Raw genomic sequence first — 109,589 nt, 5'->3', positions numbered from 1 at the left:
CTAACCCGCAGGCCAGGTCCAGGCATCTGGGTTCGTACATGGACGGCGCGGGAGCGGTTTGATGGTTCTGGGCGTAAGGCACACAAGACCGTGTACCGGTTTGGAGGCCAAGTCAGCCTGAACCACCATCGTTTTTTGCTGCGCCCTCGCGAAAGTCGCGATCTCAGGCTTCTTTCCAGTGTCATTCACCTCACGCCGCTTGGCGAATTAACATGGGCACAGGATGTTTTCGGCAATTCTGTCGCCACGGCCACTTCACGGGCAGTACAGACAGCCCGGTCGTCGAAAGTTTGTCCGAGGTCGAATTGACCTCGACCGCCTGGCCCGTTTTCCCTGTTTCGGCGTCAGCCATCTCCTACCCGTTCCGGTACACGGACGAGGAGTGGATGGACTTGGGTGCGCTCGTCAGGCCTCGGTAGGTCGGCCGACGATCGCCGTGGTCTTTCAGACGGCGTTGTCGCATCCGGCAATTCTGCATCCTCAGCCCTCGGCTCGCCCGCTTCTCGAACGACCCGCGATTCGCCATGGTGCCGCGGCAAGAGCATCACCCCGGAGCAACATCAATGTCGGACAAGGTCTCGCGTCGCCAGTTCGCGAAAATCGCGGGATTGTCCGCAGCCGGGCTGGCAAATCCCCTGGAGGCCGCCGAGATCAAGCGGGCACCGGCGCCGCGAGGCATGGACGGCTTTCCCGCGGGCTTCCTCTGGGGCACGGCGACCTCGTCCTACCAGGTCGAGGGTGCGGTCAACGAGGACGGGCGGGGTCCCTCGATCTGGGACAAGTTCGTCCGCATTCCCGGCAAGATCGAGGACGGCTCTACCGGCGACCGCGCCAACGAGCATTATCACCGGTACAAGGAGGACATCGCGCTCATCAAGGAGCTTGGCTGCAAGGCCTATCGCTTCTCGGTGGCCTGGCCGCGGGTGTTTCCGGACGGCGACGGCCAGCCGAATCCGAAGGGGCTCGACTTCTACAATCGCCTGGTCGATGAGCTTCTCAAAAACGGCATCGAGCCGTGGCTGACGCTCTATCATTGGGACCTGCCGCAATCGCTTCAGGATCGTTTCGGCGGCTGGCGCTCGACGGAGACCTGCAAGATCTTCGGTGATTACGCGGCCTATGTCGCCGAGCATCTCACCGATCGCGTCAAGAACGTGTTCACGCTGAACGAGAGCGGCCGCTTCGTCTATTTCGGATACGGCATCGGCATCGATGCGCCGGGCCTGACGCTGCCGCAAGCCGAGGTCAACCAGATCAGGCACAACAGTGCGCTCGCGCATGGGCTCGCGGTGCAGGCGGTACGCGCCCATGGCCGCCGCGGCACCCGGGTCGGGCCGGCCGAGAACATCGATGCCTGCGCGCCTGCGATCGACACGCCCGAGAACGTCCGCGCCGCCGAGATCGCGCTGCGCGAGATGAACGCCGGCTATCTCAACGTCATCATGACGGGCCAGTACACCGACGCCTTCCTGAAGTTCGCCGGGCGCGACGCGCCGAAATACACCGATGCCGAGCTGAAGATCATCTCTTCGCCGGTCGATTTCCTCGGCCTCAACATCTACGCGCCGCAGAACTATGTGGTGGCCTCCGACCAGGGCGCGGGCTTCATGCCGCTGCCGATCCCGAAATCGTTCCCGCACATGAATTCGGACTGGCTGCGCGTCGGCCCGGAGACGCTCTACTGGGTGCCGAAGCTCGCTGCAAAAATCTGGAAGACCGATGCGATCTATATCAGCGAGAACGGCACCTCCGGCGAAGACGTCGTGACGCCCGACGGCAAGATCTACGACACCGACCGCATCATGTTTTTGCGCAACTATCTCGCCCAGCTTCAGCGCGCCACCGCAGAAGGCGTACCGGTGCGCGGCTACTTCCTCTGGAGTCTGATGGACAACTTTGAATGGGTGTTCGGGCTCAACAAGCGCTTTGGGCTCTACCACGTCAATTTCGACACGCAGGTCCGTACGCCGAAACTCAGCGCCAGTTTCTATCGCAACGTTATCGCGAAGAACGCGGCGGGGGCGTGATTGCTCTCCCTCGCCCCGTCTTGCGGGGGCGCGACGAGCTTGGCTGGCGCTGACGGGGGTGGGGCGAGGGGTTCCGGTAGCGCGCATTGACTCCATTCGCCCCCTGATTCAAAACGCCTCTAACCATTCAAAAAGAGGATAACGCCAATGACCGACGCACTCATCATCGATGCCTGCCGGACCCCGCGCGGCGTCGGCAAGGCCGGCAAGGGGGCGCTCTCGGGCGTCCATCCGCAGCAGCTGGGTGCAACCGTGCTGCGCGCGCTCGCCGAGCGCACCGGGATCGACACCGCCGACGTCGACGACATCATCTGGGGCTGCAGCGCGCAGGTCGCAACGCAAGGCGGCGACCTCGGCCGCATGTCGGCGCTGGATGCCGGCTACGACGTGCGCGCGAGCGCCGTGACGCTCGACCGCTTCTGCGGCTCCGGTATCACCAGCGTCAACATGGCCGCAAGCTCGATCATGGCGGGTGCGGAAGACCTCGTCATTGCCGGCGGCTGCGAGATGATGTCGATGGAAGGACGTCGCGGCGGCGGTCCGATGATGATGGATAGCGGCAATCTGCGCCTGCGTGCGCGGCATCCGCAGTCGCATCAGGGCGTCTGCGCCGACGCGATCGCGACCATGGAAGGCATCACGCGGAGGGACGTCGACGCACTCGGGCTCGAAAGCCAGAAGCGCGCAGCACATGCGATGGCGAACGGCCACTTCAGGAAGAGCCTCGTTCCGGTGCATCGCGAGGACGGCAGCCTCGCGCTCGACCATGAAGAATATCCGCGGCCGCAGACCACGATGGAAGGGTTGAGCGCGCTCAAGCCGGCATTCCCCGCCGTCGCTGACTATGCGATCGACGACAAGGGCACGACGTATCGCGGTCTCATCCTGCAGAAGTACCCCGACCTCGACATCGACTTCATGCACCATGCCGGCAACTCGTCCGGTGTCGTCGATGGCGCGGCCGCGATCCTTCTCGCGTCGCCTGCTTACGCGAAGGCGCATGGGCTCAAGCCGCGCGCCCGTGTGGTTGCGATGGCCAACATGGGGGACTCGCCGACCCTGATGCTGAACGCGCCGGTGCCGGCGACGCGCAAGGTGCTGGCGAAGGCGGGACTGACCATCGACGACATCGACCTGTTCGAGATCAACGAGGCCTTTGCCGTGGTTGCGGAAAAATACATCCGCGACCTCAAGCTCGACCGTGCCAAAGTGAACGTCAATGGCGGCTCGATCGCACTCGGCCATCCCATCGGCGCCACGGGCTCGATCCTGATCGGCACCGTGCTGGACGAGCTCGAACGGCGCGACCTCAAGCGCGGTCTCGTCACCATGTGCGCGGCCGGCGGCATGGCCCCGGCCGTCATCATCGAGCGCGTCTAGCCTTATTTTCTAGGGTGAATCGCGACCGGCCTTCCACAAAGAGGCCGGTCGTCGCTTGTCGAAAGTATCGAATCAGCTTTAGCAAGGCTACGTGCGGGCCTTTGAAACAAGGTAGAATCCGCTGCCCGAGGCTCCTTCCGCACTGGAAGTGGCTAAAATGCAGGGTTTTTTGCCACAGAGGGCCAAAAAAGCCCGTAAAACCGCGACAAAACTGTGCAGAAGGCTATAGGCCTTCGCCGGTTGGTCTAATATGCAGCCGCCAACGAATCAGAGGAGACACGATGCCAACCCAAATGTCCAAATCGCAGCTGATCGAAAAGATTGCGACCACCACCGAGCTTTCCAAGCGCGACGTCAAGAGCGTCATGGAGACGCTGACGGAAGTCGGCCACAAGGAGCTCAAGAAGAACGGCCTGTTCCTGGTGCCGGGCTTCGCCAAATTCGTGGTCGTCAAGAAGCCCGCCACCAAGGCGCGCAAGGGCACCAACCCGTTCACGGGTGAAGAGATGATGTTCAAGGCCAAGCCGGCCCGGAAGATCGTCCGCGCCCGCCCGGTCAAGGCGGCCAAGGACGCCGTGGGCTAATAGCTCAAAGGCCCCCTCGAGCGAGGGGGCCTTTTGTTTGGGGCTGCCGCGAGGACTTGAGACGGAGGGCTCAACCCTTGCGGCGCTTCACCCGGACCGGGACTGGCTGAAGCCGCGGTCCTGGCGCCGCCAGCGCATCGCGAACCCCGTCGATGGCGCGATCGAGCAACTGGCGCAGCCGCTGCGCCTTCCGCGATCGCTTTGCTCGTTCCAGCAGTTTCTTCATCGCATTCACTCCGCCGCTTCGACCTTGGCGTCCGCCGGCTCGAGCGCCGCGGCGATGGCCTCGTCGACGCGCTCCAGCCAGATGAATTCGAGGTTGTCCCGCGCGCTCTGCGGGATGTCGTCGTAATCCCGCTTATTGCGCGCCGGCAGCATCACCCGCTTCAGACCCGCAGCCGCGGCCGCCACCACTTTCTCCTTGATGCCGCCGACCGGCAGCACCAGGCCGCGCAGCGAGATCTCGCCGGTCATGGCGGTGTCGCTGCGCACCGTGCGGTTGGTGAGCAGGGACGTCAGCGCCGTGAACATCGCAACGCCCGCGCTCGGCCCGTCCTTCGGGGTCGCGCCTGCGGGCACGTGAACGTGGATGTCGCTCTTCTCGAACAGCTGCGGATCGATGCCGAGCTGCGAGGCTTTGCTCTTCACCAGCGTCATCGCAGCCTGCACGCTCTCGCGCATGACCTCGCCGAGCTGGCCGGTCAGGATCATCCCGCCACGGCCCGATACACGCGAAGCCTCGATGAACAGGATGTCGCCGCCGACTGGCGTCCACGCAAGGCCGGTGGCCACACCTGGAATGCTGGTGCGCTGCGCGATCTCGCCCTCGAAGCGCGGCTGGCCGAGCACTGTGCCGATGTCCTTCGGCGTCACGACGACCTTTACAGCCGTGCCCTCGGCGACCTGCACCGCGGCGTGCCGGAACAGTTTGCCGATCTCGCGCTCGAGATTACGCACGCCGGCTTCGCGGGTGTAGCCCTTGACCACCAGCTTCAGCGCCTCCGGCTCGATCTCGGCCTGCTCGGCGGTCAGGCCGTTCGCCTCGAGCTGCCGCCTCACCAGATAGCGCCGCGCGATCTCCAGCTTCTCTTCCTGGGTGTAGCCGGCGAGGCTGATCAGCTCCATGCGGTCCAGCAGCGGACCTGGGATCTGGTCCAGCATGTTGGCGGTTGCGATGAAGACCACGCGCGACAGGTCGAAGGGCACGCCCAGGTAATTGTCCCGGAACGTCCCGTTCTGCTCGGGGTCGAGCACCTCCAGCATCGCAGCCGAAGGATCGCCCTGCACGCCGCGGCCCATCTTGTCGATCTCGTCCAGCATCATGACGCAGTTCCGCGTGCCGGCCTTCTTGATGCCCTGGATGATGTTGCCGGGCAGCGCGCCGATATAGGTGCGCCGGTGGCCGCGGATCTCGGCCTCGTCATGCACGCCGCCGAGGCTGACGCGCACGAAGGGGCGATCCATCGCGCGTGCGATGGATTGGCCGAGCGAGGTCTTGCCGACGCCGGGCGGCCCGACGAAGCACAGGATCGGCGCCTTGCCTTGCGGCGCGAGCTTGCGCACCGCCAGATATTCGATGATCCGGTTCTTGATCTTCTCCAGGCCAAAGTGATCAGCGTCGAGGATGCGGCGCGCTTCCTTGATGTCGATCGGCTTCTCCGCGGGCAGCGCCCAGGGCAGCTCGATCAGCCAGTCCAAATAGGTACGGACCATGCCGGCTTCGCCGGCGGCCTCCGGCATGCGCTCGTAGCGCCGCAGCTCCTTCTTCGCATGAGCATCCGCCTCGGGCGGCATGTTGGCCTTGGCGATGGCAGCGGTCAGCTCGGCGACCTCGGCCGCCTTGCCGTCGCCTTCGCCGAGCTGGCGCTGGATGGTCGCCATCTGCTCGCGCAGGATCGCCTCGCGCTGCCGTTCGTCGAAGCTGGCGCGGGTCTGCTGGCCGATTTCATTGCTGATGCGTAGCACCTCCAGCCGTTCGGCCAGATGCTTCGACACCTTCTCGACACGCAAAGCGAGGTCGATGGTCTCCAAAACCTCCTGCTTGTCCTGCGCCTTGATGTCCATGAACGAGGTCGCCAGGTCGGCCAGCGCGCCGGGCGCGGTGGTGCTCTGGAACATCGCGACCAGCTCCGGCGGCGCCTGCGGCAGCAGTTCGATGGCCTCGATGGCCAGGCGCTGCAGGTTCAGCGCGCGCGCCTCGATCTCGGGCGAGTTCGCAGTCGGCTCCGGAATCTGCTGGATCCGCGCGGCCGGGAACGGCGTCCCCGGCAGGAAGTCGAGGATGCGCGCGCGCTGCACGCCCTGGCAGACGATGTGATGGGTGCCGTCGGGCGCGGTGATGTAGCGCACGATGTTGGCGATGGTCGCGACCCGGTAGAGGTCGTCCGGCCCGGGCTCGTCGGTCTCGGGGCTGCGCTGCAGGACGATGCCGATCGGCCGCTGCTCGCGCAGCGCCTGCTGTGCGGCGGCGATCGACTTCGGCCGCGCGATCGCGATCGGCCCGATGGCGCCGGGAAACAGTACCATGTCGCGCACGGCGATGATGATCAGCGCGTCTTCGGGAATCTTCACGTCGGAAGTGTTTTGCGGATCGGTCTGTGCGGTATTCATTTGCTCGGTGGCCATGATCGACCTCAGGATTTGGCAAGGCGCAATGCGACGCAGCCGTCCATCACGAAGCGGCTGATGGCGTAGCGGCCGACGGGAAGCACGATGCGCCGCTCGAAGCGGCCCTGCGGCAACTCGAGCCGGTGGATGCGGGCGTTGCGAAGCTCCGGCGGAAGGGTGCGCTGGCCGGAGATGACGAGCACGCCGTCATGGATGACAGTTTCGACATTGTCGGGATTGACGCCGGGAAGCGCGACCAGGATCAGCAGCTCATGCTCGGTTTCGAGCACGTCTATCGGCGGCTCCCAGCAGGCCTCCTGGCGACCGAACTGCTGACGCAGCCGTTCGGCGCGGGTCAGCTGGTCCAGGGCTTCGGACAGCATCCAGTCGAGGGGATTTTTGGGTTGCATGATGCAGGCTCGGCGGTGGGGAATGCTGCATATGGGGCTGGTTCCCGGGAATTCCAGCCCGGCGGCGCGGACGTGCCATGCGGATCGTGCGATCCGAAAAGACAAGCGCCGCGGCCTGCCGGGCCGCGGCGTTGCGTTGTCAGGCGTGAGCGGCTCAGGCCGCTTTGCGGTATTCCTCTTCCGCTTCGAGGTTGATCACGGAAGTGGCGAGCTCGGTCAGGGCGTGGTCGGTCGCCTCTTCCTCGTCCAGCGTCGCCTGCAGCAATCTTGCTGCGTCCTGCATGCCGAGCTCCTCGGCCCAGGTGCGCAAGGTGCCGTAGCGGGAGATCTCATAGTGCTCGACCGCCTGCGCAGCTGCGAGCAGGCCGGCGTCGAGCGCAGGTGCGTTCTTGAACTCCTTCATGATCTCGGCGCCTTCGTCGGTAATGCCGTTGATCGCTTCGCAAGGCTTGCCGCGGGCCGGCTTGCCCAGCATCTTGAAGATCTGGTCCAGACGTTTGACCTGGCCCTGCGTCTCGCGCAGATGCTTGTTGAAGGCCGCCGCGAGCTGCTTCGAGTTTGCGGCCTTGGCCATCTTGGGCAAGGTCTTGATGATCTTGTTCTCGGCGAAATAGATGTCCTTCAGCGTCTCCAGAAACAGATCGCTCAACATCTTCGGTGCCTGACGCGGGCGCCGCGCCGCGGTCTTCTTGGTTGTACGTTTCTTTGCTCGTTTGGCCATAGATCCTCCTCTTGAGGTGACACGGGAAGGCATCGCCTTCCTCGATCCTCAGGCGATCAAAACCTTTGCGAGAACGAAAGTTCCAAACTGCAACCTGCGCTCACGGCGATCGTTCAGGTCGGGCGCTTATGAGGATCTTCCTGCCGCTGCCGCGTCTCGGTGTTGCGGTCGAGCTGTGCGCGCTCGCTGCGCCGCAGGCGTCCCGATTTCGACACGCCATAGACGAGAACCGCACCGAGCAGGAAGGCTCCGATGAACCAGAGCCAGAGCAAATTGGCCGAGAGGTGGCCCAGCAACATTCCAATTCCACTGTCACTCATTGTGCATCTCCGGTGATTTTCAAAGCGGTTCTGCCGGGCTAAGTCAGTCCGCCAGCCATCGTTCCTGCGTCCAGGGAGCCCACCGAGACATGATCGACTTCACCCTGTCGGCCTTCGTGACGCTGTTGCTCGTGGTCGATCCCGTGGGCCTTGCGCCGGCTTTCCTCGCCGCGACCGGAGGCATGCCCGACAAGACCAAACGCACCATCGCGCTGCGCGCGCCGCTGATTGCGGCGTCGATCCTGGTGGTGATCGCGCTGATCGGAAACTGGCTCCTGCGCCAGCTCGGGATCGGCATCCCCGCCTTCCAGATCGCCGGCGGGCTGCTGCTGTTCGGCGTGTCCTACCAGATGATCTTCGGCGACCGTCCGCATCGCGAGGCCCGCGAGGCCGACAAGGCGACGTCAGAGCATGCCTCCGATGTCGCGATATTCCCGCTGGCGATCCCGATGATGGCCGGTCCCGGCGCGATCGCGACCACGCTGCTGCTTTCGGGCGATGCCGGCTACGGGGCGAGGCTCGCGATCATCATCGCGGTCGTGCTCTGCGTCTGCCTCATCTGCATGCTCTGCTTTGCCTCCGCGAACATGATCGCGCGCACCCTTGGGCGCACCGGCAACGCCGTGCTTTCGCGGGTGCTCGGCATGCTGCTCGCGGCCTATTCGGTGCAGTTCGTGATCAACGGGATCGCGGCCGTCCGGGCGAGCTTGCCGTAGGGCTGTGACAATCTGTTAATGCATTGATTTTCATGAGTATTTCACGATGCGGCGAGAGCGCCGGCGTGATCGCGGGCGATCCGGTCTGCTTTCTCTTGCGCTGCCACATTGCTTTGACGTACTCCCCGTCTAACAAGCGCCCATCGTCAGGAATTCGATATCTCGATGACAGCGGACGAGCTCGACAAGAGACAGGCCATCATCGGCGCCTGCCGCCGCATGAATGCGCTCGGCATCAACCAGGGCACCTCGGGCAATATCAGCGTCCGCCATGTGGACGGGCTTCTGATCACACCGACCAGCGTGCCCTATGACGCCATGACGCCGGACCAGATCGTCTTCATGGCGATGGACGGCTCACATGCGCCCAGTCAGAAGCCGTCCAGCGAGTGGCGCTTCCACCTCGACATCCTGAAGGCCCGGCAGGACGTCAACGCCGTCGTCCACGCTCATCCGACCTATTGCACCATCCTCGCGATCATGGGCATGGAGATCCCGCCCGTGCACTACATGATCGCAGCCGCCGGCGGAGACAGCATCCGCTGCGCGCCCTATGCCACCTTCGGAACGGTCGAGCTGTCGGAACATGCGGTGCGGGCGCTGGAGGACCGGCTCGCCTGCTTGCTCGACCATCACGGCATGATCGCGGTCGGCAAGTCGCTGGACAAGGCGATGTGGCTCGCGGTCGAGGTCGAGACACTGGCGCGGCAATATCACGGCTGCCTCCAGATCGGAGAGCCGCCGCTGCTTTCGAGCGCCGAGATCGAGCGGGTCCGCCAGCGCATGTCCGGTTACGGCATGTCGGAAGAGTAGGGCGGGAGAGAGTGTTCCTTCGGATCAGACATCTCACCGATCGCAAGGGGACGAACCGCGTCATGGTTCGGCTGCGGGCGCTGCTGCGCAGCAACGAATTCTATCTGATCCCGCTCGCCCTCGTGATCGGCACGCTTGCCGGCGCCGTCGTGACGCTGATGGCCGAGATTGCGCAGATTGCTCATATGGTGATCTACGGCATTCCCATCGACGTCCGCCTTTCCGCCAACGCGCGCGTCAGCCCCTGGGCCGCGCTGATCGCGCCTGCGCTGGGCGGGCTGGCGCTCGGTATCATGGAGTGGTGGCGGCGGCGGTGGAAGATCTCCAACGCGGTCGACCCGATCGAGGCGAACGCGCTGCGCGGCGGCAATCTGTCGATGCGCGACAGCCTGGTGGTGTCGAGCCAGACGCTGATCTCGAACGGCTGCGGCGCATCCGTCGGTCTCGAGGCCGGCTATACCCAGATCGGCTCGGGTATCGCGTCGCTGTTCGGCAAGTTCTTTAATCTGCGCCGCAACGATCTGCGCCTGATCGTCGGCTGCGGCGCTGCCGCTGCGATCGCGGCGGCGTTCGGTGCACCGATCACCGGGGCCTTCTACGCCTGCGAGCTGATTGTCGGCGTCTATTCGGTCGGCAGCGCCGCCCCGATCCTGGCGGCCTCGCTCGCCGGCGCCTTGACCGCGCAATGGCTCGGCGGCGCACCGTACTCGCTCGAAATACCGAAGGTCAGCGCTGTCGGCGTCGAGCAATATATCGCGTTGATCGGGCTTGCACTTGTCACCAGCGGCGTCGGCATCGCCGTGATGCGCTCGTCCTCGATGTTCGAGCGCCTGTTCAAATGGATGCCGATCTGGCTGCGCCCGGTGATCGGCGGCCTCATCGTCGGCGGCTTTGCGATCGTCACACCGCAGGTGCTGGCGGCCGGCCACGGCGCCATGGTGCTCGATCTCTTTCACGACATGACGATCGGCCTGATCGCGCTGATCATCGCCTTGAAGGTGACGGCCTGCCTGATCTCGCTCGCCTCGGGCTTCCGCGGTGGGCTGTTCTTTGCCTCGCTGTTTGTCGGCAGCCTGATCGGAAAGTTCTTTTCCGCGGTGCTGTTGCTGATCAGCCCGAACTTCGTGATCGACCCGCTGGTCGCGATGCTGACGGGCATGGCGACGCTCGGCGTCGCCATCGTCGGCGGTCCCTTGACCATGTCGTTCCTCGTGCTCGAGATGACCCGCAACGTCGACGTCACCGCCGTGGTGCTCGCCGGCTGCATCGTCACCTCGATCTGCGTCCGCTTCATGTTCGGACACTCCTTCTCGACCTGGCGCCTGCATCTGCGTGGCGAGACCATCCGCAGCGCCAACGATGTCGGCTGGCTGCGCAACCTCACCGTCGAGCGGCTGATGCGCTCCGACGTCGGCAAGGTGCCGTCGACTACGACCATCGCGGCGGTCCGCGGCGAATTCCCGCTGGGATCGCGTCCGGGTATCGTCATCGTCAACAATGCGGACGAATATGTCGGGCTCGTCCTGCTGCCCGATCTGTTCTCCGGCGACCTCGACACCATCGCCGACGAGATCCAGGTGATCGAGCTCGCCCGCCTGACCGAGATCGTGCTGATCCCGGAAATGAACGTGAAATCGGCAATGGCGGTGTTCGACGAAGCGGAAGCCGAGATGCTCGCGGTGGTCGATTCCACCGACAGCCGCAAGGTGGTCGGCTTCCTCACCGAGACGTTCGTCCGACGCCGCTATGTCGAGGAGATCGACAAGGCGACGCGCGGCGTGCTCGGCGCGCTATCGTAAGGACACGCGAAAGCGGGACGGCGTGCGTCATGCGCCGCCGTCCGCGCCTTCTATCGGCCCGGTTGGGAGGGAGCCGCGACGACGCTAGCCACGATCCGGCGGACCAGTGGCAGCACCATCAGCAGCGTCGGAAAGGCGACGAGCCAGGACAGCGCCCAGGCGCCCGGCCACGTGGCGAGGAACGCCGGCGTCGCGCCGAGGCTCCGAAGCGTGGAAATGACCGACACCACGGCTGTCATGAGGATGGACAGCACGAATGGCATCACGATCGGCGCATAGCGCGCCGGCAGTTTGCGAACCGCAATCATCTGATTTCTCTTTGGAATAGGACGGGTCAGTCACGGTGAACCTGAAAATGGCATCGATCCCGACGACGTCGGTTGATGCGTTGGTTCACGTAAAACGCTTACGGCGACCGAAAAAAACGGCGCGGCTGTTCATTATCCGCTCATGTTGGATGGTTCAAGCTAGATTTGGTCGTCTGTTTACAATCGTTCAAAGCGTGACAGATTGCCGCGATCAGGAAACCATTTCAGTGGTTTGCGCATTATGTCTCGTTTGATTATGTCGCTTTGAGCGAGAACAGAGGAAGGTCAAGATGAATAAGGGACCGATGATTTCTGCAGCCGGCCGCAACCTTGTGTTGGCAGCTTTCGCAAGTCTTGTTCTGATTACAGCCTCTATCACGCCTTCGGCTGCCAACTCGCCCGCGCCCAAGGCCGCTGCAGCGAGCCCGGCCGCTCCGGCTGCCACCGATTTCAGCGCTGCTCGCCGCCACCGCTATTATCGTCGAGGCCCGAACGCAGCAGGCCTCGCCTTCATGGGCGTGGCGGCAGGTCTGATCGGCGGCGCGATCGCAGAGAGCAGGCGCCAGGAGTACTACGAGGACCGCTATAATTACGGCCCCGGTCCTTACTACGGAGGCCAGGGCTATTACGGCGGCGGTCCCTACTATGGTCCGCGCGGCTATTATCAGCCGTATTAGGCGCCTGTCCTCGCCGCAGTCTCTATCGCGCCAAGGGGCGGTGTTTTGCACCGCCCCTTGTTGCTTCTGCGCGAGGCGTCTCATTGCGCGACCTGTGTCGCGGGTGCGTCAATCCTCTCCGGGAAAAAGATTCCGCTTTACCGAAATTCGGTTTTGGCGTATGTGTCGCCCATCCCGGCTCACCCTTGAGGGGCGACCATGTGTCGTGATGGTCGTAGAGCCGGGCTTGCGGTGGACGCGGCAGCGTCGGGCGCGAAAGTGCGGGCAGGGCGGATTGCTCTCCGTGAGCCCGAGGCTTCGTGCCGACGAGCGGCGCTGTCAGGTTCGTCTCGTCATCAGGTCGGCGGCAACGTGCACAACGTCGTCGAAACCGGTGGCGACAAGCGAGCCGTGCGTACGGCAAAACCGTGTGGTCCTGGCCGTCGTTGCTACGGTCAAGCCTTTGCGGATGCGGCATTCGCGTCAACCGGCGCGGTGTCCGCGACTTTCGTGAAGGCGAGGGAGGCCAACAGGAACTCGGCTCCCGGGAGAGCACGGCATAAGCCGTAAAGCCACTGCGCAGGGAAGGCCGAGTGATTGGCTACACCTGTATGCTGCTGTGCGGTTTCCTTGCGCTACCTTTCGCGCAGCGGACCGCGGGTGCCAGCCGGCACCCGGCCTTCCCTGTGCCCTCCTGGACAAGAGGGTGGAGCGACCAAGCAAAGCTCGGGCGAAATGCGCCGCGAGGATGCGAAGGTGTGTCTGCAATTGAAGTGGATGCGAGCTGGAAGAGTGGCGCTGCCGCCTCATACTTCGTCATTGCGAGCGCAGCGAAGCAATCCAGAGTCTTACCGCGGAGGGACTCTGGATTGCTTCGCTGCGCTCGCAAAGACGACTTGAGAGAGTGTGCACCACACTTCGCTCTCGTGCCCCGGACGCAGCGCAGCGCCTTGCGGTGCGCTGCAGAGCCGGGGCCCATGCTGCAGAGAATTCGCGGCTTCTGGGTCCCGGCTCTGCGCCGCAACGCTAAGAGGCGCTGCAGCTTGTCCGGGACACGAGAGTGAGCACCGGGTCCCGGCTAAATATTCGGCAATCGTGCTCGTGGCGCCGATGGACTTGCCCGCAGCAATCCGGTTCAATGCGGCCAATTGGTTTTTAGGCGACAATGATGTCGAGATATCTGCTGGTCCTTCTCCTGTTCGCCTCGCCGGCCGTGGCGCAGGTCAAGCTGACCCCAAAAACCTCGGCGGCGCATCCGGACCCCTGCGCGCCGATCGGGCGTACAGCGGACGGCAAGCTGGTTTACTCCATGAAATGCGAGAATCTGCCGGTGCCGCCCCCGCCACCGCAGGCGGAACTGAGGGAGGCGCCGCAGCCTGCCGCCGAGCCGGAGCCGGAGACGCGGCGGAGCGGCGTTTTCGGCTTGTCCTACGACCGCAGGTGATACGGCCCTCGCCCTTGCGCGAAGCTCGATGGAATGCTTTTTGCCCAAGAGTTCCCCGTGAGAGTATCCCGGGGGCCACCGCCCCGATCCAGAGAGATGAGATGAGCAAACTCGTTATCCGCGCCGGCGACTTCACCTTCGATGCCCGTTTCGAGGAGCAGCTGGCGCCCAAAACTGTCGCCGCGTTCCGCAAGGCGCTGCCGTTCGAAAGCCACATCATCCATGTGCGCTGGAGCGGCGAGGGCGTGTGGATGCCGCTCGGCGACCTCGATTTCGGGGTCGGCTACGAGAACCACACCAGCTATCCCGCGCCCGGCCAGATCATCCTCTATCCCGGCGGCATCAGCGAGACCGAGATCCTGATGGCCTATGGCGGCGTGAGCTTCGCAAGCAAGATGGGCCAGCTCGCCGGCAATCATTTCATTACGCTGACCTCTGGCCTGGAGAATCTGGCAACGCTCGGCAAGAGCGTGCTGTGGAAGGGCGCTCTGCCGATCCGCTTCGAGGAAGTCTGAGTGACTGACGCCCGCTACCCGCGCGATCTCCGCGGTTACGGCCGCAACCCGCCGCACCCGCAATGGCCCGGTGATGCGCGGGTCGCGGTGCAGTTCGTCGTCAATTTCGAAGAGGGCGGCGAGAACAGCATCCTGCACGGCGATCGCGCTTCGGAAGCCTTTTTGTCCGACGTGCTCGGCGCGCAGCCTTGGCCCGGCCAGCGCCACGCCAATATCGAATCGATGTTCGAGTATGGCTCGCGCGCCGGCTTCTGGCGGCTGTGGCGAATGTTCAATGAGCGAAAGTGGCCGGCCACCGTGTTCGGTGTCGCCACGGCGTTGAAGCGCAATCCGGAAATCGTGGCTGCCATGAAGGAGGCGGGCTGGGACATCGCCAGCCACAGCCTGAAATGGATCGAGCACAAGGACATGACCGAGGCGCAGGAGCGCGCGGAGATTGCGGAAGCGATCCGCGTCCACACCGAGGCGACTGGATCGCGGCCGCTCGGCTGGTACACCGGGCGTTCCTCGAACAACACCAACCGTCTGTTGATGGAGGAGGGCGGCTTCCTCTATCTCTGCGACTCCTACGCCGACGATCTCCCCTATTGGGTCAAGGGCGCGAGCGGCAAGCAACTCGTCATTCCCTATACGCTTGACGCCAACGATATGCGGTTCATCAACCCGCAAGGCTTTGCCGAAGGCGAGCAGTTCTTCACCTATCTGAAGGATGCCTTCGACGTACTCTATGTCGAAGGCGAGAGCGCGCCGAAGATGATGTCGGTCGGCCTGCACTGTCGACTCGCCGGCCGACCCGGCCGCGCGGCGGGGCTGATCCGCTTCCTCGACTACATCGGCAAGCACGAGCGCGTCTGGGTGCCGACGCGGTTGCAGATCGCACAGCATTGGCACGACAAGCTTGCGCATCTTGCAGCCGACGCATTCGAGATCGGATGAGGGCGATGTCGCAGATCTCGCTGTCTGATCTCAATGCCGCCGACGAAGCCGGTTTCGTTGCCGCGCTTGCCAACGTCGTCGAATATTCACCGTGGATCGCCGGGCAACTCGCCACGAAGCGGCCGTTCGCCGGCATCAACCAGTTGCACGCCGCGGTGATGGCGGCGATCCAGAGTGCCGAGCCCGACGTGCAATTGGCGCTGATCCGGGCGCATCCGGACCTCGCCAACAAGACCCAGCGCGCGGCGGGGCTCACGGAGGAATCGACCGACGAGCAGAACAGCGCCGGGCTCGACCGGCTGTCAGAGGCCGAATACGCAGCGTTCGAGCGTGTCAACAACGCCTATCGTGACAAGTTCGGCATTCCCTATATCGTCTGCGTGCGTCGTCACACCAAGGATTCCGTGCTGGCCGACTTCGAGACGCGGTTGCGCAATATCGCCAAGACCGAGACGCGACGTGCGATCGAGGAGATTGGCCGTATCTCGGCGTTGCGGCTCGATCAGCTCGTCGCAGCCGATGACAAGCTCAGGGTCCATGGCCTGCTGTCGACCCATGTGTTGGACAATCACGTCGGCAAGCCCGCGCCGGGCATCCCCGTGGAGCTCGTTGAACTCTCCGCGCTCGGCGAGAGCCGCGTGATCGCGCGCACCGTCACCAATGCGGACGGCCGCACCGATCAGCCGCTGATCGGCGGTCGTCCGTTGCCGATCGGCCGCTATGAACTCCGATTCAGCGTGGCCAAATATTACGCCGAGCGCAACGTGCAGCTCGCCGATCCGCCGTTCCTCGACGAGATCCCGCTGCGCTTCGCGATCAGCGAGCCGGAGGGGCACTACCACGTGCCGCTATTGGTCACGCCGTGGAGCTATTCGACCTATCGCGGCAGCTAATTACCGAACTTGTCGCGCAGCGCCGGAAACAGCCGATCCGGCTTGAAGGGCGGCGCGGTGAAGCGGATGCCGGTGGCATCGGCAATCGCGTTGCCGAGCGCGGCGGTGACCGGATTGTACGGGCTCTCGCTCATCGACTTCGCCCCCAACGGTCCGACCGTGTCGGATGTCTCGGCGAAGAAAACCTCGGTGCGCGGCACGTCGGCAAAGGAGGGCAGGTGGTAGTCGCGGAATTTCGGGTTGGTGACGCGGCCGTCCGCGTCGATCACCATCTCCTCGTAGAGCGCGGCACCGAGCGCCTGCGCGACCCCGCCTTCGACCTGACCGCGGCACTGCATGGGATTGGCGACGACACCGGCATCAGCCGCATGCACGCTCCTGAGAATTTTGAGCTCGCCGGTACCCTTGTTCACGGCGACGCGAAAGCCCTGCACGTTGAAGCCGACCGAACGCGGCGTGCCGCTGGAATTGCCGGTGCCGGCGAAAGGCTGGCCGCGTTCGCGCGCGAGCTTTGCCAATTCCACAAAGGCCATGCGCCGCACGCCACTGACAACGGCCTCGCTTTCGAGCGTACAGCTCCCGACGTCGCAGAGCCATGCGCCGGCGGCGGCCGTCTTCAGCTCGGTCGCAAGCTGCATGGCTGCCGCATGCGTCGCCTTGCCGGCGACGAACGTGCCCGCGCTGCCGTAGGCGCCGGTATCGTGGCCACCATGGGCGGTGTCGGACTGGCGCAGGCGAATCCGGTCGACCGTGGTCGCAAGCGTTGTCGCCGCGATCTGTCGGTGCACGGTGCTGGTGCCGTTGCCGAACTCGGCGGTGCCGACCGTGAGGTCGAAGCCGGCCTCATCGTTGAGCGCGACCATGGCATCCGCGAGATGGCCGGCCGGGGGCGCCGTGTCGATCATGGTCAGCGCGAGGCCGTCGCCGATCAGCCACTCCGGCGAGAGGTCCGGTTGGGGACCATCGGCCCGCATTGAGCGCCCGACGAGATCGAGGCACTGGTCGAGCCCATAGGAGCCATAGAGCACGTCGTGAAATTCCGACGGTGGCGGCGACAGCATGGGATCGCCGGGCTTGACGACGTTGCGCCGGCGCATCTCGTAGGGGCTGATGCCGAGCTGCCTTGCCAGCTCGTCGATCGCGGCTTCGGTCGCGATCAGTGTTTGCGGCAAGCCATAACCGCGGAACGCGCCTGCCGGCACCGTATTGGTGTAGACCGCGTAGCCGTCGACCTTCTTGTTCGGGCAATTGTAGACGGCGATGGACTCGGACAGCGAGTGGAACATCACGGGGCCGGCGTGATTGCCGTAGGCGCCGGTGTTGGAGAGCACGTTGAGCTGGAGCGCGGTGAGCCTGCCGTCCGCGTCCGCACCGGCCTTGATGTGGACCCGCATCGGATGTCGCGTCGAGGTCGCGATGAACTGCTCCTCGCGGGTGAGCTCCAGCTTCACCGGCCGCCCGGTCTTGAGCACGGCGAGCGCCAGAATGTCCTCGACGAACATCTCCTGCTTGCCGCCAAAGCCGCCGCCGACGCGCTCGCAGAACACGCGGACCTTGTCGATGGGAAGCTCGAAGATATCGGACAGCGCGCGCCGGGTCAGGAACGGCACCTGCGTCGAGGTGCGTACATTGAGCACGCCCGAAGCATCGAGCCACGCCAGGCCGCCATGGGTCTCCAATGCGGCGTGCTGCACACGGTGACTGTGGAAGGTAGCCTCGTAAGTGACGGCGGACGTCGCGAGCGCAGCTGCGACATCGCCGAATTCGCCATGCGTCTCCGCGGCGAGGTTGCGCTGGGCGTCGGCGATCCGGTTCGCAGTGGTGCGGTCAGGATGAATGACAGGTGCACCCGGCGCCATCGCTTTTTCAGGGTCGATCAGCGCAGGCAGAAGCTCGTAATCGACCTTCAGCCGGCGGCAGGCGTCCTCGGCGGCGGCTTCGCTGTCTGCGACGACGGCGGCGACCTTCTGTCCGATGAAGCGGACAACGTCGTCAAGGATCCGGGTGTCCTCGGGATCCATCCAGTCCTTCTCGTGCCGCGCGGTCGAGATCAGCACCGTAGGCGCATCCTCATGCGTCAGCACCGCGTGCACGCCGGGAATGCTCAGCGCCGCAGACTTGTCGATCGCGACGATCTTCGCGTGGGCGTGCGGTGAACGGAGCAGCTTGATATGCAGCAGGCCGTCAATCTGCGTGTCGAACGTGTAGCGCGCCTTGCCGCGCACGACGTCAGGGCCTGCTGGCGCCGGCAGGCTGCGGCCGAATGCGGCGCCGGCCTCGACGTTCTCATCGAGATTGGACTTGCCGAGCAGCGCATCCTCGATCGAACGATAGCCGGTGCAGCGGCAGATATTGCCCTTCAGCGCCACGCCGAGATCGGTGCGCTGCGCCTGGTTGAGCGAGGCACAGGTCAGGATCATGCCGGCGGTGCAGAAGCCGCATTGAAAGCCTTGCGCATCGAGGAAGGCCTGCTGCATCGGATGTGCGCCGCTGTCCCCGCCGAGACCTTCGATCGTGGTGACGGCGCGCCCCTCGGCGCGGAAGGCCGGGATCAGGCAGCTATGCACCGGCTCGCCGTCGAGCAGCACGGTGCAAGCGCCGCAATCGCCGGCGTCGCAGCCCTTCTTCACGCCGAAATGGCCGAGCTCGCGCAGGAACGTGCGCAGGCACTGGCCGGCGCGCGGTGCTTGCGAAAACGGTTTGCCGTTGACCTCGAAGCTCATGATGGTGCCGCGCCCAGGAGTTCGTCACGGATCTCTTCGGCAAGCCGTAGTGTCATGTGCTTGCGCCAGAGCGGCTTGCCGTGGATGTCGGTGTGGTAAAGCTCGTCGGTGACGTGTTGCTCGATCGCATCGCGGAGCGCGCTCGCGTTGGGCAGCTTGGGAAAGGACAGCTGGATCGGTCGGACCGTCGATGCGGTGACCGTGAGCTTCAGCGTGCCGTCGGTATCCAGGCTGCCGATCAGAAGCGCCGCCGAGCGGCCGACCGGCGCCAGCGAGATCTGGCGAAAGGCCGCGCGACGCTTCAACGCGGCAATCGGGATATCGATCTGCCGGAGCAGGTCCCCTGTCGCGAGACGATTGCGCTGGTTGCCGGTGACGAATTCGGTGACTTGTATCTTCCGTTCGCCTCCGTCTGCCTTCCAGATGGTGCAGACCCCGTCGAGCGCGGCGGTGAGCGAGATCATCGGTCCCGCCGGAAGCGACATGCAGAGATTGCCGCCGACGGTTGCAGTCTTCCAGATCTTGAACGATGCAAGGAAGGCGCGGCAGCACTGGTTGATCAGCGGCGCCGCGAACCAGCCGGGTGGGCAGACGAGTCCATCGAGCTGCGCAACGGTGCACGTGGCGGCGATGCCGAGATGGCTCTCGGTGACGGTCAGTGCCGGCCATTTCAGGTCGGCCAGATCGATGAGCCGAGTGAGGTGGACCTGCGGCTCCGAGAACAGCCAGGTGCCGCCCGCGAGCCAAGCATCACCTGCCGTCCAAATCGGCAGCTGGGCGCGCGTTTGCGGATGAGCCACTGTCGTGATGGTATTCAAATCCATGGCTGCGCCAACGCTTCCGCCCCGTGAATCATGCAAGAGAGTCTTGCAAGACCGGAGCCAAGTCGCAACAACAAGTAGCTAGCTGGAAGGCGTTCGGGCGGCTTCCGCATGGGGCGGCCGCCGTCTACGGATGTGAGGAGGAGCGGGATCATGAGCGATGCAAAGCCGATCTGGATCAGGGATCCCCTGGCTATCCTGGCCGACGGGGCCGAGCGCGGGGTCGTGGTGAAGGACGGTCGGATCGTCGAACTCGTGCCGGCCGGCGGTGTACCCGCAACCGCGGATGTTGCGGTGTTCGATGCTGGCGACCACGTCGTGCTGCCGGGACTCATCAACACCCACCACCATTTTTACCAGACGCTGACACGGGCGCTGCCGGCGGCGATGGACCGCGAGCTGTTTCCCTGGCTCCAGGCGCTCTATCCGGTATGGGCGAAGCTGACGCCGGATGCGCTCGAGCTCGCTGTCACGGTTGCGATGTCGGAGCTTCTGCTCTCCGGCTGCACCACCACGACGGATCATCACTACGTGTTTCCGGCGGGACTCGAAGACGCTGTCGATATCGAAGTCGGAGTCGCAAGACGGCTCGGCGTGCGGGTGCTGCTCACGCGCGGCTCGATGAACCTGTCGCAGCGCGACGGCGGCCTGCCGCCCGATAGCGTCGTGCAGGATGAGGACACCATCCTCGCGGACAGCGCGCGCGTGGTCGCCAGGCACCATCAGCGCGGTGCGGATGCGATGGTGCAGATCGCGCTCGCACCGTGCTCACCCTTCTCGGTGACGACGTCCCTGATGCGCGCGACCGCCGATCTCGCCGACAAGCTCGACGTGCGTCTGCACACCCACCTCGCCGAAACCGAGGACGAGAACAAATTCTGCCAGGACATGTATGGTTGCCGTCCGCTCGATTATCTCGAGCAATGCGGCTGGCTCAATGCGCGGACGTGGCTCGCCCATGGCATCTTCTTCAACGCCGAGGAAATGAAGCGGCTCGGCAAGGCAAAGACGACCATCAGCCATTGCGCGTGCAGCAACCAGATTCTGGCCTCCGGCTGCTGCCCTGTCTGCGAGATGGAGGAGGCCGGTGTCGGCATCGGCATCGGTGTCGACGGCTCGGCCTCGAACGATGGATCGAACCTGATGCAGGAGGTGCGGACCGCCTTCCTGCTGCAACGTGCCCGCTACGGGGTGACGAAGGTCAGCCACAAGGATGCGCTGCGCTGGGCTACCAAGGGGTCGGCGGCGTGTGTGGGCCGGCCGGAACTCGGCGAGATCGCGGTCGGCAAGTCTGCCGATCTCGCGTTGTTCAGGCTCGACGAATTGCGCTTCTCCGGCCACGGCGATCCGCTGGCCGCATTGGTGCTGTGCGGGGCGCATCGGGCCGACCGGGTGATGGTGGCGGGAAAATGGGCCGTGATCGACGGCGCGATCCCGGGGCTGGACGTCCCTGACCTCATCCGCCGCCACAGTTCGGCGGCGCGGACGATGCAGGCGGGATAACATCCCGGCGAAAATAAAAGAGGGGGCGACCACAAGTGCCGGGTGCTTCTGGCCACCCCCTCCGAACCTCCTCCGGGAGGAGCAGGTGATTTAGGCGATGCAAGAAGCGTGCTACTTTCCCGGCAGCTTGTCGTCGATGCCCTTGACGTAGAAATTCATGCCGAGGATCTGGCCGTCGTCGAGATTTGCGCCGCCCTTGCACTCGACCGGCTTGCCGTCCTGCCCAACGACCGGGCATTTGAACGGATGCAGCTTGCCCGCGGTGATCGCGGCCTGGGCATCCTCGGCGATCTTCTTCACGTCGTCGGGCATGTTGGTGTAGGGCGCCATCGCGAACATGTGGCTGTCGAGGCCGCCCCAGGTGTCCTCGGATTTCCAGGTGCCGTCGAGTTCCGCCTTGACGCGGGCGATGTAGTAGGGACCCCAGGTGTCGAGGATCGAGGTCAGCTGGGTCTTCGGCCCGAACTTGATCATCTCGGAATCCTGGCCGAAGGCGAGCTTGCCGCGTTCGCTGGCGATCTGCATCGCCGCCGGCGAATCCGTGTGCTGCATGATGACGTCGGCGCCCTGGTCGATCAGCGCCTTGGCGGCGTCGGCCTCCTTGCCCGGATCGAACCAGGTGTTGGCCCAGATGATCTTCACCTTGATGTTCGGGTTGATGGTCTGCGCCGCCAGGATCGTCGCATTGATGCCGGAGACGACCTCCGGAATCGGGAACGAGCCGATATAGCCGAGCACGCCGGACTTCGACATCTTGGCCGCGATCAGGCCCTGGATATAGCGGCCCTGGTACCATTTGGCCGAGTAGGTCGACATGTTCGGATTGCGCTTGTAGCCGGTCGAGTGCTCGAAATGCACGTTCGGGTATCTCTTCGCGACCTTCAGCGTCGGATCCATGTAGCCGAACGATGTCGTGAAGATCAGCTTGTTGCCGGCGCGGACGAGCTGCTCGATGGCCCGCTCGGCGTCGGGACCTTCAGGCACGTTTTCCAGATAGGTGGTCTCAATCTTGTCGCCGAGCTCCTTCACCAGCGCCTGGCGTGCCAGCTCATGCTGATAGGTCCAGCCGAGATCGCCAATCGGGCCGAGGTAAATGAAGCCGACTTTCAGCTTGTCGGCGGCGGAGGCTGCGCTGACGCTTCCGGCAAGCAAAAGCCCGGCAGCCAGCGCAAGAAGTGATTTCCTCATCATCAATCTCCAAACATCAGGGGAAAGCCACGATCCGCAACGTGCGCGCCCCATCGCGCACGCAGCAGAAATGAAACGCTAGCGATCCGGCACGAACACGGTGCCGAGCGCGGCCGGCGCGGTCGATCCGCCGGTGCGCGCGCGGGAGAGCAGGACCAGCACGATGACGGTCGCAAGGTAAGGCAGCGCCGACATGAACTGCGAGGGAATGCCGACGCCCCAACCCTGCGCGTGCAGTTGCAGGATCGTCACCGCCCCGAACAGGTAGGCGCCGACCACGAGTCGGCCGGGCCGCCAGGACGAGAACACCACCAGCGCCAGCGCGATCCAGCCGCGGCCTGCAGTCATGCCCGGAATGAAGAAGGGCGTATAGGCGAGCGGCAGATAAGCGCCGGCAAGTCCGGCGCAGGCGCCGCCGAACATCACGGCGAAGGTGCGGATGCGCAGCACGGGATAGCCGAGCGCATGCGCGGAGACGTGGTTGTCGCCGCAGGCGCGCAGGATCAAGCCCGGTCGCGTGCGGTACAGGAACCACCAGACGCCGACGACCAGCGCCAGCGAGAAATAGATGAAGGCGTCCTCGCCGAACAGCACGCGGCCGATCAGCGGGATGTCGGTCAAACCGGGGACGTAGAGATGCACTGCCGGCGTGATGCGCTCGCCGACGAAGCCAGCGCCGATCAGGCCGGACAGACCGACGCCGAGGATGGTCAGTGCGAGACCTGTCGCAACCTGGTTGACCGCAAGCCCGAGCGCCATCAGCGCGAAGACCAGCGACATCATCGTGCCGGCGACGATGCCGAACAGCGCGCCAATAAAGATCGAACCGGTTAGCCAAGCGCCGGCAAAGCCGCAGGCGGCGCCGACGATCATCATGCCCTCGACCCCGAGATTGAGCACGCCGGATCGTTCGGTCACGAGCTCGCCGGTCGCCGCGATCAGAAGCGGCGTCGAGGCGGCGAGCACCGCGAGGATGATGGCTTCAACCAGTTCCACGAGCCACCTGTCGGTTCGGGAAAACCAGCTTGAAGCGGTAAAGAATGAGGGAATCGCAGGCGAGCACGTAGAACAGCAGGATGCCCTGAAAAACCTTGGTGACGTCCAACGGAACCTTCATTGTGATCTGCGCCTGCTCGCCGCCGATAAAGGTCAACGCGAGAAAAAGGCCTGCAATTAATATTCCAAGCGGGTTCAATCGGCCGAGGAAGGCAACGATGATCGCGGTAAAACCGTAGCCCGGCGAGATGCCGGGCTGGAGATGCCCGACCGGTCCTGCGACCTCGATGATACCGGCGAGGCCCGCGAGCGCGCCGGTGACCGCGAAGGTCAGGATGACCAACTGATTGGAATTGAAGCCGCCGAACCGCGCGGCGCGGGGCGCTGCACCGACCACGCGAATCTCGAATCCCTTGATGGTGCGTCCGAGCAATATGGCCACCGCCGCGACGACCAGCAGCGCGACGATGGAGCCGAGATGCAGCCGGCCGCCTTCGATCAGCAGCGGCACCGTTGCGACCGGATCGAACTCGGCCGTAGTCGGGAAGTTGAAACCGTGCGGATCGCGCCATGGCCCGCGCACGAGATAGTCGAGGAAGAGGTCGGCGACATAGACCAGCATCAGGCTGGTCAGGATTTCGCTGGCGCCGAACTTCACCTTGCAGATCGCCGGGATCAGCGCGTAGAGCGCGCCCGCTGCGGCGGCGAGCACAAGCATGACCGGCAGCACCCAGACGCCGGCGTCGGTGCCTTGCGTCTTCACCGCAATCCAGCTTCCGGCGACTGCGCCGATCAGGAACTGCCCTTCGGCGCCGATGTTCCAGGCGTTGGCGAGATAGCAGAGCGACAGCCCGATCGCGATCATCACCAGCGGCGTCGCCTTCACCGCGATTTCCTGGAGCGAATAGCTGTCGGTCAAAGGCGCGATGAAATAAGGCGTGCAGGGCGAGCAGCGGATTCTTGCCGAGAATCGCGAACAGGATGACCATCGTCACGATCGTGAGGCCGATCGCGATCAGCGGAGAGATCAGTGCGATCGTGTTGGAACGTTCCGCGCGCTTCTCAAGCACCAACTGCATGCACGGCCTCCTTCGGCTCCAGCGTGCTGCCGCCCATCAACAGCCCGAGTTTTTCGCGGGTCGCCTCGCTGATGGCGAGCGGGGCGGTCAGATGGCCGTGGAACATCACGGCAATGCGGTCGGCGATTTCCGCGAGCTCGTCGAGGTCCTGACTGGTGACGAGCACGGCGGCACCGGCGGTTGCAAGATCAAGCAGCGCCTGGCGAATGACGGCGGCAGCGCCCGCGTCGACGCCCCAGGTCGGCTGGCTCACCACCAGCACCGCGGGGTTGCGCAGGATCTCGCGTCCCACGATGAACTTTTGCAGATTGCCGCCGGAGAGGCTCGCGGCTTCCGGATCGCGCTTGGCCTTGCGGACGTCGAACGTCTCGGTCGTGCGATCGACCGTCTTCAGCGTCGCGGCGGTGTCGATGAAGCCGTGATGGACCATACCGCTGGCGGCGTGCCCGGTGAGCAGCGCGTTCTCCGAAAGCTTCATGCGCGGCGCAGTGCCGTGGCCGAGCCGCTCTTCGGGAACGAAAGCCGCGCCGAGCTTGCGGCGCTGCGTGATCGAGAGGTGGCCGGCAGCAAGGCCTTCGATCACGATCGTGCCGGGGTCCCTCGACAAGCGCTCGCCGGACAGTGCAGCGAACAATTCGTCCTGGCCGTTGCCCGCGACTCCGGCAATGCCGAGGATTTCGCCACCCTTCAGCTCGAACGAGATATGCTCGAGCCGCACGCCATGCGCCTCGCCAGGAGCGAGCGTGAGGTCGTTGACGACGAGGCGCGGCACGGTGGTCTTCCGGCCGGCGGCCGCTTTCACTTGCTTGACCTCGCCGCCGACCATCATGCGCGCGAGCGATGCGGCGGTCTCAAGCCTGGGATTGCACGTCTCGACCTTCTTGCCGCCGCGCAGGATCGTCGCGGTGTCGCACAGGCGCTTCACCTCTTCGAGCTTGTGGCTGATGTAGAGGATGGCGCGGCCTTCGGCCTTGAGCCGCTCCAGCACGATGAAGAGCTGGTCGACTTCCTGCGGGGTCAGCACCGCGGTGGGTTCGTCCAGGATCAGGAATTGCGGATCCTGCATCAGCGCGCGGACAATCTCGATGCGCTGGCGTTCGCCGACCGACAATTGCCAGACCTCGCGTTTGGGATCGAGCGGCAGACCATAAGTCTTCGACACCTGCTCAAGCCGTGCCGAGATGTCCTTGAAAGACTCTCTCCCATCGAGGCCGAGCGCGACGTTCTCGGCGACGGTGAGATTGTCGAACAGCGAGAAATGCTGGAACACCATGCCGATGCCGCGACTGCGAGCTTCCGAGGGACCGGTCAGCGCGACCGGCTTGCCGTTCCAGAAAATATCGCCGGCGCTGGGCTGGATCAGCCCGTAGATCGCCTTGACCAGCGTCGACTTGCCGGCGCCGTTCTCGCCCAGCAGCGCGTGGATCTCTTTCGGCCAGATATCGATGTCGATGGCATCGTTGGCGAGGAAATCCCCATAGCGCTTGGTAAGCCCGATCGTCCTGAGGAGCGGGGTTTCGCCGGAATGCAGGCCGTTAGTCGTTGGATCCAACATTCGCTGATGCGCTTGCACGGGGTGAAGTGCCTCAATAGTGGGCTAGTTTGAACCGTCGCGTAAGGTGTGAAAAAGCGTCATCCCTTGCTCAACGCTTCGGCAGGCAGGTGGTGTCGGCGAGCCGCTGCTTTCGCCGGGCGGCGATCGACCTCAAATGCTTCCCGAACCGCCTTTGCAGTGCCGGCTCGCGTGTGACGCCTGTTGCAAATTTGTGACGGATCAAACCAAATCGGAACCCGCTATGCAGGCTTGACGTGAACTTGAGCAGAGACGCGCCATCACGCGTATGCATTTGCGAACACCGCGACAGTAGCTCCCGGCCATCGTGTCTGCCTTGTCCGCTCGACATGAAAGGCGAGTGAAATCAAATGGGAATTTCCGGCAATGGCCGCTCTCGCCTGACCGCGTGGCGGTGAGATTGGTCCTCCAAATCCGCCGGTGAAACGCAGCCTCCTGGGCAAACAAGCGGCATGCCTTGAAACAAGTTGAGGCTTCTCACTCCGGGAGATCGGCGCAAGTGTCGCACCAAGGGACGCTCATTTTTACGTGTCCAAAATTTGGGGGTATTCAGGATGTCATTTCGTTTCAAGGCAATTGCAGCAGGGGCGCTGTCACTTGCCACGCTCGCTACCGGTGGCCTGGCTCAGGCAGCGGATCTGCCGGTCAAGGCTGCCAAGAAGGCGGCGGACCTCCCATTCTTCCTGGTGATCGACGACCGCGTCACCTTCTCCTACATTTTCAACGCCTCGCAGCCCGGTGCGTTCACCAACACCAACGGGGTGATCAACGCCAAGACGACGAAGCAGGTCTACTCCTTCACCCATTTCGATGCCTGGGCTTACGGCACCAACTTCTTCACCATCTCGATGTTCAAGTCGGACCACAACGATCCGGCGGCCCCCTGCACCGCCACAGGCGTGATCGTTTCGCCGGCTGCGGGCTTCGCAGCGACGCCGGCGAGCTGTGCCGGCGCGACAGAAATCTATGGCCTTTTCCGCTCGACCTTCGGTTGGAACGAGATCTTCAACACCAAGGCCTTCACGCAGGGACCGCTGCACAACATCTCGTTCGAGCTTGGCATGGATGCCAACACGGAGAACCGGTATTTCGGCGCCGCCAAGCGCGACGTCGTCGCCGGTCTGCAGTTCGCCTTCGACCTTCCCTACAAGGGCTATTTCAACGTAGCGCCGCTGGTGTACTGGGAGTTTGCCAACCACAACTCCTTCTCGCAGTGCGGCGCCGGTTGGTCCGCGCCGTGTATTGCCGACGGCAACACGTCGTTCAAGCCAACCTGGGCGATCGAGACCAATTATTATATGGACCTCGGCTTCCTGCCGCCGGACATGCAGTATTTCTCGATCAGCGGCCGCGCCGGCTGGTACGGCAAGAAGGGAACGGACACCGAGCCGCTTCCCGCCAGCGTCGCCAACGGCGTCTATCCCACCAAGGTCGAGTTCAACTCCGAGCCGATCCGCCTGACCCTCGATGCCTCGAAGGCGGTCTGGGGTGAGAAGTATTCGCACTTCGTGGACGTCTGGGTCGCCTACCGCTACTGGCAGAACAAGTTTGGCCTCGATCACAACAACGCCGTGGCCTGCACCACCCTGGCCGGTGGGGCAAAGGTGAGCACCGGGTCCTGCACCGAGTCCTCGCTCTACTCCGGTGTCACTGTGAAGTTCTAGCCACCTGACACTCTTCGGCTGAACGACGATGATGCCGCGTCAAACCTCCGTGGCGTCATCTTCGTTTGTGGATAAGGAAAGTAGGTAGATGAGCACGTTGCTGCGCGAAGCGCAGTCCGCTGGCGGTAACCTACCCAACGGAGTTGAACTCTTGTTTGCTACTTCCACACGCCGTCGTGCAGCGCTTCGGCCTCGTCTTCGAGCAGTGGCCCCACAACCTCCGTCGGCCGTTGCCCGCTGGCAAAGACCTCGCGGCAGGGCAGGTCGAGTGTCGGGTTCTCTGGATGGTCGCCGGTGATGCCGCGCAGGCGGTGCTCGCTGAGGCCGTAGACCACACGGCTGATGCCGACCCAGTAGATCGCGCCGGCGCACATCGCACAGGGCTCTGCGGAGGAGTAGAGCGTGGCCTTCGCCAGCACCTCGCGGCCGAGCGTACGGCAGGCCTGCGTCGCCGCGAGACGCTCGGCATGCGCGGTGCCATCGTGATCCGGCATGTAGCCGTTCTCGGTCTCGATCAGCACCCTGCCGTCGGCATCGACGACGATGCAACCGAAGGGATGGTTGCCATGGGTGAGGGAACGGCGGGCGACCGCAAACGAAAGGCGGAGGAAGTGTTCGTCGCGCTCGGATGCGCCGCTCATCGCTCTTCCCTGGTCAATGCCCCGCCATGTGTCGGCCGACTACGGTGAGATCGGCCTCGCTGGTCCGTGCTTCATACACGAATTCGCCGTGGAACATCACCACCAGCCGGTCGGAGAGTTCCAGCAGTTCGTCGAGATCCTCGCTGACCAGCAGCACAGCGGCGCCGCGATTGCGCGCGGCCATGATCTCGGCATGGATCTGCGCCACCGCGGCGAAGTCGAGCCCGAAACAGGGATTGGCCGCTATCAGTACTTCGACCTTGCTGCCGAGCTCGCGGGCCAGCACGGCGCGCTGGACGTTGCCGCCCGACAGCGCCGAGATCGGCGTCTCCGGCGTGCGGGTCTTGATCTTGTACTGGGCTATCTTCTTCCTGGCGTCGTCGCGAAAGGCGCCGCGGTTAAGCCACCAGCCGCCGCTGGCGAACGGCGCGCGGTCGAACTCGCGAAAAGCGATGTTGTCGGCGACGCTCATGCCGCCGACGCAGGCGTTCTTCAGCGGCTCCTCCGGGAGGAGCGACATCTTGTGGCGCCGCATCTCCTCGCGGCTGGCGTGATAGGGATCGCCAGCGACGCGGATCTCGCCGCTCTCGGCTTCGCGCTGGCCGGCCAGCACCTCGACCAGCTGGCGCTGGCCGTTGCCGGAGACGCCGGCGATGCCGACGATCTCGCCGGCACGGACAGTGAGCGAGACGTCGTGCACAGCGATGGCGCCGGCGTCGTCGAGCGCGCGCAGCTCCGCCAGCTCCAGCCTCGCCTTGCCGGCCTCACCGGTGCGCGGCGGCTGTATCGTCAGCTCCTCGGCGCCGATCATGGTGCGCGCCATCGCGTCCGGCGTCAGCTCGGAAACCTTGCCCGCTCCGGCGAGCTTGCCGCGGCGCAGGATCGTGACGTCGTCGGCGAAGGCCATGACCTCGCGGAACTTGTGCGTGATCATCAGGATGGTCAGCTCGCCCTTGACGACCATGTCGCGAAGCATGCCGAGCACTTCGTCGGCTTCCGCGGGCGTCAGCACTGAGGTCGGCTCGTCCAGGATCAGGAAGCGGCGCTTCAGGTAGAGCTGCTTGAGGATCTCGCATTTTTGGCGCTCGCCGGCCGAGATGGCGGAGACTTTTGCGCCGAGCGGCACCTTGAACGGCATGCGGGTCAGAAAGGCCTCGAGCTCCTTCATTTCCTTCGGCCAGTTCACCACGGCCGGTACGTCGTCGCGCGCCAGCACCAGATTTTCGGCGACCGTCATCGCCGGCACCAGCGTAAAATGCTGGTAGACCATGCCGAGGCCGAGCGCGTGGGCGTCCTTCGGATTGCCGATCGCCTGCTCGCGCCCGCCGACGAGAATGTCGCCCTCGGTGGCGTGATAGTAACCCATGATGCATTTGACCAGCGTCGACTTGCCGGCGCCGTTCTCGCCCAGCAGCGCATGGAACGAACCCGGCCGCACCTTCAGTGCGACATTGTCCAGCGCCAGGAAATCACCGAAGCGCATGGTCATGGCGATCGCGTCGACACCGAAGGCGCCTGACGGCGGTGGTGTTTCGCCGATGATCACGAAATCGCCCCGATGAAGGCGCCTGACGTCGAGACCGCGCCAAACACGCCGCCCTGCATCTTGATCATCTTCAGCGCGTGCTCGTGGTTGCTCCTGTCGGTCGCACCGCAGCAATCGTGCAGCAGCACGCATTCGAAGCCGCGGTCGTTGGCCTCGCGCATGGTGGTGTGAACGCAGACGTCGGTGGTAATCCCTGTCAGCACGATATTCTCGATGCCGCGCACGCGCAGGATCAGCTCCAGGTCGGTGGCGCAGAACGAGCCCTTGCCGGGCTTGTCGATGATGGGTTCTCCGGGGAGGGGTGCGAGCTCCGGGATGATGTCCCAGCCGGGCTCACCGCGTACCAGGATGCGGCCGCACGGGCCGGGATCGCCGATGCCGGCGCCGATCTGGCGCGAGCGCCAGCGCTTGTTGGCGGGAAGATCAGAGAGATCGGGACGATGGCCTTCGCGTGTATGGATGATGTGAAAGCCTTGGGCACGCATCGCCGCGAGCAGCTTCTTGATCGGCTCGATCGGCGCCCGCGTCAGTGAAAGATCGTAGCCCATCTTGTCGACATAACCGCCGATGCCACAGAAATCGGTCTGCATGTCGATGATGATGAGCGCGGTGTTCTCGGGGCGGAGATCGCCGTTGTACGGCCAGGCATAGGGCTCGGACTTGATGGTGCGCTCGGGCATGATTTCGCTTCCTAGCGGGTGATCGACAATTCGGCCGGGGCTCCGGTCAGCGTTCGCTTCGGCGAGCAGGTGATGATCATGATCGCCAGCGTCAGGATGTAGGGTGCTGCGTTGAAGAGGTGATAGCCGGAGGTGACGCCGACCGATTGCAACGCCGGTCCCAGCGCCGCGGCGCCGCCGAAGGCGAGCGAGGCCCACATACACAGCAAGGGATCCCACCGCGCGAAGATCACGAGCGCCACGGCCGTGATGCCCTGGCCCGAGGACAGGCCCTCGTTCCAGCTTCCGGGATAGAACAGCGACAGGAACGAACCGCCGATGCCGGCGAGGAAACCGCCGACCATCGTCGCGCGCAGGCGGATCAGCAGCACCGAGTAGCCCATGGCACGTGCGGCATCCGAGCTTTCGCCGGCGGTGCGGATCAACAAACCCCAGCGCGTGGTGCGGAAGGCCCAGTATAGGATCGGGGCCAGCGCCACGCCGATCAGGAACATCACATTGATGCGGAGCGCGGCGCGAAGCTGCGGGATATCGCTCCACCAGCCGAAATCGATCGCTGGCAGCCGCGGCGCGGTCGGTTCGATCAGCGGCTTGCCGAGGTAGAAGGCGAGCCCGGTGCCGAACAGCATCAAGGCGATGCCGACGGCAATGTCGTTGACGCGCGGCAGCGAACAGATGCCGGCATGCAATGCGCCGAGCAATGCGCCGGTGATGCCGGCGGCGAGCACGCCCAACCACGGCGATCCCGTGAGATAGGAGATGCCGTAGGCGCTCATCGCGCCCATCACCAGCGTGCCTTCAAGGCCGAGATTGATGCGGCCGGAGCGCTCGGTGATGCATTCCCCGAGGCTCACGAACAGGAACGGCGTCGAGACGCGAATGGCGCCGCCGAGCACGGCGAGCGGGACGGTCCAGAGTCCGATCGAGCCGTCTGCCATTTCACGACTTTCCCTTCAGAAATCCGATGCGGCCGTAGAGCGCATCGCTGGCCAGCACGAAGACGAAGATGATGCCTTGCAGCACCAGCACGGATGCATCCGGCAATCCGAGGCGACGCTGGAGCAGGCCGCCGCTGGCGCTAATGCCGCCGAGCAGGATTGCGACGGGGATGATGGCGAGCGGGTTCTGCCGCGCCAGGAAGGCGACAAGAATCCCGGTGAAGCCGTAGCCCGTGGCCAGATTGGCGTTGGCGCGTCCCTGCACGGCGGCGACCTCGACCATGCCGGCAAGGCCCGCGGCGCCGCCGGCGAGGAAGCAAATAGTCAGGATCAGCTTGCTGACATTGAGGCCGACGATCTTCGCGGCGCGGATGTTGCCGCCGGCAACGCGCGCGGCGAAGCCGAACACGGTGTTATAGATCAGGATATCGGCGGCGAGCGCGGCGATCAGGCCGAACAGGAGACCCCAATGCACGTCGGTACCGGGAATGGAGCCGATCATGTTGGCCGCGCCGATCTCGCGGGTCGAGGGCTTGTTGAGGCTGGCGGGGTCGCGCATCGCGCCTTCGACGAGATGATTGAGGACCGCGAGCGCAATGTAAGCGAGCAGCAGGCTCGAGATGGTCTCGTTGACGCCGCGGTACTGCCGTAGCGCGCCCGCCAGCATGATCCACAAGCCACCGCCGATGACGCCGCTGATGACCATGGCGATCTGCACGATGAGCGGCGGCAGGCCCTGGAGCGCGAGCGCGGCGCTGGTTGCCGAAAGCGCGCCAATCAGCAGCGCGCCTTCGCCGCCGATGATGACCATGCCGAGCTGCGCGGGAAGCGCCGTGCAGAGCGCGGTGAGGATCAGCGGCGCCGCGCGCGTCAACGTGTTCTGCCATGAGAACCAGGTGCCGAACGCGCCGTAGTACATGTAGAAATAGAGGTCGAGCGGGTTCTTGCCGAACATCGCGACGAAGATGCCGAAGACCGCGAGCGCGCCGGCCAGCGCCGCGCCCGGGATCAGGACATATTCGATCGCTCCGCCGTGACGTTGGAGGAATCCCGGATCGGCGGCCGGGGCAACAGTCCCGACCGCTTCAGTGGAATCCGCCGCCTCCGCTGTCACGAAGTCGCTCCGACCACGCCCTCCACGAGATAGTCCATCTTCTCGAGCTCGGGATCCTTCTGGCCGCGATCGGTGCCGGCCGCGATCACCGTCTTGCCCTTGTTATCGACCAGGCCTCCCTTGAAGATGGCGTAGCCGTCGCCGGACAAGAACTTGGCCTTGACGTCGTCGGCGTGCTTGCGCGCTTCGGCGGAGACCACATCGCCATAGGGCGAGGTCTTGACGATCTCTTCCTTGAGGCCGCCGCGATAGAAGTTCGGGATGCTCTCGCCGGCGGCGATCATCTTGACGAACTTCGGATAGAGCGCCTCCCAGTTCCACTCGGCGCCGGTCAGGTAGGCCTTCGGCGCGAGCGGCGACTGGTTGACGTGGTAGCCGCAGACCATGGCGCCGCGGCGCGCGGCGTTCTCGACCATGGTCTTGGGACCGTCGACGTGGCAGGTCAGCACGTCGACGCCCTGGTCGATCAGGCTGTTGGTGGCTTCGGCTTCCTTGACCGGCATCGACCAGTCGCCGGTAAAGATCACCTGCGTCGTCACTTTTGGGCTGGCGAGCCTGGCGCCGAGTGCGAAGGCGTTGATGTTGCGCAGCACCTGCGGGATCGGTTTTGCGGCGACGAAGCCGAGCTTTCCGCTCTTGGAGCTATAGCCGGCGATGATGCCCGAGATGTACTGGGCTTCGTCGATATAGCCGAAATAGCTGCCGGCGTTCTTCGGGTCCTTGTCGCTCCAGAGGCCGCCGCAGTGCTCGAAGCGAAGCTTCGGGAACTTGTTGGCCATCTTGACCGTGTGCGGATTGTAATAGCCGAACGAGGTCGGGAAGAGCAGGGTGGCGCCGTCGAGATTGATCATGGACTCGAGCGTCTTCTCGACCGCGTCGGTCTCAGGCACCTTCTCTTCTTCCACGACCTTGAGGCCGGGAATCTTCTTCAATGCCGCAGCGCCCTGGGCATGCGCCTGGTTGTAGCCATAGTCGTCGCGCGAGCCGACATAGATGAAGCCGATGGTCGTCTCGGCCGCGAAGGCCGGGCGGATGCCTGCCGCCGCGCCGAGGGTGAGGGCCGCACCGCCCTGCAACAAATGACGTCGTGAGATCCTGCCAAATTCCATTGCCTGCTCCCCTTGGCGGATTGACCGCCTCGATCTCGCGGCTGCGCCGGTTTGGCGGAGCCCGGAACAAGATGTCGCAAGCTTCATGCCAGAGGTCGGGAAGCGGGCAAATTATCGTAAGCTATGGAAAAATATAGCATTTTTTAATTTTAAGGATCTTGCCGAGGAAATCGGCAGATTATTTTATAGGCAATATCTGTCTGTTGTATGCAATGGAGTTAAGCAGACCGATCAGCTCGCGCGTGTGCACGACGGGAGCTACGCTCTGCCGGCTACCCTCATTCATGCTACCCACGCGCGGATCGGGACCGCGCCCGTGATTTCGCTGGCACCGAACTTGTATCGATTGCCGCCAGGACCGCCGCTGCCGCGGGTCCCAAGAGATGGAAAGCTCGCCGAGATGGCTGCTGGTAACGCCGTTCAGAATGCATCGCTCGGCGAAGCGATCGTGCGAGGGATCAACGAGCTCGCCGCGATCTCGGAAGAAAGCGACAAACTTACTCGCATCTATCTGACCAGCGAGCTGCGCAAGGCCGCGGATCTGATCCTAAGCTGGATGCGCGAGGCCGGCATGAGTGCGCGTCTCGACGCGATTGGCAATGTCTGCGGACGCTACGAAGGGGAGCGGCCGGGCGCGCCTTGCCTGATGCTTGGCTCGCACTACGACACCGTGCGCGATGCCGGCAAATGGGACGGGCCGCTGGGCGTAATCACTGCGATCGCCTGCGTCGCCGATCTCAACCGCCGCGGCAGGCGCCTGCCGTTCGCGATCGAAATCGTCGGTTTCGCGGATGAGGAGGGGGTGCGCTTCGCTTCGACCTTGCTCGGCAGCCGTGCGGTCGCTGGCACCTTTGACGAGAGTGTCCTGAATACACGCGACCGCGATGGCGTGTCGATGCGCGATGCATTGGTCTCATTCGGCCTCGCCCCCGATCACATCGGCGCGGCTGCGCGGGCGCGGCGCGAACTGCTTGCCTATCTCGAGCTGCACATCGAGCAGGGGCCCGTGCTGGAAGCGCAAAACCTGCCCGTCGGTGTCGTCACCGCGATTGCGGGCGCGACACGGCTTGCCGCGCGCCTGACCGGCATGGCCGGTCACGCGGGCACCGTGCCGATGGCGCTGCGCCGTGACGCGCTCACTGGTGCTGCCGAATGCATCGGCGCGATCGAGCAATTCTGCCGGACCGACGCGAGCGGCCTGGTCGGCACTGTCGGTGACATCCAGGCGAGGCCCGGCGCGACCAACGTCATTCCGGGCGAGGTGTCCTTCACCATCGACATGCGGGCGCCGACCGACATGCATCGCAAGCGCGCAGTCGCCGATGTCGTCAGGCAGATCGAAGCTATCGCAAAGCGCCGCCAACTGACGCTTCAGCTCGACGTCACCCACGAGAACCGCACCGCGCCTTGCGCGCCCTGGCTCAAGGACCAGATCGCGCAGGCGATCCATGCGGAAGGTTTTTCCGTGTTCGAGCTGCCGAGCGGGGCGGGGCACGACGGCATGGCCATGATCGACATTGCCGATGTCGGCATGATCTTCGTCCGCTGCCGCGGCGGTATCAGCCATCACCCGGACGAGCATGTCGAGCCCGCCGATGCCGACGCCGGCGCGCGGGTGTTGCTGCGGGTGATCGAGAATTTTCGGCCGCGGGAAGGGTAAGTTGAGGCCGCAAGTCACGGGATAGAGACAGAATCAGGCAGGTCTGGAAGAGTGACGGCCTATCGCCGCCACCACGAGACACCCGCATATGAACAGCGACATCTCTTTTTCATCTCATCGCGAGAACCGGTTTTATCAGGGTCGGGCGGCGACCTTCGTCGCCAACGCGCTTCAGGCCGTGAATTTTCTCGGCGATCGATTCCTGCGAAAGTCACATCATCCGTTCACGGCCATCGAGGACCTTTACCGGCACTCGATGGACAGCGCCTTTGCGGTGACCGAAGCATTCCTCGTCACGGGCGCGCCGAATGCGCGCACGCCGGCCGCCTGCTGGCGGAATATTGCGGCGGTTTGACGCGTCTTCGACGTCAAAGGGAGCAACAACCGTGCCAGATTGTCGCGCGTCTCGCTGAGGAGGAGGACTATCCCGCCGCTTTCGCGGAGCTACCGAACAGCCGCATCGGCAGCGTGAAACCGTTCGAGGCGCCGTAGGTCTCGTTGACAGGCGATTTGTTCAGCCCGCCAAACCCGTTCCTGATCAGCTCCCGCATCGGCTTGCTTGCCGTCCTCGCGCCGCGTCGTTGCACGCGCGATATTACGCCACGAGATCCAGCAGGCGGCATGATCCGCGCACCAGTACCTTGCGTCCTGTCAATGTCATCTCGGGAACGCCGTCCCTGATCGCGACAAGGCCGAGCTTGATAAGGCCTTCGACGACATGGGTCTTCGTGAGGCGACTGCGCGACGGCGGATTGCGGAGCGCTTTCAGAACTTCCCATTGGTCCGGCGAAAGATCGAAGTCGATGTCGTTGCTCATGTTGCCTCAAGCGATAGTACCGTTCGCTCACCCTGTTAGCGGCGCTGCGTGAAGACCGTGCGACGACAATGAGTCGGGAATTCGGTGAGGTGTTTAGAACTCCTCTTCACAAATTGCCGCATGTCGTTGCGTCACAAGAATTAAGATCGCTCGATCACGAATATCTTCCCGGGGCCTCGATCACATATTGATGAAGCGGGCTTGATGTCGCGCGGAGATGCCGCGCTGCACGGGAAGTGCTGCTGTCCCATTCCGCGTCGCAATATGCATGGAAATCATGAGACGAAACGCTCGAGATGCTGCTACGCTGATTGGCGTGAAACGGCTTCACACGGCAGGAGTGGAGTGCATGATCAGGCTGGTCGAAATTCGCAGTCAAGAATCCCTGTGCCGGGAGCGCGCCGCGCTTGATTTCGAGCGCCGGGTTTTCTGGCTTGCGCAAGCCCAGGAATGGGAGCAGCGCGCGCTTGATGAAATCGCCTATCATTTCCGGGAGTGCAATTTGGCTCCGACGGAGTTTGCGCGAAACTGACGTCGACCGTGGCGTAAAAGCCTACTGATAAGTCGCCACGATATCGGACACCGCGCGCTCGAGCTGCTGCGCGGTGGCGCACTGGCGCACCACACTGCAGAAGGTCGCGTAGCGCGGCATCTCGGAATCGCCAAAGCCCCAGGCGAGACGTCCTTCGGGATTGAGCCACACCAGGCGCTTGGAGCGTTCGGAGATGCGGCGCAGGATGTCGGCGCGCGGGTCGAGATTATTGCTGCGGGCATCGCCGAGCACGATCACCGTGGTCTGCGGTGTCAACGTGCTCATGAACTCCTTCTCGAAATCGACCAGCGACGAGCCGTAGTCGGAGGAGCCGAAGCCCACTTTGGACATGATCTCGGCCATTGCCTCTTCCGGCGATTTCGATTCCAGGATGTCGCTGACTTCGATCAGATGCGAAGAGAAGGCGAAGGAATGGACGTCGTCGACCACCTCGTGCAGCGAGTGGATCAGGAGCAGGAAGAAATCGGAGACTTGCGCGACCGAGCCGGAGACGTCGCAGAGCGCCACGATCTTCGGCCGGTCGCGATGCTTGCGCTTCCACGCCGTGAGGAAGGGGATGCCGCCCCAGGCGGCGTTGCGGCGCAGTGTGCGGCGGACGTCGAGATGACCGCGGCGCTGGCGCTTGCGTGGTTTCGAATAACGCTCGCGCAGACGCCGCGCGATCTGGCGGATGAGAGCGCGCATCTCCGCGACATGGCGCCGCTCAATGCGGGCAAGCGGCGCGTTGCGCAGAATCTCGTTGCGGAGGTTTTCAGCCTCCTCGCGGGCATAGAGCGCAAGCCCCTGCGCGACGGTGTCGCGGACGGCTTCGCGCAGGGCGTCGAGCGCGGAGCGAAGTCGCTCTGCCAGCGCCGGGTTGGTCGCGGTCAGCTCGTCGAGATCGTCGCGCAGCCGCTGGAGCCCCATGGCGTCGAGGATGCGGCTGGAGAAGATGCCGCGCTGGGTGGAGTAGCGGATATCGGACAGAGAGGCCGCGCCTGAGGCGCTGGCGATCGCGGCTGCGATCGCGTTGCGATCCTGCGACAGCAGCATCTGCGCGAGCGGTCCCAATCCCTCGGAAGGCTGACCTTCGCCCGCTTCGCTGGCCGGGCTGGAGGAGGGCGATTGATCCGTGTCCTCCGAAGCGTCCTCGCTGTCGGCCTCGGGCTGATTCTGCCGCGGCTCCGGCTGGCTGAAGAACAGATCAAAACAGTCGCCGAGCGCGAGCTTTTCGTCCTGCGATTTGGCAAGCGTCAGGAGCAGCGCGTCGCGCAGGATGGTCCGGTCTGAAACGCCGACCTGCGTGACCGCGCGCATCGCATCGATGCTTTCGGCGGGCGAGACATGGACGCCGACGCCGCGTGCCGCACGGAAGAAACGATGGAGGTTCTCGCGCATCGGCGTCAACCGAAGACATTGGATCGTGCTGCCTTGGCAATGAAGGTCGTTATCTGAGGCTGAGCCGCCTCGATGTCGGCCTCGTATTTCAGGAGCACGTTGAGCGTGTCCTTGACTATGTCGGTGTCGAGCTCGGAAGCCTGGAGCAGAACCAGCACGCGCGCCCAGTCGATGGTCTCACTGACCGAGGGCAGCTTCTTGAGGTCGAGCGAGCGAATCTCGTGGATGAAGCCGACCATCTGCCGCCGCAGCGTCTGCGAGATGCCGGGGACGCGGCTCTCGACGATGCGCTCCTCGAGCCGCTGCTCGGGGAAGCCGATATGCAGATGCAGGCAGCGCCGCTTGAGAGCGTCGCCGAGATCCCGCTCGCTGTTGGAGGTGAGGATCACCGTCGGCGGCGTGATCGCAGAGACGGTGCCGAGCTCGGGGATCGTGACCTGGAAGTCGGAGAGGATCTCCAGCAGCAGCGATTCGAATTCCGCGTCCGACTTGTCGATCTCGTCGATCAGGAGCACGCAGCCGCCGGGCTGCTCCAGCGCTTGCAGCAGCGGCCGCGGTTCGACGAATTCCTTGGAGAAGAACACGTCGCCGAAATCGTGAAGCTGGGCGAGCGCGTCTTGCAGCGTCTGTGCGCCGCCGAGGACTTCGCCGAGCTTGTCCTTCAGGATCTGTGTGTAAAGAAGCTGCTTGGCGTATTTCCACTCGTAGAGCGCCTTGGCCTCGTCGAGGCCTTCATAGCATTGCAAGCGGATCATCTTCAGGCCGCGCCAGGCCGCGATCGCCTTGGCCAGCTCGGTCTTGCCGACGCCTGCAGGGCCTTCGACCAGAATCGGCTTTTCGATCTGTTGCGACAAATAGACGGCGGTCGCGATCTGCCGGCTCGCGATGTAGCCTTGCGCGGCGAGGCCGCTCTCCACTGCCTCGATCGCGGTCGAGGCCTTCTGTTCAGCCACGAAAGGCGCTCCCAAAGGTCTTGCTTGAGGCTTGTTCTGCCTGTGTTCCCGGCAAAGAACAAGCCTCGTTTGGGAGGGACCAGACCCGCGCGTACGGACGTATTTTCCGCTCAACGCAAATAGTTGAAAGGCCCACCGGCCGTGCGATCAGTGCCGCAGCAACTCCGGCTTGCGGATGGTCTGTCTGACCTCGGCGCCGCAATCGGCGCATTCATAGACGAAGTCGATCTTGGCAAGGCTCCAATGCGGTTCAACCTCCCGCACATACATCGGCAGGAACCCCATGCAAGCAGGGCAGATCACAGGCGCGATTTCCATATCCTGATGATGCTGTACATAAGCTGGCATCTCGGCTCTCCTTCGCAGGCGACCACCAAACCCGCGCAAAGGCTACTGCCGGTCGGCGCAAGGCCGACATCAACTCTTTCGAACAGAGACGGAACGGCGGAGGTTTGTCGTTCGCTGTGACATTCTTGTTACGTCTCGGTACTGTGACGGGCGGACTAAATGCCTATTTCAAAGGGCCGATCCGGTATTCGGACTTTTACCTCAACGATAAGGGAGCAACGCCCATGACGCATGCCATTCGCTTTCACCAGACTGGTGGTCCGGAAGTCCTGGTCTGGGAGGAGGTCAGCGTCGGCAAGCCCGGACCTGGCGAAGCACGCATCCGCCACACTGCGGTCGGTCTCAATTTTGTCGACATCTACAACCGCTCCGGTGTGTACCCCGTGCAATTGCCGAGCGGTCTTGGCAGCGAGGGGGCCGGTGTCGTCGAGGAAGTGGGCTCGGGTGTCACCGATCTGAAGCCGGGCGATCGCGTCGCCTATGGCGCCTCGCCGCTCGGGGCTTATTCGGAGGCGCGGCTGATTCCCGCCGACCGGCTGCTGAAGCTGCCCGACGGCGTCGACGACAAGACCGCCGCGGCGATGATGCTGAAGGGGCTCACCACGCAATATCTGATCCGGCAGACCTATCGCGTGAAGGCCGGCGACACCATCCTGCTCCATGCGGCTGCCGGCGGCGTCGGCCTGATCCTGAGCCAGTGGGCCAAGCATCTCGGCGCGACTGTGATCGGCACCGTCAGCAACGACGAGAAGGCCAAGCTCGCCAAGGCGCATGGCTGCGATCATGTCATCATCTACACGCGCGAGGATTTCGTGAAGCGCGTGGATGAGATCACTGGCGGCAAGAAGGTGCCGGTGGTTTACGACTCCGTCGGCAAGGATACGTTCCTGAAGTCACTCGACTGCCTCGCGCCGCTCGGCGTCGCCGCGCTATTCGGTGCATCCTCCGGCGCTGTCGAGCCGCTCAATCTCGGTTTGCTCGCACAGAAGGGCTCGCTTTACGTCACCCGGCCGACGTTGTTCACCTACGCCGCCAAGCGTGAAAGCCTGGTCGCGATGGCAGGCGAGCTGTTCGACGTCGTCAAGTCCGGCGCGGTCAAGATCGAGGTGCGCCAGACCTATCCACTGAAGGACGCCGCCAAAGCGCATGCCGATCTCGCCGCGCGCAAGACCACGGGCTCGACCGTCCTGACGGTGTAGTCTCCGACCGGGCTGTGACGCAGACTGGCAGAGCGTTTTCGAGCGAAGTGGATTCCGGTTCGCGCAAAGAAAACGCGTCAAAATAAGAATCTAGGGCCGGTCCGCTTCGATCGGAACGGAAACGGCCCTAGGCCTGCGTCACGTCCGCTCGTGCTTGCGCAGATCGCGGGCGTGATCGAGCCGGATCGCCTGGAGGTCGATATCTTCGGCAGCGATCCGGGGCAGGACAGCCTCGGCGAGGATCGCCTCGGTCACGTCCTCGACCGAACTCTCCACGATCTCGTGGATGAACGAGATGTTCCGATATTCGCCTGACGCGACGCGGGAAATGACCTCGCGCCTGGTGATTTCAGGATCGACCACCGCCTCGCGGCCGCGCCGCCCATAGTCGATCATCACGACGAAATACTGCATGAAACGATCCTGCCGTGCCCGACGGCCGGGGCACGGCAGAGTATTTCCGAAAAACGGAATCAAGTCAAGTCAGATTTCGAAAAATCGGAAGTCGGCGCCTACCTGCTCTTCTTGCGAGGGCGCGCCGACTTGGCGCGCAACCGCTCGAGCTGGCCCTTGGGCATGGACAGGCAGATCTCGCCGACCCACTCCAGTTTCACGCCGACGATCTGCTTGGCATTGAAGCTGCTGAGATTGACGACGGAGGGGGATTTGCCCCGCTCGATGGTCTTCAGATAGCGCTCGCCGGACTTGAGCCGGACCACGGCCTCTTCGCCGTAGAAGCTCGACAGCGGATGGCGCTGGTCCTTGTAGACCACGATCACGTCGCCGCTCTCGTATTTGGGCAGCATCGAATCGCCCACGATCTCGAACGCGATGGTCTCCTCCATGATCGGGAAGGGCAGCGCGATGTCGCCGAGTCCCTCCGGGGGAACCTGCTCATAATCCGGCTCGATCACGGCACCAGCGCCGACGCGGCCCATGATCGGCGCGAGATTGAGCTCGAGATACTCCATGATCGGAACGATTTCCGAGGCCTTCACCAGGCGTTCGCCGCCGAGGATCTCCGAGACCGCGCCGGGCCGAACGCCCATGGCTGCCGCCAGGCCGCCCTTGCTCTTGCCTGTCTTTTCCAGGCCCCGCTCGATCATTGCAGCGTCCAACATGGTGATTCCCTCGATTGTCCATCGTCCCGCCTCTTGTAATCCGAAATTCGGAATTGATGCAATTATGAATATCAGAATTATTGCTTGACACTTACTTCGGAATAACGGAATGTACGCTCCGCCTCGCGATCGTGCGATCGGAGGAGGCGCATCACAGGACAGCAGCATGGAACCGGGCCATTGGCCGTCGGAGCACTCCGACGCGCTTCGCGAATATTTTCTCAAGGGAATGTCTTATGCGGAGATCGGAAGGGAGATTAACGCAAGGTTTGGAACGGCTTACACGCGCAATGCGGTGGTCGGCCGCGCCAAGCGGCTCGGGCTGGTCGTGAAGGTACCGATGAGGAGTCCGTCGATCGTGCCGGTTTTGCCGTCCGGAGCCTGTCTTATCCTCCCGCACCGTCCCACGTTACTGAACCTGCCGCCGAAATCCGCGATGAAGCCCGCCGCCCCGGTCAAGCTGCGCTGCGTCGGCGTCCAGCCGCGTCTGGTCCCGTTGGCCGAACTCGATCGCGACGACTGTCGCTATCCCTACGGCGGCGACAGAGACGGGGAGGAGATTACCTTCTGCGGCCATTCGCGCCAGCCGGGCTCGAGCTATTGCGCGCCGCACGCGCGCCTGACCCGCCGCTCTGGAGCCGGGGCCGGCCGCGCCGCCGGTCCGGTCGTGCTGAGGCTGGTCTCCGCAGCCTGACCTGGCGACCGCCCGTTCAATCCTCAATTTCGCAAAGGAGTATCCGAGTGGCACGTGTCCGACGCAACAGGTCCTACAAATTGGCGAAGATCTACGACCGGCGCTCGCGCGAGGTACCGTTCAATGCGGAGGTGGCGGACGTCGAGGTCGATAATCCGCTGGCGCTCGACCCCGGAGAGAAGATCATGGCCGTGCGGTCGATCCGCAGCGATCCGCTCGGCAGGCTGCACGCGCACCATCAGATTGACGAGGCGCAATTTCGCGGCGGGCGTGCCTTCCAGAACGATTGGGAGAGGGCCGAGCGAGGTCTTCAGGCGATGGACCCGACCCGCGAATATGTCGATGGCGCGCGCACGCGCGAGCCCGTCACCGAGAGCCAGCGTCAGGCGGTGCTGCGTCTGAACGGGGTCGAGCGCGAACTCGGCACCGACGGCGCCGCGCTGGTGCACGATGTGTTGGTACTGGGCCTGACCATGGACGAGATCGGCCAGCGTCGCGCCGTCCGTACCCAGCGCTGGAACGACTATTTTTCGCGGCGCTTTCGGGAATGCCTGGACCGGCTGGCGCTGATCTATGGCTTTGCGACGGAAACGGGGAGACAGCGTGCAGGGCAGCGCGGATGACAACGGCACGCCTGCGGCCTCGGCCGCCGGCGTGCCAGTCTGCTGCTTAGGGATGCGGCAGGATCTGGTAGGGCGTGGTATAGGGCTCGACGCGGAGCGAGGCGTTGGCCAAAAGCCCGATCTTGGCGGTCGGCGCCTGCTGCAATTCTCCGCTCGGACCGCGATGCACATTATATTGCCAGACGGTGAGATCGCCCTTCTGCGCAAGAGCATGCGCAATCGCGCTGGCATCATTGCCGCCGAGCGCTTGAAGCTCCTCCGTCGACAATCCGACGACGATTTCGTCCTTGATGGTGACGACCTTGAACAGGTTCATCCTGGTCTCCTGCGCCCAAGCGCCTTGTATCGAGAGGGTGAGAAGCGCGACCGCGGCGCCTTTGATGAGATCGCAGCGAGAAAGCATGTCGTCGTCCTTAGGTGCTGGGGCGCGCTCGAATCGATCAGTCCGTCGGCTATGGCGCCCGTGATCTGCGTGACTGTTTCGCATCCGCTTTGTCGTTCGCTCCTCAAGAACGGTTCATGGCCAGCAACCAAATGCGGCCCGAATGAAGAGCCGCGTCCGAGTCTGACAGCTCGAGGCGGCGGATAAGATGAAATTCTCCGGCGCAGTTTGCCTTCTCATGTCGCTTGGGGCAGCAGACATCGCTGTGGCTGCCGATCCGTTCTACATCGGCAACTGGACATTGACGGCCGCCGCCGTCGCGCCATGGGCCGATCCGCAACGCAAGCCTGACAGCACCGGGCAGGCGCGGCTGATGGGAAAAGAGGCTGCCTTCAAGGCGCGAGATATCAGGACCTCGTCCCTTTGCCTGCGCAAAGCCGCAGTACAAGGTCAGCGATCGAGACAGTATGCCGAATTGATGCCGCTTCTTGACGCAGGTGGGTGACGGGGGGCCATATTCCTGTTATCCGGAATTGCTGTAGTGCGATGCAGACGAAGCATTGCTACACCAACTGTTGGGCTTGCCGGAGGAGTTGTTCCTTGGCATAAGTGCAACCTGCTCGGTTGAGCCCGAACGTTCGGACATGTAGCTCAGCGTGCTAACACGCGAGGGTCCGCTCCGGCCGAAAGCTCGCCGTTGCCATGGTATCCGGTTATGCGTTCGGTTATGGCGTTCGGTTCTCAGTTGGGACCTCGATGTCGGATCACGAAAGACGATGCTTGTTATAGGTGCGAGATGAAAAACCTCAATTTCGCCGCTGAACTGCACCTCAAGCTCGGCGCGCCTGCAGGCGGCACCGTCGAAAGCCTGCGTCTGCTCCGCGCGTTTCTGAAGCTGGCGCCCCGGCAGCGTTTCGAGGTCATCAAGCTCGTCGAAGACCTCGCCACCGAAGAAACTGTTTCCGAACACCCCCTGTCCTAAGCCGGGCTGCGCGCCGGCCTTCCGCGTTGCCCTTCGTTTTCCTGCCAGAACCGGCCGCCGGGCGAGGTTTGCCCCGGGCTGGACGCTGGAAGGCGATCCGGCAAGTGTGGTATTCAGTTTGAAAAAGGGAGGAGTGCGACCATGATCGAACCGAAGATCGAAGTTCCGGCCGAACTGCGCGACCTGGCGGAGAAGACGATTGACCAGGCGGAAAAGGCATTCGGCATGTTTTTCGAAGCCGCCACCAAATCGATGACGACCGTTCCGGGCGCGGGGGCGGAGGTGTCGAAGCAGGCGCTCGCTTTCACCGAGCAGAACATGAAGTCGGCGTTCGAGCATGCTCGCAAGCTCGTTCATGCCACCGACCTTCAGGAGGCGATGCGAATCCAATCCGATTTCCTGCGCAGCCAGTTCACCAGCGCCGGAGATCACATGCGCCAGATGACCGGCAGTCTCATGCAACCGGGAAAGGACAAGTCCTGATCTCGGTGTGTGACTCCATCATCCTCTGCTGATCCCTGCCGGTCCTCCGGCAGGGATTTGCATTTTAGGGCACGCGTTAGTTTGCGACGCCGTGCTCATCCGCAACACGAACCCGGAAATTGCGAGAGGCCGATGCGGGCAATGATCGACCGCAGCAGCCTGCGGGCCGAACGATAGAGATGCCGCGCGAATCTCGGCGTCCTTGCCACGGGCAGGCCAAAGCTTGTCGTATCGAGATTTTCAAGGCTTTGATGGAGTGCGACGCGTGCCTCTCCGAGATGGCGAGGCCCTTTCTATCGTGCCCGGCTCGGGGCAGCCTTGACCTGCCGCAAAGGTGCCAGGCTAATAGTCGCCGGGGTTCATGATCATCGGACTTTTCGTATCGGCTGGCGCGAGCGCACTGCTGGCGCTGTCGCGCAGGAAGCGGTCGAGCGTCGCCTGGATTTTCTCCTTGACCGCATCGGGACCGCGGTCGCTCATCTCGGTATGCTGTGCGCCGGTGTGGATAATGTCGATGCCGAGCGCCTTGGCCTCTTCCGGCGTCGGCAGCACGCCCGGGTCGGTCTGGAAATGCGGATCCTTCGAGCGGAACGACAGGATCTTCATGTTGTCGCTGAGCACGAAAGGCACCCGCAGATTGTCCAGCGTGATCACTTTCGACACCAACTCCGGGTGCTGATGAGCGACATACATCGAAACGTCGCCACCGTTCGAATGTCCGACGAGGGTGATGTGGTCGAAGTCGACGTTCTCCTGCCGCCTCTTCAACTCAGCCAAGGTGAAGAGGATGTTGGTCTCGCAGCGGATATAGACCTCGCGCCGGCCGACATATTCCTGGCCGACCCGGGTCATCAGCGGCGGATCGCTCGGTAGGTCCTGCTGGATGCTGGCGACAAGATAACCGCGTGCGGCGAGCACGTTGGCGAGAAAGGAATACTCGGTGGCCTTGACGGTGTTGCCGTTGCTGATGATGGCGAGCGGCAGCTTCCAGAGACCGAGATTGGCCTTGGTCTCGTAATCGCGCCGCACCGCGATTTCAACCGCGATCGGCCGCTGGCGGGCGGCGTCGAACAGGGCCAAAACCTCGTGGCGGATCGCGAACCGGCTGACGACGAAGTACTGGCCGACGCCGAGGACACAGAGAAACGCCAGAACTGCAAACACCCTTTTCATGGTTCCGTCTCAAATCACTTTTCACTGAAGATGGCCATCGTGAACTGCCGGATCGAGCGATCGTGAGCAGGTTACGGTATTAAATTTAGGACAGTCTGTGAGGAACGCCGCAAAAGGGCCGCATCAAGGCAGCGGCAACAAGGGTCGCGCGGCTAGAGGTAGCCGTCCCTGCTGCGTTCGGGGCAGAGCCGGAACGCGCTCGACAGGGTGAACAGGAAGCGCGCGCTGCGGCGCTCGTTGTCTGGCGCCCGGTAGCTCAAGGGGACCGCCACGCCGAGATCGGCCTGGAAATCGTCCGGCAGGAAGAACCGCACGCCAGCTCCGGCCGAGGTCAACGACAGGCCGTCGCTCAGGCGGTAACCGTCGTTCCAGACTGCGCCAGCATCGCCAAAAGCATAGAGCTGATAACCGGTCCAGTAGCGGAAATTGAGCTTCTGGTCGAAGCGCAGTTCGAGTGAACCGGCAAGACCGTTGTCGCCGCTGATCTCGGCTGCGCCATAGCCGCGGCCGAAGGCAGCGCCGCCGAGATAGAATTGCTGCGAGGTGAACAGCGGCCGCGACGCTGTCTGGTTCGCAGCGGAGAGCTTGAGCGACCAGGCGTCGTTGAGCGTCTGGTAGCGCGTGAACCAGAGGTTCAGGACCGAGAAGTTCGATGTCGCGCCATCGCGCGACAACAGATCGTCGTCGAAATGCGAGGCACCGAAGATGTCGAGGCCCTGGCGATAGGTCAGCGTCGCGAAACTGGTGCCGCCGAAATGATCCTGGAGCCGGTAATCGGCGGTCAGGCTCGCGGTCCTGATGTGGTCGTTGTACCAGGGCCCGTAAAGGTCATGCTCGGATACGTTGCTGAATGTCCCGGCCACGGTAAGCGTCAGCCCCGACGATTGCGACATGAAGGGCACAGTGCTTGCCCGCACCTCGAAAGCTTCGGTCGTGGTGATGTCGCTGTCGAGGCGGCGGGCATCGCCCGGCCGCACCGCGCTGTACAGGACGGAGGCGCCGAGACGCACACCGTCGACGCCGACGGGCGCGTCATAGGACAGCCGTGCGAAACCGAGCTCACGGGGATCGTTGGCAATGGTCGACAGGTTGACCGCCAGCGTGTCGCCGGGCGTGAGGTAGGAGTTGAACGCGCCGGTCGCGTAGGTCTGCCACGGGCCCACTGACGACGAGCCGAGATTGTCCAGACCGAGCGACGAGAAGACGTGCCAGGTCTTCAAATAGACGGTGAGGCGGAAGCGGCCGGTCGAACCGCCGATCTCCTCCAGCGCGGTATCGGTGATGCGGACGCCCGGCCTGCCGTTGACGAGGAAGAGTTGGCGTTCGAGCGTTGCCAGGCGCGAGGGCTGCTCGGCCAGGATTGGCCCGAGCATCGGCCTCACGCCGAACTGCTCGGCGCCATCGCCTTTCAGCTCGGCCTGCACGATGGCGCCTTCGACCACCTGGATCCGGACGCGTCCGTCGGCAATGTCCTGCGGCGGCACGATCGCCCGGCTCAGGTGAAATCCATCGGCGCGGTAGAGATCGCTGATCGCGCCGGCGATCGCGGCGAGATCCGCCTGCGAAACCTTCTTGCCGACATAGGGCTGGTAGACCGCGGCGATGCGATCGGGGGAAACGGCCTGGGCTCCGCTGACGTTCACGCCGCGCAGCACGAACTGAGGCTTGGTAGCGCCGCCCGTGCTGGGCTGGCCGACTGTTGGTAGCCTGACCGGAGGACGGCTCAGCGATTCCCGCTCGGTTTGGTTTTCAAAGTATTTCTCAGGTTGGCGCGGATCGAAACCCGGCTGGCTCGCCTGTTGTGCGAAAGCCTGAGCAACTCCCGCAAAAGTCGGTACCAACAACACCAGCGCGGTAAGGAGATGCTGCTTCTCAACGCGCGCAACAAGCCTGTTCCCGTAGTTTGACGGAGAAGTGCCCCTAAGGCGGTAAAAGGTCGTTAGCCACATGATTTTTCATAGTTTTTTATGGTCAATGAATCGTTAACGCGACCGCTCCGCTCGCCGCTTCCCGCTAATTCTATCTTGAGTGATTTCGGATACCCCCAGGACTGGCTGTAACGCGGACTGAGGATCGTCATGCTGGTCAAAATTGGAATGCGGTGCGCCTTGGTGGCTGCGCTGATCCTGGGAACGGCCTCCGGCGCCTCCGCCGCGGACGATGGCGTCTGGTCGGTCGGCAAGACCACCGGCGACGTCTGGGTCGCCACTAACGGCGCTCAGCAGGTTTCGTTGAACCAGCAGGAGGCGCTCAAGCCCGGCGACACCATTCGCACCGGACGTAACGGGCGCGTGCTGCTCGTCCGCGGCGAGGAAACGATACTGATCTCTCCCAACTCGGTGGTCGGCTTGCCGGCCGAGAAGAAGGAGGGCCTCTCGACCACCATCATCCAGCAGGCAGGTTCGATCCTGCTCGAGGTCGAGAAGCGCAACGTCAAGCATTTCGAGGTCGAGACGCCCTATCTCGCCGCCGTGGTCAAGGGAACGCAGTTCAGCGTCACCGTGAATGCGGGCAGCACCAAGGTCGGCGTGCTTCGCGGCCAGGTCGAGGTCTCCGACTTCAAGACAGGACAGATCGCTCAGGTCATGCCGGGACAAGCGGCTACCGCCTTCGAGCACGGCAAGCCCGGTATCAGCCTGAGCGGTGCCGGCACCTTCAATCCGATCGAGCACGGCAAGCCGCGCGCCTCGACGATCGAGCGCGTCCCCGTGCCGAAATCGGGCCTGTCGGCCCTGCGCAGCGCAGCGAATGGCCGTGCGATTCATGCGCTCGGTCCGGTCGACAAGGGCACCAAGGCGGCCGGCGCAGCTAAGCAATCGCATCAGGCGGCCGGAGTTCACGCGCCCAAGGCCGGGGTCGTGCGCATCTCGAGCTCGCTCGGCGAGGTCAAGCTGAACGTCCACAAGGTCACGCACGGACTCGCCCACGGCGCTGTTGCTCCCGGGCAGGTGCGCAACGCGAACGCCAGCGCCAGCGCCGGTACCGAGACGGTCTGGAGTGATACGAAGGCGAGCACGACGACCGCAGCCGCCAATAGTTCCAACGCAACGGCAGTCAGCGTGAGCAGCAGTTCATCCTCAGCCAGTGCCACATCGGCGTCGGCAAGCGCGACGACTGTTGCGACCACCGCTGGGCCGCCGGATGGAAGTCCAGGAAACGGAAGCAACGGCAACGGCAACAACGGCGCCACCGGTAACGGCAATGGCAGCAATGGTCACGGCAATGCCTACGGCCATAACAAGCACTGAGGCAATTTCCTAGGGGATGGGGGCGCATCCGCCGAAGCGGGTGTGTAGGAGGATCGGGTGAAACGCTATCGGCCGCATATTCTTGTCGTGACCGCACTCGCGGTGGTGCTGTCCACGGGGTGGCACGGTGCGCTTCGCAACGCGCTGACCGACCTGCGGTTCGCATGGCAATCGCGTGCTGCCAGCGGCAACGTCGTCGTGGTCGCCATCGACGCGCCCTCGATCGACCAGATCGGGGTATGGCCTTGGCCGCGTCGGCTGCACGCGGAACTGTTGCACAGGCTCGAGGCGGCGGGGGCGCAGGACGTCGCCTTCGACATCGATTTCAGCACGCCATCTGATCCGGCCTCTGACGAGGCGTTGGTCACTGCGCTTCGTGAAGTCGGCGGCTCGACGATCCTGCCGTCCTTCAAGCAGCCGACGCCGAATGGCGGCGGGGCTCACATCAATCGGCCTCTGAAGCCGTTCAGCAACCAGTCGTGGCCCGCCGTCGTCAATGTCGCGGTCGAATCCGACGGGCTCGTGCGCCGTTATCCGTTCGGCGAGAAGCTCGGCGATGCCTTGATGCCGTCGATGGCCGTCGTGTTGGCCGGGCAGGACGCCAATCGGCGGCCGCCTTTCCTGATCGATTTCGGTATTCGAAGCGCTTCCATTCCGACTGTCTCCTATGTCGACGTGCTCCGCGGCGATACCGCCACTCTCGACAAGCTGAGAGATAAAAAAATCATCGTTGGTGCGACGGCGCTCGAACTCGGCGATCGGTTCAGCGTTCCTAACGGGCGCATCGTTTCGGGACCCGTCCTCCAGGCGCTGGCAGCAGAATCGATCCTCCAGAACCGGATGCTGCGCTGGACCTCCGATATCGGCATGATCCTGGGCCTCAGTGCGATCTGCCTGCTAATGATGTATTCGTGGCGCCGCTTCGCACCGGGAGTTCGCGTCGCAATCTTGATCTCAGCCGGAGCGGCCTTCGAGCTGGTCGCTATCCTCGTGCAGGCAAGATGGCCCTTCATCATCGACACATCGCTGTGCCACATCGCGATTGTCGCTTATCTGGCGGCGATCGCACTGGACGAAATCGACTTCCGTAGTCTCCTGGGACGCATCGCCGAAAGCCGCTTTCATCGGATCGCGATGTCGCTCGGCGATGGCCTCGTCTGCACCGACGAAGATCAACTGATCACGGTGTGGAATCCCGGCGCCAGTGCGATCTTCGGCTATATGCCCGCCGAGATCATCGGCCGCCCGTTTGAAACGTTGTGCGCCGTGCCGGTGGACGATGACGCGAGGCCGTCCATGCGCAACGCCGCACGCCAGGCGCTCCTCGTGCCCGGCGGGGCGGTCGTCGTCGAGTTCGAAGGGCGGCGCAAGAACGGTGACACTTTCCCGGTCGAGGCGAGCTTCTCGGGCTGGCAGGGAACGGACGGTTTCCAGTACGGAGCCATCCTGCGCGACATCTCGGTCCGCAAGCGCGAGGCCGACCGCGTCAGATATCTCGCCGAATACGACGCGCTGACCGGTCTTGCCAACCGCAACACGCTGCATGCCGGACTGGTCGACTTGATCGCGGACGCGGGGCAGCGCTCTTGCGAGGTCGCGTTGCTCGTGATCGGGCTCGACGGTTTCCAGAGCATCAATGACATGCTGGGTCATTCCGCCGGAGATCTCGTGCTGCAGGCGGTCGCTATTCGCCTGAAGGGCCAGGCGGGGGATGGCGCTATCGTTGCCCGGCTTAGCGGAGACGAATTCGCCATTGTGCGTGAAGGCTCTGATGGCGGCGAGCCGATCGCAGAGTTCGCCGAGCGAATCGCGCTCGCCTTCGAAGCACCGCTTGCGACTGGCACACGGCAGCATCGCGTCAGGATCAGCATCGGCGTCGCCGTCTATCCGGAAGGCGGGCACAACGCGGACGATCTCCTGAGCAATGGCCATCTCGCGCTGAGCAAGGCAAAGCTGACGCGGCGGGGCGGCCATGTGATCTTCGAGAGCGCGATCAGGCAGGAGCTGGAGAACCGGCTGACGCTGGAGAGTGAATTGGCGCTTGCCGCGGATCGCGGCGAGTTCGAGCTGTTCTACCAGCCTCAGGTTCGCCTGATCGACGCCAGCCTGATCGGGGCCGAAGCGCTGATCCGTTGGCGGCATCCCGTGCGCGGCTACGTTTCGCCCGGGGAGTTCATGCCGGTGGTCAACACCTCGGAGTTATCCGAGCGGATCGCGAATTGGGTAATGGAGACCGCCTGCCGGCAGGCGCGCGTCTGGGAGCTGTCCGGCAATAGCGTGCGCGTCGCGATCAACCTGTCGCCCTCGCAGCTTCACTCCGGCGATCTCGCGCATTCGGTCGCGGCGCTTCTGGACGCAACGGGGCTCACGCCGTCGCTGCTCGAGATCGAGGTCACAGAGGACATCCTGCTCCACGACGAAAGCCGCGTGCTCGACATGTTCAAGCGCATCCAGCAGCTCGGCGTCCGCGTCCTGTTCGACGATTTCGGCACTGGCTATGCGAGCCTGAGCTATCTGAAGAAATTTCCGCTCGACGGGCTCAAGATCGACCGATCGTTCGTGCTCGATCTGCTCGCGGATTCCGATGATGCCGCGATCGTCGGGTCGACCATCGGCCTCAGCAAGCAGCTCGGACTCACGGTCGTGGCTGAAGGCATTGAGAATCGCGCTACGGCCGATTTTCTGGTGAGCATGGGATGCGAGGAAGGGCAGGGCTATTTCTTCGGCCGCCCGATGCAGGCGGAAGCATTCGAGCGGCAATTCCTCGCGGTCGAGTGCGCTGCCGTCAACGCCGCTTGAACGGGCCCCGCTCTAGCGCCGACGCGCCACCGCGACCCCGAACAGGAAAGCAACGAACAGGCTCGCAAGCGGCGCTTCGCGCGTGATTGCCGCGACGGTCGCGAGGGGCCGTCCGGGCTTTCGCGCTTCATCGATTGCGAAGGTCATGCGGTCGACAGCTGCATGCAAGCCGCCTGCGACCTCACCGACGGTGCGGGATACGTCCGTCGCGGCATCGATGGCGCGCTCGGCCATGCCGGGATGGGAAGTGGACTGCGGAATCTCCGTGCTCAAGCGCGCGACCTCCAGGCTGATCATGTGACGGAGGCCGGCACCTTTGGCTATCCGCGCGAGCGCTCGTTCTGAACAGCGGGTCCGAGGGCCTTTGGCTATCCGCGACAGGCGCCGTGGTTTTTACGGCGGGTACCGGCCTTGGATGAGCAATTCGGCGCGCGGGGTTTTGTTCCGAGTCGATACGCCGCTACGCGGACCTTCCCCGTGAAGCGACGGGCGCGAATCTCTGTTAGGCTGGCGCAATCTTGCTGATCTCAGGAGACGGCTGTGACCGATCGGACCCCGACGGATCGAGCCCGGCGCATCGCCTTGCTGGGCGCTCCCATCGACATGGGGGCTTCGCAGCGCGGCACCCTGATGGGTCCTGCGGCGCTCCGCACCGCCGGCCTTGCGACACTGCTCGAAAGCCTGGATTTCGAGGTCACTGATTACGGCGATCTCTCGGTGGCCGAGGTCCGGGACCTCGCGGACAGGCCTCCCGACAAAGCCAATCACTACCGCGAAATCCAGCGCTGGACGCGCGTGCTGAGCCGCAAAGGCTACGAGATCGCGAACACCGGTGCGCTGCCGATTTTCCTGGGAGGCGATCACACGTTGTCGATGGGATCGGTGAACGCCATGGCCCGTCACTGGCAGGAGCGCGGACGCGAGCTGTTCGTGCTCTGGCTCGATGCCCACGCCGACTACAACACGCCGGAGACGACGATTACCGCCAACATGCACGGCATGTCGGCAGCGTTCCTGTGCGGCGAACCCGGCCTCGACGGATTGCTCGGCGATGATCCGCGCGCCTCGATCGATCCCGACAGGCTCGACCTGTTCGGCGCGCGCTCAATCGACAAGCTCGAAAAGGAGTTGATGCGCGCGCGCCGGATCAGGGTTGTCGACATGCGACAGATCGACGAGTTCGGCGTCGCCGTGCTGATCCGCCGCGTCATCGAGCGCGTCAGGGCCGGCAACGGCGTGCTGCATGTCAGCTTCGACGTCGATTTTCTCGACCCCTGCGTCGCGCCGGGTGTCGGCACGACGGTGCCGGGCGGAGCGACCTATCGCGAGGCGCATCTGATCATGGAGCTTCTGCACGATTCCGGCGTGGTTGGATCAGTCGACATCGTCGAGCTCAACCCGTTCCTCGACGAACGTGGCCGCACTGCGCGGACCGCGGTTGAACTGATCGGCAGCCTGTTCGGCCAGCAGATCGCCGACCGGCCGACACCAAGCAATGCGATCGCGCCGGGTGAGTGACGCACGAGCCGTTTGTGCGTTGCGAAGAAGGGAACTGCCGTCGCCGCAGCCGGATTTAGATCAGTCGAGGTCGAAATCGCCTATTTTTGAAACAGCTGCGAATTGCAAATGCACGTCGCAGAATGTTTCATGCGGGTGGCGCTTCAGCCGAGGATCCGCAAATGAGCAGCACGTTCGACGCCGACGAGAAATCCGCAGGCACGACTCGCCGCCTCTTTCTGCGCGGCAGCGCTGCGGTGGCGGGCGGCACCGTCATGGGCGCCGGTGCATCGGCTGCCGCCGAGACCGACAACCTTCCACCCAACATTCCCGAATGGATGAAGGCGCCGGGCGAACCGATGGGAAGCCAGCCCTATGGCGCGCCGTCACCGTTCGAGAAGGGCGTCGTCAAGAACATCTCGAAGACTCTCAAGCAGTACATATCGGCCTCCGGCCGGACTCCATTGCAGGAGCTCGATGGCATCATCACGCCGAACGGACTGTTCTACGAGCGGCATCACGGCGGCGTTCCGACCATCGATCCGGCTCAGCACCGGTTGATGCTGCACGGGCTGGTCGAGCGTCCGCTGATCTTCACAATGGATGATCTCAGGCGTTTCCCGTCGGAATCGCGCGTCCACTTTCTCGAATGCTCCGGCAATCCCGGCTACAGCAAGCCATACGGCAAGACAGCGTCGGACCTTGTGGGTCTGGTGAGTTGTGCGGAGTGGACCGGCGTCAGTCTCAAGCTGGTGCTCCAGGAGGCCGGGTTGAAGCCGGAAGCCAAATGGGTCGTCGCCGAGGGCGCCGACGCCGCTGCGCTGACCCGCAGCATCCCGATCGAGAAATGCCTCGAGGACGCAATGTTGGTTTACAGCCAGAACGGGGAGCGGCTACGTCCGCAGCAGGGCTATCCGCTGCGGTTGTTCCTGCCTGGCTTCGAGGGCAATATGAGCGTGAAGTGGCTGCGCCGCCTGCATGTGACGGCGGAGCCGGTTTATTCGCGAGAGGAGACCTCGAAATACACCGACCTCCTGCCGGACGGCACCGCACGTGAATTTTCGTTCTTCATGGAGGCGAAGTCGATCATCACGCGGCCCTCGGGCGGCCAGCGTCTGAACGCGCCCGGCTTCCACGAGATCACCGGCATCGCCTGGAGCGGGCATGGCAAGATCGCGCGCGTCGAGATATCCGTCGACGACGGCAAGAGCTGGCAGGACGCGCGATTGCAGGAGCCGGTGCTGACGCGCGCTCTCACCCGCTTCCGTCTGCCGTGGCGATGGGACGGCAAACCTGCCGTGATCCAGAGCCGGGCCATCGATGAGACCGGCTATGTGCAGCCGACGCTGTCGGAGCTGCTCGCGGTGCGCGGCGAGAACTATTTCTACCACAACAACGCGATCTGGCCCTGGCGCATCGCGGCTGACGGTGAGGTGACCAATGCGCAGGCGTGAGATTTGCAGCATCGCCGTTGCAATCGTGGTCTCTGTCTTTGCAAGCGAAGCGCAGGCGCAAAGCCTGTACGGCATCGGGCGCCCGGCGACGGCTGCGCAGATAGCAGGCTGGAATATCGATATCGGGCGCGACGGCAGCAATCTGCCGAAGGGAAGTGGCTCAGTCGGCCACGGGCGCGAGGTGTTCGCCCAGCAATGTGCTTCATGCCATGGCGACCAGGGCGAGGGCGGACTGGGTGATCGGCTCGTCGGAGGGCAGGGCACGATCGGGACTCCTAAGCCTATCCGAACGGTCGGCAGCTATTGGCCTTATGCGCCGACGCTGTTCGACTACATCCGTCGCGCCATGCCGCAGAACGCGCCGCAGTCGCTGAGTGACGAGGACGTCTATGCGGTGTCCGCCTATATCCTGAACCTGAACGGGCTGGTGGCAGCCGATGCGGCGCTCGATGCAAAATCGCTTGCGGCCGTCAACATGCCGAACCGCGATAGGTTCGTTGACGATGCGCGGCCTGATGTGAAAAAGTGATGGCCTTGTCGCGATCAGGTTCCACGCGGTGGCTCGGAACTTGCTTATGCGAATGGTGGAACTCGCGGGACGTCATTGAATTAACCTGCGAGAGGAAAAAATATGGGTCATACGATGGCAACTGATCGCTTCGCAAACTCCATGTTGTCAGCGCTTCGCCATCCCGGCGTGATTGCGTTGATTGTGGCCGGCCCGTGACGATTGCTGCGATGCTCATCGTCGATCATGGGCCGTGGAATCGCGCCAAGACGCAGCCGGCTCACGTCGCGATGTATGCGACCACGGGAGAAGCTGCGCGCGCCGCTGGTGCGGCAGTGCTCCCGACCGAACAGAAGTCGCCGATCGAGCCGGAGCGGCCGGGGCCGAACACGTCCCCGACCATCAATCCCGTGACGCCGTAGTCGGCCTCAACCCTTGCGACCGTAGTTGAGGAGCCCGCCGCTGGCCTTTGGCGGATGCGCGCGAAGGGCCTCCTCGTTCGGCTCGGTGCCCCAGCCGGGCCGGTCTGGAATGACCAGATGCCCGTTCGCAATCTCCGGCTCATGCGTGAACAGCTCGCGGTCCCACGCCAAGCGATCGATGTCGATCTCCATGATGCGCAGGTTCGGCACCGCGGCGCAGAAATGCGCATTCATCATCGAGCAGAGATGGCCGTAGAAATTATGCGGTGCGACGTTGACTTCGAACGCTTCCGCGGCGGCTGCGATTTTCATCGATTGCCAGACGCCGTTCCAGGGCGTGTCGATGATCGCGACGTCCATCGCCTGCTCGTGGAAATAGGGCAGGAATTCCCGCAGGCCCAATAGCGTCTCGCAGGACGAGATGGGATGCGGGCTTTGCCTGCGGATGTAACCGAGCGCTTCCGGGTTGAAGCTGTCGATCTCGATCCAGAACATGTCGAGGTCCGCGATGGTACGCAGGATATTCAGATAGCCCTCGGTCTTGGCGTTGAAGTTGCAGTCGAGCAGGATGTCGACGTCGGGGCCTGCACCGTCGCGGATCGCTTCCAGATGCATGCGCAGGTCGCGCAGGATTTGGCGGTCGACGTTGATCTCGGGGGCGAAGGGAGAGCCGAATCCCGGCCGCCAACCGGTCGGCTTGCCGTCGTCGTAGGAAAAGATGTTGGTCTTGAGCGCGGTGAACTTCTTCTCGCGCACCTCGCGTCCCATTGCCTTGACGCCGTCGAGGTTCTCGATCGGCGGCTTGTACCAGGACGGATGATTGATCCGCCATGTCGCGCAATGCGACCAATAGACCCTGACGCGGTCGCGGATCTTGCCGCCGAGCAGTTCGTAGCAGGGCACGCCGAGACACTTCGCTTTGGCATCGAGCAGTGAGTTCTCGATCGCGCCGAGCGCCTGCGCCACCCGCCCCCCCCCCCCCCCCCCCCCCCCCCCCCCCCCCCCCCCCCCCCCCCCCCCCCCCCCCCCCCCCCCCCCCCCCCCCCCCCCCCCCCCCCACCCCCCCCCCCCCCCCCCCCCCCCCCCCCCCCCCCCCCCCCCCCCCCCCCCCCCCCCCCCCCCCCCCCCCCCCCCCCCCCCCCCCCCCCCCCCCCCCCCCCCCCCCCCCCCCCCCCCCCCCCCCCCCCCCCCCCCCCCCCCCCCCCCCCCCCCCCCCCCCCCCCCCCCCCCCCCCCCCCCCCCCCCCCCCCCCCCCCCCCCCCCCCCCCCCCCCCCCCCCCCCCTCCCCCCCCCCCCCCCCCCCCCCCACCCCCCCCCCCCCCCCCCCCCCACGCCGCCGGCGGCGGGACGTGTGGCCGCGAACAGCTCGGCGTAGATTCGCTCGTGCCGGAAAACGTTTTGCCCGATGACGCGGGCGGAGAGGCGCTGGATCGCAGCGCCGACGCCGGGCGAGCCGAAGCCCTCGTCGAACTCGCTCCAGCCGACGATACCGTCTTCGGTCGTCAGCTTGACGAAGTGGTAGTTTCTCCAACCGGCATCGCAGGCGAGAATTTCGAGACTTGTTGCTTTTGATGATTTGGTCATGTCGCTCCCCGTCGCCCGGCCGGGCTTTGCTTTTTCTTGAGGCCCGGTCGCAAGCCCCGGCCCTGGTCGCAATTGTTAGGCCAACCACGGATCGGCGTGAAGCTCGCAGCGGGCCTGGCCCTAGACGTTTTACGGCCATTGTCGCAAGGTTAGTCAGCCGATCGCGGAAGAGCCGAGCAGAGCAAGCACGGCCAGCGCCATCAACGCGGTGCCGAGCCAGCCCAGTACGACGAGCCATGACCGGGCCTTGAAGCGGCCCATGATCGCCTTGCTCGAGACGATCAGCATCATCATCGCCATGATCGGAACGGCGACGATGCCGTTGAGCACGGCGCTCCACACCAGCATTTGAATTGAGCCGATCCCGGTGAAGCCGAGCCCGAAGCCCATAATGGTCGCCGCGGCGATGATGGTGTAGAAGCCGACCGCCTCGTCCGGCTTGGCCTCCAGCGTCGCGCGCCAGCCGAAGATCTCCGCCACGCCGTAAGCGGCCGAACCCGCCAGCACCGGAATTGCGAGCAGGCCCGTGCCGATGATGCCGGTCGCGAACAGGGCGAAAGTGAAGTCACCGGCGAGCGGCCGCAGCGCTTCGGCGGCCTGGGTCGCCGAGTTGATGTTGGTGACGCCATGTGCGTGCAGGACCGACGCGGTGGTTAGGATGATGAAGAAGGCGATGCCGTTGGAGAGCAGCATGCCGGCGAGGGTGTCGACCCTGATGCGCGCGAGTTCGGGATTGCCGCCGCGCTTCAGTCCGCGAAGCGGCTTGTCGCGCTTGCCCTGATTCATCTCCTCGACCTCCTGCGAAGCCTGCCAGAAGAACAGATAGGGGCTGATGGTGGTGCCGAGCACGGCGACCACCATCATGAGGTAGTCGGCGCTGACATTGGCCTTCGGCCACACCGCCGCGAGCAGCGCCGTGCTCCACGGGATATTCACGGTGAAGGCCGTCGCGACATAGGCGAACAGCGCCAAAGTGAGGAATTTCAGCACCGGCGAATAGCGCCGATAGGGCAGAAACACCTGCAGCAGGGTCGAGCCCGCCGCGAAGATCAGCGCGTGCTCGTGGTTGAGGCCGCCGATCACCAGCGAGAGCGCCTCAGCCATCGCGGCGATGTCGGCGGCGATGTTGAAGGTGTTGGCGGCGACGAGCATGGCGACGAGCGTCAGCACCGCCCAGCGCGGCGCGATCTGCATCACATTGGCGGCCAGCCCCTTGCCGGTGACGCGGCCGATCCGGGCGCTGACGAGTTGGATGGCGATCATGAACGGTGTGGTCAGAAACACCGTCCAGAGCAAGCCATAGCCGAATTGCGCGCCGGCCTGCGAATAGGTGGCGATGCCGGACGGATCGTCGTCGGCCGCCCCGGTGACGAGACCCGGCCCGAGCCTTTGCAACAGCGTCGGCGCCGATTTCGGGGGGGTGAGGGCACTGTCGGTCATGGCAGGAGGGACCTCGGTCGGGGGGCGTCCTTAGCAAATGCTAATGAGGGAACAAGGTTCCGAGCGGCGCATGAGCGGGCTTCTCGCTCATTTCTGATAAAGCTAATCGACTTTTGACTCGTCGGGCAGAACACCTGTATAAGTGCATCATCGAAGAACACTCGGTGCGCGCTTTTGCCCGCATCCGTAGCGCAACCGGCGACCACGGACGGCTGTCGCGCGTCGCAACGTGCGCATGGAGAGCAGCGAGGTGTTTGTCCCCTGAGCGAGTACGCTTCGGGACTATTTGATGCTGACGAACATGCCCCAGGCGCCGGCCAGCGCGGCGCCGGAAAAGACGATCAGCGGATTGTCGCAGAACGCGCTCCCATAGGTGCACATGGTGACGCCGAACGAGCCGATCTCGTGATGGCTTGCGGAATAGAACAGTCCCGACAGCACCAGCAATGCAGCGGCGACGTAATACATCGACGATCTCTCCGAAGCTTTCCCGATTGCGTCTTTCGCAAGGGACACGTTCCAGCATGGCGCGAACGAATTGCATCCTGCCGAATGTGCCTTGCTGCATTTGAACTAAAGTCGATCAGTCCCGCGAGACGTTGCCGCCATTGGTTGCAGTTTGCTGCGCTGTCTACGTTTGATTCGGGACGGGAACATCTGGACGCGCGGTCCATTAACGAACAGGAATTGGCTGGACCCAACCTAGGAGTGGCCCATGGGCGCCGAAAGGATGCACCCTCCGCGGTACTGGCGAATGCGGGCGGAAGAATTCCGCACCAAGGCGGACAATTGCGAGTACGCCGAGACGCGGGAAGTGCTGCGCAAGGTGGCGGAAAATTACGAAGAACTGGCGCGCCGCGCCGCGCGCATCTGCACCGTCCCGACCCTGGACGAACGGCGACGGCAGGAATCCCACCAAGTCGTTCAGGACTGCGCCGAGGATCAGCGCGCGATCATGGGACGTCTGGGCGCGCCCATGAATTAGAAGCGCTACCGCGCCAGGGAACAAACGTTCACTTTGGGACTTAGGACTCAGTTCGCCAGCGAGGGGAAATGAGCAAGGACCAGCAAGCCGGGCCGTTGAGAGTCCATCATCATCAGCCGGGGCCGTCGTGCTCCAAATGCGAGACGTCCACGCACTACCTGACCTCGATCCTTCACGTGAAACGCGATCGCCCGGTCTTGATCTACCGGTGCGACGGTTGCCGCGAGGAAGTCTGGGTGTGAGCGAAGCTGTCTGCCAGCGGTCCCGCAGAAGCGCAGACCCTGAAAAACAGCTAGTTTGAAGGCGCCGCAGCTCAGCGCCGCGATCTTCCCGGAGGCATTAAAAGTGAGGATCGCGCTCACGATGCCGTCGCGGGAAACGTATGAGATGATCGTTGCGTCCGCGGTCGGCTGGAGGTTGTCCAGGCGGGATGCGGGGTAGTTCTTCATGCGATCGACCCAATACTCCCGCAAGTACTCCCGCAAGCCTTGCCGGCCCGAGATCGTATTCATGCCGCCGCAGCCGCAATGGACCACCGCGTCGTCAGCATACATTGCCAGAATGGTTTCGAGATCGCCGTCGCGGTAGGCATCGAGCCAGTCAACCGCAGCGGCCATCGGGTCAAAGGACATGATCCTACCTACGTGATCCTACCTACGTGCCGTTTCTCGCCGTGGTTTAGGGGCGGGTCGTGAATGTGAGGTGAAAGGCGCGGGTTCGGATTGCGCAAGAGCGCACCGGATAGCTGCAGGCGAGCTTCCCTCCGCGTGTTCACTTTTGGACTGTCCTAAATCGCTTCATAACCTACGCTGCGAATAGAGCAGGAAGACGGGAGCTTGTCATGCTCATCAGCAAGGAATTCGAAGCGTATCTCGACGTGCAGAAAACGCACCAGCTTGACGCAAGCCAAACGACACGACAATTGCTGCGCCATTCGCGGGAGCAGATCGAGATGTCAACGACACTGCTTCAGCAACGGGTTCCGAAGATCTGGCACCCTGAGCCTCCAGAACAATAGAAACCTCGTCCGCCGTTCCCGCGTTGCGCGGAATGGCGAACCGAGACACCAGGCAGCGGCCTATTTGTGCTGCGTGCAACATACCCATGACGTTCATCGACGCGGTTGCTTCACCGGACGGGGCGATTGCCATCTTTCGGTGCTCCGGGTGCAACAAGCTGTGCTGGGAGAAGCCCAGACGAGATCAAAACTAAGGCCGTCTCGGTCGGCGCCTCCAGGCTGCCAACGCTGCTTCCATAGCGGCTGAACCTCTGGCCTGCTTTGACCTGCGAGTGGAAAGAAACGGCCCCAGCGCGGCGGGCCGAGCTGAGGCCGTGGAGGTTGTCGGTCGTTCATCCGGACCGACACCCGAATAACCCTTTGGCCCTTAAAGCTGTTCCTAATCGGGTGGCGTGTTTTTCGCTGTCGCGTAGCTGCCGGGCCGTGCTCCGGCCGGTTTGCGTGTCCAATGTGGCATGGCGCGTCTCGACGAAACACGCCTGAAACAGTGCTGAAACCAGATAGTCTCGAACTCTCCGCCCGCGGCGCCCGACCAACCAAGCGAAAAGGAGATTCACCATGATCCAGGTCGGCTCGAAGGAAGAAGTCGCGTTTCTGCTGGCGCTGTTCGGCACGCACACCCAGCCGGTCAAGCGGCCGAAGTCGACATCGCAGCAGGCGTGAGGCGCTGATCCCATGCCAGGTTTGGCCGAATGCCAGAGCCTCTTGCGCCTTCTGATCGCAAGGGGCGACCCGAAAGCCATCCCGCTCGCCCAAGGCGCTATCGATTCATACCTGAACACGGCGCCGGTGTGCATGCGCGGGCGCGGCTTGCGCGTGCTCCAGCGCGATGCGCTCGACCAGCATGGTGCCGCGGTCGGCGTGCAGCGCTCGTTCGCCGAGACGGTGGATGCCTATATCGAGCGGAAGCTTGCGGAGGAGTGAGGGTGGCGAGTGTCATTTCGCCCCTGTCGCTTTCGCCCGTGAAGAGACCGGGCACGAACGCGGCAACTGATGCTGCCGCGTTCGCGTCTTCATCGATTTCACGTTCGGCTTCCGCGTGGTTACTGGGTCGACGGCAGCACCTGTCTGGTTGCTTGTTTTGCTTGAAACCGTCGTCGTGGGGTGAGTGATAGGTCGTTGTGGCGCGCGCATCCGTGACACAGGCGCAGAATCGGCGGGCAGGACGCTGGAGTTCCTGGAACCTATTGATTCCCCGCAGATTTTTTCGTGCCGTCGGAAACCCTTTGTCCGCTTCGGACCTATTACGGCAAAGGATGCTGCAATGCCCCGATATTATTTCGACCTGCGCGACGAGACCGGTGTCGCGCTCGACGAGGAAGGGCTGGAGCTGGCAAGCCCTCGCTCCGTTCACGCGGAGGCCGCCAAGTCGGTCGCGGATATGGCGCGCGACGCCATCCTCTCCGCGCCTCCCGCCGGCCGCAGGCAGACGATGGCGATCGACGTTCGCGATGCCGCAGGTCCCGTGATGCAGGTGAACTTCTCGTTCGCGATCGAGATCTTCAGGACAGCTTCAGAATCACGCGATCATTGACGCGTCAGCAATGTCGCCGACTGCTCGGGCTCGAGCACGGCGATCTTGCGGCCGAGCTGCCAGACCTCGACCTTGCCGTGCCGCGTGAATTGCTGCGCGAAGATGAGCGCGGTCGCATCCGACGTGGCCTCGAAAGCTTCGGCGGAGCGGAAGACACCGTTTTCGCCGACCAGGTAGGCGCGATATTGCTGTGTCATGTCGGAGCCCTCAGACCCGGGGAATGCAGCCAGGCGTCGATGTGAATGGCCGTCTCGTCCTGCCGCGCGCGGCGCAGCAGCATCTCGCGGCGGCGCCCCGGCGCGAGCGTGCGCGCCTCCTCGCGAAGGCGTGTCGCTTCGTCTGCGAGTCGCTCATGGAGGGGTTTGATCTGCTTGAAGCGTCGACGCGTCAGCATGGCGCATGTCCATCGTGCGAGCAGGGCGGGAGCGCAACCCCGGCGTTGTCGTTGCCGATCGATGCCGAGTGAGGCGCGGTGATATCTCAAGCTTAGGCCGCCGGTTTCGCACCGTCTTTGTCATTTGCTAGTTTGTTTAGAAGAATCTTTCGGGGGTGCGCGCGGCTAGTCTGAGCGGCTTGAGTGGCTTACTCATTTTGCGGTGCAGGAGATTTTAATGTTCACTTGGATGCGAGCTGCGGTGGACCGTCTACGCATCGGCTCGAGCAGCCGCGCCGCGGCGGCCGATGAGTGCGCATCGATTTCACCTCCGCGCTACCGTCGTCCACCTCCTTCAGCGCGCCGATGCAGACCACCTCATTGCCGTCGCGAACGCATGCACGCCAGCGAGGTGCAGCGCCAGCAGGCGGCGGGCCGGGGCGCCGGAGAGGTCGTCAGGTCGATCGAGAACATGGATATGGCTTGTGTGCGACTGAAGCCATGGGAGCAAGGAATATTGATTTGACGAAGTTCTTGTTTTGTTCTATGCAGCCAAGTTTCAACTGTGGGCGAGAACGGAAGTTGTCGTCTCGCCCAATTTCTGCGGGGCAGTCGATGAGTAACTCGCTTTTCTCTCTGGTCTTATTGGACAATCCTGTGACGCCGGATATGTCGGCGGTCGCCAAGGTCCTTCGCGCGCGACATCCGGAATTGGCGACGGAGGTGGGGGAGAACGGAGCTGTGCAACAGGCTCAGGCAAACTCGCCCCTCATTCGCTGTGGCAACGAGCTTGTTGCCGTCATGTCGATGCCGGCGCGCATCCCTGACGATGCCGGCCTGTGGTCGCGCGCCGCCGGGACATGGCCAGAGAGCAAGTCGGTTGCGGCGCGGCATCGAGGGCATCTGATCGTCTCCGTGCTCGGCCAAAATCAGCGAGCGTTGCCCTCCGCTCGTCTGACGACTGCTGTTATCGGCGCATTGATCGCGACGATGCCGGAATGTTGCGCCGTGGTCTGGAATGGCAGGGTCGCACGATCCGCCGAGCTATGGCTGGACTTGTCCAGCCGATCGTTTGCGCGACTATCCTTCCTCGCTGTGGGTGGACATATTGCCGTTCCGATCAAAGACAGGCATCGGCGCGGTAACGATGGGGCTGTCAGCATTTGCCGGACGTGAAATCGAGTTCGAGACCCACATGCTGACGCTTCCAACCTGGTTGAGCACGGGCTTGTGGTCAAAGACGGCGACACGTTTGGTCGCGATTCGCGCGAGCGCTTCTCGGCTCGTTACAAGGACTCCGATCGATTTGAAGGCTTGCCCGTTCTTTTCTGTACCGAGGGTTCTTCATGATTGACTGTAACGATACGCGAGGGGAGTTGCGTGCGTCCCATTCAGGGTACGTCATTTGACACGTCGGGCAAAACACCGGCAGAATGGCATCGTCGAGATGGATTTGGATCGAGCCCGCGGGGGTGCCGCGGGCTTTTTTATTGGCAGTTGATGGTAGTTCTTCGTTGTGCCCCGATGGGCATGATGTTCAATGGGACGTAGTCATGGGCGAGGAAAGTGCAGTTTCTATTGCGAAACGACCCAGAGCGCGAAAGCGCCGTTTTTACGAAATGGGTCCCGACTACGGCGTGGGAGGCAAGGCGGGCTATTGGCTCGAGGACGAAAGTATCCTTCCTCCCTACAAGGTATTCCGGCTGCCGGCTTCTACCGCGCCTGCGCCCTTTGTGTTTGATAAATCGGCTGGCAGCTTGCCAATTGACCTGGAGCCTTACTACGGCTGGTGGCTCATTTCGGATCGGACAAAAGCAGTATTGGAGCGGCTTGATCCGGAGGCCTTTGTGTTTGTGCCGTGCACGGTGCGAGTGCCGCATGGTAGCTACGATGGCCCGGACTATTGGCTCTGCGATGTTGTTCGCGTCCTTGATGCACTTGATGAAGCGCAATCGCATTTGACCATCCGAACTGAGGACGATCCTCGCTCTCTCAAATTTGGAAAGAAGGTCTACTTGACCATGCCGGGCTCCAAGCTGGTCTTTACGGAGGCTGCCATCGGCAAAGCGCATATCTTTCGTATGGCTCATAGCGAGGCTGACGTCATATGCGATCAAGACATGAAGGATGCCTGTAGGGCGGCCGGTCTCAGGAGGACACGGTTTTGCGATGTCTCGAAGCTTTGAACGGGATTTTTCTTCCGCAATGAGGTCCGGCCGCGCAGTTGCGGACGTCGATGCATCGATTGGAAAAATTGGACTCGCTCGCTTAGTTCGATTTGGCGGCCACGTCTGCTTCAGTAAGTAGAGAGCTGGCTCCTGAGCGGACGTTACATGCGTCTCAAATTGGCTCACCGCAGAAAATCTCGGAGCGCGATGCAGTCATGCTCCCACGATGCGAGCAAGAAGGGAATATTATACTCAGAAGCCCGGTGCTACCATGAGTAGCGTCGGGTGGATTCGCGCTCGGCGGCAGGGTGGGGAGTCTCCGCGAAATGCTTGATCTGGAGGCGTTGTCCTTTTTGAAGGCAGTCGCTGAGTTGCGCCACCTGATCAATCTTATTGATCAGGTCCAAGATAAGGCAGGCGCGGTCAGCCCTGAAGACAGAACGAATATAATTGGACCCCAACTCAACAATCTGTTGATTGCTTTGGGTAAGGTTGGCGCGCGCTCTGCGTTGGCGCCCGCGAACAGACTGCAACACAAAATCGCCGACCCGAATTCGCTGATCACTTATGACGATTTGGGGAAGGCGTTTATCGATATCGAAAGCCGATTTGGTGATCACCTGGTCGACATCAAACTGTTCGTGCTCAACGCGCAGGAGGCTGGGTTGTTCGTCCCGGCCGATCAGCTGCTGGGTTTAGGAGGGCAACCGGTAGAAGGGTTTTCCAGAGCCTTTAGCAATGCCTCATTCGAGATTGAGGAAGCAGCAAAATGCGTGGCGTTAGCTAGGTACACGGCGTGCGTATTTCACTGCATGCGGGCGATAGAGTGTGGAATTAAAGCCCTCTGCAAGTTCTTGGAAATACCAGATGCTACAAAGCCGGCAGAGAAAAGCTGGGGCATAATTCTAGGTAAAATCCAGGCCAAGATTGATGAAAAATGGCCGCCGAAAAGCCGTGTTACAAATTCTCAGGGCGCGAAACTGGAAGCCATGTACGTGACCCTGGATGCGATCAAAAACCCGTGGCGCAACGCGACAATGCACGTCGAAACGATCTATGCTCCACATGAGGCGCTGCATATCGCTCGGTGCACTGGCATGTTCTTGTTGGAGTTAATGAAGCACTGCGACGAAGATGGCATACCGCCAGAAAGCTCACCGGCGATGGTTACAGTCGCTCATGAGGCTACCCCCGTTTCGGAAGCAGGCTCTCCAATAGCCTCTTCAAATTTCTTGCCACTCTCATTGACGCCAAGCTCCTGCCTTTGGAAGCTCTTAGAGTTGTAGACTCTAGCGCTCTTCGCTTGGATGAACCCACTTGTATGGCGTGATGCTTTGCGTTTCGGTCAGCTTAATCATATGGACGGGAGGCGCATAGCGTCCTTTCCGACATGATCGACACTTGAGGGAAGCTTCGAGCTTCCAGATCGGTGTATCTCGCGGCCGGCGGATCGCATCCAGCGGTAGACTCGCGCGCGTCTTGCACCTGTTGCACTCAACCTCGAGCCAGCCCATGCCGCCGTTCAAGCATTGCCCGTCGTCGGAGACGGTTGCGAGGGGCCGCCATAACCCTCCATTCGGATCGACCAGGCTTCAGCTTCGGCCCGATCGGCGTTGCGAATTGCTTTGTTGGCTTCTTCGCGGGCGTGCTTGGCCTGAATGTCTGCCCCCTTGATCTGGCCGCCCCAGATGACTTCTCGCGATTTGGTCCCCATGCTGTCCAAAGCGAGGTGCGAACGGATTGGCAAATTGTCGATCCCTAGTGGGCAGAACGCGGAAAGAACTACTGCCTGTCGTGGCTGTGGAAAACCAAGGCGCGCTCAAATGCTGACCAGTTGGCGGCCCGTCCCCTTGCAATCGACACACGCCAACTCGCCCCCGACCATCTCCGGAGGAAACAGGCAGCGTCCGCTTCCGCCGCACTCCAGACAGACGATCTCGCCGGCGCCGCCTTCGACGTCCTCAACGTCGGTTTCGAATTCAGTGTTACAATTATGGGCGCAGTAAACCACCATCGAACTCGTCGCGTCCGCCGAACATGTCAGGTCATCATCGATAGCTTTTTGCAAAGACACTCTCCGGATAAATCTCGATAGCTTGAAGGCGAAGCCACTCGACAGCATCGACGAGATTGCCGGCCGTCCCGGTGGCATCAAAGCCGTTCAGCTCATCACCGAGCTTGATTTGAAAACCGCCATCCCAAAACGTGGCGATCCTAAAATTGATTTCGTTGTCGTATAGATCCTGAAGGATGCGGGAGTTTCTATCCATCACAGGTTCTCTCTCAATCCTTTGAAGAAGGAATGCCGGACCTTACCCTCGGCCGACTTGGTGCGATATTCGATTTCCGCAAGCAGCTTCGGCTCCACCCAAATACCCTTGTGCGCGATGCGCTTGGCGTAAGGTTGCGTCTTGCGAATGAGCGGCTTCAATCGCTTTTGGAGCTCTGCGGCAGATGTCTTGTCGAATCCGTGGTCGACCTTGCCCGCATAAATAAGATCGTCTCGCCTATGGCGCCCCAGATACACGCCGTCCCATTTGCCTTCATCAAGCGCGAAGCCAGCGATCGTCAATGTCTCTCTTTGTGCGCAGGTTGTCTTGACCCAGTTATTGCCCTTGCCGCTGTTGTAAGCGCTATCCCGAACCTTGGAAACCACGCCCTCCAGCCCGTTCTTGCAGGCATGCTCGAACATCTCGCGACCTTCGATCTCGAAGCTTTCACTGAAGTGCACGTCGGTCCCGGAGATGATTTTCTTCAGCTCGGCCTTGCCCTGAAACAGCGGCAGGCCGCGCAGGTCTCGTCCATTGAGATAAAGCAGGTCGAATGCCACGAGCATGATCTTGGACGATGTGCCCTTCAGCTCGTTTTGAAGAACGGAAAAATCGGTGCTGCCGTCGGCAGCAGGGACGACGATCTCACCATGATGACCGCCGACCCTGCCTTGATGTGCCATGCATCGTCGGCAATCTTCTTGAAGCGTTTGGTCCAGTCATGGCCGCGCCGTGTGAAGATGGTAACGGCTTGGTTCGCCAAATGCGTTTGGACGCGGTAACCGTCGAATTTGATTTAGTGAATCCACCGTTCGCCGGATGGCACGCGGTCCACCGCCGATGCCAAGGCCGGTTCGATGAAGCCGGGGAGGGGCGCCTTGACGCCGACCACTGGGGACTTCCGCTGACGCTGCAACGCCAATGACAAACTCCACGGAACGAACACCTTGATTCGAATCCTCACGGCCAGATTCGTTCCGCGAAGTCGGCGCCTCCGGCTGTACGAAGGAACCGATTGAATCCTCTTGCGTTTCACAGGTGCAAGGAGAGGCAACATGGCTAAAGCGAAGAAGCGGACCGCTCGCGGTCGCAACCAGGACCGTGCGCGCGTGGCGGGCGGACAGAAATATGAAGTCGGCTACGAAGCGAAGAAGACGGGCCGCTCGGCCTCGGCCGTGAAGAAGGCGGTCAAGAAGGTGGGCAGCAGCCGGAAGAAGGTGGAGCGTAAGCTGGGGCGCTGATAATTCAGTGGCCCGCAGGTTCGTGGCAAGCCGGTCGCGCGAGCGACCGGCTTTCTTGCGCCGACTGGTGCGCCATCAAGAATCTGGTCAAGTCGGGAACTGGGCAGTCGCAGCGGAATTGGACCGGTGCTGGCTCGCCGCCGAGCTGGCGGAGCGGCCCCGGCCACACCCCCCAGCCCCCCCTGCAAGCCGGGCCGTCTCTCCGCCCACACGTAGTTTCGGAGTAAGCGTATGCGTTCATCGCCCTCGATCGTCCCGGCCGACCGCCTCGACCGGGCCATTTATTTGGTGCTTGAGGACTTTGGCGCGCGTGCCGGCTGCGCCTGGCGCGAGACCGACGAACAGGACACCGACCGCGACACCATCGTTCGCGACCTGCTCTCCGGCCAATACACCTATCCCGTCCGGATCGTGGCCTTCAATGCGGTCGAGGGCCACGCGCGCGATGCGACCAGTGAGATCGCAGATGCTCTGGCAAAGGCTGCCGCTGAGAACGGCGAAATCACGCCGGCCTTACAGGCTTTCATCGAAGCTAACGCCACGAGGCCATTTGGACTGCAACTGGCACTCCCACTACGTGGGGCGGCCTAAGCAATGCGATTGCTCGTTGGCGGAGCCTTTAAGCCAATGGCATGTCGGCTACATTCCCGCACACACAGGCGTTTGTGACTCAAGCCAGACGGAGAGCTACGACAACACGCTTTTAAAGTGAATTACCGCCGCGCTCCCGATAAGGACAACAGCGGAAGCGATATATCCTATCACTTCTATTGGTCGGTTCTTGCCGTTCGCGACTAGCCATTGCAGCCACCCTATCGAACGAACAAAAGGATTAAAGAGCTTGAGAGCAGCAACTGCAATCGCAAACAACAACAGCCAGGAGTGAACCGCCAGAGCTGGAGCGACGAGCGACTCCGACCACGTGCTTGGGTCCCAATAGTCATGGAATACGAGTTTGAAGACATACCAATATTGGGGCGCAGTCATTGTCAGGTTTGTAGTCTGGGCTTCGATTAATAGTTTAGCTATGACCAGAAGCTCTGTGGCTGCGGCACGAGCCATTGCAAACACCAACACGATAGTCATGCCAATCACTGCGCCGAACACCAAAGTGAAAAATGGGGATGCTCCCCCTCGCAGAAGCCATTTGCGAATGACGAATAGGGCAATGTAGTCGGTCACGATGTTGAAGAGCACAGGCTGGATCCAATTTATAAAGAAATCGAAGCCGATTTTTTGATTGAGAATTCTGACTGCCAGTCTTAGTTCTAGGATGTAGATGGCAGTCACCACGAGAGATATCAGAGCTGACCTGCCGAACGCCTTCCAGCTCAGCAACTCTTTTCCGTATACCCGATCAAATACTTCGACCAGCGCATTTGAAACAGCGGGAGCACCCACGTTAGCCGGCTTTAGCCACTCGTTTATTGTCTTCTTCGCATCCTTTGATGTACGCCTGTCAGCGAAGGCAAAAAAGCTGGCGGTGGTAGATGCATAGAGAAAAGGAGCAGACAGTCCAAGCAGATCGAATACTTGCTTTAGAATTCCGTCGCTCATCAGATCGCCCCCACAATCTCAGCGAGCGTATAGTTCTTGCTACCGCGTTGCAATGGCAGGCTTCGAAACCCGGTCCCAACAGTTTGAAACTTGCTGCGTGCCGAAGTAGCTGGGGGCCGTCGGCGAAACGATCCCAGCGATGACCGCTATTGGGCACATTTGCTGCCGTCGCACAACGCTCCCCATCGAAGTGAACTGGGAGTCGTCGACACCTACCAGCCTTCTTACGGCCAATGGATTTGACACGTCGGGCAAAACACTGGCAGAATAGCATCATCGAGACGAGTTTGTTTTCGCCCGCGCCGGAGATCTCCGCCGCGGGTTTTTTGCGTCTGGATTGGATAGGGCTGAACGAATTTTTCAGAAAGGGAGTTTTCCAAATGACTGAAGTGGTGAAATGCAACCTTCTTTCCCAGAACGCTCTCGCGAGGGCGGCCGCTCGCCGAGCTCTGAAGCAGCGTACGTTGACCGAAATCAAATCCTTGGCGCGGACGCATACCGCGGTCGCCATGAAAACTCTCGTGCAGATCATGCGCGACAAGAAAGCTCCTGCCCATGCGCGTGTCTCGGCGGCCAATGCGATCCTTGATCGCGGCTGGGGCAAGGCGTTGCAGCCAATTGCAAGCGAAGACGGCAAGCCCCTGGAGTTTGTTCACCGCATCGAGCGGGTCATTGTGCACCCCGGCGACAAAGTGACGATGGAAGCGCAAATCGAGGAGAGCGTGCAGCGAGTACCGATCAGCGTTCTCGGTAGCCTCGGCGCGATGCGCGATTACAATGCCTCTCACGAAGGGCTTTGGCAGCGTTCGCAGGAACAGCCATGAGCGAATTACTCGAGAAGCTGCTTCAAGCGCGTGCTGAGTCCCGGCAAGAGGCGGAATGGCCGCTGTGGATCGTGCAGGCGCTGGCGCACAACCCCGAGAACCCTCCGGTAGTTGACTCGCCGACCAAAGCGGCCCCATCGAATACCGATCAATGACGCAATATTCGGGTATTGAAGCGCGTATCGAACGCTTGAGCTGAAAAAGCCCGGGGAAGGCCGCGGACTCTCGTTTTCGATGGGACTAGGCAGTCTACCCATGGGGATCTTGGATCCCGGGGTCGGAGCGGAAATACATAGCGACCCAGGCTGGTTCGCAGCACGTTCCTGTTGCCCGTCTGTTCTTATGGTCTCCGGGGAATTATACCTCCCGTACCCAGTCGCGACGTGGGGCGCTGAATTAGAAGTTCTGTGGTAGGCGATTGTTACCTTAGCGGGTAACCAGCTGGCAGACTGAGAGAATCGATTCGGCGCTCCGCGCAGCCTCGACCGGCGCCAATAGCGGCAAGGTTCAATGCTCAACCGTGTGTACGTGTGTGAAGCAGGTTACAATCAGCCTGAAAAATAAAGGATGCGGCGCCTAGTCCGGATTCATTACGGGCTTTTTGCTTGACTAAAGCGGCGCCGACCCCCACTTTACGCCTGCTCGTTAAAAGTTCCGCCCGCTGCCAGATCTTAACCAAAAAGTCAACTGGCGGCGGTAGGAACATCGACGGGCTCTTTCTGTTGCCAGAGAGGCCCATTACCCAAAGGGTTGGAACCATGTCCAGAGAAGCCGCCGCTGCCGGAGAACGGTCGAAAGGCCGTCCGCAAGTGATGCTGGACGATTGTAGACTTCAATTGCCCAGCGACAACATCTTCCGATTTTGTGCCCAGAACGGCATGCCCCACATCCGTGACGATGTGGAAGAGGTTATTTCGTTGCGCACCGCAGCTGAGATCGAAGCTGAACGTTTGGCGCATAAGAAGAAAACCAAAGCTATTTAACGTCTATATCTGAAAAAAGCGAGGTCGGGCGCGGGGATATCGCGCCTGATGCTATTTTGTTATCTACTCCCGGCTGCTATTTTGGTCAGCTTCCCCGAATCGGAAGCATTCCTCAGACCGGGAACCATCCAGTGAGTATTTCTGGTACCTTTTTGCTTAGCCCCACCATTTTTGAGCGGTGGAAGGATTATGAGAGCTTTCGCAGCGACATTCATTCTTGCTGCGCGATCCTTGAGCAACGCACGGGACTATCAATTTCAATACCCGCTCTCTCAAAAGAGGTGCCGGACGCGCTGTTTGCCGCCCATGCAGCTTGGCAACAGGAGATGGCTCTATGGTTACGTGACCTGTTGCCGGGAACCACCGAGGAACTAAGCCATCTCAAGAAGTCCGCAATTCTACTAGCCAAGCTATGTGAGTTCGGCTGCATCGTTGTGTCTGGGAACGGGCATAGGAACGACGGTCCAGGCCGCCGTAGCCTTTCCTCGGGCGATCACTTGGTGCCCCCACCCACCCGCCTCAAGGCGAAGGAAATCCGTAAGTTCAAGGATGGCGGCTGTGCCTATATTGGGTGGCTGATTTGCTATCATCTCTGCGAGTTTTTCGAGCGCCATCGTGACGACAAGACTGATCCATTTGAATCTCGCGTGACTGAAGAATTCGAGGTCGACATGGTATCTGGTTTGCTGAGTGCAAAAGTCTCCGCTCAGAGCGTCCATCTCGTTCTGAAGGCACTCTTCATTCGCGACTAGCTCGTAGCGCATGTTCTGAAAAAACGAAGTTGAATTGTGGGATCGGGGACGCGGGCGCGCTAAGCCGCAGCCGGTCCGAACCACATCGTCAACGCCTCCGCGTGTCCGCGTTGGCTCCCATCTCCCACCCAGGCCACATGTCCGTCGGGCCGCACCAGCACGGCGCCTGGTGCCGCGACTTGTCCGATCGCCGGGAGCTGCCACGGGCCTTCGCACTCGGCGTCGATGCGATCGATGCGACCTGCCCAGGGCGCGATGTCGAGGCCGCCTGTCTTGCTGAAATTGAGCAGCAAGCCGCGCGCGCCGTGCAGCAGCGTGAACAGTCGCAGCGGCTGCCCGTCGACCGTCAAATCGAGATCGGGCATGCGGCGCCCGAGCAGTGGATGTCCTTTGCCGAGATCATAGTGCACGTCGAGCCCGCTCATCATCGCGCCAAAACGCCGGCGCGGCGCGTCCATCGCGAGCAGTTCGGAGACGACCTCACGCGCGGCCTTGAGGCCGTCCTCGCCGCGGCGGAGCAGGGCGATTTGCGCCATGGTGTTGCGCAGCACGCGCGCGGCGACGGGATGGCGCTCTGTGTGGTAGGTGTCGAGCAGGCTGTCCGGCGAAACGCCTTTGACCACTTGCGCGAGCTTCCAGCCGAGATTGACCGCGTCCTGCACGCCGATGTTGAGGCCTTGTCCGCCGACGGAATGATGGATATGCGCGGCATCGCCGGCGAGCAGCACGCGTCCCTTGCGATAGAACACGGCCTGCCGTGCTGCATCGGTGAAGCGGGAGATCCAGGACGGACGGTGCAGTCCGAAGTCGGTGCCGTACACCGCGACGAGAGCCTCGCTGAGATCGCGCAAGCCGGGTTCGCCGGTGCGGTCGAGCGTCGCTTCGGTCACGACCACCAGCATGCGTCCGCTCTCGGTCTTGCTGAGGCCGTGAAAGCCGAGCGCGTCGTGGCGCAGGCCCCAGGCCGGCTCGCAAGCCGGTTCTTGGCGCATCTCGACCTCGGCTATGAGGTTGCTCAGCGTCGGACCTGTGCCGGCGAACTCGATGCCGGCGGCCTTGCGCACCAGGCTGCGGCCGCCGTCACAGCCGACCAGATAGTTTGTGCGCAAGGTCTCGCCGTCGGAGAGCGTCACGTCGATGCCGGTCTCGTCCTGCGCGAAGCCCGTCACCTCGAGGTTCCGATAGATCGGCACCGCGAGCTCGCTGACCCAGTCGGCCAGGATGCGCTCGATGTGGCTCTGCCGCAATGCGAGCCCGTAAGCGTGCCTGGTGGGGAGGTCGCCGATGTCGAGCCTGGTCCAGGCGAAGCCCGCGAGCTGGGTGATCTGGCCTTCGCGCAGGAAACGATCCGCGACGCCGCGCTGATCGAGGATCTCGATGCTGCGCGCGTGCAGGCCGCCGGCGCGCGTGCCGACCAATTCCTGATCGGCGCGCCGTTCGACCACGGCAACGTCGACCTGCGCGAGCGCGAGCTCCGCGGCCAGCATCAAGCCGGTCGGGCCACCGCCGACGATCACCACGGTGTGGTCGGTCGCGTCGCCGGCGCGGGCCGGTGTGGTGTGGCCGCGCGGCCGGGACGTCGGAAGCAATACGGACATGTGGTGACCCTCTCGAGTTTGGATATTGTTCGGGTCGAGGGTTCTACGGCAGGGCCGGGGGCTTGAAGCAAGCCCCTTGCGCACCACATATCTGAGTGGGGAGAGGAAATCCCTCTTCCGCGTTCGCCGCGTTGACACGTCGGGCAAAACACCGGCATGAATGGCATCATCGAGATGCGTGCCGCCCGCGGGAGCGGCCTAGTCGTCCTTCGACAAATCGCCGGGCTTGGTGGGAAGGTCGATGGTGCCGCCGTCGCCGTGCACGAGATCGCGGCCCTTGTCCTCGGTCTCACCGGCGTCTTCAACGATGGCCTCTCGCGTGTTGCGCTCCTTGTCGATGCGCGGCTTTTGTCCTGGAAGATTTCGCGACGTCTGTTGGGACGTAGTGTTGCGTGTCATCTGCCGGTCCTCCTGTTTGCGGTAACGCAGCCTTGGCGAATTCGTTCGTTTGACACGTCGGGAAAAACACTGGCAGAATGGTATCATCGAAAGACGTTTTGTTGAGCCCGCGCGGAGCGATCTGCGGCGGGCTTTTTAATTCAACGAGGTTTTGACACGTCGGGCAAAACACCGGCAGAATGACATCATCGAGACGAGTTGGTTCACCCGCGCGGAAAACATCCGCCGCGGGTTTTTTCGTCTCGATTCGAGATCGGACGGCGGTGGCGCATTGCGGCCACGCACTCGTCAAACCTGGAGCGCCGATCGGCGCGCCGTCGTCCGAACCATTGCTGGCCGTGCACGCGCGAACGTGCCGGTCGCGGCGCTGGGCGTTTGCTCGCGCCGCTGCGGTCTCCGGTCGCGGAGATCGGACACTGGTGGGAGCCGGACAAATTGATGGGCTATTGCGTCGCGCTTTACTTCGCAAAACTCCTGGTCTGGGACAAGGTCCTCGGCATTGGCTCCACGGACGCCTTGGCGGGATTTGCGGCGATCACAGCCAACCTGGTTGTGTCCTTCTACTTCGCCAAGCGCGGCTTCGAAAATGTCGCAAGGATCATCAAGCGGTGAAGATGCCAGATGATGAAATCAGGGCAATCGTTGCCGAGACGCTGGCCGAGCAACACAGGCTTCAGCAGGCGAATATCGATGCGATCGTATTGAGGACGGTGGCATCGGTGCTGGCCTCTTTTGGAATCGAGGATGACGACCGAAAGGAGCTGAGGGCTGATTTTCAGCACCTACGCCGATGGCGAACGAGCGTGGAGCAGGCGCAGAGCTACACCTTCAAGGCCGTCATTACAGTGATCGCCACCGGCCTGATGGGTGCGGTTTGGCTAGGCGTCAAGGTCGTGCTCGGCAAGTGAGCCTCAACCGCGACGACATTGCTGCACTTCCACTCACGTCATTCCTCGCCAATGGACCGTCTCATGTACAGAATTCGCATTGTCGATGCATCCGATGAGGACATCGCCGAGACATTGACCGATCTGCATCGGTTGACGTTCTTCGATGCGGCTGCCTTGCCACAATTCGAGTTAGGGGCGTGGTGGCTTGCCTATCACGGCGATGAGGCGGTAGCCTTCGCCGGTGTCGTGCCCTCAACGCACATTCGAAATGGCGGCTATTTCTCCAGGGTCGGTGTGTTGCAGCGGCATCGGGGACGTGATCTTCAGTGCAGGCTGATGCGGGTGATCGAGTCGAGGGGACGGCGTATTGGATGGGACAGCATCGTCTCGGATACGACGGACAATCCGGTGTCTGCCAATAATTTCATCCGGGCGGGCTATCGGCTCTTTGAGCCCCAAGTGCCCTGGGCTTGGTCGCATACGCTTTACTGGCGAAAGCGGCTTCGCTGAGCGAATGGAGCCAGGTTTCCCGCGGTGCGAAACGTGATTCGCGCAACGTAAAATGGTTCGCGCGAGATGAAGCGCAGCACGAAACGTCCAAGGGCCCGGCGGCTTGACAGCTGCCGGGCCCTTTTTTGCGTATTCGAGCGATGCGGGTGAAGCACTTGCGAAGTCAGCGGTGGCGGGCTTTAAGTTTGCTCTCGCAGGAAATTCGGCGACCACAAGCCGATGTAAGGGAGCTCTATCGATGCCCACCAAGCCTCAATTGCCGGAACGTTCGCCGCGGACGACGGGAGGGCTGACCGCACTCGATGGTCTACTGGTCGTCGATTTCACGCGTGTGGTTGCCGGTCCGGCCTGTACGCAGACGCTTGCCGATTTCGGCGCGCACGTCATCAAGATCGAGAATCCGGACGGCGGCGACGACACGCGTGCGTATGAACACGCCGAGATCGGTGGAGAGAGTGCTGCCTATCTCAGCTTGAATCGCAACAAGCGCGGTATCGCGCTCGACCTGACCGTACCGGAGGCGCGTGAGATTGCGCTGGATCTGATTCGCAAGGCCGACGTCGTCGTCGAGAACTTTTCCAGCGGGGTCATGAAGAAATTTGGTCTCGATTATGAAGCTGTTGCGCCGCTCAATCCGCGGCTGGTCTATTGCTCGATCTCCGCCTACGGGCGCACCGGACCGTTTGCCTCGCGTCCCGGTTTTGATCCGATCACGCAGGCGGAAAGCGGCTTCATGTCGCTTAACGGATTTGCCGATGGACCGGCGGTTCGCACCGGCCCGCCCATCGTGGACATAGCGACGGGGATGTCTGCCTGCAACGCCATCCTGCTGGCGCTGTTGGCGCGGGATCGGCACGGTCGCGGCCAGCATGTCGAGGTCGCCTTGTTCGACATCGCCATGGGCATGACGAGCTTCTACGGCATGGCTTATCTGATCAACGGCGAGAACCCTGGGCGGTTCGGTAATTCGCCGAGCGGGTCTCCCACCGTCGGCGTCTACGAGGCCTCCGATGGGCCGCTCTACATCGCGTGTGCCAACGACCGGCTCTATCGCAGGCTGGTCGTCGAGGTGCTGAACAGGCCTGATCTCATCACCGATCCGCAGTTTGCAACGCGCAAAGCCCGCTCCGAGCACAAGGAGCTTTTGCGAGCAGCCATTGCGGAGGTCTTTGCAAGCGATACCCTCGAGAGCTGGATGGCGAAGATGAAGCTCGCCAACATCCCGGTCGGCTATCTCCGGACGGTCGAGGAGGGGTTCAATGCACCGGAGGCGCGAGAGCGCCATCGCTTGAGCCGGATTCCGCATCGTACGGCGGAGTGGGTCCCGAACATCGAGCCACCGATTACCATGAGCCTGACCGGTTCGGTTGATCCTGTGGCTGCTCCGCTGCTGGGCGAGCACACGGAGCAGGTTTTACGTGATACGCTCGGTTATGACGAGCGTCGGATATCGCAGTTCACCCAAGGGGGTGTCTTTGGCTCAGGTAAGCCCTCGGCGTCGGTTTGAGCCTGAGGGGCTGATCCTGCAGGCCAAGCCTGGCGCGATTCGCAGTTCACGGCGTCGCGATATCGCCTTCGCGACATCGCATCCTTCCCGGGCGGCCGGATTCAGGGCGACCATACCCAGCGGGCGCCGCCTCGGCTTGATTTGGCAAAAGTCTCGCCTCATAACTGCGTGAAAGCGAGGGATACCAATGGCGCCTGGTCAAGAGCCGAGCGTGGGTCAGCCCGCGGGGGCGCAATCCGATGAACGTGCCCATGCGGCAATGGTCGCGAAGGCCCGGGCGCTCGTACCACGGCTGCGAGACCGCGCAGCACGAACGGAAGAGCTGCGGCACCTGCCGCCGGAGACCGAACTGGACCTGCACGAGGCCGGCCTGTTCCGGATGCTCCAGCCCAGGCGCATTGGCGGCGCAGAACTCGACTATGTCGCCTTGATCGATTGCGCGGACCTCCTCGGACAAGCAGACGCCTCGGTGGCCTGGAATCTGGCCAATCTGGCGAGCCATCACTGGATGCTCGGTATGTTCGAGCCGTCGGCGCAGGATCTGGTCTGGGGCCGTGATCCGGACGCGCTGATCGCATCCTCGTTCATATTTCCCGCCGGACGCGCCACGAGAGTCCAGGGGGGATACCGGCTCCATGGCAGCTGGCCGTTCTCCTCGGGCGTTGCCTCCTGCGCATGGAACATGCTCGCAAGCGTGGTTTACTCCGACGATGAGGCAGACGGCATCGAGTATCGGATATTTCTGCTGCCGAAAGCCGACTACAAGGTCCTTGATACCTGGAATGTCGCGGGACTGCGCGGCACAGGGTCTTGCGACGTGGAGGTCAGGGACGTTTTCGTGCCCGACTATATGACGATCGCGGTAGGCGATCTTGCCGGCGGTCCGACTCCGGGGAGCGAGCTCAATCCCAATTCGCTGTATGCGCTCCCCGTGTTCGCGCTGTTTCCTTACGTCCTCTCCGGCGTCGCGCTGGGGAACGCGCAGGCGTGTCTCGACGATTATGCGGAGGTCGTCCGTCATCGCATTTCCACCTACAACCACGCCAAGCTGAGCGACTTTCAAAGCACCCAGATCAAGATCGCAGAGGCCTCGGCGAAGATCGACGCCGCACGCTTGATCATGCGCTCGGCCTGTCTGAATGCCATGGAGGATGCGCGGCGCGGTCATGTCCCCGATATGGCGACCAAGACCAGATACCGGCGCGACGGGGCTTATTCAGTAAACTCCTGCACGGATGCGGTTTCGATGCTGTTTGCCGCGAGCGGAGCGCGGGGTTTGTTCACGACGGGCGTGTTGCAGCGGCAGTTCCGCGATGCGCACGCGATCAACTCGCATCTCGCGTTCAATTTCGATGCGGCCGGGACCAATTATGGACGCGTGGCGCTGGGCCTGCCGTCCGAGAATCTCACGCTTTGAGGCCGGCCGATGAATGATCTGCCGAAGCAACCGGCCGTTCCCGATCCAGCCAACGAATTCGCGAACGACAGCTCGCCGATCGATCCCCGTGATTTTCGCAGCGCGCTTGGCACCTACGCTACGGGCGTGACGATCATCACGGCCGCGGCGCCTGATGGCAAGCCCTATGGCCTGACATGCAATTCGTTCGCCTCGGTCTCCCTGAATCCTCCGCTGGTTCTTTGGAGCTTGGTCGTCTATTCGTCCAGTTTGACCATCTTCCAGAACGCCAGTCATTTCACCGTCAATGTGCTTGGCGCTTCGCAACAGGCGCTTGCGAGCAAATTCGCCAAGTCGTCGGATGACAAGTTTACCGGTGTTGACTGGACGCCGGGCCTCGGCAACGCGCCGGTGCTCGCCGAGAGCGTCGCCAATTTTCAATGCCGCTCGGTCAATCGCTATTACGGCGGCGACCATGTGATCTTTCTCGGTGCAGTCGAGGCCTACGCTTACAATGCGACGGAGCCGCTGCTGTTCGCGCGGGGCGCCTTTGGTCGATTTCTCGCCGACGACGAGCCCAAGAAGTTACCCTAACGTGCTTCAGCTCGCGCTGGACGGTTCAGCGTTCCCGCGCCGAAAGCTTGTAGATTTCGAGTGCATCCGCATCCGCGCCTCGCGCGGCCTTGGCGAGCCTGAAAAGTTGTCCCGCAAGCGAAGCCATGGGCACCGGCGTTGACGTCGTCTGCGCGACATCGGCAACCGTATCGAGGTCCTTGAGCATTGTAGCGATGTGACCGAGCGGCGGTGAGTGAATGCCCTGGACCATCCGCGGCACGAACAGCTGAAGCGGAATGGAGTCCGCGAAGCCGCCGGCGAGTGCTTCGGGTAACCGGTTGGCGTCGATTCCGGCGTTCACGGCAAGGCGCGTTGCTTCGGCAAGCACAGCCATCGCGCATCCGACAATCACCTGGTTGCAGAGCTTTGTAGTCTGGCCGGCGCCGGTCGGGCCCATGTGGGTGAACCTGCGTGCCATAGCGAGCACATAGGGCCGAACCCTCTCGATGTCGCCTGTTTCTCCGCCGGCCATGATCGCAAGGGTGCCTTCCTCGGCGCCCTTGGTGCCGCCAGACACCGGTGCATCGACCCAGCTCGCGCCATTCGCAGCTTTCAGCCGCGCTGCAAGGTCCCGTGCGGCGTCAGGATGGATCGATGAAAAGTCGACCACGAGCTTCCCTGTTCCGGCAGCGGTTGAAAGGCCTTCAGGCCCGAAGATCACCTCTTCAACGGCGGCGGCATCGGTCACGCACATGAAGACGATGTCCGAGCCCTCCATCAAGTCGCGTGGGGTGGCTGCACGCCTGGCGCCGGCCTCGACGAGCGCGGCCACCTTCCCTTCCGAACGATTCCAGACAGTGACCTGATGGCCGGTCTCGAGCAGGCGCCGGGTCATGGGTGTCCCCATCAGTCCAAGGCCGAGATAGCCGAGCCGCTCGACGCCTTGCGGGTTTGTCCTGCTCGCTTCAGCCATAGGTTGCCTCCATCTGTCGCTCCGCGACCCTGCATTACCATACATGGCACATGCCACGACGAAACCGGCCGGCCCGCATGGCTTGCTTGATTGTTTGAACCATGAAACATTTGCGGCGGTCGGATTGGATGGCGCCGGTCGGCGCCGGAGCAGCGGAGTGGGCACGATGCGAACCGTTTCGAAGTGGATCCTGGCTTTGGGGGCGGCAGCGGCAGTGAGTGCGAGTGCAGGCTCGTCATGGGCGCAGCAGACGATCCGCGTCGGCTGGACGATTCCGGCTGAGGAATCCAAGTACTGGATGATGCGCCGCCCGGCTGAGTTTCCCAATATCGGCAAGACCTACAACATCGAATGGACCCAATTTCAGGGCACCGCTCCGATGACGCAGGCATTGGCGGCCGGCGCGCTGGATTGCGCGACGCAGGCGCCGCTGTCGCTCGCCAACGGCGTGGTTGGCGGCAACCTCAAGGCCTACATTGTGGCGCAGCACGTCTTCGAGAAGCCCGGCGGATTCTCGGTCTACTGGGCCGTCATGGACGACTCCCCGATCAAGTCAATCGCCGATCTCAAAGGCAAGACGGTCGGGATCTCCGTGATCGGCGGCGGCACGCAAGGCCCGTTCAATCTGCTGCTGAAGCAGAATGGCGTCGATCCGGCCAAGGACATCAAGCTGGTCGAGGTCGGCTTTGCCATCTCTGAAGATGCGCTGCGGCAGGGCCGTGTCGATGCGGTCAACATGAACCAGCCGTTTGCCGCGCGCGCGGAGGCAAAGGGCGGCACTCGCAAACTCTTCTCGCTGTCGCAGGCCATGCCAAACATCGTGCATATCCTGGAAGCCTGCCGTGCGGATTTCGTCGACAAGAACCCGGAGCTGGTGAAGGCTTACGTGCGTGACATCACCTCCGGCATGAAGAAAGTGCTGGCCAACCGCGAAGAGACGTTGAAGGTGGTCAACGAAGTCCTGAAGGCACCTATTCCGGTTCTCGAGACCTATCTGCTCAAGGACAATGATTTCGGCCGCGATCCCGGTGCGGCACCGAATTTCCCCGCGATCCAGAAGATGCTGGACATCTACGCGGAGACAGGGATGCTACCAAAATTGGATGTCGCGCAATTCAAGCATTCGACGATTGTCGCTCCTTTGCAATAGGCGATCGGGCGAACGATCCGAGCGAGGAGGTCGCGGCATGAAGATGCACGTATGAAGAAGTTGCGATCACGGATCACGACGGATGGCCTCGACCGAGCCCCGCACCGCGCGTTCATGCGCGCCATGGGGCTCGACGACGCTGCGATTGCCAAGCCGATGGTGGGCGTCGTCAGCATGAAGGGCGAACAGACGCCCTGCAACATGACCCACGACTTCCAGGTCGCGGCGGCCAAGACGGGCATCGAGGAGGCCGGCGGGACGCCGCGCGAGTTTTCGACCGTGTCGGTTTCCGACGGCATCAGCATGAATCACGAGGGGATGAAGTTCTCCCTGTTTTCGCGGGAGTTGATTGCCGATTCGATCGAAGCCGTCGTCCATGGTCTCGCCTATGATGCGCTGATCGGATACGGCGGATGCGACAAGACGCTTCCCGGCGTGATGATGGGGATGGTCCGGTGCAACGTGCCGTCCATTTTCATCTATGGCGGTAGCTCGCTGCCGGGCCGTGTGGACGGGCGGACCCTGACCGTGCTCGACTCCTATGAGGCTGTCGGCAGCTTCATGACCGGAGAGATCGACGGCGCCACGCTCGAGCGGATCGAGCGCGCCTGCCTGCCGACCATCGGCGCGTGCGCCGGGCAGTTCACCGCGAACACCATGGGGATGGTGTCTGAAGCGATGGGCCTCACCATTCCCAACGTGTCGATGGTGCCGGGCGTCTATGCCGAGCGCGCGCAGATATCCAGGCGGGCGGGGCGCCTCATCATGGAGATGCTGGAGCGCGGCGGGCCCTTGCCGCGCGACATCGTGACGCGGAAATCCCTGGAAAACGGTGCGGCAATCGTGGCTGCAACGGGTGGTTCGACCAATGCTGCGCTGCATCTGCCGGCGATCGCGAACGAGGCCGGGATCGCATTCACGATCGATGATGTCGGCGAGGTTTTTGCGAGGACGCCGCTGATCGGAAACCTGCGACCTGGAGGCAAATATACGGCGAAGGATGTCTACGATATCGGCGGCGCCGCCGTGGTGATCCGGGAGCTGATCCAGAGCGGGCATATTGATGGCAGTTGCCTGTCCGTCATGGGGCGTACACTTGCCGAAGAATATGGCGCCGCCAACGCACCCGACGGAGAGGTCGTTTACGCGGCTCGGGCGCCAATCATGCCCGATGGCGGCGTGGCAGTGCTGAAGGGAAACCTCTGTCCTGATGGCGCGGTGATCAAGGTCGCGGGCTTGAAAAGCCAGATGTTCGAAGGTGTGGCGCGCATCTTCGAAGACGAAGAAGCTTGTGTCGCAGCGGTTCGCGACCGCAGCTACAGTGCGGGCGACGTGCTTGTGATCCGCAATGAAGGGCCGGTGGGCGGTCCAGGCATGCGCGAGATGCTTGGCGTCACCGCGCTGATCTATGGACAGGGCATGGGCGAGAAGGTGGCCCTGATCACGGATGGACGATTCTCTGGCGCCACTCGCGGAATGTGCGTCGGCTATGTGTCTCCCGAAGCCTTCGTTGGCGGTCCGCTGGCGCTGGTTCGCGATGGCGACAAGATCCGGATTGATGCTGCAAATCGGCGGATGGATATGCTCGTCGACGAGCAGGAACTCACTGCTCGCCGGCACAATTGGAAGCCGCGTCCGCCTCGTCACCGTGCTGGCGCCCTCGCGAAATATGCGCGATTGGTTGGCCAGGCGCCAGGCGGTGCTGTCACGCATGAAGGGCCCGCAGAATGGCCCTGGTTCGAATGACGCGGCGCACCTGCTCGGAAACAGTCGGTAGTCTGGCAAATTTCTTGCTAAGCTCGTGCCGCTGACGGGGACGTTCAGCGAGTCTGTTGCGCAGGATTCGCGCGAGTGAAGTGAGACGGGATGAAGGTAGTGCCTTCGAGATCGAGCGAATGGGTGAGACCGGTGAGGCCGCAAAAACCGGCTTCTGCAATCATCGAGATCGAGCGCGTCTCGCAGGTTTTCCAGACCTCGACGCGCAAGGATCATGTGGCGCTATCGGACATCTCGCTGACGATCGACGAGGGGGCCTTCGTCTCCATCCTTGGTCCGTCCGGCTGTGGCAAGTCGACCTTGCTTTACGTCGTCGGCGGCTTCGTCAGCCCGACCAGCGGCTCAGCAAAGATAAAGGGACGGACAATCACGGGGCCAGGGCCGGATCGCGGTCCGGTGTTTCAGGAATTCGCGTTGTTTCCGTGGAAGACCGTGCTGGGTAACGTGATGTATGGCCCGCGTCAGCAGGGCGTGCGGGCTACTGAGGCGGAAGCGCAGAGCCGGGCCCTGATCGAGATGGTCGGACTCAAGGGCTATGAGGGCTTCTATCCCAAGGAATTGTCCGGCGGCATGAAGCAGCGCGTGGCACTGGCCCGAACGTTGGCTTACCATCCTGAGGTTCTGTTGATGGACGAGCCATTCGGTGCGCTCGATGCTCACACCCGGACGCGCCTGCAGAACGATCTCCTGAACATCTGGGAGCGTGATCGCAAGACGGTGCTGTTCGTCACCCACTCGGTGGACGAGGCCGTCTTCCTGTCGGACAAGGTCGTCATGATGTCGACATCGCCCGGCCGCATCCGCGACGTCATCGACATCGACCTGCCGCGGCCACGCCGGCGTAACGAGCTGCTGCTTGACCCGCGCTACCAGAAATACGTCGTCGAGATCGAGCGGATGTTCGACGAGAGCGACCTAATTGGGTCTTCGTCATGATATCGCCTGCTGCCTTGGCGAGACGTGCTGCCCCGGTGCTTGCCTGCATCGGATTGCTCGCAATGTGGCAGGTGGCGTCGTTCGCGCTAAAGAATGACAGCTTTCCAACGGCGATCGAGGCGATCCGGGCGATTCCGGACATTCTTGGCGATAGGGAATCGCTGATCAATATCCTGGCCTCGCTGCGCCGCATGGCGATCGGGTTCGGCATAGCGGTATTGATCTCGATTCCGCTGGGCCTGTTGATGGGCCGCAGCCGGGCCGTCGCGGCCTTCTTCAATCCGCTGCTGATGATCATCTATCCGGTGCCGAAGGCGGCCTTGATGCCGATCATCATGCTGTGGCTGGGCGTCGGCGACGTCACGAAGACGCTGGTGATCTTCCTGGGCGTCAGCCTGCCCGTGATCTATCACAGCTTCGAGGGCGCCAAGGCAGTGGAAGAGAAAATGCTCTGGTCGGGCGCCGCAATGGGGCTTTCACCTGCGCAACGGCTGGTCCGGATTGTGCTGCCGGCGGCGCTTCCGGAAATTCTGACCGGGTGCCGCACGGGACTCGTGCTGGCGCTGATCACGATGATCACCAGCGAGATGATTGCCCGCCAGTCGGGCGCCGGCAATATCCTGTTCAACGCGCTCGACATGGGCCAATACGACACCGTCTTCGCAATGATCATCATCGTTGGGGCGATGGGAATCTGCCTGGATGCGATCTTCGAGCGGATTCGCGCAAGGCTGGTGCGGTGGTCCGAGCCTCAGTTCGACATGCCGCTGAGCTTCTCATGATATCGCGCCTTCACTCCGCAAGCATCATCCTCGGGCTCGCGCCAATCGTGCTGGTGCTCGCGCTGTGGCAGGGCCTCGTATCATTTGGCTTTGCGCCTGCAGTCTTGCTGCCGCCGCCGGGATACGTCTTCGGCCGGCTGCTCCAGCAACTTTTTTCCTGGACGTTCCAGCAGGATATCGCGGCGACCCTGCTCAGGTTGTTTGCCGGCTTCGCGATTGCGGTCGTGCTCGGTGTCAGCGTCGGCATCGCCGCTGCCGCCAATCCGGCCATCAACGCCGTGGTTCGGCCGATCGTTCGCGTATTGGCGCCGTTGCCCAAGGTTGCGCTTTATCCGGCACTTCTGTTGCTGCTCGGCTTCGGACACGGATCGAAGATCACGCTGGTGGCGGCAGACGCACTCTTTCCCATTTTGCTCTCCACCTATTACGGCGCGTCGACAGTGGAGCAGAAGCTGATCTGGTCGGCCATGGCGGCGGGAACGCCGCGCTATGAGATCCTGTTCAAGGTGGTGCTGCCGGCGGCGATGCCGTCGATCCTGACCGGTTGCCGGATCGGCCTTGTCATTTCCTGCATCGTGGTGTTTCTGGCCGAGATGATCACGTCGACGGATGGGCTCGGACATGCGCTCGTCACGGCGGCCCGGACTTTTCAGGCCGTCGATATGTTCGTGCCGCTAATCACGATCTCGCTGCTGGGGTTGATCCTGAATGGTCTGCTGGGGGCCGTGCGCGCGTACCTGCTGCGGGGTTTCCCCGAAGCATGAACTGCGAAGAAGAAACCAGAAGACGGGAGTAGACCATGCTGGCTGATCGCATTGAGGCTAAATGGATCGACGCATTTTGCGAGATCTTTGAACGATGCGCCGTCAAGGCCGGCGATACCGCCGCGATCCTCTCGGAAACCCAGTCACGTGCGTTGAATGTTCATCTGGCGGAGCTCGCGCTGCTGCGGATGGGCGCGCGGCCGTTTCACGTGGTTATGCCGACCCCGCGTAACCGGAATATTGTTCCGGTTCGCTCAACGGGGGCGAGTGAGGCGATCCAACGGCTTGGGCCGGTCATCACCGCGCTTCAACAGGCCGGCTTTGTGGTGGATTGCACCATCGAGGGTCTGATGCATGCCGTGGAGACACCAGAGATCCTCAAGGCCGGTGCGCGCATCCTGGTGATCTCCAACGAGCATCCCGAGGCGCTGGAGCGGATGGTGCCGGATCCGGCGCTGGAGAAGCGCGTTCGCGCAGCGGCGAAGATGCTGCGCGGGACCAAGCGGATGCGAGTGACCTCAAAAGCCGGCACTGCGCTCGACGTCGATATGGTCGGCGCGTCCACGGTCGGCGTGTGGGGGTGGACGGACAAGCCCGGTACGTTGGCGCATTGGCCCGGCGGCATCGTTGTCAGCTTCCCCAAGAGCGGAACGATCAATGGCACGCTGGTGATGGCGCCCGGCGACATCAACCTGACCTTCAAGCGTTACCTGACATCTCCGGTGAAGATGACACTGAAGGACGATTATGTCGTCGAGCTCGACGGCGAGGGCACGGATGCCGCGATGATGCGCGCCTATCTCGCGGCCTGGGGCGATCGGGAAGCCTATGCGGTATCCCATGTCGGTTTCGGCATGAATCCGGGCGCGCGCTACGAGGCGCTGTCGATGTATGACCAGCGCGACACCAACGGCACGGAGATTCGCGCCGTCTCCGGCAACTTCCTGTTTTCGACCGGGGCCAATGAATTCGCCGGCCGCTACACGGCGGGCCATTTCGATCTGCCGATGATGGGGACGACGATTGAGCTCGATGGCGTCGCAGTGGTGCGTGAAGGGGTGCTTCAGGACGTCTTCGGCTAGAGCGTTTTCGAGCGAAGTGGATACCGGTTCGCGTGAAGAAAACGCGTCAAAACAAGAATCTAGAGCTTCGGTTCTGATTCGATCAGAACCGATAATGCGCTAGCCGCGATCGAGCACCGGTGGCCGCGCCAGGTCGAAGTGCCGGAGCAGGTCGACCATGGCCTGAAGCCGCTTCACCCGATAAGCGTCGACGTCCATACCTGAATAATCGAGAAAGCCTGCGCCTGTGCGCAGGCCGATCCGGCCTTCGTGCATATTGCGGGTAATGACGCCCGGCGCGCGATACCGGTCACTGCCAAGTGCGTCCTCGAGATACCGGCTGGCGTAGTACAAAATGTCGCCGCCGCCCCAGTCGATGAATTCGAGCAGCCCGAGCACGGCGTAGCGGAAGCCGAAGCCGTAGCGGATCGCCTTGTCGATCTCTTCGGCGCTGGCGACGCCTTCCTCGACCATGCGCGCGGCCTCGTTCATCGCGAGCGCCTGGATGCGCGGAACGATGAAGCCGGGCGTCGCCGCGCAGACCACCGGCACCTTGCCGATGCCTTCGAGCAGCGCCTTGACCTCGTCGATGATGGCAGGATCGGTAGCCTTGCCGGGCGAAACCTCGACCAGCGGTATCAGATAGGCCGGATTGAGCCAGTGCACGTTGAGGAAGCGTCGGGGGTTCACGATGGCACCTGAGAGATCGTCGACGAGAATGGTCGACGTCGTTGAGGCGATGATCGTATCCGGGCCGATCTGCTTTGAAGCCGCCCCCAGGATCTCTCTCTTCAGTTCGACGACTTCGGGGACCCCCTCAAAGACTATTCCCGCGTCGGATAGTGCAACACCGCTCTGGCTGGCCGGCACCACCGAGATACGTGCGATGAGCGGATCGACATCCGCCTCGGTCACTAGCCCCAGCTTCGACAGGCTGGCAAAGGTCTTCCTGACCTCGCCGAGCGCATCTGCCTCCAGCCTGGCGAAATCTTCCGCTGAGCGGGCCTTGATGTCGATCATCGTGACCGTATGCCCCGCGTAGGCGAACGCGACGGCGATGCCGCGGCCCATGCGGCCGGCCCCGAGACAGGCAATGTTAGCTCGGCTGGTCATCGGTCAAAATCCCTTGCGAAGAAGCGTCTGCAGTTCGGCCTTGCCGAGATTGCCAAGCCCCAGCGTCTCGAGCGTTCGGCCGCCTTGCGCTAAATCCTCACCGCAGATTGCGCCACCGATGGCCAGGAATGCCTTGGCCAATGGCGTCGCCACGCCCGCTAGGCCGGCGACGGAGACCAGCAGCGATAGCCCAAGCCGCAAATCTTCACGCATGTAGCGATGCTCCCTCAGCACGATCCGCTCGCGCCAGTCACCGGAATCGGTCAGCCGGTCATGCGAGCCGCGCCCATACATCCAGATATCGCCTTCCCTCGCATAATGATGGGCGAGCGGAAAATGCGGTGCGCCATATCCGAGTGCCTCACGCACGGCGATCCGCTCAGCGTCGAGTGCATCCGTAACTCGGCGAATTGCGGCTTGCGTTCCTTCCTTGTGGATGTCCCACCGCTCGAAATGCTCGATCGGGCCCGCATTCATCACGATCAGAGGCGGATGGATAATCGGGCCTGCGTTCATCAGCGCGCCTGAGAGAGCATCTCCGCACGGCTCGACCGCGCCGGGGAAAGCCTGTCCAATCACCCCAAGTGCATGCGGCGCTTGATCGAGCGGGAAAACGCCGACCGGAAGTCGCTTGGCGCGGATGGTGATCGCGACCTCGAATGGCCCGTGCTTGCGGGTCAGCCAGGGTAACGTCCCGGTCTCAGCAAAGCTCGCCTTGGCGCGATTGTCCGCATCCCGCGCAGCCTGTGCGAAGATCATCGAGCCGAACGTCGCCGGCGGCAGAAACACGACCTGTCCATCTCGTAGATGTGGAGCAAGCAGCCGCGCAATGTCGGGCTGCGCGAAGGCAGGTGCAGGGCACAGGATCAACTCTGCGCCGTCGACCGCTTCGGCAATGTCGGCCGTTACCACCGCGAGCTTGACGTCGTGAGGACCGTTATGATCCTTCACCAGGATGCACGAGCCGGCGGCGCGATGGGCTGCGACCTGATTCGCGTCGCGGCGCCAGAGCCGGACCGCATGTCCCGACAGCGCAAAATCGCCCGCGGCCGCGAAAGAGCCGTTCCCCCCGCCTAGAACCGCAATCTTCAAGATGCTTCTCCTCGCGTGCGCGATTGCGCATCAAGCTGCTTCAGCAGAAAATGCTGGACCTTGCCCAGCGCAGTGCGCGGCAGGTCGGTGACGAAAACGATCTCGCGCGGAACCTTGTAGCGCGCGAGTTGTGCCTGAAGATGCACTTTCAACTCGTCTGCTTCCAGTCGACCGCCGGATCGCTGAATCACATAGGCGATTGGCACCTCGTCCCAGCGCGGATCGGGCCGGCCGATCACGGCGCATTCGCTGACATCGGGGTGTTCGAGCAGGACGCGCTCGACCTCTGCAGGGTAGACATTCTCGCCGCCGGAAATGATCATGTTTTTCTTGCGGTCGCGGACCCAGAAATAGCCGTCCGCATCGCACAGGCCGATATCGCCGGTGCGATACCAGCCGTCGTGCAGCGCATCGCGCGTGGCGTCCGCATTGCTCCAATATTCGAAGAACACGTTGGGGCCGCGAACCGCGATCTCGCCCGGCGCGCCCGCCGGCATCTCGTTGCCGGCCTGATCAATCACCTTCGCTTCGCAGCACAGGCCGGCAAGTCCCGTCGATCCCGCGCGCGAGAGATCGCCACACCAAGCCGGGTGTAGACTGCGATGGGACAAGTCTCCGTCGAGCCGTAGACCTGAAGCACCGGGACGCCACGGGCGACGAAGCGGTCGATCAGATGCGGCGGCACGATGGTCGAGCCGGTCGTGACGGCCTTGAGTGAGGAAAGATCGGTCGTGGCCCAGGCGGGATGCTCGCTTACGGCCTGGATGATCGCCGGCACCATCACGGTCAGTGTCGGTCGTTCCCGTTCGATGGCTGCAAGCGCAGTGTCCGGCGTGAAGCGCGCGTGAACCGTGACCGTCGCGCCTAGCTGGAGCGCTGTCGTGGTTTGAATGTTGAGGCCGCCGACATGGAAAAACGGCAGCAGCGTCAGCACATGGTCATCGGACGTCATGTTGTGCATGTGCTGGCTCATGACGCCGTTCCAGAACAGCGCCTCCTGGCGCAGCACCGCGCCTTTCGGCCGTCCGGTCGTTCCTGACGTGTAGACAATGAGGAGCGGGCAGGAGAGATCAGTGTGCGGGTTGCGGCCGGTGCCCCCGCTTCGAGCCAACAGGTTTTCGAACGTCGTGCCGCGAAGCGGCTCGAAGTCGAGCCCGACAATTGCAGTCCCCTCAAGCTCGGCAAGAACGCTTTCAAATGCCTGCTCGAGCACCAAAACCTTGGCGCCGGCATCGGTGAGGATGAAAAGCTGCTCGGCGATAGCGAGCCGCCAGTTCAGGGGCACCAGCATCGCGCCGAGCCGGGCGCAGGCATAGAGCAGAACCAGATAGTCCGGCCGGTTCAGGCTGAGGATGGCGACGCGGTCGCCCCGGCCTACGCCGAGCTCCTGCTTCAATGTCGCCGCGGTCCGCTCGATCCGTGCGGCGAACGCTGCATAGCTCAACCGCTCGCCTTCAAAGGCAATGGCTGTCTTGTCTGGCGCGAACGCCGCGTTGCGATCGATCAGACTACAGAGGTCCACCGTCAGTCGTCCGTTTCGCCGGCCTCGTATAGTGCTTCGCGTCCGATCCGGTCGAGGCAGAGCTCGGCTGTCCAAGGCAGCATCAGCGAGCCGCAGCGGCTGTCTCGATAGATGCGCTCGAGCGGCAGCGAGCGGAGCATGGCCTGGCCGCCGCAGGTCCGGATCGCGAGTGTAGCGAGCTCATTGGCGCCCTCCATCACCGAATATTGCGCGGCATAGGCGCGCAGCACCTGCTCCTTGCTCGGATTGGCGCGGGCCTCGGTGACGGCCTGGAACCAGATCGCCTTGATCTGCTCGAGCTTGATCTGCATCTGCGCGACCGCAATTTGCTTGGTCGGATACATCCGGCGCTTGACCGGCGGCATGCCCGGTATTTCGCCGCGCAGATATCGCACGGTGAAGTCATAGGCGGCTTGCGCAAGGCCCATATAGGTCGGCGACAGCGTCAGGAACATGTGCGGCCAGCGCATCGCGGCCTGGAAATAGACGCCCCGCGGCATCAGCGCCGAATCTCCCGGCACGAACACGTCCTTGAACAGCAGCGTGCGCGAGACCGTTCCCGCGCATCCCGAGCGGATCCCAGTCGCCGACGACCGAAACGCCTTCCGATTTTGCGGGGATGGCGAGGTAAAGCGTATTGCGGCGCGAAGCCTTTTCGCCTTCCTCGATCTCGGTGCAGAGCACGCCGTAATAGTCCGCATGTCCGGAGAGCGATGCAAAGATCTTCTTGCCGTTGACGATCCAGCCGCCTTCGGCCGGCCGTGCTTCCGTGCCGAAAGCGACGCCGCCTGCGGCTGCCGCACCACCCTCCGAGAAGGGCTGCGAATAGATCGCGCCATCCTCGACGATGCGCTTGAAGTGGACTGCACGCCGCCCTTCGTGCTCGGCGCGGGTCTCAGCGTCCATATCGAGATCGTCGGCGAGCGGGCCCGACCACAGCGTCGAGCAGACATGCATGTTCCAGGTGAGCGCAGTCGCGCCGCAATAACGGCCGATTTCGGCTGCCGCCAAAGCGTAGGTCTGGTAGTTTGCGCCGAGCCCGCCATGTTTCTTGGGGACGGCAATGCCGAGCAGGCCGACGCGATGCAGGTCGCGATAATTCTCGGACGGGAAGATCGCCTCGCGGTCGTAAGTCGCGGCACGGCCAGCGAACACGCTCTGGCCGATCTCGCGCGCCCGCGCGATGATGCCGGCTTGTTCGTCGCTCAGGCGGAACGCGACGGGATCGAAGATCGGCGCATCGAGCGCGACCTTGTCGGTTGCTCCAATATTCTTGCTGACTTGCACGGTCATGGCGCAGTTACCCTACGTTTTGGTCGCGACGGAGTTCAGGAACCGGCCGAGGGCCCCGTCAAAGGCATCGGGGCGCTCAAGGTTCGCAAGATGGCCGGCACCGGCCAACTCGACATATTCGGCAGATGGAATGTAGGTCGCCGTCTTCGCCATCATGGCGGCCGGCGCGTTGTTGTCCCTGGAGCCGGACAGCAGCAGCGTCGGAATGGAAATGTCCTTGAGGGTGGCTCGCTGATCGAATCCAATCAAGGCCAGCATCATGGCGCGCGATAGCTCGCCTCGGGCACGCTTGCCATGCACTCGCGAGCGAGCTCCATTCCCTTGGGATCAGGATCGTCGCCCACGAGTTCCTCCACCAGAGAGGGCGCCAGCGACTTCATCGTTTCCCCGCGATCGAGCGGTCCCAGGCGTGCGGCGATAAACGATTTCTGCCAATCGCCATCGGCCTTGCCGAAGGCCGGGCTGGTCTGCGCCAGCACGACTGCGCGCGCCAGTTTTGGGGATTGCACCAGCCATTTCTGGACGATCATGCCGCCGATGGAATGGCCAACCAGAATGGGCCTGCTCGCACCAAGCTGCTCGATGAATTGCTGGAGCGCATCGGCCAGGGCAGCGATGCTGACGCTGGCGAGCGGCGCCGATCCGCCATAGCCCGGCATGTCCCACGCAATCGCGTGGAAGCGGTCGCCGAATGTAGCAAGCTGCTGCCGCCAGGCCCGTGCCGCACCGCCGATGCCGTGCAGGAAAATCAGAGGCGCCGCGCCCGGATCGCCGGCGGCTTCATAGGCGAAGCGGCCGTCCTTTGTTATCATTGGCGCAGGCTGCGACACGCGACATCCTTTTGCTCGGCCCTTTGATGCTAACAGGCCTGTGAGGGATGGGAAGAGATAATTTTATACTTAAAGCAATTTTTGGGCCGGTCGTTGGCATGCAGTTGTTCGCGGTGCCAAGTCGAGCCTTGTTTGCAAAAGTTTGAAGGTTAAAATATATCCAAGAGAGCGATCGGCAAAATGCAAGGAAGCCAGCGCATGTCCGGATTACCGCATTCGCCGCACGCGCTGGTGACCGGTGGCGGTCGCGGCATCGGTCGCGCCATCGCGGCAGCGCTCGTCGAGGCCGGCGCCACGGTGACGGTGCTTGGCCGGAACGCCGCGACGCTTGAAGAGGCCGTCAGTGCAGGAGCTGCGCATTTCGCGGCCGTCGCCGACGTCTCGAACGAAACCTCTTTGAAGGCCGCCATCGCTGAAGCGAGCGCGCGGCAGCCGATCGACATTCTGATCGCCAACGCGGGAAGTGCCGAGTCCGCGCCGTTCTTCAAATCCGACAGCGCCCTGTTTGCGCGCATGATGGACGTCAATTTCATGGGCGTGGTCCATGCCATCAGCGGTGTGCTGCCCGGGATGAAGGATCGCCCCTACGGGCGCATCGTCGCGATCGCGTCGACGGCCGGGCTCAAGGGCTATGCCTACGTCAGCGCGTACACTGCGGCCAAGCATGCTGTGGTCGGTCTCGTGCGGTCCCTTGCTATCGAGATGGCCGGCAGCAGCGTGACCGTAAACGCGGTGTGCCCGGGTTTCACCGACACCGATCTCGTCGCCGGCAGCATCGAAAACATCATGAAAAAGACGGGGCGTAGCCGCGAGCAAGCCATTGCCGAGCTCGCGAAACATAATCCGCAGGGGCGGCTGATCTCTCCTCAGGAGGTCGCGGATGCCGTGCTCTGGCTGTGCGGCGAGGGCGCCGGCGCAATCACGGGACAGGCGATCGCCGTTGCCGGTGGTGAAATCTAGCGCGTATGGCGCAGGCGCGGAACAAAGAAGCTAAGGAGATCGCATGAGCAGACCAGCCAACCCCGTGACCTTGCCGCTCGCGGACTATTCGCCGCAGCACTTCCTGTTGGCCGTAGTCGATGGCGTTGCAACAGTTACGCTCAATCGTCCGGAACGGAAGAATCCGCTGACCTTCGAGAGCTATCGCGAACTCACCGATTTCTTTCGCGCTTGCGCGTTCGATGATGCGGTCAAGTCCATCGTCATGACAGGCGCCGGTGCCAATTTCTCGTCCGGCGGCGATGTGTTCGAGATCATCGGTCCGCTCGTGAAGATGGACACCAAGGGGCTGACGGCGTTTACGCGGATGACCGGCGACCTCGTCAAAGCGATGCGGGCCTGCCCGCAGCCGATCGTTGCGGCGGTCGAAGGGATCTGCGCGGGCGCGGGCGCAATCATCGCCATGGCGTCGGACATGCGGCTTGCGGCGAGCGGGACCAAGGTCGCATTCCTCTTCAACAAGGTGGGCCTTGCCGGTTGTGACATGGGCGCCTGCGCGATCCTGCCGCGGATCATCGGACAATCCCGCGCCTCCGAGTTGCTCTACACCGGCCGGTTCATGACTGCGGAGGAGGGCGAGCGCTGGGGTTTCTTCAGCCGCATCGTCACATCGGAGCAGGTACTGCCCCAAGCACAGCTGGTGGCCAAGCAGATTGCGGAGGGACCGACCTTTGCCAACACCATGACCAAGCGGATGCTGGCGATGGAATGGGCGATGTCGGTGGAGGAGGCGATCGAGGCGGAAGCTGTTGCTCAAGCGCTGTGCATGACGACGGCGGATTTCGAACGGGCCTTCGAGGCCTTCGCCAACAAGGTCAAGCCGGTCTTCAGGGGCGACTAAGCCGGGCTTTGCCGGCATCCTGCCGCAATGGAGACTTGCGCGAAATTAGTTTAGGCTTAAAATAGTTTCGGCGAGTTGAACTGGCGAGGCTCCCATGAAAGTCGCGATCATTGGTGGCGGACCTGCGGGTCTCTACGCTGCAATCCTGCTCAAAAAGCAGCGGCCGAGCGCTGAGATTACGGTGTACGAGCGCAACCGCGCGGACGACACTTTCGGCTTCGGCGTGGTGTTCTCAGACGCGACGCTCGATAATTTCGAGAAGCACGATCTTCCGAGCTATCGCCGTATCACCCAGGAATTCGCCTACTGGGATGACATCGCAGTGCACTTCCGCGGAACGGTCCATCGGGTCGGTGGCAACGGCTTCTGTGGCTGCTCGCGGCAGAAGCTGCTCCTGATTCTCCAGGCGCGAGCGCGCGAACTGGGCGTCGTCCTGATTTTCGAAGCGGACGTCGAGGACGAATCCAGCTTCGCCGACGCCGATCTCATCCTGCTCGCGGACGGCATCAACAGCCGCTTCCGCGACAAATACGTCGATCATTTCGCCCCGGAAGTCGATCTCCGTACCAACAAGTTTGCCTGGATGGGCTCGACCAGGCCGCTGGATGCCTTCACCTTCATCTTCCAGGAGACGGAGTGGGGGCCGTTCATCGCCCATGCCTATCAATATCAAGCCGGGCACTCGACCTGGATCTTCGAGACCGATCCGGAGACGTTCGAACGCGCGGGACTGACGGGTCTGAACGAGACCCAATCCGCCGCGCGGATGGCTGAGATCTTCGGCTGGTTCCTCGAAGGGCACCAACTGCTCACCAACCGCTCGACGTGGCGTAACTTCCCGATGATCCGCAGCAAGCGCTGGGTCAAGGACAACATGGTGCTGCTCGGCGACGCCAAGGCGACCGCGCATTTCTCGATCGGCTCGGGCACCAAGCTCGCAATGGAAGACGCGATCGCGCTGGCTGACGCCATGGAGAGGGCGCCCAGCATCAAGGCGGCGCTGGACGTCTATGAGCACGGCCGCCGCGAAGAGGTCGAGAAGACGCAGCACGCCGCTGACGTCTCGCTGGTCTGGTTCGAACATGTCGACCGCTTCTGGGGATTTTGATCCCGTGCAGTTCGCCTTCGGCGTGATGACGCGCTCGAAGGCGATCACCTATGACAATCTGAAGCTCCGCGCGCCCGATTTCGTGGCTGAGGTTGAGAAATCGTTTGCCAGGCAGGTCCGTGACAGCGGCTTCGACGTCGACGTCAACAAGCCGATGGTGCCGCTGTTCCAGCCGTTCCGCTTGCGCGAGATGGAGATCGCCAACCGCGCCGTGGTGTCGCCGATGTGCATGTACTCGGCGAAGGAGGGCGTGCCGACCGATTTCCACCTGGTGCATTATGGATCGCGGGCGATCGGTGGTGCCGGACTGATCTTCAGCGAGATGATCTGCGTCAGCCGCGATGCGCGGATTACGCCCGGCTGTGCCGGCCTGTGGAACGACGAGCAGGAGACGGCTTGGCGGCGCATCGTGGACTTCGTCCACGGCAATTCGGCTGCGAAAATCTGCCTGCAATTGGGCCACGCCGGGCGCAAGGGCGCGACCAAGCTGATGTGGGACGGCATGGATCGTCCGCTGGAGGAGGGCGGCTGGGAGGTGTTCTCCGCATCGCCGCTGCCCTATTTCCCCGACAGCCAGGTTCCGCGTGAGCTCGATCGCGCCGGCATGAATGCGGTGAGGGACGCTTTCGTCGCGGCGGCCGAGCGCGGCGAACGCTGCGGTTTCGACATGCTCGAACTGCACTGCGCCCACGGCTATCTGCTCGCTAGCTTCATTTCGCCGCTGACGAATACGCGGACGGATGATTATGGCGGATCGCTCGCCAATCGCCTGCGCTTTCCGCTCGAAATCTTCGCGGCGCTGCGGGCCGTGTGGCCGTCGCACAAGCCGATGTCGGTGCGCATTTCCGCGACCGACTGGGCCGAGGGTGGTATCGGCGGCGACGATGCGGTGGCGATCGCGCGGGCTTTTGCGGAAGCCGGTGTCGATCTCGTCGACGTCTCGACCGGTCAGACCATACGCGATGCGCAGCCGATCTATGGCCGCATGTTCCAGACACCGTTCTCCGACCAGGTCCGCAACGAGGCGCGCGTGGCTACGATGTGCGTCGGCAACATCACGACCGCCGACCAGGCCAACACCATCCTGGCTGCCGGCCGGGCGGACCTCGTCGCGCTCGGGCGGCCGCATCTGGTCGATCCCTTCTTCACCATGCGGGCTGCAGCCTGGTACGGAGCAGGCGACGCGTTCTGCCCGCCGCAATATCTTCCCGGAAAGGATCAGATTTTCCGCAACAGCGTACGGGACCGACAGGATCTCGAGGAGCTGAGAATTAAGGCTAAGCCCAAGACCCGGGCCGAGCTCAAGGCGGAGGCGACAAAGCCGCTTGCGGCGGAGTGACCGCCCGTGCGAATTTGACCGCATTGCCTGGTGTGTATCGAGTGGAGTGAGGGCGATGAAAGCGATTATCGTCGGTGGCGGTGTCGGTGGTCTCACCACCGCATTGATGTTGCGCTCGCGGGGCCTGGCTTGCGAGATATTCGAGCAGTCCGACACCATCCGCGAGCTTGGCGTCGGCATCAACACGCTGCCGCATGCCATGCGCGAGCTGGCGGGCCTCGGGCTGCTCCAGCAGCTTGACGATGTCGCGATCCGTACCGACCAGCTCTATTACCTCAACCGTCACGGCCAGGAGGTCTGGCGTGAGGCCCGCGGCATCGACGCCGGGCACGATGTTCCGCAATTCTCGATCCACCGCGGCCGCCTTCAGGGCGTCATTCATCGGGCCGTCGAGGAGCGGCTCGGGCCGGAGGCCATCCACACCGGCTGCCGCCTCGGTGCTTTCACCCAGGACGAGGGCGGCGTCACCGCTTATTTCTTCGATCGCGCCGGCGCGCACATTCACACCGCGCGCGGGGACATTCTGATTGGTGCCGACGGCATCCATTCGCGGGTCCGCGACACGCTGTTTCCGTGCGAGGGGCCGCCGTGCTGGAACGGCCTGATGCTATGGCGTGGTGCGCGAGATTGGCCGCTGTTCCTGACCGGCAAGTCGATGATCGTCGCCGGTGGCCTCAACGCCAAGGTGGTGATCTATCCGATCGCGGAGGGATCGAGCCCCGCGAGCCGTCTCACCAACTGGGCGGTGCTGGTGAAGGTCGGCGAGGGCAATGCCCCGCTGCCACGAAAGGAAGACTGGTCCCGGCCGGGCCGGCGCGAGGAACTGATGCCGCATGTCGCGCGCTTCTCGGTGCCTTACATCGACGTGAAGAGCCTGATCTCGGCCACGCCCGAGTTCTACGAATATCCGACCTGCGACCGCGATCCGTTACCCTATTGGTCGTCCGGGCGCGTCACGCTGCTCGGCGATGCCGCGCATCCGATGTATCCGGTCGGCTCCAATGGCGCCTCGCAGGCGATCCTCGATGCACGCTGCCTCGCCGACGCGGTGGTGCGCGCCGAGCACCCGCGCCAGGCGTTGCTTGAATACGAGAAGAAGCGCCTGCCGATGACCGCTGACATCGTCCGCTCCAACCGTCGCGGCGGCCCCGAGGGCGTCATCGACGCCGTCGAGCAACTCGCGCCCGACGGCTTCGACAATGTCGACAACGTGCTGAGCTATTCCCAGCGCGAAGCGATCGTACGCGGCTATGCCACCAAAGCCGGCTTCGCCGCAGTGCCGGGACTGGCGGCGGTGCGCGCTTGAGATGCGCGGCTAGCCGCCGGGAGGCGGCGGCAGGAAGTGGATGTTGAACTCGGCGGCCATCGCAACCACGTCCTCGGGCTTCTGTTCTTTCATGTTATGAAGGCCCCAGAACAGGTCGAACAGCTTGCGGGTCGGCGAGACCCAGAACAGCACTTTTGCGGTCTGCTCCGACTTGTTGAAGATGCCATGCGGCACGCCCATGCCGAGCCGGATCAGATCTCCCGCGGTCGCCTGCGACTCGGAATTGCCGAGCATGAAATCGAGCTTGCCCTCTAGCATGTAGAGATATTCATCCTGGTTGGGATGAATGTGCGGCGGCACGAACGTGCCCGGCGGCAGCGTCGCGTGCCAGGAGAAGCTGTGCTCTGTATTGCTCTTCGGCACATAGGTCTGGCCGAGGATGTTCCAGGAGATGCCCTGGATCCCCTCATTGGCCCGCGTGATGCCGGTGATTTCGCTCTTCATTGTGATCCTCCCATAACGCGATGCGGCTTAGTTCGCCGCCTTGCAGTCCTTGGCGTAACGGTCGCCGTAATTCTCAAAAACCTTCTGGACGATCTCGGTCTGGAACTTGCCGTCCGCGCGCTTGGCGACCTTGGTCAGGTAGAAATCCTGGATCGGATAGCCGTTGGTGTTGAACTTGAAGGCGCCGCGCAGTGAGGTGAAGTCGGCCTTTTTCAGCGCGGCCCCAACTGCATCCTTGTTCGAGAGATCTCCCTTCACGGCTTTGACGGCGCTGTCGATCAGCATCGCGGCATCGTACGCCTGGAAGGCGTAGGTGCCTGGCACGCTGTTGTAGGCGGCCTCGTAGGCGGCGACGAACTTCTTGTTCTGGGGATTGTCGAGATTTGGAGCCCAGTTCGCGCCGCCGAACATGCCAACCGCGGCGTCCTGCTGCGCCGGCAAGGTCGATTCATCCACCGTGAAAGCCGAGAGCACCGGAATGCTGTCGGCGAGGCCTGCCTGCTTGTATTGCTTGACGAGATTGACGCCGAGGCCGCCCGGCATGAACGTGAAAAGAGCATCGGGCTTCTGCGACGAAATCTTGGAAAGCTCCGGCTGGAAGTCCAGCGTGTTGAGCGGCATGTAGGATTCCTCGACGATCTCACCCTTGTAGTCGAGCTTGAAGCCGGCGACCGAGTCCTTGCCGGCCTGATAGTTCGGCACCATCAGATACATGCGCTTGTAGCCGCGATCCTGCGCGACCTTGCCGAGGATTTCGTGCACCTGATCGTTCTGGTACGAGGTTACATAAAAGAACGGATTGCAGTCCTTGCCGGCAAAAGTAGATGGGCCGGCGTTGGGGCTGATCAGGAAGGTTTTCGATTCCGTGACCGGCCGGTGGATCGCCTGGAGGATGTTGGAGAAGATCGGGCCGACCACGAAGTCGACCTTGTCGCGCTCCAGAAGGCCCTTGACCTTGGTGACTGCTGCGTCCGGCTTCAATTCATCGTCGACCACGACGACCTCGACATCGCGGCCGCCCATCTTGCCGCCGAGATCCTTCATCCCGAGCGCAAAGCCGTCGCGGACCTGTTGGCCGAGCGCGGCGGCGGGTCCCGAGAGGGTCACGATCACACCCAGCTTGATCTTCTCCTGGGCGAAGGAAGGGCTCACCGCGGTGCCAAGCAGCAAGGCGGCTGCGGCCAAGGTCATCTGCGTCTTCATGATCAGTCCCCCGTGACGACGGTCTTGCGCTGCAAGCCGCTACTCCAATCCAAGTTTATGCCGATGATTGCTGCCGCGGCAAGCGAGCTCAAGGCGTCGTCATGCTGCGTGCAGCCGCGCATGCAAGCGGCGCGCCAATTATTTGAAGCCTAAAGAAATCAGCGTGCAATCGATTGTTGCGGCTTTAGGCTTGCAGCGGGCTTCGATTTATTTGAAGCTCAAAACGTTGGGGAATCCGTGCCCGCGCCAATGCCGGCCGTGAGTGACTACATCAACATGCTCGATTCCGAGACCAAGGCCGTCGAAACTCCGGAGGATCACGCCGAAGAGCTTCGGCTGTGGCTGCGCCTCTTGACCTGCACGACCCTGATCGAGGGCGAGGTCCGTGGCCGGTTGCGGCAGCGCTTCGACGTCACATTGCCTCGTTTCGACCTGATGGCGCAGCTCGACAAGGCGCCTGACGGCATGACGCTGTCCGACGTTTCCAAGCGCATGATGGTGTCGAACGGCAACGTGACCGGTCTCGTCGAACGCCTCGTGGAATCCGGTCATCTCGACCGCCGCACTTCGGAGACGGACCGCCGCGTCCAGGTGATCCGCCTCACGAAACTCGGTCGCGCCGAGTTCCGCAAAATGGCCGCGGAACACGAGACCTGGATCGCCGATTTGTTCGCCGATCTGACGCCGAAGGATGTACGCGAATTGATGCGGCTGCTCGCCAAGACCAAGGCATCGGCGCAGAAATCAGCCGGTCGTCGCCGGACCTAGGTCCACGGGCTGACGCCCCATCAATCCCATTTGCCGCAGGAAAAAGCACAGGATGCCCAAAATCCGCTATTGCACCGAATTGTTTTAAGCATAAAATGTTTTCAAGTTAGTGCTGCCGGGTGCTTTCCATGCCGAAAGGAGCGTGCGATGGCCAACGCCGCCAAGGTTCAAGTCTCGGGCTCGCATGACGGCAACGCCGCAACGGCTCATGTCGATGCGTTCGCGCGGCAACATCTGCCGCCGCGAGAGTTTTTGCCCGAATTCATTTTCTCGCGTCCCGAGCTGCAATATCCGCCCCGCTTGAACTGCGTCAGCTATTTCCTCGACCGCTGGGTCGAGCAGGCACATGGCGACGCCCCTTGCGTCATCAGCCCCGCTGGCAGCTACACCTATCGCGAGTTGCATGAGCTCGTGAACCGCGTCGCCAATGTACTGGTCGGCAGGCTTGGTCTTGTGACCGGCGAACGCGTGCTGCTGCGCTCGGCCAACAATCCGATGATGGTTGCGACCTACCTCGCGGTGATCAAGGCTGGCGGCATCGTCGTCGCGACCATGCCATTGCTCCGCGCCAAGGAGCTGTCATATCCGATCCAGAAGGCGGAGATCACACTGGCGCTCTGCGATGGAAAACTCGCCGAGGAAATGGAGAAGGCGAAAGCCGCAGCACCCGGCCTCAGGCACGTGGTCTATTGGGGCAACGGCGCCGGCGACTCGCTCGAGGCGCTGATGGCGGAGGCGAGCCCGGAGTTCAGAGCTGTCGATACTGCCTCCGACGACATCTGCCTGATCGCCTTCACGTCGGGCACGACTGGCGATCCCAAAGGCACCATGCATTTCCACCGCGACATGCTGGCGGTCTGCGATGGTTATGCGCGCAACATCTTGCGTGCGGAGCAGAAGGATCGCTTCGTCGGCTCGGCACCGCTCGCCTTCACGTTTGGCTTCGGTGGCGTGCTGTTTCCGATGCACATCGGCGCCTCCTTCGTCGTTCTGGAGAAGACAGCGCCCGACGACATTCTGAACGCCATCGAGCAGCACAAGATCACGGTCTGCTTCACCGCGCCGACCGCGTACCGGGCGATGATCGGCAAGCTCCCGGGCCGCGACATTTCCACGCTGCGCAAATGCGTGTCCGCCGGCGAGACGCTGCCCAAGCCGACATTCGATGCCTGGCTGAAGGCGACCGGCATCAAGCTGATGGACGGCATCGGATCGACCGAGCTGCTGCACATCTTCATCAGCGCCACCGAGGACGAGATTCGCCCGGGTGCGACAGGCAAGCCGGTGCCGGGGTATGAAGCGAAGATCGTCGACGATTCCGGCAATGATTTGCCGCCCGGCACGATAGGACAGCTCGCGGTACGCGGGCCGACGGGTTGCCGCTATCTCGCCGACGAGCGGCAGCGCAAATACGTCCAGAACGGCTGGAACATCACGGGCGACACCTATCTGATGGATAGCGACGGCTATTTCTGGTACCAGTCGCGCTCGGACGACATGATCGTGTCGGCCGGCTACAACATCGCAGGCACGGACGTCGAGGCGGCGCTGCTCACGCATCCCTCCGTCGTCGAGTGCGGGGTCGTCGGTGCGCCGGACGAGGCGCGCGGCATGATCGTGAAGGCCTATGTCATTGCCGCGCCTGGCGTGACGCCAGACGATCAGCTGGTCACCGCGTTGCAGGAGCATGTCAAGCGCGAGATCGCGCCATACAAATATCCGCGCGCGATCGAGTTCGTGACGCAGCTACCGAAGACCGAGACTGGCAAGTTAAAACGCTTCGCCCTGCGGCAACTGGCGCAAGCCGCAGTGACGTCCTCTGGCGTCGCGGCGGAATGAGAAGGATAGAGAATTGTCCGTGACGACGCCGAAAGGCCCGCACCTCGCGGTGCTGCCGACAGCAGCCGAGGACGAAACCCGCTCCAGGGCGCAGGTACTTCAGCCGTCTGGTTGGCCGGTGCCGAAAGGCTATGCCAACGGCATGGCCGCCGAGGGACGCATCGTCGTCACTGGCGGCGTGATCGGCTGGGATGCCGAGGAACGTCTCGCGGAGGGTTTTGTCGCGCAGGTGCGCCAAACCCTGGGCAACATCGCCGCGATCCTCGCGGAGGCCGGTGCGCAGCCCGAGCATTTGGTGCGGCTGACCTGGTACGTCGTCGACATGGACGAGTACCTGACGAACCTCAAAGAGCTCGGCAAGGCCTACCGCACCATCTTCGGCGCGCACTATCCGGCGATGGCGCTGGTTCAGGTGGTCCGCCTCGTCGAGAAGGCGGCGCGCGTCGAAATCGAGGCCACCGCCGTCATTCCGCGCTGAGCCGTGCCCGGTTTCAGCTCGCCTTGGCGAGATCACCTAATCCTCAGGCTCCGCATTCGGCGCAAGGTCGGCGGAGCGGAACGGCTTGGCCTTGTCCAGTTTCCGGTAGGCGTCCGAGGCGGTCCGCAACAGCTTCTTTTCCCGCTTGCGGCTGAGGAAGCGAATGCCCGCCTCGGGGAGGGCCTCGTTCAGTGACGCGGCCAGGGTCTGCCCTCGCGCATCGTCGTTCAACTGTCCCAGCGACTTTTGCGCCTTGCGCAATTGCTTGAGGATCGACTTCTGCTTCGTCAACGTGTCGTCGGCGAACAGGTCCTCCAGCGACTCGATCGAATAGGTCAGCCGCTTGTTGAGAAGCCGCAGCCTGTGCCGTTCCTCGACGTTGAGCTTGCGGAGCTTGCGCGCCTTCTTGAGCAGCGTCGTTTCCCACTCCGTGAGTTTCGCTGTTGCGTGGTCGGCGAGCGTGCAGCGGCGCAGCCTGATAGCTTCCTTGCTGCGCCGGGTCGACCAGGGACCACTCTCGATCCAGGCCGACGTCCGCTCGACGAGACGGCGATACCGTGCGGATTGCAGCGCGCGCGCCAGCAGGCGGTGGCTCTCGGCGCGCTTCTCGTCCCAGTGCTGGAGCTCGGCAATCACGGTCAACTCGCCTCCGCTCTCGGCGATGACTCGGTCGATTGCCACGTCGAGGTCCCGCACCATGCCGAGCTGGCTGTTCAGCCATTTCAGTTCGGTCCAGACCTCCGGCCGAAGGGCGTCATCCACCATCCGCGAGAAGAAGCGGATGGCGGTGCGCAGATGCGTCAGTGCGATCCTGATCTGATGCAGCGCCTCTGGATCGCCGCGGCAGGTGCCGTCATGCTCGGCGAGGACGGCGTCGAGGTGACGGCGGGCGATGATCCGGAAGGCCGTGTCGCAGACCATGCCGGGGCTGAGGCGGCCGGGCAGGGCGTTGCGCTTCGCCGCAGGCTTGGCGCGCGCGGCCGCCGTCGAACTCGTGCTGGGTCGCGCCATCCTTACCCGCGTCAAACAGATTGCCTTATCTGCAGATTGCCTTACTTGCTCTCGGCGATCGCGTCCCGGCAGTTCTGGAGCGTCTGCTCTTGCGTCCCGGATGCATCGATGGTCGCCCAACCGACATGGCCGATATTATAGTGCTCTTGCAGCGCGGCAACCTCTTGCGTGGCGTCGGATGCGTCGCCCCGGCGGCTTCCGATCCGCGCCTGCCGGGTCGCGAGGTCCGCAACCAGAAACAGGCCGCTCAGCGGCACGTTGCGCTCGCGTGCCAGTGCGGCGACCGCGTCTCGTTCGTTCTCGCGGGCGAATACGCCGTCGATGATCGCCGAATGGCCTTGCGCCAGCACCCGCCGGGCGTGCTGAGCCAACATGTCGTAAACGCGGGCTGTAACCTCCGGCGTGTATGTGGATGCCGGCAGCTTGTGCGTCTCCTCGACCCCGAACATCTGCTTGCGGATGACGTCGCTGCGCAGCACGACGGCCCCCGGCTGCGGCGTAACGACCGGTGCGAGTGCGCGTGCCAAAATCGTCTTTCCGGTGCCTGACAGTCCGCCGACCGCGATCAGCCGGGGAGCGGAAGGATGGATGAGCGCCCGGGCGAGGCTAAAATAGCGCCGTGCGTCGTCTACGATGCCGGGATTACTAGAATGTGACGGCTTCAGCCGTGCCCGGGCCACCTGGGCGCGGATCGCGGCCCGGACGGACATGAACAGCGGCAATGCGGAGAGCGCGTCGAGATTTTCGGGCGGCGTCGCGGCGAGATAACGGTTCAGCACGATGTTGGCCACGTATCGTTGATCATGGCGCAGCAGGTCCATCAGCGTGAATGCGAGATCGTAGAGCACGTCGATGGTTGCGATCTGGGCGTCAAACTCGATGGCGTCGAACAGCACCGGCTTTTTGTCGATCGACACGATGTTCGCAAGATGCAGGTCGCCGTGGCAGCGGCGCACGAAGCCCTGACGGCTGCGCTCTATGAGCAGCGGCCGGAGGCCCCTGAACATCGCGAGCGAGGCTGTACCGAGCCGTGCAATCTCTCCGGCTTCGAAGCCGGTCCGCAGGCCATTGCTGTTGCCGTCGATCAGGCCGGGGATGGAGGAAACCCATGCCTCGCCGTCGGCGGGGATCGCCGCGGCATGCGAAGCCACGATGGCGTCGGCGACAGCCGAGGCAAAATTAGCATCCAGCGGACCGGCCTTGGCCAGATGGTCCAGCGTCCGGCTCTCGTCGAAGCGCGACATCTCGACCGCATACTCGATCGGCCGGCCGGGGCCGTCGACCTTCACCGATCCGTCGGGCTCTTCCGTGATCGCCACGACCCGATGATAGATCTGCGGCGCCTGCGGCCGGTTGATCCTGAGCTCCTCCTGGCACGCCGCCTTGCGCTTCTCGAGAGTCGAATAATCGAGGAACGGAAACTGCACGGCGCGCTTGATTTTCAGCGCGCGCCTGCCTTCGAGAAAAACCGAAGCTGCGTGCGTATCGATCCGCCTCACGCCTGGATGCGCGGCAGAATCGGTGAGCGCCGCAAAGATCCGGTCCTGGGTCGCAGAATCCTCTGTCATTCCAGTTGGCACTTCCACATGCATCGAAAGGCAGTCCACCTCGCGACAGGTTAACCCTTAGGAGGAGATCGCGGCCAGTCCTTGACCTTGGTCAACGCCTGTCCCGGCTGGCGGAGTTCCCCGGGCTTGACGAGGATCAAGCGTCCCGACGAAGCCGAGCCTAATCTAGCGGTCAAAGGAGAATCCCGATGCCCATCAAGGACGTCTTTCTGCCGCTCGTCGGCCAGCCGCGCGAGCCGGCCCTTGCTGCGATCGAGAAATGCGTTGCCGTTGCCGCCGACCTCGGCGCCAGGATCACCGCGCTGGCACTCGAAGAGGATGTTTTCGTGCGGCCGAAGGCGATGCTCCCAGACGATTCCGATGCCGCCGAGGCAAAAGGGTTGCTCGAGGCCGGCGACAGCTACCTCGGTCCGCGTGGTGACCGTGGCGGACGACAAGTCCGACCGGATCGTGCAATCCGGGACGGCTTTGGTCGATCACTTAAGGGAACACGGGATCTACGCCTCGTTCGAAACCACGACGGGCAGCGGCAGTTCGATCGGCAAGGTGCTGGGAAGCTGGGCGAATTCCCATGCCATCGATGCGATCGTGATGGGTGCCTACCATCATTCGCGCCTGAACGAGATCGTTTGGGGCGGTGTGACAAAGACCGTCATTGGCGAGCCACCGTGCTGGGTTATGATCTCGCACTAGGCGGGTAGCCAGTTCATCGGCCTGATCGTCAACCATCGGAACCGCCACCGACCGGGCGCATTTGCTTTCATGTCAACTTATCGTCTGAAGAACCTGCTGTCGCCGCGTTCCGTTGCGCTCGTCGGTGCGAGCGCCCGCCCGGTCTCCGTTGGACGCGCCATTCTGGAGAACATTCGGAAGGCTGAATTCACGGGCCAGTTCGGCCTCGTCAATTCGCGCCATGCCGAGATCGGCGGCGTCGCGGCGGTGGACAGCCTCGACAAATTGTCGTTCGTGCCCGAACTCGTGGTCATCACCGCGCCGGCGCGCGCGGTTCCCGACATTATCGATCAAGCCGGCCGGCGCGGCTCGGCGGGCGCGCTGATCGTCTCGGCCGGGCTCGGTCACGGACCGGGGTCTCCGCACGAGGCCGCCATCGCGGCGGCACGCAAATTCGGCATGCGGCTGATCGGGCCGAACTGCCTCGGCATCATGATGCCCGGCGTGAGCCTCAACGCGAGTTTTGCCGCGCACATGCCGGGGGCGGGAAATCTCGCGCTGATTTCGCAATCGGGTGCCATCGCGGCCGGCATGGTCGATTGGGCCGCGCAGCGCGGCGTCGGCTTCTCCGGCATCGTCTCGATCGGCGATCAGATCGACGTCGATATTGCCGATCTGCTCGACTATTTCGCGATGGATCAGAAGACTCGTGCGATCCTGCTCTATATCGAGGCCATCAAGGACGCGCGGAAGTTCATGTCGGCAGCGCGCGCCGCGGCGCGCGTGAAGCCGGTCGTCGTGGTCAAATCCGGCCGCATGGCGCAGGGCGCGAGGGCGGCCGCCACCCACACCGGTGCGCTCGCGGGCGCCGACGCCGTCTATGACGCGGCGTTCCGCCGCGCGGGCGTCCTGCGGGTCTCCGATCTGCGCGAGCTGTTCGATTGCGCCGAGACGCTCGGCCGCGTCGAATCCCCGGCCGGAAAGCGCCTCGCCATCCTGACCAATGGCGGCGGGATCGGCGTCCTCGCCATTGACCGATTGGTCGAGCTCGGCGGCATTCCGGCGGGCATCTCGGCGGACGCCCGCAAGAAGCTCGATGATGCGCTGCCGCCGACCTGGTCCGGCGCTAATCCCGTCGACATCGTGGGCGACGCCGATGCGTCGCGCTATGCGGCGGCGCTGGAGGTGCTACTCGCCGATTCCGGCAATGACGCTGTCCTGGTCCTCAATGTGCAGACCGCGATCGCCTCGGCTGCCGATATCGCAACGATGGTGACCGAACGCGTCAAGGCATATCGCCAGAAGCACCGCAGTTGGGCCAAGCCCGTGCTCGCCTCGTGGATCGGAGCAGACCAGAACATCATCGAAACACTGTCTGGCGCCGGCATTCCGAACTATCCAACCGAAGACGACGCGGTACGCGGCTTCATGTACCTCGTGAGGCATCGCGAAGTCGTGGAGGAGCTGAGCCAGGTTCCTCCGGCGATGCCCGATACGTTCGCGCCTGACGCCCTGGCTGCCAGGCAGATTGTTACGTCTGCGATCGCCGACGGTCGCGAATGGCTCGAACCCGTCGAGATCAAGCTTCTGCTGGAGGCTTATGACATCGCAATGGTTCCGACCTATGCCGCCACTGATGTCGAGCAGGCGGTAGCCTACGCGAAAGAAATCTTCGCGCAAGGCGCCACCGTCGTGCTGAAAATCATGTCGCGCGACATCGTCCACAAATCCGATGTTGGCGGCGTCGTGCTCAATCTGACCGTGCCCGAGGCGGTGCGCACCGCTGCCACCGACATTATCGCTCGGGCAAGGAAGCTGCGTCCCGAAGCTCGCATCGAGGGCGTCATCGTGCAGGCGATGGTCGTCAAGGCGAAGGCGCGCGAGCTGATCCTGGGCCTCGCCGACGACCCCACCTTCGGCGCCGTCGTTGTCTTCGGCCGCGGCGGGATCGCGGTCGAGATCATCGACGACAGGGCGCTTGCGCTGCCGCCGCTCGATCTGCAACTGGCCCGCGACCTGATCGACCGCACGCGCGTGTCACGGCTGCTTCGCGCTTACCGGGACGTGCCGGCGGTGAAGCCCGACGCCGTCGCCATGGTCCTGGTCAAGCTGGCGCAGATGGCCGCCGACATTCCCGAGATCCGCGAATTCGACATCAATCCGCTGCTCGCGGATGAAACCGGCATCACCGCGGTCGATGCCCGCGTCGCGGTCGGGCCGCCGCAACGGAAGTTTGCCGGCTCAGGTCCTGCCAACTTCGCCGTTCGGGCCTATCCGTCGCAATGGGAACGCCGCCTCGAGCTCAAGGACGGCTGGCGCATCTTCGTGCGGCCCTTGCGTCCCGAAGACGAACCGACCATCCACGAATTCCTGCGTCACGTCACGGCGCACGACCTTCGCCTGCGTTTCTTCGCGCCGATGAAGGAGTTCACCCACGAGTTCATCGCGCGCCTGACCCAGCTCGACTATGCGCGCGCGATGGCATTTATCGCATTCGACGAGGCGACCGGCGAGATGGTGGGCGTGGTCCGGCTCCATTCGGACTCGATCTACGAGAGCGGCGAATACGCGATCCTGCTGCGGTCCGATCTCAAGGGCAGGGGGCTGGGCTGGGCGCTGATGCAACTGATCATCGACTACGCGAAGTCGGAAGGGCTCAAAGCGATCTCCGGTGATGTTCTCAGGGAGAACACCACGATGCTTGAGATGTGTCGCCAGCTCGGCTTCGAGGTGAGGCCGGATCCCGCCGAGCCCGATATTTGCGACGTCAGGCTGAAACTCTGAGCATCTCGGACGTCGCGTCCATTTTGCCTCCGGCGAGACGTGTTCTCCGAGGAGGACATCACAACCTCGTTCTACAATCTCCTCGAGGGCGTCATGCGGCTATACAAGCTGCTGCCCGACGGCCGGCGTCGAGGCTCTGGCCGCGGCCTGACCTTCTGTCCACAGCGCTCTCGCAGACCCTCGCGCGATCATCGTCTGATCTGGCGCGCCAAATCGCGATGCTCACCCGGGCCAGCTCCGGGCGTTCGGCAGCGTCTCAACGCAATAAGAATTGCGTTACCTGCAACTCTGCATCTATCAAATGCATCGGCGCATCCTTCGGATGCCGACTTGGG

Annotated in this window: 105 protein-coding genes and 12 pseudogenes; 65 read left to right on the top strand and 52 right to left on the bottom strand. The window is 63.0% G+C overall.

Annotation, left to right across the window (positions count from 1 at the left end; genetic code table 11):
- Nucleotides 1-90: 90 nt before the first annotated feature.
- The 4 genes from ACVWW3_RS18410 to ACVWW3_RS18395 all read left to right on the top strand — a co-directional run bounded on the left by ACVWW3_RS18410 (nucleotide 91) and on the right by ACVWW3_RS18395 (nucleotide 3,991).
- On the top strand, nucleotides 91-309 hold the full coding sequence (locus ACVWW3_RS18410) for a transglutaminase N-terminal domain-containing protein (RefSeq protein WP_456649099.1): 219 nt from the start codon (nucleotides 91-93) through the stop codon (nucleotides 307-309).
- Nucleotides 310-563: 254 nt separating this feature from the next.
- Nucleotides 564-2,027 (top strand): GH1 family beta-glucosidase, encoded by a 1,464-nt coding sequence (locus tag ACVWW3_RS18405; RefSeq protein WP_456649100.1) that lies wholly within the window; start codon nucleotides 564-566, stop codon nucleotides 2,025-2,027.
- 147 nt (nucleotides 2,028-2,174) lie between these two features.
- Complete coding sequence (locus tag ACVWW3_RS18400) at nucleotides 2,175-3,407, top strand: acetyl-CoA C-acetyltransferase (RefSeq protein WP_456649101.1); 1,233 nt, start codon at nucleotides 2,175-2,177, stop codon at nucleotides 3,405-3,407.
- Between the two features lie 281 nt (nucleotides 3,408-3,688).
- The gene (locus ACVWW3_RS18395) at nucleotides 3,689-3,991 is read left to right on the top strand and encodes an HU family DNA-binding protein (protein ID WP_456649102.1); all 303 of its coding nucleotides are present in this window, start codon (nucleotides 3,689-3,691) and stop codon (nucleotides 3,989-3,991) included.
- Nucleotides 3,992-4,061: 70 nt separating this feature from the next.
- On the opposite strand, the gene ACVWW3_RS18390 is transcribed toward ACVWW3_RS18395, so the two are convergent.
- The 5 genes from ACVWW3_RS18390 to ACVWW3_RS18370 form a co-directional block, all read right to left on the bottom strand.
- Nucleotides 4,062-4,217 (bottom strand): hypothetical protein, encoded by a 156-nt coding sequence (locus ACVWW3_RS18390; RefSeq protein ID WP_211400320.1) that lies wholly within the window; start codon nucleotides 4,215-4,217, stop codon nucleotides 4,062-4,064.
- Nucleotides 4,218-4,222: 5 nt separating this feature from the next.
- Nucleotides 4,223-6,616 carry an endopeptidase La gene (lon, locus tag ACVWW3_RS18385; protein WP_456649103.1) on the bottom strand — a complete coding sequence of 798 codons (2,394 nt, stop codon included), beginning with the start codon at nucleotides 6,614-6,616 and terminating at the stop codon, nucleotides 4,223-4,225.
- Between the two features lie 8 nt (nucleotides 6,617-6,624).
- The gene (locus ACVWW3_RS18380; protein ID WP_247443884.1) at nucleotides 6,625-7,008 is read right to left on the bottom strand and encodes an Hsp20/alpha crystallin family protein; all 384 of its coding nucleotides are present in this window, start codon (nucleotides 7,006-7,008) and stop codon (nucleotides 6,625-6,627) included.
- Nucleotides 7,009-7,162: 154 nt separating this feature from the next.
- Nucleotides 7,163-7,729, bottom strand: coding sequence for a YciE/YciF ferroxidase family protein (locus ACVWW3_RS18375; protein WP_354045218.1), 567 nt, complete (start codon nucleotides 7,727-7,729; stop codon nucleotides 7,163-7,165).
- Between the two features lie 113 nt (nucleotides 7,730-7,842).
- Nucleotides 7,843-8,049, bottom strand: a complete 207-nt coding sequence (locus ACVWW3_RS18370; protein WP_247443882.1) for a hypothetical protein — start codon at nucleotides 8,047-8,049, stop codon at nucleotides 7,843-7,845.
- Nucleotides 8,050-8,138: 89 nt separating this feature from the next.
- Between ACVWW3_RS18370 and ACVWW3_RS18365 the strand changes: the two genes are divergently transcribed.
- The 3 genes from ACVWW3_RS18365 to ACVWW3_RS18355 all read left to right on the top strand — a co-directional run bounded on the left by ACVWW3_RS18365 (nucleotide 8,139) and on the right by ACVWW3_RS18355 (nucleotide 11,377).
- Complete coding sequence (locus tag ACVWW3_RS18365) at nucleotides 8,139-8,765, top strand: MarC family protein (RefSeq protein ID WP_456649104.1); 627 nt, start codon at nucleotides 8,139-8,141, stop codon at nucleotides 8,763-8,765.
- Between the two features lie 165 nt (nucleotides 8,766-8,930).
- Nucleotides 8,931-9,578 (top strand): L-fuculose-phosphate aldolase, encoded by a 648-nt coding sequence (locus ACVWW3_RS18360; RefSeq protein ID WP_456649105.1) that lies wholly within the window; start codon nucleotides 8,931-8,933, stop codon nucleotides 9,576-9,578.
- An 11-nt stretch (nucleotides 9,579-9,589) separates the two neighbouring features.
- Entirely contained in the window at nucleotides 9,590-11,377 is a 1,788-nt protein-coding gene (locus tag ACVWW3_RS18355) for a chloride channel protein (protein ID WP_247443879.1), read from the top strand.
- A gap of 50 nt (nucleotides 11,378-11,427) precedes the next feature.
- Here the strand turns inward: ACVWW3_RS18355 and ACVWW3_RS18350 are convergent, their stop codons facing one another.
- Complete coding sequence (locus ACVWW3_RS18350; RefSeq protein ID WP_456649106.1) at nucleotides 11,428-11,685, bottom strand: DUF2798 domain-containing protein; 258 nt, start codon at nucleotides 11,683-11,685, stop codon at nucleotides 11,428-11,430.
- A 290-nt stretch (nucleotides 11,686-11,975) separates the two neighbouring features.
- On the opposite strand from ACVWW3_RS18350, the gene ACVWW3_RS18345 reads away from it, so the two are divergent.
- The 5 genes from ACVWW3_RS18345 (at nucleotide 11,976) to uraD (ending at nucleotide 16,129) form a co-directional block, all read left to right on the top strand.
- Complete coding sequence (locus ACVWW3_RS18345; RefSeq protein WP_456649107.1) at nucleotides 11,976-12,362, top strand: hypothetical protein; 387 nt, start codon at nucleotides 11,976-11,978, stop codon at nucleotides 12,360-12,362.
- A gap of 1,144 nt (nucleotides 12,363-13,506) precedes the next feature.
- Nucleotides 13,507-13,785, top strand: coding sequence for a hypothetical protein (locus tag ACVWW3_RS18340; RefSeq protein ID WP_456649108.1), 279 nt, complete (start codon nucleotides 13,507-13,509; stop codon nucleotides 13,783-13,785).
- A gap of 101 nt (nucleotides 13,786-13,886) precedes the next feature.
- Nucleotides 13,887-14,300 (top strand): DUF3830 family protein, encoded by a 414-nt coding sequence (locus ACVWW3_RS18335; protein ID WP_247348369.1) that lies wholly within the window; start codon nucleotides 13,887-13,889, stop codon nucleotides 14,298-14,300.
- A complete protein-coding gene (gene puuE / locus ACVWW3_RS18330) occupies nucleotides 14,301-15,236 on the top strand; it encodes an allantoinase PuuE (protein ID WP_456649109.1) in 936 nt (311 codons plus the stop codon). It begins immediately after the preceding gene.
- 5 nt (nucleotides 15,237-15,241) lie between these two features.
- Nucleotides 15,242-16,129 carry a 2-oxo-4-hydroxy-4-carboxy-5-ureidoimidazoline decarboxylase gene (uraD, locus tag ACVWW3_RS18325; protein WP_456649110.1) on the top strand — a complete coding sequence of 296 codons (888 nt, stop codon included), beginning with the start codon at nucleotides 15,242-15,244 and terminating at the stop codon, nucleotides 16,127-16,129.
- On the opposite strand, the gene ACVWW3_RS18320 is transcribed toward uraD, so the two are convergent.
- Nucleotides 16,126-18,852, bottom strand: a complete 2,727-nt coding sequence (locus ACVWW3_RS18320) for a molybdopterin-dependent oxidoreductase (protein WP_456649111.1) — start codon at nucleotides 18,850-18,852, stop codon at nucleotides 16,126-16,128. The genes uraD and ACVWW3_RS18320 overlap by 4 nt on opposite strands.
- Nucleotides 18,849-19,676: an FAD binding domain-containing protein gene (locus ACVWW3_RS18315; protein WP_456672047.1), complete on the bottom strand. Its 828-nt coding sequence runs from the start codon at nucleotides 19,674-19,676 to the stop codon at nucleotides 18,849-18,851. Before ACVWW3_RS18315 ends, ACVWW3_RS18320 begins: the two co-directional genes overlap by 4 nt.
- A 150-nt stretch (nucleotides 19,677-19,826) precedes the next feature.
- On the opposite strand from ACVWW3_RS18315, the gene ACVWW3_RS18310 reads away from it, so the two are divergent.
- Nucleotides 19,827-21,176: an 8-oxoguanine deaminase gene (locus ACVWW3_RS18310; RefSeq protein WP_456649112.1), complete on the top strand. Its 1,350-nt coding sequence runs from the start codon at nucleotides 19,827-19,829 to the stop codon at nucleotides 21,174-21,176.
- Nucleotides 21,177-21,287: 111 nt separating this feature from the next.
- Here ACVWW3_RS18310 and ACVWW3_RS18305 read toward each other — a convergent pair whose 3' ends face one another.
- The 4 genes and pseudogenes from ACVWW3_RS18305 to ACVWW3_RS18290 all read right to left on the bottom strand — a co-directional run bounded on the left by ACVWW3_RS18305 (nucleotide 21,288) and on the right by ACVWW3_RS18290 (nucleotide 25,994).
- Nucleotides 21,288-22,364, bottom strand: coding sequence for a BMP family ABC transporter substrate-binding protein (locus ACVWW3_RS18305; protein WP_456649113.1), 1,077 nt, complete (start codon nucleotides 22,362-22,364; stop codon nucleotides 21,288-21,290).
- A gap of 78 nt (nucleotides 22,365-22,442) precedes the next feature.
- On the bottom strand, nucleotides 22,443-23,360 hold the full coding sequence (locus ACVWW3_RS18300; RefSeq protein ID WP_456649114.1) for an ABC transporter permease: 918 nt from the start codon (nucleotides 23,358-23,360) through the stop codon (nucleotides 22,443-22,445).
- A pseudogene (locus ACVWW3_RS18295) lies at nucleotides 23,347-24,439 on the bottom strand (ABC transporter permease). The gene ACVWW3_RS18300 and the pseudogene ACVWW3_RS18295 overlap by 14 nt, the downstream one beginning before the upstream one ends.
- A complete protein-coding gene (locus tag ACVWW3_RS18290) occupies nucleotides 24,423-25,994 on the bottom strand; it encodes an ABC transporter ATP-binding protein (RefSeq protein ID WP_456649116.1) in 1,572 nt (523 codons plus the stop codon). Before ACVWW3_RS18290 ends, ACVWW3_RS18295 begins: the two are co-directional and overlap by 17 nt.
- A 572-nt stretch (nucleotides 25,995-26,566) precedes the next feature.
- On the opposite strand from ACVWW3_RS18290, the gene ACVWW3_RS18285 reads away from it, so the two are divergent.
- The gene (locus tag ACVWW3_RS18285; protein WP_456649117.1) at nucleotides 26,567-27,676 is read left to right on the top strand and encodes a hypothetical protein; all 1,110 of its coding nucleotides are present in this window, start codon (nucleotides 26,567-26,569) and stop codon (nucleotides 27,674-27,676) included.
- Nucleotides 27,677-27,834: 158 nt separating this feature from the next.
- On the opposite strand, the gene ACVWW3_RS18280 is transcribed toward ACVWW3_RS18285, so the two are convergent.
- Genes ACVWW3_RS18280 through ACVWW3_RS18255 form a run of 6 tightly spaced genes read right to left on the bottom strand, consistent with a single transcriptional unit; the run spans nucleotide 27,835 to nucleotide 33,704 of the window.
- Entirely contained in the window at nucleotides 27,835-28,317 is a 483-nt protein-coding gene (locus tag ACVWW3_RS18280; protein ID WP_456649118.1) for a nucleoside deaminase, read from the bottom strand.
- Nucleotides 28,318-28,330: 13 nt separating this feature from the next.
- The gene (locus ACVWW3_RS18275) at nucleotides 28,331-29,863 is read right to left on the bottom strand and encodes an ABC transporter ATP-binding protein (RefSeq protein ID WP_456649119.1); all 1,533 of its coding nucleotides are present in this window, start codon (nucleotides 29,861-29,863) and stop codon (nucleotides 28,331-28,333) included.
- A complete protein-coding gene (gene biuH, locus ACVWW3_RS18270; protein WP_456649120.1) occupies nucleotides 29,860-30,543 on the bottom strand; it encodes a biuret amidohydrolase in 684 nt (227 codons plus the stop codon). The genes ACVWW3_RS18275 and biuH overlap by 4 nt, the downstream gene beginning before the upstream one ends.
- Nucleotides 30,544-30,554: 11 nt before the next feature.
- Nucleotides 30,555-31,481 carry an ABC transporter permease gene (locus ACVWW3_RS18265; RefSeq protein WP_456649121.1) on the bottom strand — a complete coding sequence of 309 codons (927 nt, stop codon included), beginning with the start codon at nucleotides 31,479-31,481 and terminating at the stop codon, nucleotides 30,555-30,557.
- A gap of 1 nt (nucleotide 31,482) precedes the next feature.
- A complete protein-coding gene (locus ACVWW3_RS18260; protein WP_456649122.1) occupies nucleotides 31,483-32,595 on the bottom strand; it encodes an ABC transporter permease in 1,113 nt (370 codons plus the stop codon).
- Nucleotides 32,592-33,704: a BMP family ABC transporter substrate-binding protein gene (locus ACVWW3_RS18255; protein WP_456649123.1), complete on the bottom strand. Its 1,113-nt coding sequence runs from the start codon at nucleotides 33,702-33,704 to the stop codon at nucleotides 32,592-32,594. Before ACVWW3_RS18255 ends, ACVWW3_RS18260 begins: the two co-directional genes overlap by 4 nt.
- 400 nt (nucleotides 33,705-34,104) lie before the next feature.
- Between ACVWW3_RS18255 and ACVWW3_RS18250 the strand changes: the two genes are divergently transcribed.
- Both ACVWW3_RS18250 and ACVWW3_RS18245 read left to right on the top strand, forming a co-directional pair.
- On the top strand, nucleotides 34,105-35,364 hold the full coding sequence (locus tag ACVWW3_RS18250; protein ID WP_456649124.1) for an allantoate amidohydrolase: 1,260 nt from the start codon (nucleotides 34,105-34,107) through the stop codon (nucleotides 35,362-35,364).
- An 88-nt stretch (nucleotides 35,365-35,452) separates the two neighbouring features.
- Nucleotides 35,453-35,677, top strand: a pseudogene (locus tag ACVWW3_RS18245) (hypothetical protein); the annotation flags it as partial.
- Nucleotides 35,678-35,786: 109 nt separating this feature from the next.
- Here the strand turns inward: ACVWW3_RS18245 and ACVWW3_RS18240 are convergent.
- A complete protein-coding gene (locus ACVWW3_RS18240; RefSeq protein ID WP_456649125.1) occupies nucleotides 35,787-35,915 on the bottom strand; it encodes a hypothetical protein in 129 nt (42 codons plus the stop codon).
- A 44-nt stretch (nucleotides 35,916-35,959) separates the two neighbouring features.
- The gene (locus tag ACVWW3_RS18235) at nucleotides 35,960-36,181 is read right to left on the bottom strand and encodes a hypothetical protein (RefSeq protein WP_456649126.1); all 222 of its coding nucleotides are present in this window, start codon (nucleotides 36,179-36,181) and stop codon (nucleotides 35,960-35,962) included.
- Between the two features lie 349 nt (nucleotides 36,182-36,530).
- On the opposite strand from ACVWW3_RS18235, the gene ACVWW3_RS18230 reads away from it, so the two are divergent.
- A complete protein-coding gene (locus ACVWW3_RS18230) occupies nucleotides 36,531-36,713 on the top strand; it encodes a hypothetical protein (protein ID WP_247348323.1) in 183 nt (60 codons plus the stop codon).
- A 21-nt stretch (nucleotides 36,714-36,734) separates the two neighbouring features.
- Here the strand turns inward: ACVWW3_RS18230 and ACVWW3_RS18225 are convergent, their stop codons facing one another.
- The 3 genes from ACVWW3_RS18225 to ACVWW3_RS18215 all read right to left on the bottom strand — a co-directional run bounded on the left by ACVWW3_RS18225 (nucleotide 36,735) and on the right by ACVWW3_RS18215 (nucleotide 39,412).
- Nucleotides 36,735-38,111: a vWA domain-containing protein gene (locus ACVWW3_RS18225; protein WP_456649127.1), complete on the bottom strand. Its 1,377-nt coding sequence runs from the start codon at nucleotides 38,109-38,111 to the stop codon at nucleotides 36,735-36,737.
- A 5-nt stretch (nucleotides 38,112-38,116) separates the two neighbouring features.
- A complete protein-coding gene (locus ACVWW3_RS18220) occupies nucleotides 38,117-39,064 on the bottom strand; it encodes an AAA family ATPase (RefSeq protein WP_456649128.1) in 948 nt (315 codons plus the stop codon).
- Nucleotides 39,065-39,211: 147 nt separating this feature from the next.
- On the bottom strand, nucleotides 39,212-39,412 hold the full coding sequence (locus ACVWW3_RS18215; protein ID WP_247443856.1) for a hypothetical protein: 201 nt from the start codon (nucleotides 39,410-39,412) through the stop codon (nucleotides 39,212-39,214).
- Between the two features lie 224 nt (nucleotides 39,413-39,636).
- Here ACVWW3_RS18215 and ACVWW3_RS18210 point away from each other — a divergent pair, with 224 nt between their 5' ends.
- On the top strand, nucleotides 39,637-40,611 hold the full coding sequence (locus ACVWW3_RS18210) for a quinone oxidoreductase family protein (protein ID WP_247348316.1): 975 nt from the start codon (nucleotides 39,637-39,639) through the stop codon (nucleotides 40,609-40,611).
- Between the two features lie 138 nt (nucleotides 40,612-40,749).
- Here the strand turns inward: ACVWW3_RS18210 and ACVWW3_RS18205 are convergent, their stop codons facing one another.
- Both ACVWW3_RS18205 and ACVWW3_RS18200 read right to left on the bottom strand, forming a co-directional pair.
- Nucleotides 40,750-41,025 (bottom strand): hypothetical protein, encoded by a 276-nt coding sequence (locus tag ACVWW3_RS18205; protein WP_456649129.1) that lies wholly within the window; start codon nucleotides 41,023-41,025, stop codon nucleotides 40,750-40,752.
- 98 nt (nucleotides 41,026-41,123) lie between these two features.
- Nucleotides 41,124-41,732, bottom strand: coding sequence for a S24 family peptidase (locus ACVWW3_RS18200; RefSeq protein ID WP_247348314.1), 609 nt, complete (start codon nucleotides 41,730-41,732; stop codon nucleotides 41,124-41,126).
- 166 nt (nucleotides 41,733-41,898) lie between these two features.
- On the opposite strand from ACVWW3_RS18200, the gene ACVWW3_RS18195 reads away from it, so the two are divergent.
- The gene (locus ACVWW3_RS18195; RefSeq protein WP_456649130.1) at nucleotides 41,899-42,426 is read left to right on the top strand and encodes a GcrA family cell cycle regulator; all 528 of its coding nucleotides are present in this window, start codon (nucleotides 41,899-41,901) and stop codon (nucleotides 42,424-42,426) included.
- Between the two features lie 47 nt (nucleotides 42,427-42,473).
- Complete coding sequence (locus ACVWW3_RS18190) at nucleotides 42,474-43,049, top strand: hypothetical protein (RefSeq protein WP_247348312.1); 576 nt, start codon at nucleotides 42,474-42,476, stop codon at nucleotides 43,047-43,049.
- Nucleotides 43,050-43,095: 46 nt separating this feature from the next.
- Here ACVWW3_RS18190 and ACVWW3_RS18185 read toward each other — a convergent pair whose 3' ends face one another.
- Nucleotides 43,096-43,452 (bottom strand): hypothetical protein, encoded by a 357-nt coding sequence (locus ACVWW3_RS18185; protein WP_456649131.1) that lies wholly within the window; start codon nucleotides 43,450-43,452, stop codon nucleotides 43,096-43,098.
- 187 nt (nucleotides 43,453-43,639) lie between these two features.
- On the opposite strand from ACVWW3_RS18185, the gene ACVWW3_RS18180 reads away from it, so the two are divergent.
- The 3 genes from ACVWW3_RS18180 (at nucleotide 43,640) to ACVWW3_RS18170 (ending at nucleotide 44,896) form a co-directional block, all read left to right on the top strand.
- Complete coding sequence (locus ACVWW3_RS18180) at nucleotides 43,640-43,936, top strand: hypothetical protein (RefSeq protein ID WP_456649132.1); 297 nt, start codon at nucleotides 43,640-43,642, stop codon at nucleotides 43,934-43,936.
- 291 nt (nucleotides 43,937-44,227) lie between these two features.
- Nucleotides 44,228-44,413: a hypothetical protein gene (locus tag ACVWW3_RS18175; RefSeq protein ID WP_247348309.1), complete on the top strand. Its 186-nt coding sequence runs from the start codon at nucleotides 44,228-44,230 to the stop codon at nucleotides 44,411-44,413.
- A 141-nt stretch (nucleotides 44,414-44,554) separates the two neighbouring features.
- A complete protein-coding gene (locus ACVWW3_RS18170) occupies nucleotides 44,555-44,896 on the top strand; it encodes a phasin (protein ID WP_247348308.1) in 342 nt (113 codons plus the stop codon).
- A gap of 342 nt (nucleotides 44,897-45,238) precedes the next feature.
- Here ACVWW3_RS18170 and ACVWW3_RS18165 read toward each other — a convergent pair whose 3' ends face one another.
- Both ACVWW3_RS18165 and ACVWW3_RS18160 read right to left on the bottom strand, forming a co-directional pair.
- Complete coding sequence (locus ACVWW3_RS18165; RefSeq protein ID WP_354106297.1) at nucleotides 45,239-46,069, bottom strand: alpha/beta hydrolase; 831 nt, start codon at nucleotides 46,067-46,069, stop codon at nucleotides 45,239-45,241.
- A 152-nt stretch (nucleotides 46,070-46,221) separates the two neighbouring features.
- On the bottom strand, nucleotides 46,222-48,018 hold the full coding sequence (locus tag ACVWW3_RS18160; RefSeq protein WP_456649133.1) for a ShlB/FhaC/HecB family hemolysin secretion/activation protein: 1,797 nt from the start codon (nucleotides 48,016-48,018) through the stop codon (nucleotides 46,222-46,224).
- Between the two features lie 129 nt (nucleotides 48,019-48,147).
- On the opposite strand from ACVWW3_RS18160, the gene ACVWW3_RS18155 reads away from it, so the two are divergent.
- The gene (locus ACVWW3_RS18155) at nucleotides 48,148-49,317 is read left to right on the top strand and encodes a FecR family protein (protein WP_456649134.1); all 1,170 of its coding nucleotides are present in this window, start codon (nucleotides 48,148-48,150) and stop codon (nucleotides 49,315-49,317) included.
- A 57-nt stretch (nucleotides 49,318-49,374) separates the two neighbouring features.
- Nucleotides 49,375-52,116, top strand: coding sequence for an EAL domain-containing protein (locus ACVWW3_RS18150; protein ID WP_456649135.1), 2,742 nt, complete (start codon nucleotides 49,375-49,377; stop codon nucleotides 52,114-52,116).
- 12 nt (nucleotides 52,117-52,128) lie between these two features.
- On the opposite strand, the gene ACVWW3_RS18145 is transcribed toward ACVWW3_RS18150, so the two are convergent.
- Entirely contained in the window at nucleotides 52,129-52,413 is a 285-nt protein-coding gene (locus ACVWW3_RS18145; RefSeq protein ID WP_456649136.1) for a hypothetical protein, read from the bottom strand.
- A 243-nt stretch (nucleotides 52,414-52,656) separates the two neighbouring features.
- Here ACVWW3_RS18145 and rocF point away from each other — a divergent pair, with 243 nt between their 5' ends.
- From rocF to ACVWW3_RS18125, 4 genes and pseudogenes are all read left to right on the top strand, one after another.
- A complete protein-coding gene (gene rocF, locus ACVWW3_RS18140) occupies nucleotides 52,657-53,634 on the top strand; it encodes an arginase (RefSeq protein WP_247350647.1) in 978 nt (325 codons plus the stop codon).
- A gap of 161 nt (nucleotides 53,635-53,795) precedes the next feature.
- Entirely contained in the window at nucleotides 53,796-55,067 is a 1,272-nt protein-coding gene (gene soxC, locus ACVWW3_RS18135) for a sulfite dehydrogenase (protein ID WP_456649137.1), read from the top strand.
- A complete protein-coding gene (locus ACVWW3_RS18130; RefSeq protein WP_456649138.1) occupies nucleotides 55,054-55,596 on the top strand; it encodes a c-type cytochrome in 543 nt (180 codons plus the stop codon). Before soxC ends, ACVWW3_RS18130 begins: the two co-directional genes overlap by 14 nt.
- Before the next feature lie 102 nt (nucleotides 55,597-55,698).
- Nucleotides 55,699-55,997 (top strand): annotated as a pseudogene (locus tag ACVWW3_RS18125) (hypothetical protein).
- Nucleotides 55,998-56,003: 6 nt separating this feature from the next.
- Here ACVWW3_RS18125 and ACVWW3_RS18120 read toward each other — a convergent pair.
- Nucleotides 56,004-56,972 (bottom strand): annotated as a pseudogene (locus tag ACVWW3_RS18120) (mandelate racemase/muconate lactonizing enzyme family protein); the annotation flags it as partial.
- A gap of 408 nt (nucleotides 56,973-57,380) precedes the next feature.
- On the opposite strand from ACVWW3_RS18120, the gene ACVWW3_RS18115 reads away from it, so the two are divergent.
- The gene (locus ACVWW3_RS18115; RefSeq protein ID WP_456672461.1) at nucleotides 57,381-57,569 is read left to right on the top strand and encodes a hypothetical protein; all 189 of its coding nucleotides are present in this window, start codon (nucleotides 57,381-57,383) and stop codon (nucleotides 57,567-57,569) included.
- 165 nt (nucleotides 57,570-57,734) lie between these two features.
- Here the strand turns inward: ACVWW3_RS18115 and ACVWW3_RS18110 are convergent, their stop codons facing one another.
- Together ACVWW3_RS18110 and ACVWW3_RS18105 are read right to left on the bottom strand one after the other, a co-directional pair.
- The gene (locus ACVWW3_RS18110; protein WP_456649140.1) at nucleotides 57,735-59,021 is read right to left on the bottom strand and encodes an NRAMP family divalent metal transporter; all 1,287 of its coding nucleotides are present in this window, start codon (nucleotides 59,019-59,021) and stop codon (nucleotides 57,735-57,737) included.
- 282 nt (nucleotides 59,022-59,303) lie between these two features.
- Complete coding sequence (locus tag ACVWW3_RS18105; protein WP_211398252.1) at nucleotides 59,304-59,489, bottom strand: hypothetical protein; 186 nt, start codon at nucleotides 59,487-59,489, stop codon at nucleotides 59,304-59,306.
- A gap of 247 nt (nucleotides 59,490-59,736) precedes the next feature.
- On the opposite strand from ACVWW3_RS18105, the gene ACVWW3_RS18100 reads away from it, so the two are divergent.
- On the top strand, nucleotides 59,737-60,006 hold the full coding sequence (locus ACVWW3_RS18100; protein ID WP_456649141.1) for a hypothetical protein: 270 nt from the start codon (nucleotides 59,737-59,739) through the stop codon (nucleotides 60,004-60,006).
- 47 nt (nucleotides 60,007-60,053) lie between these two features.
- Here ACVWW3_RS18100 and ACVWW3_RS18095 read toward each other — a convergent pair whose 3' ends face one another.
- Nucleotides 60,054-60,638: a nuclear transport factor 2 family protein gene (locus ACVWW3_RS18095; RefSeq protein WP_456672046.1), complete on the bottom strand. Its 585-nt coding sequence runs from the start codon at nucleotides 60,636-60,638 to the stop codon at nucleotides 60,054-60,056.
- Nucleotides 60,639-60,847: 209 nt separating this feature from the next.
- Here ACVWW3_RS18095 and ACVWW3_RS18090 point away from each other — a divergent pair, with 209 nt between their 5' ends.
- The 3 genes from ACVWW3_RS18090 to ACVWW3_RS18080 all read left to right on the top strand — a co-directional run bounded on the left by ACVWW3_RS18090 (nucleotide 60,848) and on the right by ACVWW3_RS18080 (nucleotide 62,558).
- Nucleotides 60,848-61,024: a hypothetical protein gene (locus ACVWW3_RS18090; protein ID WP_456649143.1), complete on the top strand. Its 177-nt coding sequence runs from the start codon at nucleotides 60,848-60,850 to the stop codon at nucleotides 61,022-61,024.
- Nucleotides 61,025-61,699: 675 nt separating this feature from the next.
- Nucleotides 61,700-61,948 (top strand): hypothetical protein, encoded by a 249-nt coding sequence (locus ACVWW3_RS18085; RefSeq protein ID WP_247350667.1) that lies wholly within the window; start codon nucleotides 61,700-61,702, stop codon nucleotides 61,946-61,948.
- 340 nt (nucleotides 61,949-62,288) lie between these two features.
- Nucleotides 62,289-62,558, top strand: coding sequence for a DUF6894 family protein (locus ACVWW3_RS18080; protein WP_354045137.1), 270 nt, complete (start codon nucleotides 62,289-62,291; stop codon nucleotides 62,556-62,558).
- Here ACVWW3_RS18080 and ACVWW3_RS18075 read toward each other — a convergent pair.
- Nucleotides 62,552-62,755, bottom strand: coding sequence for a hypothetical protein (locus tag ACVWW3_RS18075; RefSeq protein ID WP_247350673.1), 204 nt, complete (start codon nucleotides 62,753-62,755; stop codon nucleotides 62,552-62,554). The two genes, ACVWW3_RS18080 and ACVWW3_RS18075, sit on opposite strands and share 7 nt — an antisense overlap.
- A complete protein-coding gene (locus ACVWW3_RS18070) occupies nucleotides 62,752-62,952 on the bottom strand; it encodes a hypothetical protein (protein ID WP_456649144.1) in 201 nt (66 codons plus the stop codon). The genes ACVWW3_RS18075 and ACVWW3_RS18070 overlap by 4 nt, the downstream gene beginning before the upstream one ends.
- 594 nt (nucleotides 62,953-63,546) lie before the next feature.
- Between ACVWW3_RS18070 and ACVWW3_RS18065 the strand changes: the two genes are divergently transcribed.
- The 3 genes from ACVWW3_RS18065 (at nucleotide 63,547) to ACVWW3_RS18055 (ending at nucleotide 66,385) form a co-directional block, all read left to right on the top strand.
- Entirely contained in the window at nucleotides 63,547-64,107 is a 561-nt protein-coding gene (locus ACVWW3_RS18065) for a hypothetical protein (protein ID WP_456649145.1), read from the top strand.
- 377 nt (nucleotides 64,108-64,484) lie between these two features.
- Nucleotides 64,485-65,117, top strand: a complete 633-nt coding sequence (locus ACVWW3_RS18060) for an imm11 family protein (RefSeq protein ID WP_456649146.1) — start codon at nucleotides 64,485-64,487, stop codon at nucleotides 65,115-65,117.
- Nucleotides 65,118-65,425: 308 nt separating this feature from the next.
- A complete protein-coding gene (locus ACVWW3_RS18055; RefSeq protein WP_456672045.1) occupies nucleotides 65,426-66,385 on the top strand; it encodes a hypothetical protein in 960 nt (319 codons plus the stop codon).
- Nucleotides 66,386-66,388: 3 nt separating this feature from the next.
- Here the strand turns inward: ACVWW3_RS18055 and ACVWW3_RS18050 are convergent.
- The 4 genes and pseudogenes from ACVWW3_RS18050 to ligD form a co-directional block, all read right to left on the bottom strand.
- Nucleotides 66,389-66,813: pseudogene (locus tag ACVWW3_RS18050) on the bottom strand (hypothetical protein).
- Between the two features lie 105 nt (nucleotides 66,814-66,918).
- Nucleotides 66,919-67,167 carry a hypothetical protein gene (locus ACVWW3_RS18045; RefSeq protein WP_456649149.1) on the bottom strand — a complete coding sequence of 83 codons (249 nt, stop codon included), beginning with the start codon at nucleotides 67,165-67,167 and terminating at the stop codon, nucleotides 66,919-66,921.
- The gene (locus tag ACVWW3_RS18040; RefSeq protein WP_456649150.1) at nucleotides 67,148-67,369 is read right to left on the bottom strand and encodes a hypothetical protein; all 222 of its coding nucleotides are present in this window, start codon (nucleotides 67,367-67,369) and stop codon (nucleotides 67,148-67,150) included. The genes ACVWW3_RS18045 and ACVWW3_RS18040 overlap by 20 nt, the downstream gene beginning before the upstream one ends.
- Nucleotides 67,369-68,291, bottom strand: a pseudogene (gene ligD / locus ACVWW3_RS18035) (non-homologous end-joining DNA ligase). Before ligD ends, ACVWW3_RS18040 begins: the two are co-directional and overlap by 1 nt.
- A gap of 133 nt (nucleotides 68,292-68,424) precedes the next feature.
- Here ligD and ACVWW3_RS18030 point away from each other — a divergent pair.
- Both ACVWW3_RS18030 and ACVWW3_RS18025 read left to right on the top strand, forming a co-directional pair.
- Nucleotides 68,425-68,610, top strand: a complete 186-nt coding sequence (locus ACVWW3_RS18030) for a DUF3606 domain-containing protein (protein ID WP_456649151.1) — start codon at nucleotides 68,425-68,427, stop codon at nucleotides 68,608-68,610.
- A gap of 231 nt (nucleotides 68,611-68,841) precedes the next feature.
- Nucleotides 68,842-69,201: a hypothetical protein gene (locus ACVWW3_RS18025; RefSeq protein WP_456649152.1), complete on the top strand. Its 360-nt coding sequence runs from the start codon at nucleotides 68,842-68,844 to the stop codon at nucleotides 69,199-69,201.
- Between the two features lie 96 nt (nucleotides 69,202-69,297).
- Here ACVWW3_RS18025 and ACVWW3_RS18020 read toward each other — a convergent pair whose 3' ends face one another.
- Nucleotides 69,298-70,167, bottom strand: coding sequence for a hypothetical protein (locus ACVWW3_RS18020; protein WP_456649153.1), 870 nt, complete (start codon nucleotides 70,165-70,167; stop codon nucleotides 69,298-69,300).
- Between the two features lie 233 nt (nucleotides 70,168-70,400).
- Here ACVWW3_RS18020 and ACVWW3_RS18015 point away from each other — a divergent pair, with 233 nt between their 5' ends.
- From ACVWW3_RS18015 to ACVWW3_RS18000, 4 genes are all read left to right on the top strand, one after another.
- A complete protein-coding gene (locus ACVWW3_RS18015; RefSeq protein ID WP_456649154.1) occupies nucleotides 70,401-70,991 on the top strand; it encodes a hypothetical protein in 591 nt (196 codons plus the stop codon).
- A complete protein-coding gene (locus ACVWW3_RS18010) occupies nucleotides 70,988-71,146 on the top strand; it encodes a hypothetical protein (protein WP_456649155.1) in 159 nt (52 codons plus the stop codon). The genes ACVWW3_RS18015 and ACVWW3_RS18010 overlap by 4 nt, the downstream gene beginning before the upstream one ends.
- A gap of 603 nt (nucleotides 71,147-71,749) precedes the next feature.
- The gene (locus ACVWW3_RS18005) at nucleotides 71,750-71,974 is read left to right on the top strand and encodes a hypothetical protein (protein WP_456649156.1); all 225 of its coding nucleotides are present in this window, start codon (nucleotides 71,750-71,752) and stop codon (nucleotides 71,972-71,974) included.
- A gap of 131 nt (nucleotides 71,975-72,105) precedes the next feature.
- A complete protein-coding gene (locus tag ACVWW3_RS18000; RefSeq protein ID WP_456649157.1) occupies nucleotides 72,106-72,726 on the top strand; it encodes a hypothetical protein in 621 nt (206 codons plus the stop codon).
- Between the two features lie 59 nt (nucleotides 72,727-72,785).
- Here ACVWW3_RS18000 and ACVWW3_RS17995 read toward each other — a convergent pair whose 3' ends face one another.
- Together ACVWW3_RS17995 and ACVWW3_RS17990 are read right to left on the bottom strand one after the other, a co-directional pair.
- Nucleotides 72,786-74,324 (bottom strand): FAD-dependent monooxygenase, encoded by a 1,539-nt coding sequence (locus tag ACVWW3_RS17995; protein ID WP_456649158.1) that lies wholly within the window; start codon nucleotides 74,322-74,324, stop codon nucleotides 72,786-72,788.
- Between the two features lie 198 nt (nucleotides 74,325-74,522).
- Nucleotides 74,523-74,723 carry a hypothetical protein gene (locus ACVWW3_RS17990; protein WP_247443832.1) on the bottom strand — a complete coding sequence of 67 codons (201 nt, stop codon included), beginning with the start codon at nucleotides 74,721-74,723 and terminating at the stop codon, nucleotides 74,523-74,525.
- Between the two features lie 375 nt (nucleotides 74,724-75,098).
- Here ACVWW3_RS17990 and ACVWW3_RS17985 point away from each other — a divergent pair, with 375 nt between their 5' ends.
- The 6 genes from ACVWW3_RS17985 to ACVWW3_RS17960 all read left to right on the top strand — a co-directional run bounded on the left by ACVWW3_RS17985 (nucleotide 75,099) and on the right by ACVWW3_RS17960 (nucleotide 79,620).
- A complete protein-coding gene (locus tag ACVWW3_RS17985) occupies nucleotides 75,099-75,335 on the top strand; it encodes a hypothetical protein (protein ID WP_456649159.1) in 237 nt (78 codons plus the stop codon).
- Entirely contained in the window at nucleotides 75,332-75,631 is a 300-nt protein-coding gene (locus ACVWW3_RS17980) for a hypothetical protein (RefSeq protein ID WP_247443815.1), read from the top strand. Before ACVWW3_RS17985 ends, ACVWW3_RS17980 begins: the two co-directional genes overlap by 4 nt.
- A gap of 63 nt (nucleotides 75,632-75,694) precedes the next feature.
- Nucleotides 75,695-76,123, top strand: a complete 429-nt coding sequence (locus tag ACVWW3_RS17975) for a GNAT family N-acetyltransferase (protein WP_456649804.1) — start codon at nucleotides 75,695-75,697, stop codon at nucleotides 76,121-76,123.
- A gap of 238 nt (nucleotides 76,124-76,361) precedes the next feature.
- Nucleotides 76,362-77,630 carry a CaiB/BaiF CoA transferase family protein gene (locus ACVWW3_RS17970; RefSeq protein WP_456649805.1) on the top strand — a complete coding sequence of 423 codons (1,269 nt, stop codon included), beginning with the start codon at nucleotides 76,362-76,364 and terminating at the stop codon, nucleotides 77,628-77,630.
- 187 nt (nucleotides 77,631-77,817) lie between these two features.
- Nucleotides 77,818-79,047, top strand: coding sequence for an acyl-CoA dehydrogenase family protein (locus tag ACVWW3_RS17965; RefSeq protein ID WP_456649160.1), 1,230 nt, complete (start codon nucleotides 77,818-77,820; stop codon nucleotides 79,045-79,047).
- A gap of 9 nt (nucleotides 79,048-79,056) precedes the next feature.
- A complete protein-coding gene (locus ACVWW3_RS17960) occupies nucleotides 79,057-79,620 on the top strand; it encodes a flavin reductase family protein (protein ID WP_247443809.1) in 564 nt (187 codons plus the stop codon).
- 25 nt (nucleotides 79,621-79,645) lie between these two features.
- Here ACVWW3_RS17960 and ACVWW3_RS17955 read toward each other — a convergent pair whose 3' ends face one another.
- Nucleotides 79,646-80,554, bottom strand: coding sequence for an NAD(P)-dependent oxidoreductase (locus ACVWW3_RS17955; protein ID WP_456649161.1), 909 nt, complete (start codon nucleotides 80,552-80,554; stop codon nucleotides 79,646-79,648).
- A gap of 166 nt (nucleotides 80,555-80,720) precedes the next feature.
- On the opposite strand from ACVWW3_RS17955, the gene ACVWW3_RS17950 reads away from it, so the two are divergent.
- The 6 genes from ACVWW3_RS17950 (at nucleotide 80,721) to ACVWW3_RS17925 (ending at nucleotide 87,044) form a co-directional block, all read left to right on the top strand.
- Nucleotides 80,721-81,704, top strand: coding sequence for an ABC transporter substrate-binding protein (locus ACVWW3_RS17950; protein ID WP_247443805.1), 984 nt, complete (start codon nucleotides 80,721-80,723; stop codon nucleotides 81,702-81,704).
- A gap of 51 nt (nucleotides 81,705-81,755) precedes the next feature.
- Nucleotides 81,756-83,450 (top strand): dihydroxy-acid dehydratase, encoded by a 1,695-nt coding sequence (gene ilvD / locus ACVWW3_RS17945; RefSeq protein WP_456649163.1) that lies wholly within the window; start codon nucleotides 81,756-81,758, stop codon nucleotides 83,448-83,450.
- A gap of 120 nt (nucleotides 83,451-83,570) precedes the next feature.
- Nucleotides 83,571-84,416 (top strand): ABC transporter ATP-binding protein, encoded by an 846-nt coding sequence (locus ACVWW3_RS17940; RefSeq protein ID WP_456649164.1) that lies wholly within the window; start codon nucleotides 83,571-83,573, stop codon nucleotides 84,414-84,416.
- Complete coding sequence (locus tag ACVWW3_RS17935; RefSeq protein WP_456649165.1) at nucleotides 84,413-85,198, top strand: ABC transporter permease; 786 nt, start codon at nucleotides 84,413-84,415, stop codon at nucleotides 85,196-85,198. Before ACVWW3_RS17940 ends, ACVWW3_RS17935 begins: the two co-directional genes overlap by 4 nt.
- Nucleotides 85,195-85,962, top strand: coding sequence for an ABC transporter permease (locus ACVWW3_RS17930; protein ID WP_456649166.1), 768 nt, complete (start codon nucleotides 85,195-85,197; stop codon nucleotides 85,960-85,962). The genes ACVWW3_RS17935 and ACVWW3_RS17930 overlap by 4 nt, the downstream gene beginning before the upstream one ends.
- A gap of 35 nt (nucleotides 85,963-85,997) precedes the next feature.
- Entirely contained in the window at nucleotides 85,998-87,044 is a 1,047-nt protein-coding gene (locus ACVWW3_RS17925) for a M29 family metallopeptidase (RefSeq protein WP_354106273.1), read from the top strand.
- 99 nt (nucleotides 87,045-87,143) lie between these two features.
- Here ACVWW3_RS17925 and ACVWW3_RS17920 read toward each other — a convergent pair whose 3' ends face one another.
- The 5 genes and pseudogenes from ACVWW3_RS17920 to ACVWW3_RS17900 form a co-directional block, all read right to left on the bottom strand.
- Entirely contained in the window at nucleotides 87,144-88,136 is a 993-nt protein-coding gene (locus ACVWW3_RS17920; RefSeq protein ID WP_456649167.1) for a 3-hydroxybutyryl-CoA dehydrogenase, read from the bottom strand.
- A 3-nt stretch (nucleotides 88,137-88,139) separates the two neighbouring features.
- Nucleotides 88,140-89,228, bottom strand: coding sequence for an NAD/NADP octopine/nopaline dehydrogenase family protein (locus tag ACVWW3_RS17915; protein ID WP_456672044.1), 1,089 nt, complete (start codon nucleotides 89,226-89,228; stop codon nucleotides 88,140-88,142).
- Nucleotides 89,225-90,750 (bottom strand): annotated as a pseudogene (locus ACVWW3_RS17910) (class I adenylate-forming enzyme family protein). The gene ACVWW3_RS17915 and the pseudogene ACVWW3_RS17910 overlap by 4 nt, the downstream one beginning before the upstream one ends.
- Before the next feature lie 2 nt (nucleotides 90,751-90,752).
- Nucleotides 90,753-92,043 (bottom strand): annotated as a pseudogene (locus ACVWW3_RS17905) (acyl-CoA dehydrogenase family protein).
- A gap of 12 nt (nucleotides 92,044-92,055) precedes the next feature.
- Nucleotides 92,056-92,873: pseudogene (locus tag ACVWW3_RS17900) on the bottom strand (alpha/beta fold hydrolase).
- Nucleotides 92,874-93,071: 198 nt separating this feature from the next.
- Between ACVWW3_RS17900 and ACVWW3_RS17895 the strand changes: the two are divergent.
- The 4 genes and pseudogenes from ACVWW3_RS17895 (at nucleotide 93,072) to ACVWW3_RS17880 (ending at nucleotide 98,466) form a co-directional block, all read left to right on the top strand.
- A complete protein-coding gene (locus tag ACVWW3_RS17895) occupies nucleotides 93,072-93,833 on the top strand; it encodes an SDR family NAD(P)-dependent oxidoreductase (protein WP_247443788.1) in 762 nt (253 codons plus the stop codon).
- A 43-nt stretch (nucleotides 93,834-93,876) separates the two neighbouring features.
- The gene (locus tag ACVWW3_RS17890; protein ID WP_456649170.1) at nucleotides 93,877-94,713 is read left to right on the top strand and encodes an enoyl-CoA hydratase family protein; all 837 of its coding nucleotides are present in this window, start codon (nucleotides 93,877-93,879) and stop codon (nucleotides 94,711-94,713) included.
- A 94-nt stretch (nucleotides 94,714-94,807) separates the two neighbouring features.
- Nucleotides 94,808-97,160 (top strand): annotated as a pseudogene (locus ACVWW3_RS17885) (bifunctional salicylyl-CoA 5-hydroxylase/oxidoreductase).
- A gap of 55 nt (nucleotides 97,161-97,215) precedes the next feature.
- Complete coding sequence (locus ACVWW3_RS17880; protein WP_456649172.1) at nucleotides 97,216-98,466, top strand: flavin-dependent oxidoreductase; 1,251 nt, start codon at nucleotides 97,216-97,218, stop codon at nucleotides 98,464-98,466.
- 9 nt (nucleotides 98,467-98,475) lie between these two features.
- On the opposite strand, the gene ACVWW3_RS17875 is transcribed toward ACVWW3_RS17880, so the two are convergent.
- On the bottom strand, nucleotides 98,476-98,931 hold the full coding sequence (locus ACVWW3_RS17875; protein ID WP_456672043.1) for a cupin domain-containing protein: 456 nt from the start codon (nucleotides 98,929-98,931) through the stop codon (nucleotides 98,476-98,478).
- 27 nt (nucleotides 98,932-98,958) lie between these two features.
- Nucleotides 98,959-100,134, bottom strand: coding sequence for an ABC transporter substrate-binding protein (locus tag ACVWW3_RS17870; RefSeq protein WP_247443780.1), 1,176 nt, complete (start codon nucleotides 100,132-100,134; stop codon nucleotides 98,959-98,961).
- Nucleotides 100,135-100,383: 249 nt separating this feature from the next.
- Here ACVWW3_RS17870 and ACVWW3_RS17865 point away from each other — a divergent pair, with 249 nt between their 5' ends.
- The 3 genes from ACVWW3_RS17865 to ACVWW3_RS17855 all read left to right on the top strand — a co-directional run bounded on the left by ACVWW3_RS17865 (nucleotide 100,384) and on the right by ACVWW3_RS17855 (nucleotide 103,219).
- On the top strand, nucleotides 100,384-100,902 hold the full coding sequence (locus ACVWW3_RS17865; protein WP_456649173.1) for a MarR family winged helix-turn-helix transcriptional regulator: 519 nt from the start codon (nucleotides 100,384-100,386) through the stop codon (nucleotides 100,900-100,902).
- Between the two features lie 147 nt (nucleotides 100,903-101,049).
- Nucleotides 101,050-102,741 (top strand): benzoate-CoA ligase family protein, encoded by a 1,692-nt coding sequence (locus tag ACVWW3_RS17860; protein ID WP_456649174.1) that lies wholly within the window; start codon nucleotides 101,050-101,052, stop codon nucleotides 102,739-102,741.
- Nucleotides 102,742-102,760: 19 nt separating this feature from the next.
- Complete coding sequence (locus tag ACVWW3_RS17855) at nucleotides 102,761-103,219, top strand: RidA family protein (protein ID WP_456649806.1); 459 nt, start codon at nucleotides 102,761-102,763, stop codon at nucleotides 103,217-103,219.
- A 36-nt stretch (nucleotides 103,220-103,255) separates the two neighbouring features.
- Here the strand turns inward: ACVWW3_RS17855 and ACVWW3_RS17850 are convergent, their stop codons facing one another.
- On the bottom strand, nucleotides 103,256-104,230 hold the full coding sequence (locus ACVWW3_RS17850; protein WP_456649175.1) for a CHAD domain-containing protein: 975 nt from the start codon (nucleotides 104,228-104,230) through the stop codon (nucleotides 103,256-103,258).
- Nucleotides 104,231-104,271: 41 nt separating this feature from the next.
- Nucleotides 104,272-105,798, bottom strand: a complete 1,527-nt coding sequence (locus tag ACVWW3_RS17845; RefSeq protein ID WP_456649176.1) for a bifunctional aminoglycoside phosphotransferase/ATP-binding protein — start codon at nucleotides 105,796-105,798, stop codon at nucleotides 104,272-104,274.
- 188 nt (nucleotides 105,799-105,986) lie between these two features.
- Between ACVWW3_RS17845 and ACVWW3_RS17840 the strand changes: the two are divergent.
- The 3 genes and pseudogenes from ACVWW3_RS17840 to ACVWW3_RS17830 form a co-directional block, all read left to right on the top strand.
- A pseudogene (locus ACVWW3_RS17840) lies at nucleotides 105,987-106,491 on the top strand (universal stress protein).
- Nucleotides 106,492-106,560: 69 nt separating this feature from the next.
- A complete protein-coding gene (locus tag ACVWW3_RS17835) occupies nucleotides 106,561-109,254 on the top strand; it encodes a bifunctional acetate--CoA ligase family protein/GNAT family N-acetyltransferase (RefSeq protein WP_456649177.1) in 2,694 nt (897 codons plus the stop codon).
- Nucleotides 109,253-109,404: pseudogene (locus tag ACVWW3_RS17830) on the top strand (cyclic nucleotide-binding domain-containing protein); the annotation flags it as partial. The gene ACVWW3_RS17835 and the pseudogene ACVWW3_RS17830, both read left to right, overlap by 2 nt.
- Nucleotides 109,405-109,589 lie beyond the last annotated feature (185 nt).

It is taken from the genome of Bradyrhizobium sp. LM2.9 (assembly GCF_054056555.1).
This window is presented reverse-complemented; position numbering and strand designations above follow the sequence as displayed.

What these genes read in the sequence shown, in the direction of transcription:
- ACVWW3_RS18195 (WP_456649130.1), top strand. Translation starts at nt 41,899, where the DNA reads ATGGAACCGGGCCATTGGCCGTCGGAGCACTCCGACGCGCTTCGCGAA.
- ACVWW3_RS18100 (WP_456649141.1), top strand. Translation starts at nt 59,737, where the DNA reads ATGGGCGCCGAAAGGATGCACCCTCCGCGGTACTGGCGAATGCGGGCG.
- ACVWW3_RS18365 (WP_456649104.1), top strand. Translation starts at nt 8,139, where the DNA reads ATGATCGACTTCACCCTGTCGGCCTTCGTGACGCTGTTGCTCGTGGTC.
- ACVWW3_RS17930 (WP_456649166.1), top strand. Translation starts at nt 85,195, where the DNA reads ATGATATCGCGCCTTCACTCCGCAAGCATCATCCTCGGGCTCGCGCCA.
- ACVWW3_RS18250 (WP_456649124.1), top strand. Translation starts at nt 34,105, where the DNA reads ATGGCTGCTGGTAACGCCGTTCAGAATGCATCGCTCGGCGAAGCGATC.
- ACVWW3_RS18370 (WP_247443882.1), bottom strand. Translation starts at nt 8,049, where the DNA reads ATGAGTGACAGTGGAATTGGAATGTTGCTGGGCCACCTCTCGGCCAAT.
- ACVWW3_RS17880 (WP_456649172.1), top strand. Translation starts at nt 97,216, where the DNA reads ATGAAAGCGATTATCGTCGGTGGCGGTGTCGGTGGTCTCACCACCGCA.
- ACVWW3_RS18060 (WP_456649146.1), top strand. Translation starts at nt 64,485, where the DNA reads ATGGGCGAGGAAAGTGCAGTTTCTATTGCGAAACGACCCAGAGCGCGA.
- ACVWW3_RS18350 (WP_456649106.1), bottom strand. Translation starts at nt 11,685, where the DNA reads ATGATTGCGGTTCGCAAACTGCCGGCGCGCTATGCGCCGATCGTGATG.
- ilvD (WP_456649163.1), top strand. Translation starts at nt 81,756, where the DNA reads ATGAAGAAGTTGCGATCACGGATCACGACGGATGGCCTCGACCGAGCC.
- ACVWW3_RS17950 (WP_247443805.1), top strand. Translation starts at nt 80,721, where the DNA reads ATGCGAACCGTTTCGAAGTGGATCCTGGCTTTGGGGGCGGCAGCGGCA.
- ACVWW3_RS17990 (WP_247443832.1), bottom strand. Translation starts at nt 74,723, where the DNA reads ATGACACGCAACACTACGTCCCAACAGACGTCGCGAAATCTTCCAGGA.
- ACVWW3_RS17975 (WP_456649804.1), top strand. Translation starts at nt 75,695, where the DNA reads ATGTACAGAATTCGCATTGTCGATGCATCCGATGAGGACATCGCCGAG.
- biuH (WP_456649120.1), bottom strand. Translation starts at nt 30,543, where the DNA reads ATGCCCGAGCGCACCATCAAGTCCGAGCCCTATGCCTGGCCGTACAAC.
- ACVWW3_RS17935 (WP_456649165.1), top strand. Translation starts at nt 84,413, where the DNA reads ATGATATCGCCTGCTGCCTTGGCGAGACGTGCTGCCCCGGTGCTTGCC.
- ACVWW3_RS18110 (WP_456649140.1), bottom strand. Translation starts at nt 59,021, where the DNA reads ATGACCGACAGTGCCCTCACCCCCCCGAAATCGGCGCCGACGCTGTTG.
- ACVWW3_RS17890 (WP_456649170.1), top strand. Translation starts at nt 93,877, where the DNA reads ATGAGCAGACCAGCCAACCCCGTGACCTTGCCGCTCGCGGACTATTCG.
- ACVWW3_RS18170 (WP_247348308.1), top strand. Translation starts at nt 44,555, where the DNA reads ATGATCGAACCGAAGATCGAAGTTCCGGCCGAACTGCGCGACCTGGCG.
- ACVWW3_RS18070 (WP_456649144.1), bottom strand. Translation starts at nt 62,952, where the DNA reads ATGCTGACGCGTCGACGCTTCAAGCAGATCAAACCCCTCCATGAGCGA.
- ACVWW3_RS18155 (WP_456649134.1), top strand. Translation starts at nt 48,148, where the DNA reads ATGCTGGTCAAAATTGGAATGCGGTGCGCCTTGGTGGCTGCGCTGATC.
- ACVWW3_RS18375 (WP_354045218.1), bottom strand. Translation starts at nt 7,729, where the DNA reads ATGGCCAAACGAGCAAAGAAACGTACAACCAAGAAGACCGCGGCGCGG.
- lon (WP_456649103.1), bottom strand. Translation starts at nt 6,616, where the DNA reads ATGGCCACCGAGCAAATGAATACCGCACAGACCGATCCGCAAAACACT.
- ACVWW3_RS18290 (WP_456649116.1), bottom strand. Translation starts at nt 25,994, where the DNA reads ATGTTGGATCCAACGACTAACGGCCTGCATTCCGGCGAAACCCCGCTC.
- ACVWW3_RS17955 (WP_456649161.1), bottom strand. Translation starts at nt 80,554, where the DNA reads ATGGCTGAAGCGAGCAGGACAAACCCGCAAGGCGTCGAGCGGCTCGGC.
- ACVWW3_RS18055 (WP_456672045.1), top strand. Translation starts at nt 65,426, where the DNA reads ATGCTTGATCTGGAGGCGTTGTCCTTTTTGAAGGCAGTCGCTGAGTTG.
- ACVWW3_RS17860 (WP_456649174.1), top strand. Translation starts at nt 101,050, where the DNA reads ATGGCCAACGCCGCCAAGGTTCAAGTCTCGGGCTCGCATGACGGCAAC.
- ACVWW3_RS17845 (WP_456649176.1), bottom strand. Translation starts at nt 105,798, where the DNA reads ATGACAGAGGATTCTGCGACCCAGGACCGGATCTTTGCGGCGCTCACC.
- ACVWW3_RS18145 (WP_456649136.1), bottom strand. Translation starts at nt 52,413, where the DNA reads ATGATCAGCCTGGAGGTCGCGCGCTTGAGCACGGAGATTCCGCAGTCC.
- ACVWW3_RS17965 (WP_456649160.1), top strand. Translation starts at nt 77,818, where the DNA reads ATGGCGCCTGGTCAAGAGCCGAGCGTGGGTCAGCCCGCGGGGGCGCAA.
- ACVWW3_RS17925 (WP_354106273.1), top strand. Translation starts at nt 85,998, where the DNA reads ATGCTGGCTGATCGCATTGAGGCTAAATGGATCGACGCATTTTGCGAG.
- ACVWW3_RS18305 (WP_456649113.1), bottom strand. Translation starts at nt 22,364, where the DNA reads ATGAGGAAATCACTTCTTGCGCTGGCTGCCGGGCTTTTGCTTGCCGGA.
- ACVWW3_RS18185 (WP_456649131.1), bottom strand. Translation starts at nt 43,452, where the DNA reads ATGCTTTCTCGCTGCGATCTCATCAAAGGCGCCGCGGTCGCGCTTCTC.
- ACVWW3_RS18020 (WP_456649153.1), bottom strand. Translation starts at nt 70,167, where the DNA reads ATGAGCGACGGAATTCTAAAGCAAGTATTCGATCTGCTTGGACTGTCT.
- ACVWW3_RS18005 (WP_456649156.1), top strand. Translation starts at nt 71,750, where the DNA reads ATGTCCAGAGAAGCCGCCGCTGCCGGAGAACGGTCGAAAGGCCGTCCG.
- ACVWW3_RS17960 (WP_247443809.1), top strand. Translation starts at nt 79,057, where the DNA reads ATGAATGATCTGCCGAAGCAACCGGCCGTTCCCGATCCAGCCAACGAA.
- ACVWW3_RS18210 (WP_247348316.1), top strand. Translation starts at nt 39,637, where the DNA reads ATGACGCATGCCATTCGCTTTCACCAGACTGGTGGTCCGGAAGTCCTG.
- uraD (WP_456649110.1), top strand. Translation starts at nt 15,242, where the DNA reads ATGTCGCAGATCTCGCTGTCTGATCTCAATGCCGCCGACGAAGCCGGT.
- ACVWW3_RS18065 (WP_456649145.1), top strand. Translation starts at nt 63,547, where the DNA reads ATGAGTAACTCGCTTTTCTCTCTGGTCTTATTGGACAATCCTGTGACG.
- ACVWW3_RS18360 (WP_456649105.1), top strand. Translation starts at nt 8,931, where the DNA reads ATGACAGCGGACGAGCTCGACAAGAGACAGGCCATCATCGGCGCCTGC.
- ACVWW3_RS18160 (WP_456649133.1), bottom strand. Translation starts at nt 48,018, where the DNA reads ATGTGGCTAACGACCTTTTACCGCCTTAGGGGCACTTCTCCGTCAAAC.
- ACVWW3_RS17850 (WP_456649175.1), bottom strand. Translation starts at nt 104,230, where the DNA reads ATGGCGCGACCCAGCACGAGTTCGACGGCGGCCGCGCGCGCCAAGCCT.
- ACVWW3_RS18030 (WP_456649151.1), top strand. Translation starts at nt 68,425, where the DNA reads ATGGCTAAAGCGAAGAAGCGGACCGCTCGCGGTCGCAACCAGGACCGT.
- ACVWW3_RS18230 (WP_247348323.1), top strand. Translation starts at nt 36,531, where the DNA reads ATGATCAGGCTGGTCGAAATTCGCAGTCAAGAATCCCTGTGCCGGGAG.
- ACVWW3_RS17970 (WP_456649805.1), top strand. Translation starts at nt 76,362, where the DNA reads ATGCCCACCAAGCCTCAATTGCCGGAACGTTCGCCGCGGACGACGGGA.
- ACVWW3_RS18165 (WP_354106297.1), bottom strand. Translation starts at nt 46,069, where the DNA reads ATGAAAAGGGTGTTTGCAGTTCTGGCGTTTCTCTGTGTCCTCGGCGTC.
- ACVWW3_RS18265 (WP_456649121.1), bottom strand. Translation starts at nt 31,481, where the DNA reads ATGGCAGACGGCTCGATCGGACTCTGGACCGTCCCGCTCGCCGTGCTC.
- ACVWW3_RS17875 (WP_456672043.1), bottom strand. Translation starts at nt 98,931, where the DNA reads ATGAAGAGCGAAATCACCGGCATCACGCGGGCCAATGAGGGGATCCAG.
- ACVWW3_RS18175 (WP_247348309.1), top strand. Translation starts at nt 44,228, where the DNA reads ATGAAAAACCTCAATTTCGCCGCTGAACTGCACCTCAAGCTCGGCGCG.
- ACVWW3_RS17895 (WP_247443788.1), top strand. Translation starts at nt 93,072, where the DNA reads ATGTCCGGATTACCGCATTCGCCGCACGCGCTGGTGACCGGTGGCGGT.
- ACVWW3_RS17920 (WP_456649167.1), bottom strand. Translation starts at nt 88,136, where the DNA reads ATGACCAGCCGAGCTAACATTGCCTGTCTCGGGGCCGGCCGCATGGGC.
- ACVWW3_RS18090 (WP_456649143.1), top strand. Translation starts at nt 60,848, where the DNA reads ATGCTCATCAGCAAGGAATTCGAAGCGTATCTCGACGTGCAGAAAACG.
- ACVWW3_RS18015 (WP_456649154.1), top strand. Translation starts at nt 70,401, where the DNA reads ATGGATTTGACACGTCGGGCAAAACACTGGCAGAATAGCATCATCGAG.
- ACVWW3_RS18345 (WP_456649107.1), top strand. Translation starts at nt 11,976, where the DNA reads ATGAATAAGGGACCGATGATTTCTGCAGCCGGCCGCAACCTTGTGTTG.
- ACVWW3_RS18400 (WP_456649101.1), top strand. Translation starts at nt 2,175, where the DNA reads ATGACCGACGCACTCATCATCGATGCCTGCCGGACCCCGCGCGGCGTC.
- ACVWW3_RS18380 (WP_247443884.1), bottom strand. Translation starts at nt 7,008, where the DNA reads ATGCAACCCAAAAATCCCCTCGACTGGATGCTGTCCGAAGCCCTGGAC.
- ACVWW3_RS18340 (WP_456649108.1), top strand. Translation starts at nt 13,507, where the DNA reads ATGATGTCGAGATATCTGCTGGTCCTTCTCCTGTTCGCCTCGCCGGCC.
- ACVWW3_RS17995 (WP_456649158.1), bottom strand. Translation starts at nt 74,324, where the DNA reads ATGTCCGTATTGCTTCCGACGTCCCGGCCGCGCGGCCACACCACACCG.
- ACVWW3_RS18310 (WP_456649112.1), top strand. Translation starts at nt 19,827, where the DNA reads ATGAGCGATGCAAAGCCGATCTGGATCAGGGATCCCCTGGCTATCCTG.
- ACVWW3_RS18075 (WP_247350673.1), bottom strand. Translation starts at nt 62,755, where the DNA reads ATGACACAGCAATATCGCGCCTACCTGGTCGGCGAAAACGGTGTCTTC.
- ACVWW3_RS18395 (WP_456649102.1), top strand. Translation starts at nt 3,689, where the DNA reads ATGCCAACCCAAATGTCCAAATCGCAGCTGATCGAAAAGATTGCGACC.
- soxC (WP_456649137.1), top strand. Translation starts at nt 53,796, where the DNA reads ATGAGCAGCACGTTCGACGCCGACGAGAAATCCGCAGGCACGACTCGC.
- ACVWW3_RS18130 (WP_456649138.1), top strand. Translation starts at nt 55,054, where the DNA reads ATGCGCAGGCGTGAGATTTGCAGCATCGCCGTTGCAATCGTGGTCTCT.
- ACVWW3_RS17870 (WP_247443780.1), bottom strand. Translation starts at nt 100,134, where the DNA reads ATGAAGACGCAGATGACCTTGGCCGCAGCCGCCTTGCTGCTTGGCACC.
- ACVWW3_RS17865 (WP_456649173.1), top strand. Translation starts at nt 100,384, where the DNA reads ATGCCGGCCGTGAGTGACTACATCAACATGCTCGATTCCGAGACCAAG.
- ACVWW3_RS17835 (WP_456649177.1), top strand. Translation starts at nt 106,561, where the DNA reads ATGTCAACTTATCGTCTGAAGAACCTGCTGTCGCCGCGTTCCGTTGCG.
- ACVWW3_RS18405 (WP_456649100.1), top strand. Translation starts at nt 564, where the DNA reads ATGTCGGACAAGGTCTCGCGTCGCCAGTTCGCGAAAATCGCGGGATTG.
- ACVWW3_RS18320 (WP_456649111.1), bottom strand. Translation starts at nt 18,852, where the DNA reads ATGAGCTTCGAGGTCAACGGCAAACCGTTTTCGCAAGCACCGCGCGCC.
- ACVWW3_RS18255 (WP_456649123.1), bottom strand. Translation starts at nt 33,704, where the DNA reads ATGGAATTTGGCAGGATCTCACGACGTCATTTGTTGCAGGGCGGTGCG.
- ACVWW3_RS18025 (WP_456649152.1), top strand. Translation starts at nt 68,842, where the DNA reads ATGCGTTCATCGCCCTCGATCGTCCCGGCCGACCGCCTCGACCGGGCC.
- ACVWW3_RS18390 (WP_211400320.1), bottom strand. Translation starts at nt 4,217, where the DNA reads ATGAAGAAACTGCTGGAACGAGCAAAGCGATCGCGGAAGGCGCAGCGG.
- ACVWW3_RS18280 (WP_456649118.1), bottom strand. Translation starts at nt 28,317, where the DNA reads ATGAGCGGCGCATCCGAGCGCGACGAACACTTCCTCCGCCTTTCGTTT.
- ACVWW3_RS18205 (WP_456649129.1), bottom strand. Translation starts at nt 41,025, where the DNA reads ATGCAGTATTTCGTCGTGATGATCGACTATGGGCGGCGCGGCCGCGAG.
- ACVWW3_RS18285 (WP_456649117.1), top strand. Translation starts at nt 26,567, where the DNA reads ATGTCATTTCGTTTCAAGGCAATTGCAGCAGGGGCGCTGTCACTTGCC.
- ACVWW3_RS17940 (WP_456649164.1), top strand. Translation starts at nt 83,571, where the DNA reads ATGAAGGTAGTGCCTTCGAGATCGAGCGAATGGGTGAGACCGGTGAGG.
- ACVWW3_RS18335 (WP_247348369.1), top strand. Translation starts at nt 13,887, where the DNA reads ATGAGCAAACTCGTTATCCGCGCCGGCGACTTCACCTTCGATGCCCGT.
- ACVWW3_RS18085 (WP_247350667.1), top strand. Translation starts at nt 61,700, where the DNA reads ATGCCAGGTTTGGCCGAATGCCAGAGCCTCTTGCGCCTTCTGATCGCA.
- ACVWW3_RS18315 (WP_456672047.1), bottom strand. Translation starts at nt 19,676, where the DNA reads ATGGATTTGAATACCATCACGACAGTGGCTCATCCGCAAACGCGCGCC.
- ACVWW3_RS18105 (WP_211398252.1), bottom strand. Translation starts at nt 59,489, where the DNA reads ATGTATTACGTCGCCGCTGCATTGCTGGTGCTGTCGGGACTGTTCTAT.
- ACVWW3_RS18235 (WP_456649126.1), bottom strand. Translation starts at nt 36,181, where the DNA reads ATGAGCAACGACATCGACTTCGATCTTTCGCCGGACCAATGGGAAGTT.
- ACVWW3_RS18010 (WP_456649155.1), top strand. Translation starts at nt 70,988, where the DNA reads ATGAGCGAATTACTCGAGAAGCTGCTTCAAGCGCGTGCTGAGTCCCGG.
- ACVWW3_RS18225 (WP_456649127.1), bottom strand. Translation starts at nt 38,111, where the DNA reads ATGCGCGAGAACCTCCATCGTTTCTTCCGTGCGGCACGCGGCGTCGGC.
- ACVWW3_RS18215 (WP_247443856.1), bottom strand. Translation starts at nt 39,412, where the DNA reads ATGCCAGCTTATGTACAGCATCATCAGGATATGGAAATCGCGCCTGTG.
- ACVWW3_RS18095 (WP_456672046.1), bottom strand. Translation starts at nt 60,638, where the DNA reads ATGTCCTTTGACCCGATGGCCGCTGCGGTTGACTGGCTCGATGCCTAC.
- ACVWW3_RS18180 (WP_456649132.1), top strand. Translation starts at nt 43,640, where the DNA reads ATGAAATTCTCCGGCGCAGTTTGCCTTCTCATGTCGCTTGGGGCAGCA.
- ACVWW3_RS18200 (WP_247348314.1), bottom strand. Translation starts at nt 41,732, where the DNA reads ATGTTGGACGCTGCAATGATCGAGCGGGGCCTGGAAAAGACAGGCAAG.
- ACVWW3_RS18040 (WP_456649150.1), bottom strand. Translation starts at nt 67,369, where the DNA reads ATGGATAGAAACTCCCGCATCCTTCAGGATCTATACGACAACGAAATC.
- ACVWW3_RS18080 (WP_354045137.1), top strand. Translation starts at nt 62,289, where the DNA reads ATGCCCCGATATTATTTCGACCTGCGCGACGAGACCGGTGTCGCGCTC.
- ACVWW3_RS18240 (WP_456649125.1), bottom strand. Translation starts at nt 35,915, where the DNA reads ATGCGGGAGCTGATCAGGAACGGGTTTGGCGGGCTGAACAAATCGCCT.